The 84590-nt window shown below is 34.7% G+C and carries 70 protein-coding genes, 1 other RNA gene and 1 pseudogene; 38 read left to right on the forward strand and 34 right to left on the reverse strand.

The features are described from left to right. The 4 genes from PSU83_RS00950 to PSU83_RS00965 all read right to left on the reverse strand — a co-directional run. Positions 1–2120, reverse strand: a 2120-nt coding sequence (locus tag PSU83_RS00950; RefSeq protein WP_300585708.1) for a cadherin-like beta sandwich domain-containing protein, incomplete at its 3' end; no start/stop codon positions are given. Between the two features lie 112 nt (positions 2121–2232). After that, positions 2233–3435 carry a hypothetical protein gene (locus tag PSU83_RS00955; RefSeq protein WP_300585711.1) on the reverse strand — a complete coding sequence of 401 codons (1203 nt, stop codon included), beginning with the start codon at positions 3433–3435 and terminating at the stop codon, positions 2233–2235. Between the two features lie 564 nt (positions 3436–3999). Further along, the gene (locus PSU83_RS00960) at positions 4000–7359 is read right to left on the reverse strand and encodes a T9SS sorting signal type C domain-containing protein (RefSeq protein WP_300585712.1); all 3360 of its coding nucleotides are present in this window, start codon (positions 7357–7359) and stop codon (positions 4000–4002) included. A gap of 129 nt (positions 7360–7488) precedes the next feature. Beyond that, complete coding sequence (locus PSU83_RS00965) at positions 7489–8700, reverse strand: helix-turn-helix domain-containing protein (RefSeq protein WP_300585715.1); 1212 nt, start codon at positions 8698–8700, stop codon at positions 7489–7491. A 214-nt stretch (positions 8701–8914) separates the two neighbouring features. Here PSU83_RS00965 and PSU83_RS00970 point away from each other — a divergent pair. Continuing rightward, a pseudogene (locus PSU83_RS00970) lies at positions 8915–9313 on the forward strand (phosphoglucosamine mutase); the annotation flags it as partial. Between the two features lie 45 nt (positions 9314–9358). Here the strand turns inward: PSU83_RS00970 and PSU83_RS00975 are convergent. Genes PSU83_RS00975 through PSU83_RS00985 form a run of 3 tightly spaced genes read right to left on the reverse strand, consistent with a single transcriptional unit; the run spans position 9359 to position 12046 of the window. After that, positions 9359–10684, reverse strand: a complete 1326-nt coding sequence (locus tag PSU83_RS00975) for an amidohydrolase (RefSeq protein ID WP_300585717.1) — start codon at positions 10682–10684, stop codon at positions 9359–9361. 50 nt (positions 10685–10734) lie between these two features. Continuing rightward, the gene (locus PSU83_RS00980) at positions 10735–11370 is read right to left on the reverse strand and encodes a hypothetical protein (protein ID WP_300585719.1); all 636 of its coding nucleotides are present in this window, start codon (positions 11368–11370) and stop codon (positions 10735–10737) included. Between the two features lie 49 nt (positions 11371–11419). Then, the gene (locus tag PSU83_RS00985; protein WP_300585720.1) at positions 11420–12046 is read right to left on the reverse strand and encodes a murein L,D-transpeptidase catalytic domain-containing protein; all 627 of its coding nucleotides are present in this window, start codon (positions 12044–12046) and stop codon (positions 11420–11422) included. Between the two features lie 175 nt (positions 12047–12221). Between PSU83_RS00985 and PSU83_RS00990 the strand changes: the two genes are divergently transcribed. From PSU83_RS00990 to PSU83_RS01010, 5 genes are all read left to right on the forward strand, one after another. After that, positions 12222–12506 (forward strand): DUF493 family protein, encoded by a 285-nt coding sequence (locus tag PSU83_RS00990; RefSeq protein WP_300585723.1) that lies wholly within the window; start codon positions 12222–12224, stop codon positions 12504–12506. Beyond that, the gene (locus PSU83_RS00995; protein WP_300585725.1) at positions 12506–13219 is read left to right on the forward strand and encodes a DUF4290 domain-containing protein; all 714 of its coding nucleotides are present in this window, start codon (positions 12506–12508) and stop codon (positions 13217–13219) included. The genes PSU83_RS00990 and PSU83_RS00995 overlap by 1 nt, the downstream gene beginning before the upstream one ends. Positions 13220–13299: 80 nt before the next feature. Continuing rightward, complete coding sequence (murA, locus tag PSU83_RS01000) at positions 13300–14610, forward strand: UDP-N-acetylglucosamine 1-carboxyvinyltransferase (protein ID WP_300585727.1); 1311 nt, start codon at positions 13300–13302, stop codon at positions 14608–14610. Positions 14611–14613: 3 nt separating this feature from the next. Continuing rightward, positions 14614–15057: a hypothetical protein gene (locus PSU83_RS01005; protein ID WP_300585730.1), complete on the forward strand. Its 444-nt coding sequence runs from the start codon at positions 14614–14616 to the stop codon at positions 15055–15057. 43 nt (positions 15058–15100) lie between these two features. Continuing rightward, on the forward strand, positions 15101–15868 hold the full coding sequence (locus PSU83_RS01010) for a TSUP family transporter (protein WP_300585731.1): 768 nt from the start codon (positions 15101–15103) through the stop codon (positions 15866–15868). On the opposite strand, the gene PSU83_RS01015 is transcribed toward PSU83_RS01010, so the two are convergent. Together PSU83_RS01015 and aroQ are read right to left on the reverse strand one after the other, a co-directional pair. Next, the gene (locus tag PSU83_RS01015) at positions 15869–18346 is read right to left on the reverse strand and encodes a DUF5686 and carboxypeptidase regulatory-like domain-containing protein (protein ID WP_300585733.1); all 2478 of its coding nucleotides are present in this window, start codon (positions 18344–18346) and stop codon (positions 15869–15871) included. It lies immediately after the preceding gene. A 141-nt stretch (positions 18347–18487) separates the two neighbouring features. Then, positions 18488–18901, reverse strand: coding sequence for a type II 3-dehydroquinate dehydratase (aroQ, locus tag PSU83_RS01020; protein ID WP_300585735.1), 414 nt, complete (start codon positions 18899–18901; stop codon positions 18488–18490). 292 nt (positions 18902–19193) lie between these two features. On the opposite strand from aroQ, the gene PSU83_RS01025 reads away from it, so the two are divergent. From PSU83_RS01025 to PSU83_RS01035, 3 genes are all read left to right on the forward strand, one after another. Beyond that, on the forward strand, positions 19194–19772 hold the full coding sequence (locus PSU83_RS01025; RefSeq protein WP_300585736.1) for an outer membrane beta-barrel protein: 579 nt from the start codon (positions 19194–19196) through the stop codon (positions 19770–19772). 76 nt (positions 19773–19848) lie between these two features. Further along, a complete protein-coding gene (gene xerD / locus PSU83_RS01030) occupies positions 19849–20748 on the forward strand; it encodes a site-specific tyrosine recombinase XerD (protein ID WP_300585738.1) in 900 nt (299 codons plus the stop codon). A gap of 69 nt (positions 20749–20817) precedes the next feature. After that, positions 20818–21213, forward strand: a complete 396-nt coding sequence (locus PSU83_RS01035) for a response regulator (RefSeq protein ID WP_300585740.1) — start codon at positions 20818–20820, stop codon at positions 21211–21213. 46 nt (positions 21214–21259) lie between these two features. On the opposite strand, the gene rny is transcribed toward PSU83_RS01035, so the two are convergent. From rny to PSU83_RS01055, 4 genes are all read right to left on the reverse strand, one after another. After that, positions 21260–22822, reverse strand: a complete 1563-nt coding sequence (gene rny / locus PSU83_RS01040; protein WP_300585742.1) for a ribonuclease Y — start codon at positions 22820–22822, stop codon at positions 21260–21262. Between the two features lie 50 nt (positions 22823–22872). Beyond that, positions 22873–22978, reverse strand: a non-coding RNA gene (gene ssrS, locus PSU83_RS01045) — 6S RNA. A 50-nt stretch (positions 22979–23028) separates the two neighbouring features. After that, entirely contained in the window at positions 23029–23322 is a 294-nt protein-coding gene (locus PSU83_RS01050; RefSeq protein ID WP_300585744.1) for a cell division protein ZapA, read from the reverse strand. A gap of 4 nt (positions 23323–23326) precedes the next feature. After that, complete coding sequence (locus PSU83_RS01055; RefSeq protein WP_300585840.1) at positions 23327–23617, reverse strand: hypothetical protein; 291 nt, start codon at positions 23615–23617, stop codon at positions 23327–23329. A gap of 185 nt (positions 23618–23802) precedes the next feature. On the opposite strand from PSU83_RS01055, the gene PSU83_RS01060 reads away from it, so the two are divergent. The 3 genes from PSU83_RS01060 to PSU83_RS01070 are packed head-to-tail and all read left to right on the forward strand — an operon-like array spanning position 23803 to position 28748. Continuing rightward, the gene (locus tag PSU83_RS01060) at positions 23803–25500 is read left to right on the forward strand and encodes a M23 family metallopeptidase (RefSeq protein WP_300585746.1); all 1698 of its coding nucleotides are present in this window, start codon (positions 23803–23805) and stop codon (positions 25498–25500) included. 9 nt (positions 25501–25509) lie between these two features. Further along, a complete protein-coding gene (locus PSU83_RS01065) occupies positions 25510–27990 on the forward strand; it encodes a carboxypeptidase-like regulatory domain-containing protein (RefSeq protein WP_300585748.1) in 2481 nt (826 codons plus the stop codon). A 38-nt stretch (positions 27991–28028) separates the two neighbouring features. Next, positions 28029–28748, forward strand: a complete 720-nt coding sequence (locus tag PSU83_RS01070) for a hypothetical protein (protein ID WP_300585750.1) — start codon at positions 28029–28031, stop codon at positions 28746–28748. Here the strand turns inward: PSU83_RS01070 and PSU83_RS01075 are convergent. Genes PSU83_RS01075 through PSU83_RS01090 form a run of 4 tightly spaced genes read right to left on the reverse strand, consistent with a single transcriptional unit; the run spans position 28745 to position 33832 of the window. Beyond that, positions 28745–30574, reverse strand: a complete 1830-nt coding sequence (locus PSU83_RS01075; protein WP_300585752.1) for an ABC transporter ATP-binding protein — start codon at positions 30572–30574, stop codon at positions 28745–28747. The two genes, PSU83_RS01070 and PSU83_RS01075, sit on opposite strands and share 4 nt — an antisense overlap. After that, positions 30574–32301 carry a phospho-sugar mutase gene (locus PSU83_RS01080; protein WP_300585754.1) on the reverse strand — a complete coding sequence of 576 codons (1728 nt, stop codon included), beginning with the start codon at positions 32299–32301 and terminating at the stop codon, positions 30574–30576. Before PSU83_RS01080 ends, PSU83_RS01075 begins: the two co-directional genes overlap by 1 nt. A 37-nt stretch (positions 32302–32338) precedes the next feature. After that, positions 32339–33298: a glycosyltransferase family 2 protein gene (locus tag PSU83_RS01085; RefSeq protein WP_300585756.1), complete on the reverse strand. Its 960-nt coding sequence runs from the start codon at positions 33296–33298 to the stop codon at positions 32339–32341. After that, positions 33299–33832, reverse strand: coding sequence for a DUF4199 domain-containing protein (locus tag PSU83_RS01090; protein ID WP_300585758.1), 534 nt, complete (start codon positions 33830–33832; stop codon positions 33299–33301). 227 nt (positions 33833–34059) lie between these two features. Here PSU83_RS01090 and PSU83_RS01095 point away from each other — a divergent pair, with 227 nt between their 5' ends. The 3 genes from PSU83_RS01095 (at position 34060) to mtaB (ending at position 37092) form a co-directional block, all read left to right on the forward strand. Continuing rightward, the gene (locus PSU83_RS01095; RefSeq protein WP_121314882.1) at positions 34060–34311 is read left to right on the forward strand and encodes a type B 50S ribosomal protein L31; all 252 of its coding nucleotides are present in this window, start codon (positions 34060–34062) and stop codon (positions 34309–34311) included. 140 nt (positions 34312–34451) lie between these two features. Then, positions 34452–35627 (forward strand): GlmU family protein, encoded by a 1176-nt coding sequence (locus tag PSU83_RS01100; protein ID WP_300585760.1) that lies wholly within the window; start codon positions 34452–34454, stop codon positions 35625–35627. Positions 35628–35763: 136 nt separating this feature from the next. Next, entirely contained in the window at positions 35764–37092 is a 1329-nt protein-coding gene (mtaB, locus tag PSU83_RS01105) for a tRNA (N(6)-L-threonylcarbamoyladenosine(37)-C(2))-methylthiotransferase MtaB (RefSeq protein ID WP_300585762.1), read from the forward strand. A gap of 59 nt (positions 37093–37151) precedes the next feature. On the opposite strand, the gene PSU83_RS01110 is transcribed toward mtaB, so the two are convergent. The 3 genes from PSU83_RS01110 to PSU83_RS01120 all read right to left on the reverse strand — a co-directional run bounded on the left by PSU83_RS01110 (position 37152) and on the right by PSU83_RS01120 (position 39592). Then, positions 37152–38711, reverse strand: coding sequence for a VWA domain-containing protein (locus tag PSU83_RS01110; RefSeq protein WP_363319836.1), 1560 nt, complete (start codon positions 38709–38711; stop codon positions 37152–37154). 156 nt (positions 38712–38867) lie between these two features. After that, positions 38868–39209: a hypothetical protein gene (locus PSU83_RS01115; protein WP_300585765.1), complete on the reverse strand. Its 342-nt coding sequence runs from the start codon at positions 39207–39209 to the stop codon at positions 38868–38870. Positions 39210–39280: 71 nt separating this feature from the next. Continuing rightward, positions 39281–39592 (reverse strand): N-acetyltransferase, encoded by a 312-nt coding sequence (locus tag PSU83_RS01120; RefSeq protein ID WP_300585767.1) that lies wholly within the window; start codon positions 39590–39592, stop codon positions 39281–39283. A 67-nt stretch (positions 39593–39659) separates the two neighbouring features. On the opposite strand from PSU83_RS01120, the gene PSU83_RS01125 reads away from it, so the two are divergent. From PSU83_RS01125 to PSU83_RS01135, 3 genes are read left to right on the forward strand one after another with little or no spacing between them, the layout of a single operon-like run. Continuing rightward, complete coding sequence (locus tag PSU83_RS01125; protein ID WP_300585769.1) at positions 39660–40325, forward strand: alpha/beta hydrolase; 666 nt, start codon at positions 39660–39662, stop codon at positions 40323–40325. A gap of 50 nt (positions 40326–40375) precedes the next feature. After that, positions 40376–41269 carry a lytic transglycosylase domain-containing protein gene (locus PSU83_RS01130; RefSeq protein WP_300585771.1) on the forward strand — a complete coding sequence of 298 codons (894 nt, stop codon included), beginning with the start codon at positions 40376–40378 and terminating at the stop codon, positions 41267–41269. An 18-nt stretch (positions 41270–41287) separates the two neighbouring features. After that, complete coding sequence (locus tag PSU83_RS01135; RefSeq protein ID WP_300585773.1) at positions 41288–41653, forward strand: sulfite exporter TauE/SafE family protein; 366 nt, start codon at positions 41288–41290, stop codon at positions 41651–41653. A gap of 66 nt (positions 41654–41719) precedes the next feature. Here PSU83_RS01135 and PSU83_RS01140 read toward each other — a convergent pair whose 3' ends face one another. After that, entirely contained in the window at positions 41720–42235 is a 516-nt protein-coding gene (locus PSU83_RS01140) for a DUF2892 domain-containing protein (RefSeq protein WP_300585776.1), read from the reverse strand. Positions 42236–42391: 156 nt separating this feature from the next. Between PSU83_RS01140 and rpmH the strand changes: the two genes are divergently transcribed. Beyond that, on the forward strand, positions 42392–42553 hold the full coding sequence (gene rpmH, locus PSU83_RS01145; RefSeq protein ID WP_008464848.1) for a 50S ribosomal protein L34: 162 nt from the start codon (positions 42392–42394) through the stop codon (positions 42551–42553). Between the two features lie 312 nt (positions 42554–42865). Next, the gene (gene carB / locus PSU83_RS01150; RefSeq protein WP_300585779.1) at positions 42866–45718 is read left to right on the forward strand and encodes a carbamoyl-phosphate synthase large subunit; all 2853 of its coding nucleotides are present in this window, start codon (positions 42866–42868) and stop codon (positions 45716–45718) included. Positions 45719–45991: 273 nt separating this feature from the next. On the opposite strand, the gene PSU83_RS01155 is transcribed toward carB, so the two are convergent. The 5 genes from PSU83_RS01155 to htpG all read right to left on the reverse strand — a co-directional run bounded on the left by PSU83_RS01155 (position 45992) and on the right by htpG (position 50972). Further along, positions 45992–46132 (reverse strand): hypothetical protein, encoded by a 141-nt coding sequence (locus PSU83_RS01155; protein WP_300585781.1) that lies wholly within the window; start codon positions 46130–46132, stop codon positions 45992–45994. A 317-nt stretch (positions 46133–46449) separates the two neighbouring features. Then, positions 46450–47835 (reverse strand): T9SS type A sorting domain-containing protein, encoded by a 1386-nt coding sequence (locus PSU83_RS01160; RefSeq protein ID WP_300585783.1) that lies wholly within the window; start codon positions 47833–47835, stop codon positions 46450–46452. 109 nt (positions 47836–47944) lie between these two features. Beyond that, positions 47945–48502, reverse strand: a complete 558-nt coding sequence (locus tag PSU83_RS01165) for a hypothetical protein (protein WP_300585785.1) — start codon at positions 48500–48502, stop codon at positions 47945–47947. Positions 48503–48529: 27 nt separating this feature from the next. Continuing rightward, positions 48530–48934, reverse strand: a complete 405-nt coding sequence (locus tag PSU83_RS01170) for a DUF2721 domain-containing protein (protein ID WP_300585787.1) — start codon at positions 48932–48934, stop codon at positions 48530–48532. Between the two features lie 136 nt (positions 48935–49070). Further along, on the reverse strand, positions 49071–50972 hold the full coding sequence (htpG, locus tag PSU83_RS01175; RefSeq protein WP_300585789.1) for a molecular chaperone HtpG: 1902 nt from the start codon (positions 50970–50972) through the stop codon (positions 49071–49073). A gap of 175 nt (positions 50973–51147) precedes the next feature. On the opposite strand from htpG, the gene PSU83_RS01180 reads away from it, so the two are divergent. The 4 genes from PSU83_RS01180 to PSU83_RS01195 all read left to right on the forward strand — a co-directional run bounded on the left by PSU83_RS01180 (position 51148) and on the right by PSU83_RS01195 (position 54452). Continuing rightward, on the forward strand, positions 51148–51618 hold the full coding sequence (locus PSU83_RS01180; protein WP_300585792.1) for a lipocalin family protein: 471 nt from the start codon (positions 51148–51150) through the stop codon (positions 51616–51618). Between the two features lie 15 nt (positions 51619–51633). Continuing rightward, complete coding sequence (locus tag PSU83_RS01185; protein ID WP_300585795.1) at positions 51634–52323, forward strand: OmpA family protein; 690 nt, start codon at positions 51634–51636, stop codon at positions 52321–52323. Positions 52324–52463: 140 nt separating this feature from the next. Continuing rightward, positions 52464–53135, forward strand: coding sequence for a TetR family transcriptional regulator C-terminal domain-containing protein (locus tag PSU83_RS01190; protein WP_300585797.1), 672 nt, complete (start codon positions 52464–52466; stop codon positions 53133–53135). A 3-nt stretch (positions 53136–53138) separates the two neighbouring features. Beyond that, positions 53139–54452 (forward strand): AarF/UbiB family protein, encoded by a 1314-nt coding sequence (locus tag PSU83_RS01195; RefSeq protein WP_300585799.1) that lies wholly within the window; start codon positions 53139–53141, stop codon positions 54450–54452. Between the two features lie 63 nt (positions 54453–54515). Here the strand turns inward: PSU83_RS01195 and PSU83_RS01200 are convergent, their stop codons facing one another. Next, positions 54516–55931 carry a hypothetical protein gene (locus tag PSU83_RS01200; RefSeq protein ID WP_300585801.1) on the reverse strand — a complete coding sequence of 472 codons (1416 nt, stop codon included), beginning with the start codon at positions 55929–55931 and terminating at the stop codon, positions 54516–54518. Positions 55932–56109: 178 nt separating this feature from the next. Here PSU83_RS01200 and PSU83_RS01205 point away from each other — a divergent pair, with 178 nt between their 5' ends. Beyond that, on the forward strand, positions 56110–57033 hold the full coding sequence (locus PSU83_RS01205; RefSeq protein WP_300585803.1) for an ABC transporter ATP-binding protein: 924 nt from the start codon (positions 56110–56112) through the stop codon (positions 57031–57033). Positions 57034–57061: 28 nt separating this feature from the next. On the opposite strand, the gene PSU83_RS01210 is transcribed toward PSU83_RS01205, so the two are convergent. Then, complete coding sequence (locus PSU83_RS01210; protein WP_300585842.1) at positions 57062–59479, reverse strand: prolyl oligopeptidase family serine peptidase; 2418 nt, start codon at positions 59477–59479, stop codon at positions 57062–57064. 174 nt (positions 59480–59653) lie between these two features. Between PSU83_RS01210 and PSU83_RS01215 the strand changes: the two genes are divergently transcribed. Beyond that, positions 59654–60658 (forward strand): beta-ketoacyl-ACP synthase III, encoded by a 1005-nt coding sequence (locus tag PSU83_RS01215; RefSeq protein ID WP_300585805.1) that lies wholly within the window; start codon positions 59654–59656, stop codon positions 60656–60658. 231 nt (positions 60659–60889) lie between these two features. Here the strand turns inward: PSU83_RS01215 and PSU83_RS01220 are convergent, their stop codons facing one another. Both PSU83_RS01220 and PSU83_RS01225 read right to left on the reverse strand, forming a co-directional pair. Continuing rightward, the gene (locus PSU83_RS01220; RefSeq protein WP_300585807.1) at positions 60890–63334 is read right to left on the reverse strand and encodes an outer membrane beta-barrel family protein; all 2445 of its coding nucleotides are present in this window, start codon (positions 63332–63334) and stop codon (positions 60890–60892) included. Positions 63335–63502: 168 nt separating this feature from the next. After that, positions 63503–68113 carry a choice-of-anchor L domain-containing protein gene (locus PSU83_RS01225; protein ID WP_300585809.1) on the reverse strand — a complete coding sequence of 1537 codons (4611 nt, stop codon included), beginning with the start codon at positions 68111–68113 and terminating at the stop codon, positions 63503–63505. A gap of 210 nt (positions 68114–68323) precedes the next feature. Between PSU83_RS01225 and argS the strand changes: the two genes are divergently transcribed. Together argS and PSU83_RS01235 are read left to right on the forward strand one after the other, a co-directional pair. After that, positions 68324–70102, forward strand: coding sequence for an arginine--tRNA ligase (gene argS, locus PSU83_RS01230; protein ID WP_300585811.1), 1779 nt, complete (start codon positions 68324–68326; stop codon positions 70100–70102). Positions 70103–70155: 53 nt separating this feature from the next. Continuing rightward, positions 70156–70590, forward strand: coding sequence for a hypothetical protein (locus tag PSU83_RS01235; protein WP_300585812.1), 435 nt, complete (start codon positions 70156–70158; stop codon positions 70588–70590). Here PSU83_RS01235 and PSU83_RS01240 read toward each other — a convergent pair. From PSU83_RS01240 to PSU83_RS01250, 3 genes are read right to left on the reverse strand one after another with little or no spacing between them, the layout of a single operon-like run. Further along, a complete protein-coding gene (locus PSU83_RS01240) occupies positions 70587–73103 on the reverse strand; it encodes a TonB-dependent receptor (RefSeq protein ID WP_300585814.1) in 2517 nt (838 codons plus the stop codon). The genes PSU83_RS01235 and PSU83_RS01240 overlap by 4 nt on opposite strands. Before the next feature lie 2 nt (positions 73104–73105). Then, complete coding sequence (locus PSU83_RS01245; RefSeq protein ID WP_300585816.1) at positions 73106–74014, reverse strand: FecR family protein; 909 nt, start codon at positions 74012–74014, stop codon at positions 73106–73108. Positions 74015–74045: 31 nt separating this feature from the next. Further along, on the reverse strand, positions 74046–74567 hold the full coding sequence (locus tag PSU83_RS01250) for a sigma-70 family RNA polymerase sigma factor (RefSeq protein ID WP_300585818.1): 522 nt from the start codon (positions 74565–74567) through the stop codon (positions 74046–74048). Positions 74568–74672: 105 nt separating this feature from the next. Between PSU83_RS01250 and PSU83_RS01255 the strand changes: the two genes are divergently transcribed. The 6 genes from PSU83_RS01255 to PSU83_RS01280 all read left to right on the forward strand — a co-directional run bounded on the left by PSU83_RS01255 (position 74673) and on the right by PSU83_RS01280 (position 79194). Beyond that, positions 74673–75695, forward strand: a complete 1023-nt coding sequence (locus tag PSU83_RS01255) for a hypothetical protein (RefSeq protein ID WP_300585820.1) — start codon at positions 74673–74675, stop codon at positions 75693–75695. A 389-nt stretch (positions 75696–76084) separates the two neighbouring features. After that, on the forward strand, positions 76085–76480 hold the full coding sequence (locus PSU83_RS01260; protein WP_300585822.1) for a hypothetical protein: 396 nt from the start codon (positions 76085–76087) through the stop codon (positions 76478–76480). A 28-nt stretch (positions 76481–76508) separates the two neighbouring features. Beyond that, a complete protein-coding gene (locus PSU83_RS01265; RefSeq protein WP_300585824.1) occupies positions 76509–77381 on the forward strand; it encodes a DUF5777 family beta-barrel protein in 873 nt (290 codons plus the stop codon). Positions 77382–77383: 2 nt separating this feature from the next. Further along, positions 77384–77725 (forward strand): hypothetical protein, encoded by a 342-nt coding sequence (locus tag PSU83_RS01270; RefSeq protein ID WP_300585826.1) that lies wholly within the window; start codon positions 77384–77386, stop codon positions 77723–77725. A 22-nt stretch (positions 77726–77747) separates the two neighbouring features. After that, a complete protein-coding gene (locus PSU83_RS01275) occupies positions 77748–78281 on the forward strand; it encodes a YceI family protein (protein ID WP_300585828.1) in 534 nt (177 codons plus the stop codon). Between the two features lie 52 nt (positions 78282–78333). Beyond that, the gene (locus PSU83_RS01280) at positions 78334–79194 is read left to right on the forward strand and encodes a T9SS type A sorting domain-containing protein (protein ID WP_300585830.1); all 861 of its coding nucleotides are present in this window, start codon (positions 78334–78336) and stop codon (positions 79192–79194) included. A 56-nt stretch (positions 79195–79250) separates the two neighbouring features. On the opposite strand, the gene PSU83_RS01285 is transcribed toward PSU83_RS01280, so the two are convergent. After that, the gene (locus PSU83_RS01285; protein ID WP_300585832.1) at positions 79251–80252 is read right to left on the reverse strand and encodes an FAD:protein FMN transferase; all 1002 of its coding nucleotides are present in this window, start codon (positions 80250–80252) and stop codon (positions 79251–79253) included. A 153-nt stretch (positions 80253–80405) separates the two neighbouring features. Here PSU83_RS01285 and PSU83_RS01290 point away from each other — a divergent pair, with 153 nt between their 5' ends. From PSU83_RS01290 to PSU83_RS01305, 4 genes are all read left to right on the forward strand, one after another. Then, on the forward strand, positions 80406–80867 hold the full coding sequence (locus tag PSU83_RS01290; RefSeq protein WP_300585834.1) for a hypothetical protein: 462 nt from the start codon (positions 80406–80408) through the stop codon (positions 80865–80867). Positions 80868–80991: 124 nt separating this feature from the next. Beyond that, a complete protein-coding gene (gene ffh / locus PSU83_RS01295) occupies positions 80992–82320 on the forward strand; it encodes a signal recognition particle protein (RefSeq protein WP_300585836.1) in 1329 nt (442 codons plus the stop codon). A gap of 133 nt (positions 82321–82453) precedes the next feature. Then, on the forward strand, positions 82454–83341 hold the full coding sequence (locus tag PSU83_RS01300) for a tetrahydrofolate dehydrogenase/cyclohydrolase catalytic domain-containing protein (protein ID WP_300585844.1): 888 nt from the start codon (positions 82454–82456) through the stop codon (positions 83339–83341). Between the two features lie 403 nt (positions 83342–83744). Continuing rightward, complete coding sequence (locus PSU83_RS01305; protein WP_300585838.1) at positions 83745–84116, forward strand: hypothetical protein; 372 nt, start codon at positions 83745–83747, stop codon at positions 84114–84116. Positions 84117–84590: the final 474 nt, after the last annotated feature.

Below are 84590 nucleotides of genomic sequence, written 5' to 3' on the forward strand. Positions count from 1 at the left end.
ATTGCTATTTGAGAAAGTTCACCTGTTTGTCCTGCAGTAAATGATTGCCACAAATCAGTATCACCTAACCCAAGATTATATGTATCTTGACTTTGATCAACTACAGAATTATTTGTAGTAAGTGCGGTAACGCCATTAGGTAATCCTGAAACAGTAGCATTAGTAGCACCTGTAATTGTATAGGTAATTGGTGTTATAGCAGTAGTAGTACAAACCGTTTGTGCATCTGTAAATGTGGCAGAAGTTAATGTAATTGTGCTAGAAGGTGTTACCGTAATTGTTCCAGTGGCATTTACTGATCCACAACCTCCTGTTAATGGAATATTGTAGTTAAAAGTTCCCGATGCTGTTGGTGTACCACTAATGGTTATGGTGGTATTTACAAATGCAGCAGTTACTCCAGATGGTAAACCAGTTGCAGTTCCAATTCCTGTTGCTCCTGATGTAGTATGCGTTATTGCTGTTAAAGCCGTATTGATACACAATGTTGGCGTTGCTGATGCTGTTCCTACATCATTAGCTCTACATACCGTTATTGTATATATTTTAGTTGTGCCATCTTGAGCTGTTACAACGGTTGTAATGGTATTGCTGCCCACACTCAAAGCTACGGCTCCGCTTGCACTGCCGCTTGCCACGGTTGAACCATTCACGGTTACTGTTGCATTGGCTTGGTTTACTGTTGGCGTAACAGTTATACTTGTTGTTGCGTTAGCTACACTTGCTGTATAACTAGTAGTTGCACTTGCAAAAGTTGGACTAATCGTGCCTGCTGTAGTTGTTAAGGCAGATAAGGTGGCATCTGCAGAAGCTGCTCTTGTAATTGTTAAGGTATATGTCTTTGTAGTAGTGCCATCTTGTGCTGTAACAACAGTGGTAATGGTATTACTACCCACACTCAATGCTATGGCTCCACTTGCACTACCGCTTGCCACGGTTGTTCCATTTACTTTTACAGTTGCATTGGATTGATTTACTGTTGGTGTTACCGTTATGCTAGTTGTTGCGTTAGCTACACTTGCTGTATAACTAGTTGTTGCACTTGCAAAGGTTGGACTAATCGTGCCTGCTGTAGTTGTTAAGGCAGATAAAGTGGCATCGGTTGAATTTGATAATGTTGCTGTTATGGTTTCAGAATATGCCCCTTGACCTGTAACACTTGTTTTATCCGCCCTTACTTTATAATAATAGGTCGTTCCAGGGGATAACCCAGAAACGGCTTTTGACAATCCAGAAACATTTAAAGCTTGATACCCACTTACAAAAGAGGCGAACGTGCTGCTTGTAGATACATCTAATAGGTAATTAGTTACAGAACCTGTGGCAGGCGCAGTCCAATTTGCATTGAATCCACTGGCGCTTACAGAAGTTGCTGCAGTTCCAACCGGCACTACCATTGCATAACTTTCTAACCAGTTGGAGGCAGTAGAAGATAATGCAAAATTAGTCAGTGTTCCGATGCTACCATTAATAGTTTGATCTACAAGTGTAGTGATTCCCGTATTAGAGCTAGCTGCTGTTCCACTGTTAAAATTAAAATAGGCTACTAATCCTGTGGTAAAAGCACTTACGGCTGAATACATTCTTGCCTGTATCTGCGCTTGCGATAAACTTATATTCCAAACACGTACTTCATCAATACTACCGTCAAATGGCTCTAAAATGCCACCAATGCGTGTACCTAATCGAAAAGTAGTTCCAATAGTATTAAATGTTTTTGCGCCTGAAACATCTAGTACTCCATTTACATATAGTTTTAAAGTAGTACCATTAAACGTCGCAGCAACATGAGTCCATCTCCCTGTAGGTAATACAATCGCACCTGATAGATCGTTGCTTGTTCCTTGTCCTACATAATATAGCTTACCGCTTGCGTAAAGAATTCCACTTCTATTGTTGGTTGAATTGCTACCATAATTAAAAATTGTTCCAGTTTGTGTAGAAGAAGGATTAATCCATGCCTCCATCGTTCGTGAACTATTACCAGTTGGTAATTGGGCAATAGAACCGGTAACGAAATCATTAGTTCCATCGAAATTTAATGTGTTTCCTTGTGCAAAAATGCAATGGGAGAATAGTAATAAAGCAATTGAAATAAATTTTAAGTAGCTAACTTTCATAACTTGTTTTTTAGAAAGTACAAAAAGACAATTATCACAACAGTTTACGCTGTAATTACGAAGTAAATAAGTTAAATTGTAGTATAACTTAACTTATTTTTAATCAAAAAAGTTACTTGAAATATTCAACAGGCAACACTCCATTTATTTTTAAGAAGGCACTATAAAATGTAACTTTGTTTCTAAAACCACTCTCCAAAGCCAATGCTTCTATGGTTTTAGCTCTTTTGGTGTTGTGGTAATGTTGTATGAAATAAGCAACACGGTATTCGTTAGTCCATTCTCTAAATGTCTTTTTAAAAACATAATTAAGAATATACGAACATTGATAGGATTGCAAATTCACTGCGATTGATAGAGCTTGTAAAGTAAAATCAGCATCTAAAAAGGGTTGCTCGTTTTCCATACAAGCCAATATTTTATCCTTGTATATGTTATTAATTATGGTTTTGTCAATTGCATTATTTTTTTTTGTTGCTGGTGTTTTTGTTAAAGATGTAGATTGCTCAGGTAAAACAACCTTAGCTAATACTTCATTTTCTTGCTGCAAAAAGACATCTGACACAAAAGCGTAGCCGTATAAAATTTTAGGATTTAGCAACACAAAAATAATACTGCCTAGCAATAATAAAGAGATGGCAACTAAAATATATTGGTAAGACACAATATCGGAATGGTTTTTCATAAATAAATATTTTGAAAAAAAGGGTGCAAATGTAATTACTTGCACTAATGTTGTAATGCTTATTAAAAATAAAAGCCACTTTTTTGCAGTATTGTTTTTACTTACTGAAGTAAATACTGTGCTTTTTAGCAAGATCATCCATGATAGACCAACATAAATAGTGTACATGCAAGCACGTAAAAAAACGTTGGTTTGATGAGATACGATGCCTATTTTGCTTGTAAAGAAAAAAGATTTTTTTGCAGACATTGCTGCAATAGTGGCTTGTTGACTAGTTGAATTCATATCAAACCAAGGAATCATATCTACAATGGCAAATAAGACTGGTAAAAAATGTAACCACTCCCATTTTTTTAATTGGTAAGCATCTGTAATAAAACCTTTAAAATAAAGAAATAAAGCAGCAGGCGCAACAAAATAAAAAGGATTAAACACTTTAACAACAAATGGAAAATAAATCAATTCATCGTTTATAAATAAAAGTATATATGTTATTTGACCTGCGCGTGCCAAAATCAAAAGACCTAATAATCTATTTAAAAAAGGGTTTCCGAATTTAGTTATAAACAGATGAAAAGCAAAAATATAAAATAAAAAACAACCAACAGTAAGTAAAATAGTAGCTATCATTTGTTTGAGGATTACCTATTTTGAAAATACAAATTGCGAATATATTAATTTTTAAGTTAAACAAATAGAAAAACAAGAAATGTCTTTGGGTCATAGCAGTTTTATTAAAAACTTTTGTTGGGTGATGGGTGTTGGGTGTTGGATGATTGGTGATTGGTGATTGGTGTTAACCCAAGTTGCAGATGTATGGTTGTAAATAGCTTAAAATCAAATATTTGAGTTGTTAAAGTTGCCGATTTGTGCACTACAAATTTGACAATCTATTAATTACAGTTGTTTTATCAAAAATAAATATAAAAAGTTAACAAAAAGTTAATTTTTGTGCACTACAAACCAGCGAAGTCATTTTAAAGTGAGTTTAAAAAAATACCTGTACCCCCCTCTTGATAAAAAAAAGAGAAAATTTTGATTAATAACATAAATTTAAAATTTAATTAACATTTAAAACTGTTCTTGCTGCAACTTGGGTTAAACCTATGCTGAAACCTGAAACTGGAAACTAAACACTAAAAAAAAACCTCCTCAATTTCTTGAGAAGGCCCTTCTTTTATTAAAAATTTATGTTTAGAAAACTACTTTCTTCGTAACTACTTTGTTGTCGTCTGAAGTAATTTTTACTAATAACACTTCTTGTTCTGCTTTCAAATCTGTTAATGCAGTTGTGGTGGTGTTGATGTTTGATTTCTCGTATATCAATCTTCCGCGTACATCGTAGATTTTTACGTTTTTCATAACCACTTTCCCGGCGTTGATGCTTAATACTTTGTTGTCGTTTTTGTAAACAACTACCGAATTGGCATCAAAGGTTGGTGTTGAAATATTGAGTGTTGAATTGGTGTAAACTACATCAAATCTGTTATTAAATATCCCTTGGTCTGAAGTGAAAGTGTAAGCACTAGATTTGATGTCGTGTGTTACATTGAGCAAGTTGTCTCTCAAGTAAATGTTTTGGTTTCCTAAGAACAAACCATCGACGTGGTCAATTGATAGCGTGTAGCTTCCTGCAGCATCGGCTTTGAAACCTAAGTCCACAACATCGGTGTTGGCAAATGGTGTTGGACGCGCTTGAATTACGTAGTTCTCATTGCTGATTAAACTTGAAATCGTACTTCCTGAATTCAATTGCTTTCCATCATAAGATTCATCGAATCCTAGAGTTGTTTCTTCCATGTATCCTACCAACATTTGATTTAACGGAGTAGTATCTGTAGCAAGATTCAACCAAATTCTGTGTTTTTCGGCTGTTGCTGTTTTGAAGAACTGACCTGCGTTGTTACCTACTCGCATGGCGTTGGTGAAAACAGCCAAAGAACTTGCTGCTTTTTTCAAAAGGAATGCTTGACCTACTTGTACCGTTCCGTTTGGAGCAACTCCTCCAGCTGACGGTGCTGTTTGTCCTGCTAAATTGCAAGAAGCATAGTTTGTTACACCAGTACCTTGGGCTTTATGTGACCAGAAATACAAAGTTCCAGCATTTGGATAGTCTGTGCCATTAGGAGAATAGGTTAAAAATGATATTGCATCAATAGCCGATGGATAAGGGTTTCCTATTAGGTTTGATCCTTTTCCTACGCCAGAATTAGGTGTTGCAATTGTGATGTTGCCACTGTTTGGTTTCCCTGTCCAATTCGCATTGAATGTAGAAGTATTACCATTAGTAGGGAAATTGTTAGGCGCTCTTATACACCATCCTCTAGCAATGTTAGCTTCATCAAAGTAAGTTGTTGTTGGCTCAAAAGTATTAACTAATGCATTAGTTGGTTCATTCAAATAATAGAAACGGCTTGTTCCAGTTACACCACCTGGTGAAAATGGAATTTGCGATATGGTCATTGGTGAAAACATTTTCAATGAATAACTTGAACTAGCTGTTGGTGATGACCAATAAGTGTAGTCTAATCTTCTCATTGAAGTATTGATTCTTTTAGAAGTTATCTCTCCAGAGTTCATATTAGTTGTTCCTGATTGTATCAAGTTGGCATTGTTTTCAAATGTTAAACTACTTCCTGATTGAACATCAACTTTACCTACTATATTGAAATCAAATCCTGTTGGAACAGAAACTACCGCATTGTTATTCACTATTAAGCTACAAGCATTCAAATCTGTTGCAACCGCATAATCTCCAGCAATAATAGCTCCTACTGACGCAGTTGGTGCTCCATTACTCCAAGAACCTATCGCATTTACGACAGTCCAAGTAGTTGTGTAACTTGCGATTGTACCTGTTGCAGTTACTGATCCACAACCTCCTGTTAAAGTAACAATGTAGTTAAATGAACCTGAAACTGTTGGTGTTCCACTGATAGTAACAACATCGTTTGACCAAGTTCCAGTAACACCTGCAGGTAAACCACTGAAGGTAGCTCCTGTTGCAGCAGTTGTAGCATAAGTAATACTTGCAAAATCACTTGGGTTACACAATGATTGGTTGCTACCACCAGATGAAGTTAATGTAATGGTGTTTAATGTATTTACAGTAATGGTCATTGTAGCCGTTGTGGCACATTGACCAGCTGTTGGTGTAAATGTGTATGTTGTTGTTGCTGTATTATATACTGCTGGAGACCAACTTCCTGTAATACCTTCAACTGAAGTAGTTGGCAAAGCATCAAGAGTTGCTCCTGAACAAATAGAAGCTACTTGGGTAAATGTTGGTGTTACAAGAGGATTAACTGTAATTGTACCTGAAGCGTCTACCGATCCGCAACCTCCAGTTAATGGTATACTATAGTTAAAAGTTCCAGAAACACTTGGTGTACCGCTAATAGTTAAAGTATTATTTGAAACATACGTTTTAAACCAAAGGTCAACATTTGTATCTAAACTAGAAACTCCACCTGAGTAAGGATTATTGTTTTGTGTCACTGTACTAAAATTAGAATTATTTATAGCTTCAACTTGAAATGTATAAACATTTCCTGCTACAACATTAATTGGTGTGCTAAGTGGTACTAAAACCTGATTTACAATTGAAATATCACTTGAAATAGGTGTGCTGGATACTAATGTTCCACTAGTTCCTTCTCCGTTGTATATCTTAACAAAACCCTCCAAGGCAACTTCACCATTCTTAAAAATTGCTATTTGAGAAAGTTCACCTGTTTGTCCTGCAGTAAACGATTGCCACAAGTCGGAACCACCAAAGCCACCATTATATGCGTCTTGACTTTGATCAACTACAGAATTACTTGCTGTAACACCATTAGGTAATCCTGAAACAGTTGCGTCAGTAGCGCCTGTAAGTGAATAGATAATTGGGGTTATAGCTTGATTAGCACAAACCGTTTGTGCATCTGTAAATGCGGCAGAAGTTAATGTAATTGTGCTTGTTGGTGTAACTGTTAATGTAGCCACATTAGAAGTAACCGAGCAACCTGAATCATTAGTTACTACCACACGAAATTGATAGCCATTCAAAGCCAAAGGAACACCTACTATTGACGATAATGTTGCTGTTGTGCCCGAAGCATAACTTACATTAGCCCAATTGGAACCATTATCAGTACTTTCTTGCCATTGATAGGTCAGGATGTTTCCTTGAGCAATAACAGGAACTGATGCAATAGTACCTTCGCAAAATGTTGCGCTTGTTGGTTGGGTTGTAATTGTTGGTGTTGAATTTACCGTTACCACAACCGAAGTTCTATTACTCTCAACACCATCAACCGTTTGAGAAACATAATAAGTTCCTGTTGCCAAAACAGTACTTGTACTTAAGGCGCTACCGCCGGTTGCCACATCATACCATTGTAAAGCTGTTCCAGTTGCTACTAAATTAGACACTGTAGCACCTGAACAAAAAGTTTGGGCTGAAGCGGTTGGTGTTTGCGCACTTATCTGCGTGGCAAATAAAAAAATACCTAGTAGGGTTAAAAGATTTTTTAATCTTTTAAAATTTGTTGTTGTGGTTTTGATTTTCATAATTTTCGTATTGTTGAGGGTGCAAAAAAAATGAAACCGCAAGCATACACCAAGGAAGTGGGGCTTAAATTAGTGCAACCATCGTTTCGTTATACTCATTTAAAAATAGCCCAACCACGATAATTGGAACTATACCCTGAAATAATCGACAGGCGATACGCCTTTAACTTTTTTGAAGGAATTGTAAAAAGTACTTTTGTTCTTGAAACCGCTTTCCATGGATAAGGCATGAATGGTTTTTACGTTAGAATTTATAGGATATTCTTGTATAAAATGACCAATACGGTAGCCGTTAATCCAATCTCTAAAATTTTCTCCTATTTCATAATTCACAAGATAAGAACAATGATGCATGGGTAAATTCATTTCTTGGGCTAAATCCATGAGAGAGAATTCCGGATTTAAATAAGGCTTTTGGGAAATCATGAAAGCAATGATGGTTTGTATGTATTGCTCCGTTAGCTGTTCACTAACTACAGTATTCAGTTTTGTATCTCCTTTAGGGGCTGAACTGTTAGTATCAGTCCCTGTTTGTTTCGTGTCATCTATAGCAATGTTTTTTACTGCTATATCTTTTGACAAAAAGATATAGCCATATAATATTTTGGGATTGTAAATCGCCAAAATACTCATGGTTAGTATCAAAACCGAAAAAAAAGACATATACAATTGGTACAGCAATTCATCAAATTGATAGTAGCCGAGGATAAACTTGGCAACAAAGGGAAAAGTAGCAATTAATTGTCCTATTGTAACAACTTTAATCAATAACAGCAACCAGGTTCTAGCAGTCTTGTTCTGGATGGTTTTCTGAAAAATAAAATTTTGAAATACAATCCTCCAACTAAAAAAAAGATAGCCTATAAACAACAGCGTTCGCAACAATAAATTGATATGAAAAGGTACAATGCCAGTACTATTGGAGATAAATAATGATTTGCGGGTCGTAATTTCGGCAATGGCCATCTGTTGACTATGGGAATCCATAAAATACCACGCAAGCATGTCGGCTATAGCAAAAAGCAGCGGAAGGAAATGAAGCCATTCCCATTTTCTAAGACGACTTTCATCTTTAACAAACCCTTTAAAATAAAGATAAAAACAAGCCGGAGCAGCAAAATATAAAGGATTGAAAACTTTTAATACAAAAGGTACCGTTGCTAATTTCCCTGAGTTTACCAACAGAATATAAACCAACTGACTCCCACGAGCTAATATTACTATGGCTAATAGTTTATTGAGAAAAGTGTTGCCTAGTTTTGTATACAACAAGCGGGTCGCAAAAACTAAAGTGAAAAAGCAACCGATCGTAAATATATAGGTAATGTAGGGAGTAAGCAATTAATTTTAATAAAATAACTGTTTCAGAATCTAAAAAAATTAAGTGATACCGATTTTGAAACTGAAGTGCAAATATAGATAAGCAATTGAAAGTAGAATATAAAAAACAACATATCCGACAAACTACTCTTTAGTGTAGTTGAACATTGAGTTAATCTTGGGTTTCCATAAGGATAGTTTTTATGTATCGCTATTTCAGGACAAGACAATTGACGGTGAAGGCAATGGTGGAATCATTTATCCAGAATCCCATTACGGAAGAGATAGTTTGGTAGGTGTAGCGTTGTTCTTAACGTATTTGGCTAACCAAGACAAAACTGTGGCCGAATTACGTGCGTCGTATCCACAGTATTACATGAGCAAAAACAAAATTGAACTGACACCACAAATTGATGTGGATGCTATTCTTCTTGCAATGACAGAGAAATACAAAAACGAAGACATCACCACAATTGACGGTGTAAAAATTGATTTTGCTGAAAATTGGGTTCACCTAAGAAAATCGAATAGAGAACCAATTATTCGAATATATACGGAAGCGCAAACGCAACAATTAGCCGATGATTTAGCTGTTAGGATTAGTAATGAAATAAAAGCGGTTGCAGGATTGTAAAAAATGAAAAACCTTTCTATCAGGAAAGGTTTTGCGTTTTTGTCTTTATTTTTTATGTATCTCCATATAATCCAATACGAGATTACACGTGGCTTTTACACCAGTTTTAAAGGCGCTATCGTCAATTATGAAAGATGGTGTATGATGTGGTCCCGAAGCTTTAACATCGGCACCTTTTGGTAAACCACCAATAAAAAAATACAATCCAGGTACTTTTTGTTGAAAGAAAGAGAAATCTTCTGCACCAGTAATGGCGGGTACTAATCGTACATTTTCTTTACCAGCCGATTTTTGAAGTGAAGGCAACATATCCGCCGTTAGTTTTTCATTGTTGAAAGTAACAGGGTAGTAATGTTCATAAGGCAAGATGACATCCGCAGTAGCACCAGCTGATTCTGCAGTTTTTTCCGCAATTTGTCTAATTCGAGCATAGATTAGTTTTTCATCTTCCGCAGTAAACGTTCTTACTGTGCCCAACATTTCAACATTTTCTGAAATTATATTATCTCGATTTCCTCCATGAATAGAAGCAATGGTAACAACAGCGGCATTTTCAGTGATATTAACATTACGGCTTACGATCGTTTGTAGGTTGTTGATTATTTGAGCAGCGACCACAATTGGATCAACAGCTAGCCACGGTTGTGCACCATGAGATGGTTTTCCGTTAACTGTTATTTTTACACTGCTAACGGCTGCCATGAAGCCTCCCGGGCGATAATTGATTTTACCCACTTCCGTTTGCGCACTCATATGCAATCCAAAGATAACATCCACTTTTGGGTTTTCGAGTACGCCTTCTTTTACCATGAGTTCTGCACCACCTTCTTCACCAGCAGGAACTCCTTCTTCGGCAGGTTGAAAGATAAATTTAACAGTGCCTTTCAAATCTTTTTTAATGCCTGATAATATTTCGGCAACACCCATTAATATGGCGACATGCGCATCGTGACCACAAGCGTGCATTACTGAAGTTTCTTTTCCGTTGTACATCGTTTTTACTTTAGAAGCAAACGGTAAATTATTTTTCTCTTCTACAGGCAAGGCATCCATATCTGCACGAAGTGCAACTACTGGGCCTGGTTTTTCGCCTTTTAATATTCCTACTACGCCTGTGATTCCAACGCCAGTTTTAACCTCAATACCTAAAGATTGTAGGTGTTTTGCAATTAAATCTGCAGTGCGCAGTTCTCGGTTACCCAGCTCTGGATGTTCGTGAATATCGTGGCGCCATGCAATGACTTTGGGTTCTATTTTATCTGCAGCAACACTAATGGCGGCAGCGTGATTTGTTTTTTGAGCATTTGCATTAGTAGCATATAGTGAAGCAATACAAAGGAACATTAGTAATGTAAGTTGGTTTGTTCTCATAGCGTTAATGTTTTTGGTAATTTAAATATACTATAATTTTATCTTGGTAATCAGAAGCTTTTGCTAGTTGGTTTTGACTTTTGAACCGTTCTTTTTTTGAAGATATTAAATTTAAGCAACAATTTCTTTTTCTGAATTAACGTTCTCCAATCAATAAATAAAAGCGCACAGAGTAGTATGAGACTTCCCGTTAACCCAACAAAAGATTGCCAAGAAAGAATATTGGATTCAATGCTGTTCAAATTACTTAAGGTATATTCTCCTAGCGATAAAGCAACGGTATCACTAATGAATTTACCCAAAAAGAAAGCCGGAATAATGTAGAGCGGTGTTATTTTTGCCATGCCTCCAGCTACAAACAATGGCGTTGTAGGCAAAGGCAACAAAGAATACAAAAAAATGGCCATCTGACTTTTCCATCCTTTTATTTTTAATTGTTTACCAAGAAATAAAATGTCTTCGTTCTTGGAAGGTTTGAAATACGCATCAGAAATATAAGGTATATAAAGCGTTAGAATATAGCGTCCCAAAATAGACCCAGCAACACCAATGCAAATAACCGCCCACAAATTGAGATCAAAGTATAACTGTAAAAACATCATAATGGTAAATGCCGGTAAAAACGGAAAAGGGACAATATCAAACAATAAGGCTCCAAGAAAAACTAAACAGTACTGCCACCACATTTTTTACAAATTTGATTAAAAGCTAAATTACAACTAATATTTGATTGTTTTACTTATAAATCCACATCAAAACTGGTTTTTTGGTAGTCTGCAGCATCGGGTCAACTAGTTTCATGTTTTCATTAGAAATCGTGGGACAACCCCAACCTTCGGCAGTGCCATCTGGATAGACTTCTTTTTCGGGAACTTTTTCCCAAGAATGAAATACAATAAAGCGTGATTCGGCATTGCTGTTACTAGCTTCTAGTCCGTGCAAAACATATTTGATATGAATTCCCCAATTGCTATAGGCTCTTTCCGCAATTTTATATTTCCCTAAAGCCGAACAATGACTGCCATCTACATTACTAAAACTGGCTTGCTCTCTTGACCAATCAAAACTCCATGGATTTTTGCCGCAACCGTGGCCGACCAACATACGCATCGAAATGGTGTCTTTTTTATAATCGTAAACAAATAAACGGTTCAATCCCGAGTGGATGCTCATGTCTACTAGGAAACAGAAATCTTCATTATACCGATTCTTTTTGCAAAAGGCTAAGGCTTCTTGGGCTTTGTGTTTTAGTGTTATCGTATTGATTTTGGGTTTGGTAGTTATGGCAAAATACCTGTTGTATCTAGTGTATCCAAAGGCGCTAACTATAATGATAAGCGCAACGGCTAAAACTTTTTTCATGTCAGATATAAATTTTTTATGCGTTCGATATGTTTGATGTACTTATTTATTTATCAAAACGTAAATATTGAAAAAATAGTATGATTAGAAAAAAAAGAATCTACAAAAATTAAACTTATATGCTAATTCTGAATTCTGAAATCAATACTGTATATTTGCTTTTATTTTATAAAGAATGGATAAGAAGACAGAAGAATTTTATGCAAGATTGCGCGAAGAGTTGGGTAACACTTCAACTTGGCCGGGCGAATACTTATACAAATTTATTATCCCTACAGACAACCACAAAATTGCATTAGTAGAAAATGCTTTCGACAACATAGGTGCTGTTATTCACACTACACAATCAAAAAACGCAAAATACACTAGCATATCAATAAACGTTACAATGGAAAGTCCGGATAGCGTAATTGAAAAATATATTCAATTGTCAGCAATTGAAGGAATAATATCATTATAATGACTGAAAAGTATATAAAAGAAAATGCCAACGAAGTCGTATTCAATTTAGAATATAACGCCGAACGTTCACATTTAATCATCCCAGAGTATGGTCGTCATTTGCAAAAACTGATTGATCAAGCGGCTATAATTGAAGATCGAGTAGAGCGTAACAAAGCTGCGAAATATATTATTCAAGTCATGGGAAATCTAAATCCACATTTGCGTGATGTATTAGATTTTCAGCATAAATTATGGGATCAGATTTTTATTATGTCTGACTTTAAATTGGATGTTGATTCACCGTATCCCATTCCGACACGAGAAGTAATTCATCTGAAGCCCGAACGTTTAGCCTATCCTCAAAAATATCCAAAATACCGTTATTATGGGAACAATATCAAGTATATGATTGACGTTGCCAACAGTTGGGAAGAAGGTGAAATGAAAAGTGCTTTGGTAAAAGTAATTGCCAATCACATGAAAAAATCGTATTTGAGTTGGAATAAAGATACGGTTACCGATGTTGTAATTTTCGAACATTTATATGAGTTGTCAGATGGAACCTTGAATTTATTACAAAGCAGTGAAGAGTTATTGACTACAAACGATTTGATGCGTACCAATAAAAAGGTGTCTAACAAGAACATGCCGATATCTAATAATCCAAAGGTTAAAAATAATAAGAACGGCAAAAAGCCCTTTATCAAAAACAATACTAATCAGAAATAGTTACGAGTTACAAATTATGAATTCAGTTTCGTACTGGTCATAATTTATAATTCATAATTTATAATTCATAATTATAAGAAATGGGAACTTTTAAAATTGAAGGTGGAATTCAACTAAAAGGTGATGTAACACCGCAAGGATCTAAAAATGAAGCGTTACAAATATTATGTGCGGTACTTTTAACTCCAGAGAAAGTAACAATTAATAATATTCCAGACATTATTGATGTCAATAAACTAATAACACTTTTAGGAAACTTAGGCGTTAAAATCCAAAAAAACGGCCCGAGTTCTATTACGTTCCAAGCGGACGATGTAAATGTTGGTTACCTTGAAACCGAAGCATTCAAAAAAGAAGGCGGAAGTTTGAGAGGTTCAATTATGATTGTTGGTCCACTATTGGCACGTTTCGGGAAAGGATATATTCCGAAACCAGGCGGTGATAAAATTGGACGTCGTCGTTTGGATACACACTTTGAAGGATTTATTAATTTGGGTGCAAAATTCCGTTACGAAAGAGAAGATCATTTTTATGGTGTAGAAGTTAAAGGAAGATTAAAAGGCGCACACATGTTGCTTGACGAGGCTTCTGTAACTGGAACAGCAAACATCGTAATGGCGGCTGTTTTAGCTGAAGGAATTACTACAGTTTACAATGCTGCGTGCGAACCATACTTGCAACAGTTGTGTAAAATGCTGAACTCGATGGGAGCGAAAATCACTGGAGTAGGTTCAAACTTACTGACTATTGAAGGGGTTGAAAAATTAGGCGGTTGTGAACATACAATCCTTCCGGATATGATTGAAATCGGTTCTTGGATTGGTCTTGCGGCTATGACAAGAAGTGAAATTACTATTAAAAACGTTTCTTGGGAGAATCTTGGTGTGATTCCGAGTGTTTTTAGAAAATTAGGAATCACTTTAGAGAAAAAAGGGGATGATATTTATATTCCAGCTCATACTAAAGGATACACTGTAAAAACAGATATCGACGGTTCTATTTTGACTATTGCCGATGCGCCTTGGCCCGGTTTTACACCTGACTTATTGAGTATCATTTTAGTCGTAGCCACTCAGGCCGAAGGCGATGTTTTAATTCATCAAAAAATGTTTGAAAGCCGTTTGTTCTTTGTGGATAAACTGATTGATATGGGCGCCAAAATTATGTTGTGTGATCCACACAGAGCCGTAGTTATGGGACACAATTTCAAATCCCAATTGAAAGCAACGGTGATGAGTTCGCCTGATATTCGTGCGGGAATCTCATTATTAATTGCGGCATTATCGGCTAAAGGAACTTCGACCATTCAAAATATCGAACAAATTGATAGAGGTTACGAGCGCATTGATGAAAGACTTCGGGCACTTGGAGCCAATATTGTTCGAATGTAGTTTATGAGAGTTTTTTCCTTTTGTCTACTATTATTATTACTGTCGTGTAAAACAACGTATCGCAGAGTTTCAATAGATTCTATTTCTAAAACAGAAAAACAAAAGGTGTACAATTTTGGTAAAAGAATTTTGGAAACCTGTAAAACAAGACAGTTCATTCAGTTAAGTGAAAAAGAAGCTACCAAAGGACTTGCTGCACTTTCATTAGAAGAAATGCAACATGCGTGCGATGTAGTAGATAAAAGAAATGGAAAGTTTATTAATATGAACCTTGTTGAGGTTATTGACAATACTTACTCAGGAAATTCTAAAATATACAGGTACAAAGCCAATTTTGAGAGAAATGATTTTGTAAATGAAGTTCGGATTTGGTTAGGCATCGATGGAAAATTTCAAGGAATTATTTGGAAGGAATGGAAAGACGAATATACACCGTATAAAAAATAATAGAATCCCAATGTGAAAGCATTGGGATTTTTAATTTCATTAAATGGAAAACTATATAATTATTTTGCTTTGTCTCGCGGCTTTCCTTGCCGGATTTGTTGATGCTATTGTGGGCGGCGGCGGATTAATTCAAACTCCAGTTGCGCTGATATTATTGCCGAATTTAGCGGTAGCTTCTGTAGTTGGTTCTTTAAAAATTCCGTCGTTTAGCGGAACGGCGTTGGCAGCGAATCAATATCTGAAGAAAGTGACCATGAATTGGAAATTGCTTTCTGTGATGGCAGTTGTGGCCTGTGCTTCGGCTTTTTTAGGTTCACATCTTTTGACTAAAGTTCATAATGATTTTATGAAACCAATTTTGTTGGTCGTTCTAACATTAATTGCCATTTATACTTTTATCAAAAAAGATTTTGGAACGCACACCATCAAAAATTTATCCGAAAAAAAACAACTTTTCCTTGCTGTTATCTTCAGTGTAATAATCGGGTTTTATGATGGATTTATTGGTCCCGGAACCGGAAGCTTTTTTGTTCTAGCTTTTGTCACGATTTTGGGTTTTGATTTTCTTCACGCCTCGGCGAACGCCAAAATGGTAAATCTTGCCACTAATTTTGGTTCGATTTGCCTTTTTATTATCAAAGGGAAAATCATTTGGGCAATTGCGATTCCCATGGCGATTTGTAATGCTTTTGGCGGTTGGGTTGGTGCCAAACTCGCTATCAGAAAGGGCAACGATTTTATCCGTGTATTCTTTCTGATAGTAGTAATTGGAACTTTAATTCGTTTTGGATATGATGTGTTTTTTAAGTGATTATTCCAATACATTCAAAAACTTAAGCCCAAAAAGTACGGCATCGCCTTGGTAACCGTTTTGGTACGAACGAATATAATCTACTCTAAAAATACGGAATTTACCAAATCCTAAATTGTCTAAACCAACAGTAAATTCTTGGTAAGGTTTTCTATCCGGAACAGCAAGGTTATGAAATCCTAAAACCAATTGTGATCTCAATTTGTTCAGCAACGGAATTTTATTCATTATATATCCTTTGTCATTGTGTTCTGCATGGAATTCCAAAAAGCTGTCGTTTGTACTTGCTGAATAATAAGGAAGATTATTGAAAACATTAGTGTAGCTTTCGCCACCGGTAACATGTGTTTGGTTTCCATTAAAATGTCTGTAATCAACAAATGAAATATTATCGGCATTGAAAAACTTTCCAGCTTTAAGGTTCAGTTTCATTTCGCCTTTGTTGCCAATGCTCAAATCTTGAGTGATTCTTGCCGAAAGGAAATCGTATTCATACTTTTTATCCGTTGCGGCAAATGTTTTTTCGTAACCTAATAAAATAGACGGATAATCATCATTTCCGATGTTGTATTTACCATCGGGACGCGTCCAATAGTGTTGACCAAATTTGATTCGTGCCACAACATTAGCTTTCATTAAATTATGTTTTTCAAAAGCAGGAGTGACAAAATCAAAAGGCAATAACGGATTGTTTGAGGTATAAACATCAGAGGATTTGACAACGCTTTGATCACTAGTATTCCACAATGGTTTTCTTTCAGAATATTCTAAGTTCAAATTCAAATTTAGTCCGTTGATGACTTCTCTTCCGAAATAAGCTGAAACAAAATTTTTCTCATGCAATTTCATGAAGTTGTTTTTGAAAAACAAACTGCTGACCGAATTCACCAGATTTGAAATTGGATTATTTAGATTAAATTGGTTTACGCTGCTTCCTCCGTTAACTGAAAGTAGGCTGTTGTTTAGGTTGTTAAACTTGCGCTGATAACTTCCGGTAACTCTAAGTTTTTTTTCAGAAAATCCGTAATCAAATCTTGAGCCAATTCGAGTATAAGTGCGTTTTTCTTCGTCACGTTTTAAGTACGATAATCCAACTTGTGTTTTCCAACCCTGAACCGTATTAAACGTGGTCGACATCAATGGACCGTCGTAACTCACTGACCATTTTTTATGTGAATTGCTATAAGTATAACCGTTAATGATATCAGTTAATCTAAATTTATTTTTTTTCTTATCGATAGAATCTAAATACTGTTTCGATTTCTTTTTGGTTTGTAAAGCATCTTTTTTCAAATAATCCGTCGTTTCTTCCGATGTCAAAGGAACTGGACGAATGGTGTTCCAAAACGAATCTTCTTTTTTATTCGCATTTAATTCAAATTTCAAGACTTCATTCGTGAAGGTTTTCTTTTCAAATTTTTCTGGGAATTCGAAGTTGGTGAATACATACGTAAAGCGTCCGCTGATGTTAACACCCAACATTCCGGCTTCGAAGTCAACCGTCTGAGTGTTTTTTGCCCAAATTTTATTCTGACTGTTGTAACTGAAATTTTGTTTTAAAACTAAATTGTTCAATGCAGGATTGCCCATTTGCGCCCCTGTTATTGCCAAATCAACAGCGTAAATTTCCCAAGAATCATCTACAATATAGATGTAGCCATTCATTGCTGGTTCGGTATCGCGTTTCGGTGTGACTTTTATTTTATGTATCATTTTATTGCCTTCATACATAAAAAAGCCATCGTATTTGTATTTGTAATAGTTGAACGCATTGTCTGCAATTGGGGAAACTACTTTTGTGTCAAATTCTAAGTAATTTTCGTAAAAATCAAAATTCACATCAGCAGCATTGTTAAAACTGAATCCGTTATCGTTTCCGCTCACTTTGGAAGCCACAATAACTTCTTTCATTTTGTCTGGTTTTTGAAAAGAGATTTTTGAAACGGTTTCCGATAAGTATAAAATACCGCTTCGACTAGAATCTATAATTTCATCAAAGAAATCAATCTTTTGTCCCATGATTGTTTTGGGAAGATTCTTTACTCTGAAAATTCCACGTGAATAGAAATCCGCATTGTATTTAGCCGTTTTTTTCGAATTCTCTTTGCGACTAGCAATCGCACTTCTCATTATAGCATCAGCTGGATTTACTTTGGCATCGATTACGACTTCATTTAAAGTAAAATTTTCTTCTACTAATACGATTTTTAAATTTTCAGCAAACTGACTTTTACTAATTGTTTTCTTTACTGTTTTATAGCCTAAGTACTGAAAGATGATGGTTGGGTTTTCCCCTTTTACATTTAATATAAATTCCCCAAGATCATTAGTAGTTGTACCATTATAAGTATTCTCTTCAAAGATGTTTACAATGGGTAATGGGTTTCCTTTTTCATCGATAACCCTTCCTTTGATTTGTGCAAATGAAGTAATGGTTAAGAAAAGGAATAAAATCGAAAGTAAGTTTTTTTGTGTCATGGTATATATTAAATGGATATTATAGAAAGGATTCCACTGGGATTCACTGAGAATGATTATTAATGTTTATTTGGAATTATTTAGAGATTTAAAATAATTTGCTTTGTGATTCTCCTTTTATCTCTGTGCAACTCTGTGTAACTAAAGAAAGGATTGTAAAGCTAATTCGTAACTCTTCAAACCGAAACCAATTATGATTCCTTTTGCATTAGCTGAAATAAAAGAGTCATGGCGAAAAGTTTCTCTGGCGAAAGTATTGGATATATGAACTTCAATTGTTGGTATTGATATTGCTTTTACGGCATCGCCAATTCCAATAGAAGTATGCGTGTATGCAGCCGCATTCAAAATAATTCCATCATAAGTAAATCCAACTTCCTGAATTTTATCTATCAGCTCGCCTTCTATATTACTTTGATAATATTCTAATTCGATACTGTTGTATTTCTGTTTTAATTCCTGAAAGTAATCTGTAAATGTTAGGGTTCCATAAACTTCGGGTTCTCGTTTGCCCAACAAGTTCAAATTTGGACCATTTATGATTATAATTTTCATAACTGACTAATGTTTTCAGTAAAAATAGAAAATCTTAGGATATAGAAAGTTAATTTTAATAGTATTTTTCAAAGTAATTATGTTAAAATTGGTCTTTAAAAGCCTTGTTTCGTTGGATTGATTTTTAACTAAATTACGATATTTGAATTGGATTTTTTGCAATTGACTGATTAGTAGTTTTTTGTTGTCAATATATTGTTAATAACATTGTTAACAACTGCATTGTTCGTATATAGTGGTAGAAAAGGATTACTTATAAATTTGTCTATATTAATTTTAAAATTAAATAAACATGAAAAAAATTATTTTAACAGTAGCTGCAGTATTCGCTTTGACGTTTGCTAATGCACAAGACAAAAAAGAAAGTTCAGAAGGATTTTCAAAAGGTGATTTGTATTTAACAGGTACTTTCAATTTTTCAAGTGACAAAGACGCTGCAGAAGTTAAAACTGATGGTTTAACAATTGCTCCAGGTGTTGGTTACTTTTTATCTGAAAACATTGCTTTAGTTGGATCTTTAGAGTACAGTTCTAACAAAGTTGGCGATGCTAAAACAACAGGTATTGGTTTAACTGCAGGAGTTAAATATTTTTGGACACCAGCAAGCAAATTTTCTCTATCTATTGGAGGTGAACTAGGTTATGCTACTGTAAAAGATGATGCATCTGATGTAAAAGTTAACGCATTTGGAATCAATGTTCCTGTAGGTTTAAACTATTTCGTATCTGATAGTTTTGCTATCACTTCTGAGTGGGCTGGTTTAAGTTATACATCAGCTAAAGCTGATACAGACGGAGCTAAAAATGCAACTAGTTTAGGTTTAGGTTTAAACATGTCTACTATCTCTTTCGGTTTGTTATACAAATTGTAATTAGTTTAGAACATACACAATTGAACCGCGCTATTGGCGCGGTTTTTTTATATCCAAAATTTTGTTACTTTGCTGTATGAACTGGAGTAATTATATCAAAAGCTTTCAATCCTATCTCAAAATTGAGCGTGGTTTGTCAAAGAATACCGTTGACAATTATACTTTCGATTTGGAACGATTGTGTACTTTTTTAATTGAAAATGACATAACAGTTTCTCCAGAAAAAATCAGAGAAGAAACGATTCAGCAATTTATCTATTCCGTTTCCAAAGAAGTAAACGCCCGTTCGCAAGCCCGAATTATTTCAGGCTTAAAAAGTTTTTTCAATTACCTAATTTTTGAAGATTATAGAAATGATAATCCAATGGAATTGATTGAAGCGCCGCGTATTGGTAGAAAACTTCCAGATACACTTTCTCTTGAAGATGTCGATACTCTTATTGCAGCGGTCGATTTGTCTAAAGAGGAAGGTGAACGGAATAGAGCCATGCTAGAAACGCTTTATGGTTGTGGCCTTAGGGTTTCTGAAATTGTAACCTTGAAGATTTCCGATTTATTTTTTGACGAAGGCTTTATAAAAATTACGGGTAAGGGAAATAAACAACGATTTGTTCCTATTGCCAAAGCCACTCAGAAGTATATAGAACGCTACAGAAACACAATCCGAAATCACAAGCCTATTGCTAAAGGTTTTGAAGACACGTTGTTTTTGAATAGAAGAGGGAAGCAGTTGACTCGAGCGATGATTTTTACGATTATAAAAACATTAGCCGTTAAAATCAATCTTCAGAAGAATATCAGTCCGCATACCTTACGACATTCCTTTGCAACACATCTTTTAGAAAACGGAGCTGATCTTCGCTCTATCCAAATGATGCTTGGACATGAGTCAATTACCACCACTGAAATTTATGTTCATTTAGATCGAAAACATTTAACACAAATCATCAATACATTTCATCCAAGAAAAACCTAAAATATGATATTTTTACATACTTTAGCAATGGTTTTGAAAATAGAATTACACCTAAATCAATTTTAAACAATGAAATTTAATGACGTTTTTGTTGTAGATGATGATAAGATTTTTCATTTCATCATTAAAAAATTACTAGTCAATAATAACATCAATGTCACGCCGTTCTTTTTTGAAAACGGATTGCAAGCGATAGAAGGAATCAAAAGCAAAATTGATAATCAAGAAACACAGCCCGATTTAATTTTGTTGGATATTAATATGCCGATTCTAGATGGATGGCAGTTTCTGGAGGAATTTAGATTACTTAAAAGTAAAATTCAGAAAGAAGTCGTAATTTATATTATTAGTTCTTCGGATAATACAGTGGACAGGAATAGAGCAATTGATTTTAAAGATGAAATCACAGATTATTATCTCAAGCCCATTACAACAGACGGAATAAGATCAATTTTTACAGTATAAAAAAAATGCGACCATTTGGCCGCATTTTTTATTATAACTCTATAAATTATTTAGCAATATTTACTGCTCTAGTTTCGCGGATTACTGTAATTTTCACTTGTCCAGGATAAGTCATTTCAGTCTGGATTTTTTGTGAAATCTCGAACGAAAGGCTTGCTGCATTTTCATCACTTACTTTTTCGCTTTCCACAATTACACGTAATTCACGTCCGGCTTGAATTGCATAGGCATTTTTTACACCACTAAATCCGAAAGCGATGTTCTCTAAATCTTTCAATCTTTGGATGTACGAATCTAAAACTTGACGTCTTGCACCTGGTCTTGCACCTGAAATAGCATCACAAACCTGAATGATTGGAGAAATTAGGTATTTCATTTCAATTTCGTCGTGGTGTGCTCCAATAGCGTTACACACTTCTTCTTTTTCACCAAATTTTTCAGCCCATTGCATTCCAAGTAATGCGTGAGGTAAATCACTTTCAGCATCCGGCACTTTTCCAATATCGTGAAGTAAACCGGCGCGTTTCGCCAATTTAACATTTAAGCCTAATTCAGCGGCCATGATTCCGCAAAGTTTAGAAACTTCACGCGAATGTTGCAATAAATTTTGTCCGTAAGAGGAACGGTATTTCATTCTACCAACCACTTTAATCAACTCTGGATGTAATCCGTGAATTCCTAAATCAATTACGGTACGTTTACCAACTTCTATAATTTCGTCATCAATTTGTTTGGTAGTTTTAGCAACAACTTCTTCAATTCTAGCTGGGTGAATTCTTCCATCTGTTACTAACTTGTGTAATGACAAACGAGCAATTTCTCTTCTTACCGGATCAAAACAAGAAAGGATAATGGCTTCTGGTGTATCGTCAACAATGATTTCAACGCCAGTTGCTGCTTCAAGCGCACGGATATTTCTACCTTCACGACCAATGATTCTTCCTTTAACATCATCTGATTCGATATTGAAAACAGAAACACAATTCTCAACGGCTTCTTCCGTTCCAACACGTTGAATCGTATTAATGATTACTTTCTTAGCTTCTTGTTGAGCCGTTAGTTTCGCTTCTTCAATAGTATCTTGAATGTGCGACATCGCTTTAGTTTTAGCTTCAGCTTTCAAACTTTCTACCAATTGTTCTTTCGCATCTTCAGCAGAAAGTCCAGAGATAACCTCCAATTGGTTTACTTGACTTTTATGAAGTTTTTCAAGTTCTTGTTGTTTCTTATCTAATAACTCTATTTTACCAGTGTACTCAATGGTTTTAGATTCAAAATCGTCGTTTATTTTTTTAGCTTTTGCCAGTTCACTTGAAACCTGTGATTCTTTATCACGTGTTCTTTTTTCTACTTCTGCTAATCGTTTGTCTTTACCTAAAATCTCTTGCTCGTGCTCCGATTTTAATTCTAAAAACTTTTCTTTAGCTTGTAATAATTTGTCTTTCTTGATGTTTTCTGCTTGAAGATTTGCATCTTTTAATATTGATGCCGCTTCTTTTTTAGCGTTTTTAACCATATTGGAGATGTTGCTTTTTTCAAGGAATTTCGCTATCCCAAAACCGCCAGCAATCCCGACAATAAGTGCAATTATAATAAATGTAGTTCCCATGTTTTGTTTTGTGTTTATAAATAAAAAAAGCCTACATTAGGTGAATGCATAAACTCGAAAAGACAAGTTTTGAGCTAACTCGTTGGTCAAGGATCCACGTAAAATGGCGTGCTTTAGTAACGACGATTTGCTCATTTTAATTTGTTAGTGTTGAGTTTACCAATTAAATCTAATGTAGGCGGTATTGTAATCCTATGTTAAGAACGTTATTTTTTTTCGAGATAATCGAATAATAAATCATTTAACTTTTTCAATCTTTCAAGATCTTTGTTGTCAATGGAACTTTCAACTTGCCTTTGTTCTACTTGCGAGGCAAATTGCAATGCGCACATGGCCAATACATCTTGTTTGTCGCGAACAGCATAGTTTTCCTCGAATTGCTTAATCATCACATCAATTTTTTTGGAAGCGCTACGCATTCCTTCTTCCTGAGACATATTTACCGTTAACGGATAAACCCGGTCTGCAATTGATATTTTTATTTTAAGCTTTTCATCCATATTTTTAGTCTGATAACTGCGCTATGCAGTGATCTATCTCTCGGATTAATGAATTTATTTTAAGCTTCGTATCTCGTTTATTTTCTTCACCGCCTAATAATGAATTTGCCATTCGGAGTGATTCACATTCTGATTTTAATTGTAAAATTTCGTCAGATTGTTTCTGAATTACGGTTGCAGTTGTAGTTTTTTCAGCTTTAATCGAAATGGAATCTTGTTCTAAACTCTTAATTTTAACTAAAAGTTTGCCAATTCTGTTTTCGAGAGAATCAATTATTTCTGCAATTTCACTCATGAATTTGTTATTCATTACTTACATCACAAAGTTAGGATTCTATTTTACTTTTACAATAGTTTTGTCAATTATTTATCTCTTATTCTACTTCAGATTGTAATATTATGTTTTTTAAGTCGTTACAAAATACTTTTGTGTTGTAATTTTTTACGCACTTTTAATTATATTAGCCAAAAGAATTTTTTATGAGAAATTTTCGGTTTCTTTTTCTCTTCTCTATTTTTAGTTTTGGACAAAGTCAGTATCCAAATTACTATTTTCGTTCTCCACTAGACATTCCGTTGTTGCTTTCTGGAAATTTTGGAGAATTAAGGCCCAACCACATTCATGCCGGATTAGATTTCAAAACACAAAAAAAGGAAGGGTTTAATGTTTACGCTGCGGCGGATGGCTATGTGTCTCGAATTAAAATTTCTGAGTATGGATATGGTAAAGCTATTTATATCACGCATCCCAACGGATTTACTTCGGTTTACGGGCATTTGCAATCGGGTTTTGGTGAAATAGAAAAATTCATTAAAAAAGAACAATATAAAGCCAAGTCCTACGAAATTGATATTCCTTTAAAGCCAGATGATTTATTGGTAAAAAAAGGAGATGTCATTGCAATTTCAGGAAATACAGGTGGATCAGATGGGCCGCATTTGCATTTTGAAATTCGAGATACGCAATCTGAAAAAATTATCAATCCATTGTATTTCGGATTTGATTTACTTATTCCCGATACTAGACGTCCTAATATTAATAGTTTATGGGTTTATCCATTAGATGAAAATTCGGTTGTAAATCAGTCAAAACGGCCACTATCGGTAAATTTGTCTTTGCAGGAAGATGGAAGTTATCTCGCTGATAAGGTCGAAGCCATTGGTAAAATCGGATTCGGCATAACTGCAGTCGACTTAGATGATGTATCGTGGAATGCCAACGGTGAATTTAGAGTGCAAACGTACTTGAATGGAAAAGCTGATTTTGGATACCAATTTGACACATTTGGCTTCGATGAAACGCGCTACGTTAATGCGCTAGTCGATTATGAACGCTATAAAAAACTTGGCCAACGCGTTCAAAGATTGTTCATGAAGAACCCGTATCCGTTAAGTATCGTTACACCAGGGATTGCTAACGGTATCATTTCAATTTCGAATAATATTACCCAAATGTATCGCATTGAAGTCGCCGATTTTAACAACAACGCTACCAAAATTTTTATTCCGATTCACTATTCGGCGCTACCGGCCAAAGTTTCCGAAGTTCCCATTACTTCAAAATATTTTGTCAAAGCCAAAAAGGAAAACATATTTTCACTTGAAAATGTAACGGTTACTTTTCCGCCGAATACCTTTTATGATGATTTTTATATGAATTTCGAAGTCAAGGACGGATTGCTGAAATTGCATGAAGATACTGTTCCGGCACATACCAATTTCTCCATTACATTTGAAGATTCGATTACGCCTCAGAAAAACAGAGAAAGTATGTTTATAGGTTCAGTTTATGGTAAAAAAATCAATTACTTCAATACTAAACGCTACAAAAATTCGTTTACTGCCTACACTAAATATTTAGGAGAGTATAAATTGTATAGAGACGGAACGCCTCCCAAAATTAAAGCCGATAAAAGTATTGGTGGCAAGTGGATTACTAATTTAAGTCAACTACAATTCACCATTTCTGATGCTTTATCTGGAATCAAAAGTTACGAAGGCTATCTGAATGGAAATTGGATATTATTTGAATACGAAAGCAAAACAAAAAAAATAATTCATCGCTTTTCAGACGGAATTGTTACCGAAGGAAAAAACGATTTAAAAGTGGTAGTTACTGATAATGTTGGAAATTCTACTATCTTTGAAACACATTTTTTTAGAAGTCAAAAACCATAACGATATAATTTGAAAACAAATAAATACCTTTTTACGCTCCTTTTTTTTACGATAAGTATCATTGCTTTTGCGCAAAATCAAACTGCTAAGGTTGCCGGAATTGTGCTAGATGAAAATAATAAGCCTGTTGAAGGTGTTAATGTTAGTTATCAAACCAAATCAGCCACAACCGATAAAAATGGTTTTTATCAATTAACGGTTCCTGCCAATCAAAAAATAATTTTGGTTTTTACCCATACCGCTTTAAAAAGCATCACATTTCCTATACAATTAAAGGTTGGTGAAGAGTTTGAGTATAATTTGTTAATGGATGACAAAGCAGAACAATTGAGCGATGTAATTATTACCAGTAGTAAACGAAGAGTTCAAAATATTACATCCATAGACCCTGAAACCATTAGGAAAATTCCAGGCGCTAATCCTGGAGTTGAAAGTATATTAAAATCGCTTCCTGGAGTTCAAGGAAATGGAGGAGAATTAAGTACAACGTACAATGTTCGTGGAGGAAATTTTGATGAAAACTTGGTTTACGTTAACGAGATTGAAGTCTATCGTCCATTTTTAATTCGTTCGGGACAGCAAGAGGGATTGAGTTTTACCAATACCGATATGACACAGAATGTCGATTTTTCTGCTGGTGGATTTCAAGCAAAATATGGCGATAAATTATCATCTGTTTTGGATATTACTTACAGAAAACCAACAAAATTCGGATTGGCAGCGGAAGCCAGTTTTCTTGGCGGAAGCCTAACTGCCGAAGGAGCTTCAAAAAACAAAAAATGGTCAGCCATCACTGGAATCCGATATCGCGACAATTCGCTGTTGGTAAACAGTCAGGAAACACAGACTAATTTCAGACCAACTTTTGCCGATGTGCAAACGAATGTGAATTTCAATCCAAATGAAAAATGGCAATTCAGTTTCCTTGGAAATGCCTCGCAAAACCGATATAATTATCAGCCTTTAACCCGTCAGACTAATTTTGGTACTATTGACGAACCAATTGCACTACAAGTATTTTACGAAGGTCAAGAAAAGGATAAATATCAGACACTTTTTGGAGCATTTAAAACGAATTATGTTGCTAACGATAACAACACGTTCAAGCTGATAACCTCTATTTATCACACCCAAGAACAAGAATATTTTGATATTTTAGCAGCCTATTTCTTAGGAGAAGTGGATACCAATATTGGTTCGGAAACTTTAGGGCAAGTAACCTTTAATCGTGGAATCGGAACGCAATTAAACCATGCTCGTAATGATTTGGATGCCTTAATTTTCAATGCTGAAATTAAAGGAACACATCAATTAAATGATAAAAAACAACAAATAGACTGGGGTTTTAAATACACCCGTGAAAATATTCGCGACAGAATAGTAGAGTGGGAAGTAATAGATTCGGCTGGGTTTTCAATTAATCCACCGCAATTTGATTTTCCAAATGAGCAACCTAATAATCCTTACACAGGACCATTAGTTCCTTATCAAAATGTTAGAGCAACTAATTTTGTCGACATCAACCGATTTTCGGGTTATGCCCAATGGAGTACAAAAACGACTATCGGTGAAAACCAATTGTGGATTACTGCAGGTGCCCGTTTTCATACTTGGATGGTTTCAGGTAGAGATATTAACAATGCAAAGAGACAACAGGTTTTTAGTCCGAGAGCACAATTTGCCTTAAAACCAAATTGGGATAAAGATATGTTGTTTAAATTATCCGTTGGTTATTACCACCAACCGCCATTCTACCGTGAGTTAAGGGATTCACTTGGAACGGTGCAGCCCAATGTAAAAGCACAGCAATCCGTTCATTTTGTTTTGAGTAATGATTTTAATTTCAAGATGTACAACCGCCCGTTCAAGTTGGTTACAGAAGCCTATTATAAAACCATGACCGATGTAAATAGTTATACTTTAGAGAATGTTAGGATTAGGTATCGGGCCAATAATGATGCGGTGGCTTATGCTTATGGTTTTGAAACCCGACTAAACGGAGAATTTGTTCCCGGCACAGAATCTTGGTTGAGTTTTGGATATATGAAAACGGAAGAAAGCATAAATGATCGAGGGTATATTGCCCGTCCGACAGACCAACGATTGAAATTTGGAATCCTTTTCCAAGATTATATGCCGAATATTCCGAACATGAAATTGTATCTGAATTTGGTTTACAATACAGGTTTGCCTGGCGGTTCGCCTTCTTATGCGGATTCGTATACCTACCAAAGCCGTTTGCGTGATTACCGTCGTGCTGATGTTGGGTTCTCTTATGTCTTTACAGAAAGAAATAGTGAAAGACCAGAAGGACATTGGTTAAAAAAATATAAAGATTTATCGGTTGGATTTGAAATCTTTAATTTGTTCAATAATCAGAATGCGATAACCAATACTTGGGTGCGAGATGTATACACCAAAAATCAATACGCCATTCCAAACTACATGACTACGCGGGTTTTCAATATCAAACTGACTGCAAGATTGTAGAAATAATTCACTATTTTTGAGTGTAAAATTTTAGCCTTATGAAAAAATATGTTCCTTATATTTCTGTACTTTTAGTGGTGGTTCTTTACAGTTGTAAAAAGGAAGAAGCGACCAAGCCAAAAGTAATTTACGAAAACACAGCAAAATCTAAATCACAGGTTACTGTCGATACTTCTCAGATTGAAATTGCAGATTTGCCTGTAAATATGGATGGGACAAATTACTTAATTTATCCGATTGGCGTTATGGCTGGAAGCGGAAAGGGAATCAAACCATCTTCAGATTCAGGACAAAGTTTCACCGTATCTAACTACGGGGAATACCAAATCACGGGCTACTTGAAAAATTTGAAGTTTCAGGAAATTGGGAAGGATACTATTGTTGCTTTAACTGACAAGCCCGTTTTTATTCAAACCGCAACTTATTTGAAAACTGTCGCAGATAAAACCAACCAACAATTAATGGTGTATTCCTTAGCAGATATGGATACCAATAAAGACGGAAAATTAGATACTAATGATATTGAATCATTGTATATGAGTACAATTTCAGGACAAAATTTCACCAAAATTTCTACAGACTATCACGAGTTAATTGATTGGAAAATTATAGAATCCAAAAATTTATTGTTTTTCAGAACTATTGAAGATGCTAGTAAAAATGGTCAATTCAGCAGCAACGATATCGTACATTATTTCTACATTTCTTTATCGCAAAAAGAATGGAAAGCTGTTGAGTTTTTTCCTGTAAAAAATTAATCAAACGATTGCATAGAAACCAACTTAGAATACGTTCCGTTGTGAGCCAAAAGTGCTTCATGCGTTCCTTGTTCTACTATTTTTCCTTTTTGCATTACTACAATTAAATCGGCTTTTTGAATTGTGGATAATCTATGTGCAATTACTACTGAAGTTCTATTTTGCATCATATTTTCCAAAGCAACCTGAACCAATCTTTCACTTTCGGTATCCAAAGCGGAAGTTGCTTCGTCCAAAATCATAATCGGTGGATTTTTCAAAACCGCACGCGCAATAGACAAGCGTTGTTTTTGTCCTCCAGAAAGTTTGTTTCCGCTGTCACCAACATTTGTATTAATGCCTTCTGGTAAGTCTTTAACAAATTCGTAAGCATTGGCAATTTTTAAGGCTTCGATAATTTCTTCATCAGTCGCGTCAGGTTTTCCCAATGCGATATTGGCTTTAATCGTATCATTAAAGAGGATAGAATCTTGGGTAACCAATCCCATTAAATCGCGTAACGATTTGATTTCAATGCCTTTAATGTCAACCCCGTCGATTGAAATTTTTCCTTCGTTTACATCATAAAAACGAGTTAATAAATTAGCAATAGTACTTTTTCCAGAACCCGATTGTCCAACCAAAGCAACGGTCTTTCCTTTAGGAACTTCAAGCGAAAAATTCTTTAAAACATTTTCCTCTTCATAACGGAAGTTGATGTTTTCTAAGACTATTTTGTCTTCAAAAGTTTGTTTTTTGATGGCATTTGGGTTGTCTGTAATAGTGTTTTCTACTTCTAAAACTTCAAAAACGCGTTCTGCTGCGGCTAATCCATTTTTTACTTGATAAGAAGCTTTTGATATTGATTTTGCTGGAGTTAGAATGTTATACGCCAAACCTAAATAAACAATGAATAGTGCGCCATTTAAGGTTTTGTCAACCAATACTAAATTACCTCCATACCAAAGTAATATAGCAATTACAACAATTCCCATAAATTCGCTCATAGGTGAAGCTAAGTTATTTTTTTTACCAATGCTATTGTCAAGTTTTAATAATCGAGTGATTGAATTGTTAAATAATGATTTAAAATAACCTTCGGAATTATAGCTTTTCACCACTTTTAACCCACTTAATGTTTCTTCAACGATAGAGATTAAATAACCATTTTCTTGTTGCGCTTTGGTAGATTTTGCTTTTAAACTTTTTCCAATTTTTGAAATAATAAAACCCGAAATAGGAATAAAAATGAATACAAAAAGTGTTAGTTCAAGACTTATTTTCAACATCGCGATAATAGCAAATAGAATAGTAAGTGGTTCTTTTACAATTAATTCTAAAATTAAAAAAAAGGAATTTTTCACTTCGTTGACATCACCCAGCATTCTTGCCATAACATCCCCTTTTCTTTTTTCAGAATAGTAAGAAACTGGCAAATCGATAATTTTGGCAAACATTTTATCTCTTAAATCTTTTAGCACGCCATTTTTAATTTTCATTAAATGTTGAGATGCTAAATAATTAAAAATGTTCTTGAATAAAAATGTAGAAATTACAATTGCGACTGTTAGTAAAAGCGCATATTGTGGGCCATTTTCAGCAGAAAGTTTTGTAATGTAAAATTGTAAATATTGTTTTCCGTATTCGCCAACTTTATCTATTCCGGTGTAAACAGGAAGTGTTGTAACAGCTTCATTCATTTTGAAAAGAACTTCCATTAAAGGAAATAACGCAACAAATGAAAGCGTACTAAACAAAGCGTACAGAATGTTGTAAATTACATTCCAAACAATGTGACTTTTAAATTTTAATGCAAACGGAATTATTTTTTTTAAATTTTCATCCATTAGTTCAATTTCATTTCCGAAATTATATTCTTGATTTTGGTGTCTAAAAATGCTTCTGCAGCCGGAATTTCATCCACACTTTCAATAGCGGTATTCACACTAAAATAAAATTTGATTTTAGGTTCTGTTCCACTTGGACGAGCGCAAATTTTAGAGCCATCTTCTAAATAATAAATCAGCACATCCGATTTTGGTACTGTTAAAACTTCTGTTTCATTACTCAATAGATTTCGCGCCGTAGAATTTTGATAATCTTCGACCATAATAACGCGTTGTCCATTAATTTCAGAAACGGGTTTGTCACGCATATTAACCATCATTTGCTTGATTTCTGTAGCGCCATCCATTCCTTTTTTGGTAATCGAAATTAAATATTCTTTAAAGAAACCAAAGTCAACATACATCTGTTGTAATTCTTTGTAAACCGAACTTCCTTTTTCTTTGGCTTGAGCCGCAATTTCACACATTAGTAAAATAGCACCAACGGCATCTTTATCGCGAACCGCATCGCCCACCATAAAACCGAAGCTTTCTTCTCCGCCGCCAATAAATTTTAACTCAGGAAAATCTTTGATGAATTTTGCAATCCATTTGAAACCCGTTAATCCTACTTTGCATTCTACCTCATAAGCCGAAGCTAATTCGAGCATCATTGGAGTAGAAACGATGGTTGAACCAATGAATTGTTTTCCGTTGATTTTCCCAGCTTTTTTCCATTGTTCCAAAAGATAATGTGTCATTACCACCATAGTTTGGTTTCCGTTGAGCAACTGCATTTTACCTTCATTATTTCTAACGGCAACTCCAAGTCGGTCGCTATCAGGATCCGTTCCAAAAACGATATCGGCATTAATTTTATCGGCCAAAGCCAAAGCCATTGTCAACGCTTCAGGTTCTTCGGGGTTTGGAGAAACCACCGTAGGGAAATCGCCATTGGGTACTGCTTGTTCTGGAACGATATTCACATCAGTATAACCTGCCAATACTAATACTTTTGGAACCATTTTAATAGAAGTTCCGTGTAACGATGTATAAGCAATTCTCAAATGCTTTCTGGCTTCCGCCGAAGTATTAAAGCTGGCATTTTCAATAGTAGATTTGGCAAAAGCCTCGTCAATTTCAGTATCGATGTATTTGATTAAACTTTCGTTAGCACCAAATTTGATTTCGCTGTATTTTAAATCTTCAATTACCTGAATAATTTCTCCATCATTTGGTGGAACTAATTGCCCTCCATCTTGCCAGTATACTTTGTAGCCATTATATTCCGATGGATTGTGAGAAGCTGTTAACACGATTCCGGCATGACATTTTAAGTACCGAACTGCGAAAGACAATTCCGGTGTCGGACGCATATCTGAAAATAAATAAACCTGAATATCATTTGCCGAAAAAACATCCGCAACCACTTTAGCTAAAGTGTTACTGTTGTGACGACAATCGTAAGCAATCGCCACTTTCAAATGTTCGCCTGGAAATGATTTTTTTAGATAATCCGATAAACCCTGAGTGTTTTTTCCAAGAGTATATTTGTTAATACGGTTGGTTCCAACGCCCATTATGCCGCGCATTCCGCCCGTTCCAAACTCCAAGTTCTTATAGAAACTTTCTTCTAAATTTTTTGGAGAAGAAGTCATCATTTCTGTGATTTCGTTTTGTGTTTTTTGGTCAAATGCAGGCGTAAGCCATTCGTTTACTTTGTCTAAGATATTTTTTTCGATGTGCATGGTCTTATTTTTTATTCGATTCTAAAGTTGGAATTATTTACAAATTCACTTCTTTTGAAACTTTGTAGCGTTCTTCGTTGTTTTTTGTTCGTAATATGATTTCGCCTAAAAATCCAGCTAAAAATAATTGGGAACCAATAATCATCGCCGTCAAAGCGATATAGAACAGAGGATTTGCAGTTACTAATATTGTTGAATCATCTAATACAAACAGTTTTAATAATTTAATAGCAATGATCAAAAATGTGGATACTAATCCAATGATAAACATGATTACTCCTAGTGCACCAAAAAGATGCATTGGACGTTTGCCGTATTTAGAAATAAACCAAATCGTAATCAAATCTAGAAAGCCATTGATAAAACGGCTCATTCCAAATTTGGATTCACCATATTTTCGTGCTTGATGAATTACTACTTTTTCCCCAATTTTGGCAAATCCGGCATTTTTAGCCAAAACCGGAATATAACGGTGCATTTCGCCCGAAACTTCAATGTTTTTGATGACTACATTTTTGTAAGCTTTTAACCCGCAATTGAAATCATTCAGTTGAACTCCAGATGTTTTTCGGGCTGCCCAATTGAATAATTTGGAAGGTAAATTTTTACCCACAACCGAATCGTACCGTTTCTTTTTCCATCCTGACACTAAATCAAAATTTTGAGTCATTATCATGTTGTACAGATCTGGAATTTCATCTGGGCTGTCTTGTAAATCGGCATCCATAGTAATAATTACATCGCCTTGAGCTTTCGCAAAACCTGCATGCAGCGCTTGTGATTTTCCAAAGTTTCTCTGAAAACGAATTCCTTTTATATTTGAGTTCTCTTCGGAAAGCTGCTCAATAATTTTCCACGAATCATCCGTACTTCCATCATCAATAAAAATAACTTCGTAAGAATAGTTGTGGGCCGTCATAACTTTGACAATCCATTGGTGTAATTCGGGTAAAGATTCCTGCTCGTTTAAAAGCGGAATTATAATCGATAGATTCATTTATAATCCTTCAGATGGTGATTTAGATTTGAAAATTGCTGCTAAAATTAATCCGAAGATAGCCTGAAACACTAATGCAATAGCTAATCCAAACAACATATTTCCAATAGTGTAATTGTCTGTTTCTGATAATTTTTGCATGGTTTCACTTATTTGAGCTGATTGCGCACCCATTTTTTCCATCATATCAGAAGTATACTTCATCGTGATTTCTTTAATGGTTTGTTTAGCTCCTGGATCAACAATATTGAATAAAACATAATTATAAACGGTAGAAATAATAGTTCCAAGTAATGCTGCAATAAAATACACTGTGAAAGCATCTTTAAAAGGCAAAACTCCATTCAATTGTTTCTTAGTTTTCGAAACTAAAACTACACCAATCGTTATAGCGATTACTATGGATACGATTCCAATCCACCAACTTGTAAATAGTTTTAAGTCAATTACATAAATAGCAGTTGTGAATAGAATTGAAAACAATCCTAAGATAATTCCAAAAGTGACTCCGTTTTTCTTAATAATTTCATTCATAATGTTTAGGTTTTTAATTAATCAACAAATATAGTAATTCCGTAATTACAAATATTAAGTATAGTGTATTTAAAAAAAGTTACATATTGATTTGATTATTAAAAAATAATTGTATTTTTGCACACTCAAAATAAAAAAACAAGAATAATAAAAGTTGTAGGGAGTTGATACCTTTCGGAGTGAAAGCATCAAAACAAACTACTTCATAACAATAAAAAAGATTTATCATGAAAAAAGGAATTCACCCAGAAAATTACAGATTAGTTGCTTTCAAAGACATGTCAAACGAAGATGTTTTTATCACTAAATCGACAGTTGAAACTAAAGAAACGATCACACACGAAGGTGTTGAGTATCCAGTTTTCAAAATGGAGATCTCTAGAACTTCTCACCCTTTTTACACAGGTAAATCTAAACTTATCGATACTGCAGGACGTATTGATAAATTTAAGACAAAATACGCAAAACACGCTAAATAAGTCCCGACAGATCGGGATTAGTGCTTCAATTTTATCAAAACCATTCCCGAAAGTGAGTGGTTTTTTTATTTTTAGTTGTACCCAATTTTACTCTTAAACTTTGTAACTTTGAGACTTCATAACTTTGAGACTTGAAACAAATGAACTACATACTTTTCGACGGAACCGTTCGTAACGCACTTTTACCTTTTACGTTTACAAGGCCAGTTGCTGATATTCGTATCGGAATTTTGACCATTCGCGAAAAATGGGAGAAATATTTAGGCTACACCACCACAACTTTGACAGAAGAATATCTTTCTGAAAAGTATCCAATGGTTGAAATGGAAGACAATGTAATGATTAATGCCTCTTTTTTGCCTAATGATATCCTGGCGGAAATGGTAAAGAGTTTGGAAAAAAATCAGGCCATTTTTAGAGAGGATGAAGTCATTGCGTTTTATACCAATGATACGCAGGATGAAGTTGATTTTGATAGTTATGAAATTATTGAATTCAGTGAAGATTGCTTGACTGTAAACAATACTTGGGATATTTTTGCTAAGAATGATGCTGCGCTACGTGAAGATTTTGAATTGATTACCGATGGAAGACATTCGCAATCTATTCCGAAGAGCGTCAACGTAATTTCACCTGAAAATATATTTATAGAAGAAGGAGCAAAGCTTGAATTTGTGACTTTAAATGCTTCAACGGGACCAATTTATATCGGAAAAAATTCCGAAATCATGGAAGGTTCAGTAATTCGTGGACCGTTCGCATTATGCGAATCCGGGCGAGTGAAACTAGCTTCAAAAGTATATGGCGCAACTACGGTTGGACCGCATTCCGTAATTGGAGGCGAAGTAAGTAACTCGGTTTTGATGGGCTATTCCAATAAAGGTCACGATGGATTTTTAGGGAATTCTGTTTTAGGTGAATGGTGTAATATTGGCGCCGATAGTAACAATTCTAATCTAAAAAACAATTACGAAGAAGTGCGTTTGTGGAGTTATGAAACGGAAGGTTTCGCCAAAACAGGCTTGCAATTCTGCGGATTGATGATGGGCGATCACAGCAAATGTGGAATAAATACGATGTTCAATACTGGAACTGTTGTCGGTGTTTCGACCAATATTTTTGGTTCGGGATTCCCGCGCAATTTTGTTCCAAGCTTTTCATGGGGTGGCGCTTCTGGATTTACAACGTATCTGACTTCAAAAGCATTTCAAACAGCCAAAATAGTGATGGCACGCCGACAAATTGAGTTTTCTGATGAAGATGCTAAAATATTAGAGCACGTTTTTGAAGAAACTAAGAAATACAGAAAAGAATAATGAATTTTCTTTGACACAGATTCACAGATTTTAAAATCATTTTTAATCTGTGAATTTGTGGCTATTTTTATTTTAAATTTTTGTTTAATTTTGCGCTCTCAATTTTTGACAACGATTTCACTAATTGAAGCAAATTATGGAAAACAAGAAAAAAGTAGCATTCTACACTTTAGGATGTAAATTGAACTTCTCCGAAACATCTACCATAGCGAGAAATTTTAAAGACGAAGGTTTTGAACGTGTCGATTTTGAAGAATTTGCCGATATGTATGTCATCAATACGTGTTCTGTAACTGAAAATGCCGATAAACAATTTAAGCAAATTGTAAAGAAAGCCATGAAAATCAACGATAAAGCATTCGTTGCTGCCGTGGGATGTTACGCGCAATTAAAGCCTGAAGAATTAGCTGCTGTTGACGGTGTTGATCTGGTTCTAGGTGCTACCGAAAAATTCAAAATTACTGATTATATCAATGATTTGACCAAACATGCTCGGAGCGAAATTCATTCTTGTGAAATTGAAGAAGCTGATTTTTATGTTGGAAGTTATTCCATTGGCGACAGAACTCGTGCCTTTTTGAAAGTTCAGGATGGCTGTGATTATAAATGTACGTATTGTACCATTCCATTAGCGCGCGGAATTTCAAGAAGTGATGCGTTGGGAAATGTGTTAAATAATGCTTCTGATATTTCGAAACAAGGAATCAAAGAAATCGTTTTGACTGGAGTAAATATTGGAGATTACGGAAAAGGCGAATTCGGAAACAAAAAACACGAACATACTTTTCTTGATTTAGTGCAGGCTTTAGACAAAGTAGAAGGAATTGAAAGACTTCGAATTTCATCCATCGAACCCAATCTTTTGAAAAACGAAACCATCGAGTTTGTATCCAATAGCAGAACGTTTGTTCCTCATTTTCATATTCCGTTACAAAGCGGTAGCAACGCTATTTTAAAAAAAATGAAGCGTCGTTATCTTCGTGAAGTGTATACAGAAAGAGTGAATAAAATTCGAGAAGTAATGCCTCACGCTTGCATTGGTGTTGACGTAATTGTAGGCTTTCCTGGCGAAACCGATGAAAACTTTCTAGAAACGTATAATTTCTTGAACGAAATGGATATTTCTTATCTACACGTTTTTACCTATTCTGAAAGAGATAATACAGAAGCTGCTGAAATGGAAAATGCTGTTCCTATGAATGTTCGAAATAAAAGAAGTAAAATGTTGCGCGGATTATCCGTTAAAAAACGTAGAGCATTTTATGAAAGCCAAATAGGAACCAATAGAAGTGTTCTTTTTGAAAGTGAAAATAAAGAAGGCTACATTAATGGTTTTACCGAAAATTATGTAAAAGTAAAAACACCTTGGAATCCGGTATTGGTCAATACTTTGCACCAAATCAAGCTGACCAAAATTGATGAAGATGGCTCAGTGCGACTCGATTTTCTTAATGTTATGGTTTAAAAAATAAAAACCCGTCTCATTTTTTAGAATAAGGCGGGTTGCTTTTTTAAAGTGCTAAATTAGTTAGCGGCTTCAATCAAACGGACAAATTCTGAACGATATCCGTCGCCGTCAAAAGCGATTCCTGATTTTGCCAAACTCCTAATAGCCTCTTTATTCGAATTTGAAATCAATTTTGAATCCCTCAATTTTAATCCGAACCACGCCACAGCCGCACTAAATTTGAAATCATCCGAACTTTTTTCTAATGTGATAGCTTTATCGGCGATCACATCAACCATTTCAATGCTTTTGTCGTCAGCTGGCTTTTTGTATCTGAATTTGATGGTTGCGAGTTCTCCGTTGTAGGCCGATTCAGCGTTGTCCACTTTGGTATATTTCAAATCCGATAGCAAGTAATCGCTTTCAACTCCAACCGGAATAACCTCGTATAATGCAGTAACTGTGTGCCCGCTTCCCAACTCTCCCGCATCAATAGCATCATTTTTAAAATCTTCCGCTTTAAGCATTCTGTTTTCGTACCCAATTAATCGATAGGCTTGGACCTGTTTTGGATTGAATTCAACTTGGATTTTCACATCTTTAGCAATGGCAAACATAGAACCTTTAAATTCCTTACCTAAAAATCGGGTGGCTTCTTGCATAGTATCGATGTACGCATAATTCCCATTGCCTTTGTCTGCAAGAATTTCCATTTTACTGTCTTTGTAGTTGCCCATTCCATATCCTAAAACCGTCAGAAAAATTCCAGATTTCCTTTTTTCTTCAATCAAATCTTCCATGTCATCATCAGAAGACGCACCAACGTTAAAGTCACCATCAGTAGCTAAAATGATTCTGTTATTTCCTTCTTTAATAAAGTTTTGTTGCGCCAATTTGTAAGCCAGTTGAATGCCTTCGCCTCCTGCCGTGCTTCCTCCAACAGTCAAATCATCAAAAGCATCTATGATTTTTTCTTTGGCATCGCCAGATGTTGGTTCCAATACAACACCGGCCGCTCCAGCATATACTACAATCGAAACCTTGTCTATTGAGCGTAATTCTTTAACCAAAATTTTCATCGATTCTTTTAATAATGGTAGTTTGTTCTCATCGGTCATCGAACCTGAAACATCAATTAAGAAAACTAAATTTGATGCTGGTAAATTAGTGATAAGAACATCTTTTCCCTGCAGGCCAATTTTTAATAACTTGTGTTTTCCATTCCAAGGACTTTCGCTGTATTCCGTATTGATAGAAAACGGATGTTGATTTTGTGGTTGTGGATAGTTGTACTTAAAAAAATTTATCATTTCTTCAACACGAACGGCATCTTTTGGAACGGGTTGTCCATTATTGATAAAACGGCGGATGTTGGTATAAGATGCATTATCTACGTCAATAAAAAATGTAGATAGCGGAGCAGTTTTTGGGGATTCAAAAGGGTTTTCAATGAGCGTTGCATAGCTTTCTGCATTTTGGTTAGTGGCTGTGTTTTCCAACGCATCTTCCAAGTAACTTTCTGGAGCCTCTGCAGTCGTAGAGTCAGTGCAGGTGGCTTCTCCATCATAAGAAGAATTTTTACAACCAGAAAAAATAAGCATAGCAATTGCTAGTGAAAAAAAATGTACTTTTTTCATTTTGATAAATTTTTAGAAATTAATAGTGATTTTGTGATTCAAAAGTAATTCCCTGTAATCCGGATTTTTCAGGAAGATTATCTCTTGAATTTAGCTAACCAAATTTGATGCCAAAAATTTAAGCATCTCTTAAGAATTGATTTTGAAAGCTGGAAATTAGTAGTTGTAATGGAATTTAATCTTAGTAATTCTAAAAACCCGTTCTCCATATTGCTCAATAAATTCAAACTTATTTCTTCCGTCTTTTTTGAAACTAATAATGCGTTCGCCTGAAATTTCATAGTAAGTTCCTTTGCCTTCTAACATAAATTTCCCGCCGTTATTGCGATATGCTGAGCGAACCAAATCAAATTCTGATAAATTCCACGCTGTTAAATTGGCATCAAGATCATCAAACTCGGAAAATAATCCTTGAGTTATTTCTGTTTTGCTGCCATAATATTTTTCGATAGTTTGAAAAAAAGCAATAATTTCCTGATTGAGATTTTCTATATTCATTCGATAAATATAGAAAAAAGAAATAAAAAAAGGAGCTTCATTGAAACTCCTTAGTGATGATAAACCTAGTATTATATTTTAATTCCTGGTGGAAGTAAATCTCTGTAACACGTATTTTTTCTAAAGAAAAGGGCAATTTTCGGTAAAATAGGAACTACTTTTAACTTTCGTTCGTAAGCAATTTCCATTATTGTTTTTAATAAATCATTGATGAATCCTTCGTTATCAAAACCTTCAAAAACATTAATTCTAGTTAAGAAAATCTTCTTTTCTTGGAACGAATACTCCACAGAAATTAGTTTTCCATCTACTAAAGTTTCAAACTGGCGGGCGAAGGTATTGTCTTTAATCTCTATTTTTTCGAAAATTGTAGTTGCTTCCATGTGATTATAAACAAAAAGGATTAATTTTAGCAAAGTTACTACTAATTAACGAGTTTACAGTTAAAGAATGTCTAAAATTCATGTTTACTTCATGCCTGGAATGGCTGCAAGTCCGTCTATATTTGAGCGAATCCAACTTCCTAAAGCTACTTTTGAAATGCATTTTCTGGAGTGGTTATTGCCTGAAAAAGAGGAAACTATAGAGCATTACGCACAACGTGTTTCTGAGAATGTTACCCATGAGAATGTCATTTTAGTCGGTGTTTCTTTTGGCGGAATTCTAGTTCAGGAAATGAAGCAATTTCTTAAGGTGAAAAAGGTGATTATAATATCAAGTGTAAAGTCAAATGTAGAATTACCGCGGCGGATGAAGGTTGCTAAGTCGACAAAAGCGTACAAATTAATTCCAACAAAATTATTTGAAAATATTGAAGGCTTAGCCAAGTTTACTTTTGGTTCTTCTATAATTAAACAGCGATTGAAGTTGTATGAAAAATTTCTTGCCGTCCGTGATAAAATCTATTTGGATTGGTCTATTGAACAGATTGTCAATTGGAAACGTACTGAAGTTGATCCTGAAGTAATCCACATTCACGGTGATGCTGATGAAGTTTTTCCAATAAAATATATTAAAAACGCAATTCCAGTAAAAGGGGGAACGCACATTATGATTCTGACAAAGTACCGTTGGCTAAACGATAATCTACCTAAAATTATGTTAGATACTATTTGAAACTAATCTGATTTTTGTAGCTTTACCAATATTAAAAAAAAGAAAAGAATATGAAAACGAATAAAGCCCTTGTATCGACTTTGATTGTAATTCTAATCGCTGGACTATTGGTTTTTGGAATTTCGGGTGAAAATAAAGATAAATTATTGCGTGTAGGAACTAAAATGTATTTTCCAACTGCGGTTGATTTTGCTGGAGAAACTACACCTTTACAGATTACTGATGTTAAAGAAAGACTCGATAGAGAACTGCTCATTAATGCCAATTTAGATGCTACAACAGCTTTAATCATTAAACGTGCAAACCGAGCATTTCCGGTGATTGAGCCGATTTTAGCAAAATATGGTGTGCCCGATGATTTTAAATATTTGGCCGTAATTGAAAGCGGACTTGTTAACGCTTCTTCTCCAGCTGGCGCTAAAGGCGTCTGGCAGTTTATGCCCGATACTGCAAAAGAAAAAGGAATGGAAGTTAACGATCTTGTTGACGAACGCTATCATTTAGAAAAATCTACTGAAGCAGCTTGTAAATATTTGTTAGCGGCTAAATCTAAATTTGGTTCTTGGACTTTGGCTGCGGCCTCCTACAATGGCGGAATGACTGGTGTTGGTAAAAAAATAGAAGAACAAAAAGTAGTTGATTATTATGATTTGGCTTTGACAGAAGAAACCTCGCGCTATGTTTTCAGAATATTAGCATTGAAAGAAATAATGAAAAATCCTGCGACTTACGGATTCAATATTTACCCAACAGATTTGTATGCTTCAATTCCATTTAAGAAAATAGAAGTTGATAGTTCCATTACCGATTTAGCCGATTTTGCCAAAACTCAAGGGATCAATTATAAAATTCTGAAGCTGCACAATCCATGGTTAAGAGATAAAAAATTACTTAATCCAACCAAGAAAAAATACGAAATCGAAATTCCGTTGTCTGGATACTAATCGTTAAACTGAATGAGAATGACATTTCAAACCATAATAATAGTAATGTGCATCGGCCTTGTTGCTGGAGTATTAAGTGGTTTAATTGGAATTGGCGGCGGAATTATTATGGTTCCAATGTTATTGCTTTTAGGTTTTACTCAACAACAAGCTCAAGGTACCAGTTTAGCTGCATTACTGCCGCCTGTTACTATTCTGGCGGTTCTTAATTATAACAAAGCGGGATTTGTCGATTGGAAATATGCAATTATTATTTCACTTGTTTTCGTGATTGGAGCCTATTTCGGAAGTAAAATAGCGGTCAATATTGATCAGCGAACACTAAAAAAAATATTTGGCTTTGTCTTGCTTTTTATAGCTGGAAAAATGCTTCTCGAAAAATAAAAAAGCCCCAAAAATATTTTGGAGCTTTTTTACCTAGATGATTTAACTAATCTAAGTCAATCTAACTTAAATTTTCTTCATCTGATCTTTCATCATCGTAATCTGATCTTTCAGCATATTCTGTTTGTCCAACTTTTTTGCTTCATTTAGCAATCCTGTTGCCTCCATTTTACGTCTTCTTGACATCGCAATTCCGGCTAAATTCAATTTAGCTATAGCCAAATCCATATCCATACTCAAACCCAACTCAATCGCTTTCTTAAAATATTTCTCTGATTGATGTAAGTTCGTTTGCGACATCATCAAACCATGAAGGTAATTGTAATACCCTTGTTGTTTTCTAACCAACGCCGTGTCTGGATTTTTGATTTTGTCCAACCACATTTTTGCTCCCACAAAATCTTGCTTTCTCAATTTTAAGAAAGCCAAAAGGATGAATTCATTTTTAAAGTAAAGAAATATCGGAATTGCAGTCAATAGAATCAAAAAGATTCCATTACCAATATTTCCTTGAGTAAATTGCCAAATGGCCGTTAGGACTAATAATGCCGCTATAATTAATTTGATAAATCTGTGAAACATGTGTTATAATTTTTAATGCCGCAAAGGTAATAAAAGGATTTGTAATTTTTTTTATAAAACTACTTGCCAGAAAAAAAAAGGTTTGTATATTTGCACTCGGTTTAAAAGAACCCATTTACCATAGATATTAATACAAGATTTTAAAGATACAAAGCAATGAGCAAAAGAACGTTTCAACCATCGAAAAGAAAGAGAAGAAATAAGCACGGATTTATGGACAGAATGGCTTCTGCAAATGGAAGAAAAGTCCTTGCGCGTCGTAGAGCAAAAGGAAGACATAAATTGACTGTATCTTCTGAACCAAGACACAAAAAATAATGATTAGCAATTAATCAATATTGAGCCGTTACTTTTATTAGTAGCGGCTTTTTTTTAAATCTGTTTATAAATTTTGATAAGTTTTAGAAGCTATTTCCCGCTATCCGTTCCAATCTTTTTATTTTTATGCTTCGGCAAGCTCAGCACATAAATAAAAAGGATTTCCACTACTATCGGGGCTAAAAATAAGAATGCATGCAACAACACACAACTAACTAACAAAATCTAAGAAGTCTGACTTTCTAAAAACGCTAATAATCTAAAAAGTCTAAGCAAGTCTAACCATCTAAGAAGTCTAAAAATCTAACTACAATGCCCAAAGACAATTCAATAAAATCAGTTTTAATAATAGGCTCAGGTCCAATCGTAATCGGGCAAGCCTGCGAATTTGATTACGCCGGTTCACAGTCAGCGCGCTCCATTCGTGAAGAAGGAATTGAAGTTATCCTAATCAACTCCAATCCGGCAACCATCATGACCGATCCAAGTATGGCGGATCATGTGTACTTATTGCCATTAACAACCAAATCAATCATCCAAATCCTAAAAGAACATCCCCAAATTGATGCCGTTTTACCAACAATGGGGGGACAAACAGCATTAAATTTATGCTTAGAAGCAGATGAAAAAGGAATCTGGGAAGATTTTAATGTGCGATTAATCGGTGTCGATGTAAATGCCATTAATGTTACTGAAGACCGGGAACAATTCAAACAGTTACTGCATAAAATTGGCGTACCAACCGCTCCTGCAGAAACGGCCACTTCTTTCTTAAAAGGAAAAGAAATTGCTCAAAAATTTGGTTTTCCATTGGTTATTCGTCCATCGTTTACGCTTGGCGGAACGGGTGCAGCATTTGTTCATACCAAAGAAGATTTTGACGAAAAACTAACCTACGGATTAGAAATGTCACCCATCCATGAAGTGCTAATTGATAAAGCATTAATTGGTTGGAAAGAATACGAATTGGAATTACTTCGCGATAAAAACGATAACGTAGTAATCATCTGTTCGATAGAAAATATGGATCCAATGGGAATCCATACTGGAGATTCAATCACAGTGGCACCTGCAATGACACTATCAGACACTACTTTCCAAAAGATGCGCGATATGGCAATTTTGATGATGCGTTCTATTGGAAATTTTGCCGGTGGATGTAACGTACAATTTGCGGTTTCACCAGACGAAAGAGAAGATATTGTCGCCATTGAAATTAATCCGAGAGTTTCTCGTTCATCAGCCTTGGCATCAAAAGCGACAGGTTATCCGATTGCTAAGATTGCATCAAAACTAGCTTTAGGATATCATTTAGATGAACTTCAAAATCAAATTACAAAATCAACTTCAGCTTTATTCGAGCCAACATTAGATTATGTAATCGTAAAAATTCCACGTTGGAACTTCGACAAATTTGAAGGTGCTGACAGAACTTTAGGATTGCAAATGAAATCGGTTGGTGAAGTAATGGGAATTGGGCGTTCGTTTCAGGAAGCTTTGCATAAAGCCACTCAATCATTGGAAATAAAAAGAAATGGGCTGGGAGCAGACGGAAAAGGCTATAAAAACTACGAGCAGATAATCGAGAAATTGACTTATGCAAGTTGGGACCGAGTTTTCGTGATTTATGACGCCATTGCGTTGGGAATTCCGTTAAGTAGAATCCACGAAATCACTAAAATTGACATGTGGTTTTTGAAACAATATGAAGAGTTATATACGATAGAGAAAGAAATATCGAAGTACGATATCACCACACTTCCAAAAGAATTATTGTTGGAAGCAAAGCAAAAAGGCTATGGCGACAGACAGATTGCTCACATGCTGAAATGTTTAGAAAGTCAGGTTTATAAATTGCGCGACGATATGAACATCAAGCGTGTTTACAAATTGGTTGATACGTGTGCGGCCGAATTTAAAGCGCAAACACCTTACTATTATTCAACTTTTGAAGCTGAAATTGAAACAGCGAACGGAGAACGATATGTTCATAATGAAAGCATCGTTTCTGATAAAAAGAAAGTGGTTGTTTTAGGTTCTGGGCCTAATCGAATTGGACAAGGAATAGAGTTTGATTATTCATGTGTTCATGGGGTTTTGGCGGCGAAAGAATGTGGTTACGAAACCATTATGATCAACTGTAATCCGGAAACGGTTTCTACCGATTTTGATATAGCTGATAAATTGTATTTCGAACCTGTTTTTTGGGAACATATTTATGATATTATTCGACACGAAAAACCAGAAGGTGTAATTGTGCAACTTGGTGGGCAAACAGCGCTGAAATTGGCGGAAAAATTATCTAAATACGATATAAAAATTCTTGGAACTTCATTCGATGCCTTAGATTTAGCCGAAGATAGAGGAAGATTTTCTGAATTGTTGACCGAGTTGAAAATTCCTTTTCCACAATTCGGAATTGCAGAGAATGCTGATGATGCTTCTAAGCTTGCAGATGTTTTGGATTTCCCGTTATTGGTTCGTCCATCATATGTTTTGGGAGGTCAAGGAATGAAGATTGTCATCAACAAACAAGAATTAGAAGAGCATGTTATCGATTTACTGAAGAATATTCCGGGGAACAAATTGCTTTTAGACCATTATTTAGACGGAGCAATTGAAGCGGAAGCCGATGCCATTTGTGATGGAGAAAATGTATACATCATCGGAATCATGGAGCATATCGAGCCTTGCGGAATCCATTCAGGAGATTCTAATGCGACTTTACCACCGTTTAATTTGGGTGAATTTGTAATGCAACAGATAAAAGATCATACTAAGAAAATCGCTTTGGCATTGAGAACTGTTGGTTTAATCAACATTCAGTTTGCAATAAAAGATGATATAGTTTATATTATTGAAGCCAATCCTAGAGCTTCGAGAACCGTGCCGTTTATTGCGAAAGCTTATGGCGAACCGTATGTAAATTATGCCACGAAAGTAATGCTGGGTGTAAATAAAGTAACCGATTTTAAATTTAATCCACAGTTGAAAGGCTATGCGATTAAGCAACCCGTTTTCTCTTTCAGTAAGTTCCAAAATGTGAATAAAGCATTAGGTCCAGAGATGAAATCTACAGGTGAAAGTATCTTGTTTATCGATGATTTGAAGGATGATCAGTTTTACGAATTGTATTCGAGACGAAAAATGTACTTAAGTAAATAGTAATTAGTAATAATGCTGTTTGATTTATGATTACCCCTGACAGCTTTTTAAAACCTGTCAGGTGTTTTACTTTTTAAGGATGTCTCTGTAGATGGTAATTTCCTTTTTTAAATCATCCATTTCCTTTTGTTGGTTGGTGCTTGTTTCCTGAAAGCTTGTTTTGTTACTTTTTTGAATTTCCTCTAGAAGTAAGACAATCAAATCGTTGAAGAGATTGTATCCTAACGCCTGACTTAGGTTCCAGATGGTTTTGGTCTGAGGGGTATGCTGGTTTTAATAGCCATTGATTATGGGTGGCTTTACATTTAATCTTCGTGCTACTTCGGCGTAGGATATTGTGTGTTGCTCAATCTTGTTTTTGATTAAAGTTCCCATGTGTGGAAGCTTTGTTACTGTGATTGGATTTGTTTTCATCTTGTTTTGCTTTTGATTACGCATCAGTGTTGTTTGATGTAACGTATCAAATAACTTGCTAATCCAAAAAATAATAGGAAGTACCTAAATGAATTTAAGAGAAAACTAATATAATTTAAGGTTCTCCTAATGAAAATTAGTTTGTTCCTAATGCAGATTAGTTTGCTCCTAATGCTTATTAGTTTATTCCTAATGTAAATTAGTTTGTTCCTAATATGTATTAGTTTTTTCCTAATGTAATTTTGGATATACCAAAGAAAACTTAGGAAGACCTAAGTTTTTTATCTAAAGTTTAAGAGTGTTGATTTTCTGACGAATTAGTTTTTAATAAATTTATAAGTGGTTTTTTCGAATTCATTTCTTATGGTTATGAAATAGAAACCAGCTTGCAACTGACTTACATCAATATGGGAATTACGGTTTAAAATATCATTTTGCAATATTTTTCCATTGGTATCAGTGATTTCATAACTCAATTCTAAGTTGTTTTTGTTTTCGATACTCAGATAATTAGTTGTCGGATTAGGATAAACTACCACACTTGCTTTACTACTGTTTTCGTTTATATCTAAGGTTGTAGTACTATATAGAATAATTAATCCGCGATTAACGTCGGCAACGACAATATCTTTCTTTCCATCATGATTAATATCACCAACAGCCATTCCCTGCAGGTTATAGTGATCTGAGATAGGGATTGGAAATAGTGAATAAGAGCTGAATACATTACTACTATTCTTCTGGTAAACGCTTGCATTCTCCCATCCACCGTGGGCAACAATTATTTCATTTTTTCCATCGTTATTAAGATCTGCAATTTCAATTAATTCTGCACCATCATAGGCGGATAGTTCTATTGCACTATTATATAATTGTGAAGAAGTATTTTGGTAAAGCAAGCCTATTTTTGAAAGTGGTGTATTACCATATTTTGTATAGGCAACATCAGTTTTACCATCGCCATTAAGGTCTCCGATATCAATCCCTGTGATTCCGAGTATGGTGGTATAAACCGAAGTGTTGAATCCATTGGTTGCGTTTTGTTTAAGGGAATATATTCCGCTGGGAGAAACACTAACACAGACAATATCTTTTTTTGAATCATTATTGATATCACCAATTTCTAATTCGTCAATTGACATTGTGTTTGGAAGAGGGTAATTCTGTGCTGTAAAGTTTCCTGCAGTGCCTTGAATATAAGTACTTACATAATTACTGTCTATAAAAGCTACGGCAAAATCAGTTTTTGAATCGTTATTGATATCAGCACATTTTAAAGAAGAAACTAGTTGAGAAGTTGAGATGGTTGTCATAGGGTTTAAGGTCCCGTTGCTATTTTGATAGAATATACAAATGGTATTGTCTGCTGCTATCACAACATCTTTGAGACCATCCTGATTCAAATCGGCTATGTCCATAGTTGGTGCATGTCCAGCTGGCATGTAAGAGTAGTCTGTATAAGGACTTAAAGTGCCATTTGTATTTTGGAGAAAAACCAAAATTTTCCAATCGTTTGTACTGGAATAGGATGAGGTTCCCAATACCACATCGTTTAAACCATCATTGTTCATATCACCGATGGCAACGGTTTCCGGCCACGAACCGGTTGCTTTTTCTACAAATGGAGAAAAATGGATTTGCGCCTGATTTATGAAAGGGCAAAGCGCAATAAAATAGTAGAATAATCGTAGTGTTTTAGTCATGTTTTAAGTTATTTTTTTCCCTCCAATAAATCACTTTAATACAAGCGCAATGTAGTAAATGAAATATTTATTTCCAAAATGAGATTCCAAGTGAAAGCATGGCAGTTTTTTATTTTAAACAATTAGCTTCATAGTACTTTATCAATTCTATGACGCCTTCAACGCCATGGATTTTTAATGTTTTATCATCAACTTTTTTAAGTATATCAGGACAATCTGCCATTTCTCTGGAAATTACATTTTGAGAAATTAATCTGCTTAAACCCTTAGCTTCCATATAAGAAGTTTTGCCATTTTTAGGTCTTTTGAAAATGAAGATAAAAAAATTGCGAGTATTTACTTTGAGGAGTCTTAATTGATCCGAATAAATTAATTGGCCAAATAGCTTATCGTCAATACTTTCATATACAAATGATTCATTATCATAAGTAAGCGTAAACGAATATAACTCATTTGGTAAATATTCCTTTTTAACTCCGTGCATATTTACAACTATCAGCTTTTCCTGAAGATTCATAAAGAGTTCATTCTTAAAGGTGTATTTGTTTTTCAGTATTACATCTGTAATAGTATCATTTTGTTTAGTAATGATTTGAGTAATTCTTGCTTGTGAATATGATTGTGCAGCTAGCAACAAAAAAAGAAATAGTTGAATTTTTTTTTTCATAGTTAATTATTAAAGTTATATATGATATTATTTTTTATCTTCCTCTTCCATCAAATCGCTCAAATGCAAACGCAATGCCGTCACTGAAATACTGATTTCCCAAAAAGAGATTCCCAGAGAAATTAGTAAGGTGAATAGACTGGCTCCAAAAAGATAAATTCCCATTGTTTGTTGTTCTAAGAATAAACAGAACATCGCAAACACAGAAAGAAAGAGGCATAATACTCCAAAAAGTTGCATATAACGAATTAGCGAAAGTCTTAGGTTGAGGTTTTTGATTTGAAGTAAAATAGTTTTAGTGTGGTGCTCATCATAATTTTTTTTTAGACCGCGAACGATTTGGGCAATGGTTAAAAAACGATTGGTATAGGCAAGCAAAATCAACGAAGTTGCTGAAAAAAGTAATGCTGGAGTTTCTATGTGAAGTGTCATGAAAAATTACGAATTAAGAATTACGACCCGAGCTAATGGTGACTTGAGCGAAGCTAATTACGGGAAATAATTTCAATAAAAAAACCTGCAAGTTTTCGCTCGCAGGTCTTTCTTCTTTTCTCTTGTTTCTTTCTTCTTATTTTATCAACTCAAAACTTCTCTTTACGAAGGCGGTTAATTCTTCGCCTTTCAATAATCCTTGAGAGATTTTTGCTAAATCTAAAGCTTGTTTTACCAATCCTTCCTGTGCTGATTTATCTGAAGTGTTTAGGATTGTTGTTGCTAATTCCGAGTTGGTATTCACAACCAAGTTATACATTTCTGGGAAATTTCCCATTCCGAACATTCCGCCACCGCCAGATTGACTCATTTCCTTCATACGGCGCATGAATTCAGGTTGTGTGATTATGAATGGCGCAGCAGCACTATCCATTGCTTCTAATTGAACAGAGTAGTTTGTTTTTGGAACAATTTCTTCTAAAACCGTTTTCAATTGCGTTGACTCGTCTTCTGATAATTTAGAAATTTGAGTTTCTTCTTTTTGAATTAACTTGTCGATATGATCAGAATCTACACGAACAAAAGTCAAATTCTCATTATCGCTTTCCAATTTCTGAATCAAATGCGACACAATTGGCGAGTCTAACAAAATAACTTCGTAACCTTTTTCTTTTGCGATTTCAATATAACCGTGTTGCGCATCTTTATTCGAAGCATATAAGACTACCAATTTTCCGTTTTTATCGGTTTGATTTGCCGTAATCGCTTCTTTCAATTCTGCTAAAGTGTAATATTTGTTATCAACCGTTGGATACAAAATAAAATCACCCGATTTTTCATAGAATTTTGGTTCTGATAACATTCCGTATTCCAATACGATTTTGATGTCGTTCCATTTTTGTTCAAAATCTTCACGGTTTTCTGTAAACAATGATTTCAATTTGTCAGCCACTTTACGCGTGATGTAATTCGAGATTTTTTTCACATTGCTATCCGCTTGTAAACCCGAACGCGAAACGTTCAACGGAATATCCGGCGAGTCAATTACACCTTTCAACATGCCTAAAAACTCAGGTACAATTCCTTCTACGTTATCGGTAACATAGACTTGGTTTTGGTACATTTGAATTTTATCTTTCTGCATTTGCATATCGCTAGACATCTTAGGAAAATATAAAATCCCAGTCAAGTTGAAGGGATAATCTACATTCAAATGGATGTTAAATAGGGGCTCTTCAAACTGCATTGGATACAATTCGTGGTAAAAGATTTTATAATCTTCTTCAGTTAAATCAACGGGTTGTTTTGTCCAAGCTGGGTTTGGATTATTGATGATGTTATCAACTTCAACATCTGTATAAATATTGTCGATGTCTTTTTCGGCAACAGATTCTCCTTTTTTCTGTTCGATTTTTTCTGTTCTGGTTCCGAATTTAATTGGAATCGGCATGAACTTATTGTACTTGGTCAACAATTCACGGATTTTAGCATCTTCTAAAAACTCTAACGAATCTTCAGCAATGTGCAGGATGATTTCGCTTCCGCGATCTGTTTTGTTAGATGGTTCTAATGTAAATTCTGGGCTTCCGTCGCAGATCCAATGCGCTGCAGGTTCGTCTTTGTATGACTTTGTGATGATTTCAACCTTGGAAGCGACCATAAATGCCGAATAAAAACCAAGACCAAAGTGCCCGATGATGCCGGAATCTTTAGCAGAATCTTTGTATTTTTCAAGAAATTCTTCTGCACCAGAGAAAGCTATTTGGTTGATGTATTTCTCCACTTCTTCGGCTGTCATTCCCAAACCTTGATCAATGATGTGTAATTTTTTGCCTTCTTTATCGATTTTGATTTCGATTATTGGATTGCCATATTCTACTTTGGCATCTCCAATGCTTGTTAAGTGCTTTAATTTTAAAGTTGCGTCGGTTGCATTTGATACTAATTCTCGCAAGAAAATTTCGTGGTCGTTGTATAAAAACTTCTTAATCAGTGGAAAGATGTTTTCTACAGATACATTAATTTTTCCTGTTGTCATATTTGTTTATTTTTAAATTAAATGATTTGTTTCCTTTAGTCAAAATTGAGACCATTTGTGATGTTTCTGACAAATTGGCGTAGTAACAATTTTAGAACAAATCTCCATTATAATGTAAGGGCAAATCTAAAAAGGAATGTATATTTGTCTTAACTAATTTATAAATATAATAATAATGAAAAAAGTTATTCTAATAGCTGTATTATCAGTTTTCGTTTTAGGATGCAAGTCGAAATCGGCAACAAATACAAGACTAGATTCTAAAACACAAGTTGCCATGAAAGGTAATTGGACCATTAGTGCAGTTACTTATCCAAGTTCGGATGTCATCAAAGTCACTTCATTTGATTTAGCAGATTCAAAATGTTTTATTGGAAGTTCATGGAAATTTATTTCTAACAATAACAAAGGTAGTCTTGTTTTAAACAATGCAAGTTGTACCGCCTACAGTACACCAATAACTTGGTTTATTAATAAAGAAGGCCAGTTTGTTTTGAAAGTTTTAGATGAAACTAAAGCTAAGAAAATCAAAGAAGGATACGTTCTTGGTGTGTCTAATTTAACTGAAAACTCATTCCAACTTGTTGACAAAATCAATATAGGTGGTAAAGTAACCGATGTAGTATATCAATTTCAAAGACAATAAAAAATAAAAATTACGATGAAAAAAATAAGCATATTATTAGTAGCGGGACTATTCTTAACAGGAAGTATTTTCACAAGTTGTGAATCAGTAAAAAATACAAATAAAACACAACGTGGCGCAGCGATAGGTGCAGTTGGTGGCGCAATTCTTGGGGGAGTCTTAGGAAATAATCTTGGTAAAGGCGGCAACGGTGCCTTAGGAGCTGTTCTTGGTGGTGTTGTTGGTGGTGTTGCCGGTGGTGTTATTGGTAACAAAATGGACAAACAAGCGAGAGAAATTGAAACGGCAGTTCCAGGAGCTACTGTTGAAAGAGTAGGAGAAGGAATTAAATTGACACTCGGTGAAAACGCAGTTCGTTTTGATACTAACAAGTCAACATTAACTGCTGGTGCTAAAGCTAATTTGGATAAATTGGTTTCTGTGTTTAATCAATATCCTGATACTAATATTCAAATTTACGGGTATACTGATAGTACGGGTTCAGCAGAATATAATTTGAAATTATCAGGAGAAAGAGCTTCCTCGGTTAAATCTTATTTGGCTACAAAAGGAATCAGTTCTTCCCGTTTCACTACAACCGGTTTAGGTATTGCAGATCCAATTGCTACCAATGATACTCCCGATGGAAGAAGTCAAAACAGACGTGTAGAGTTTGCTATTACTGCAAACGAAAAGATGGTGCAAGATGCGCAGTCAGGAAAATAATTAGCTACGTTAATAAATATATAAGCTGTCTTGAGAAAGGCAGCTTTTTTTATTACTACTAATTTAACAAAACTTTTTGTTTAATTTTTCTTTTAAATGGTTAAACACTTTGTACCTTTACACTATAATAAAAAATTATCATGGCGACAACAAAAAAAGTTAAAGTAGAGAAAGATTTGATAGATGACAATCAGATTATTTCATTATATATGAATGATGTTTTAGAACACAATGGAAACTTAAAAAACGTATATATATTTTGCAAAAAAAACGCTATTGAAGAAAGTGATTTTTATTCTTTCTTCGGTTCATTAGAAGCAGTTAAGCAAGCTATATGGATTAAATTTTTCGAGAATGCTGTAGCTACTATTGAAAAAGAACCAGCGTTTGAAAGTTATTCAGATAAAAATAAGTTGCTTACCTTATATTTTACTTTGTTTGAATTACTGACTTTAAATAGAAGTTATGTGCTGTTTTCGTTGAATGAGAATAATCAAGGCGTTAAAAATTTAAAAAATTTGAAAGGATTTAGAACGCATTTTAAAGAATTTATAAGTTCCATAATTGAGTCGAATTCTTCTATGGTAAATGATAAAGTTACAAAAGTTACGAGACCAGTATTCTCAGAAGGTGCTTGGATTCAGTTTTTATTTTTGCTGAAATTTTGGATGGATGACACTTCTAAAGGTTTTGAAAAGACCGATATTTTGATAGAGAAATCCGTGAATACTGTTGTTGATTTATTAGATACAAAACCGTTGGAAAGTTTGTTTGATTTGGGAAAATTTCTTTGGAAAGAAAAAACACAATAATTGATGAAGACATTAGACAAAATTCCAACAGGAAAAATTGAACGCGCTAGCCAATTAGTAAAAACGGGATTTAAAGTTGGAGGAAATTATGTTGCCTACTATGGCGAGAAAATAGTTAATCCAAATTTAAATCGCGATAAATTAAATGAAAGTAATGCAGAGGATATTTACGATGGATTAAAAAACCTAAAGGGAAGTGCTTTGAAAGTAGCTCAGATGTTGAGCATGGACAAAAGCATTATGCCGCAAGCTTATGTGGATAAGTTTTCGTTATCACAATTCTCAGTTCCACCATTGTCGGCGCCATTAGTTCGAAAAACATTCAAAAAATATTTAGATAAGTATCCAGAAGAATTATACGACACCTTTTCCCCTGATGCTATGAACGCCGCGAGTATTGGTCAGGTTCACAAAGCAACAAAAAATGGTAAAAAGCTAGCGGTAAAAATTCAGTACCCTGGAGTTGCGGATAGTATAAGTTCTGATTTAGCGTTGGTAAAACCATTCGCTACACGAATGTTTAACTTGAAAGGAAAAGATTCTGAAAAGTATTTTATTGAAGTTGAAAGTAAATTACTTGAAGAAACGGATTATGTTTTGGAACTCAAACAAAGTTTAGAGGTTTCGGAGAAGTGTAAATCTATTGCTAATTTACGTTTCCCTGAATATTATCCCGAATTTTCATCGGAAAAAATATTGACGATGGAGTGGATCGATGGAGAGCATCTTTCAGAGTTTACGGCACATAATGAAGACAGAAGTAAAGGAGATAAGTTAGGTCAGGCACTTTGGGATTTCTATATGTATCAAATGCATTATCTCAAACAAGTTCACGCCGATCCGCATCCTGGGAATTTTTTAATTGATAAAGATGATAATTTGGTTGCCATTGATTTCGGCTGTATCAAACAAGTTCCAGAAGAATTTTATGTTCCTTATTTCGAATTAGCTCGACCTGAAGTAATAGATAATCCTAAATTATTTAACGAAAAGTTATTTGAGTTAGAAATTTTACGAGTTGATGATTCTCAAAAAGAGTTAGCGTATTTCACCACAATATTTCACGATTTATTAAGCTTGTTTACGAAACCATTTCATGGTGATTCTTTCGACTTTTCTGATGAAGATTTCTTTGGAAAAATTGCTCAAATGGGCGAAGAATTTTCAAAAGATACACAACTTAGAAAAATGAATGGCAACAGAGGTTCTAAACATTTTTTATACATCAACAGAACATTTTTTGGGTTGTATAATTTATTACACGATTTAAAAGCTCGTATTGACACAAAGTCTTACGAAAAGTACATTATTAGTTAGAATGTTTTTATTGTTTAGGTTGATAGGGGCGAAAATTCCATTTTGGATTTTCGCTCTTATTTTTTACTTGATTTGTTTTACTTCGAAATAGGTTTTTCCACTATAATTATCAATGGTTGTTGGAGCATTTCCGTTGAAAATATATATTTCAACATAGTCATTAACGGCTAAATTTAAAGTACAATTTATTATTCGAGATATTAACTTGTCGCCATAATGGTGCGCTGCGGTTTCTTGGTATTCTATGCCATTTTTATAAACTGCTACAGCATATTGTTGAGCGTCATTTTTATTAAAAGTGTGAAAGCCTGCATTGATTTCATAATAACCCGCTTTCGTTGCTACAAATCTATTGGTTCCAGGGCTAAATTCGCCACCTATTAAATCAAAAGCAACAGTGTCAAATGTAATTTTTTGCCACCCTGTCGAAGCTACAACTTGATTTGCACTTAACGTACTTCTTATCAATGAAAAGGTGTTTAATGGATTTGCCCATGAAGTAGCACCCGCGCCGTTAGTTTGTAACACTTGACCGTTAGTTCCTCTAACAATTGGTAAAGAATAGCCGGTTGTTGCTGGATTTCCAATTTGGATTGTACCATTTGTTCTAACAATACGATTGTCAAATTCTCCATAAATTAATGCATTATCTACGCTTGAATCCGTTCCATTATTAAAAGTAGAATTTTCGATATATAATTTATTATTACCAAGTTCATTATACCCGGCTTGATGTCCAATGGCAATATTGTTTGTGCCTGAAACATTGGAACGCAATGAAGCAAAACCTAGACCAGTGTTATTATTAGCATTATTTAGAACCATTGTATTCCTACCCAAAGCTACATTTTCTTTTCCAGAAATATTTGAGTATAAAGCACCAACTCCAATGGCAGTATTAGCAGTTCCATCTGTATTTAAAAACATCGATTGATCCCCAATAGAGACGTTTAATTGACCTGAGGTATTGACCGGCATAACGTTGCTGCCAATAGCCGTATTTCTAATTCCTGTCCCTGCCGCATTTAAAGAATTTGCTCCGAAAGAAGTGTTTTTGTTTCCGCCAGCCGTATTCGGATTTCCAATAAAACCAGCTCTAATGTTATTTCTTTTGAAAACAATATCTACATCGTCAGTAGTTCCTAAGAAATTTGTAGCTGAACTTGTTCCAGTATTTCCGGTTAATGTCCAAGCGGTATTTGATGCTGCCAATTGTACCCAAAGTGTTCCATTCCAATAATAATAGCCATTGGGCGCAAACCCAGAATTGTAAACTAATAATGAAGTTATAGGAGAAACAATAGTAACGATATCACTTGCGCTTGTTAGTGCAACTCGCGGAATAAGAAGGCCGCTGTTGGTAGATGAAATATCAAGTATCGATGCAGCGTTTGGGGAAGTTGTTCCGATACCCACTTGGGCATAGAATGTGCTGAAAAAAAATAGCAATAGTAAAGATAGTTTAATTTTCAATTTCATAAAATCGTGTATTGGAGCATGTAATCCATGTGCAAAAGTAAATCTAATTTCATAGAATCCATAAAATATCCTTTAAAATCTGTATGTTAAGTAGAATTACGATAGGAATAAACAACTGCTTTTAAATATATTTTTTATTTCATAATAGAATGTTCAATTTTGTAATTCAATTACTGCGATGTTAAAAGTCAAAAACATTTCATTTTCTTATCAGGAAAAATTAACCATAGCTTCCATTTCTTTCAAATTGAAGAGAGGGCAACATCTCGCAGTTATTGGTGAAAGTGGCTGCGGAAAAAGTACGTTGCTTAAACTTATCTACGGCTTATCTGATTTGGATAAAGGGCAAATTTTTTGGAGTACTACCGAAATTTTAGGCCCAAAACACAATTTAATTCCAGGAATGGATTTCATGAAATACCTTGCGCAGGATTTTGATTTAATGCCGTTTATTACTGTTGCCGAAAATGTAGGCAAATACCTTTCGAACATCTATCCCGAAAAGAAAAAAGAACGAATTGCAGAACTACTCGATATTGTAGAAATGACTGATTATGCTTCTATAAAAGCAAAGAATCTCAGCGGTGGACAAATGCAACGTGTGGCTTTAGCAAGAGTTTTAGCATTAGAACCTGAAGTATTATTGCTTGACGAACCGTTTAGTCATATTGATAATTTCAGAAAAAATAGCTTACGCAGAAAATTGTTTAGTTACCTCAGAGAAAAGCAAATCACCATTATTTTTGCTACGCATGACAGTTCGGATGCGTTGGCTTTTGCGGATGAAGTTATAGTCATGAAAGAGGGAAAAATCATCGAAGAAGGAATTCCTAAACTCATATACAACAATCCAAAATCCAACTACATCGCTTCACTTTTTGGCGATGTAAACGAAATTGAAATCGATGGAGTAAGTCAATTTATCTATCCGCATCAATTTATGATTGTAGAAAAATCTGAAATGAAAGTTGCCGTTTCCAATGTTTTTTTTAGTGGAAGTCATTATTTAATTGAATCCAAATACAACAATCAAACTTTATTCTTCGAAAGTGATAATGAAATCGCAATAGGAAAAGGAATATATCTAAAAAAGAAGCCCTAAAATCTATTGACTTTAGAGCTTGTTTTATTTAGTTTTTCAAATACTTTTCAAGAAACTGGTCTTGTTCCCAAAGCAAATGAAGAATATTTTCTTTAGCTACATAACTGTGTGCTTCTTTAGGCAATAAAACCAATCGAACCGGTGCACCAAGATTTTTTAATGCTTGAAAATAACGTTCCGATTGCAAGGTGAACGTTCCTGGATTATTATCGGCATCGCCATGAACTAATAATAAAGGAGTCTTCATTTTATCGGCTGTCATGAACGGCGACATTTCGTTGTAAATAGCTGGAACATCCCAATAATTTCGTTGTTCACTTTGGAATCCGAAAGGGGTTAATGTTCTGTTGTAAGCGCCACTTCGTGCAATTCCGCAAGCAAAAAGATCGCAATGGGTCAACAAATTAGCAGTCATAAACGCACCGTACGAATGCCCGCCAATAGCCACTTTCTTTTTATTGATATAGCCTAATTTATCTACAGCATCAATTGCAGCTGCAGCATCATCAACCAATTGTGTCATAAACGTGTCATTAGGTTCTGTTGTGCCTTCTCCAATAATTGGAAAAGAAGCATCATCAAGAATCGCATATCCTTTAGTTACCCAATAAATAAAGGAACCATAACTTGGGTAGGTAAACTCATTTGGATTTTTATCACTTTGGCCCGCTGAGTTTCTATCTTTATATTCTGCAGGGTAAGCCCAAATCAATAAGGGTAGTTTTTCAGATTTTTTTATTCTGTCATACCCATCAGGTAAATATAATGTCCCTGACAAATCAACTCCATCTTTACGCTTGTATTTGATCACTTCTTTGTAAATGTTTTTTATGCTTTCAAATGGATTTTTAAAGAACGTAAGTTGGGTTAATTTTTTAGACTTTATGTTTCTGAAGTAATAGTTTGGATAATCATTTTTAGATTGAATCAATACCAAAACATCGCCTTTTTTAAAGTCTTCAATAGATTGTAAATCTTCTTTCTTGTCTTTAGTATTTGAAGTATACAAACGCTTTGTTTTTAAAGTTCCTAAATTGAATTCGTCAATAAACGGAAACTGTCCTTCTTTTGTAAAACCGTCACCAATTAAGAATAAATTATTGTTTTCAACTGCCAAAACATACCGATTGTATTGATTTCTTTTAGTTTCAAAATTACCCGGGTCGGAATAAATATCCTGCGAATTTCTATCGGAAATAATCTTTGGGGCTTGCCCTAAATTGGACGGATTAATTAAATACGTTTTCTGATTACGAGTGTCATACCAATCATCATAAACTATGGCTACATTATCATTACCCCAAATCAAACCTGCATAACGTTGCTGCGTTTTTAATACAGAAGTTGGATCGGCTTTAAAAGGTGCATCCCATGAGAAAAGTTCATCTCTGAAATCTGCTTTTTTAGCCTGATCACCTTCGTCTAAAGCTACAACATAATAAAGAGAAGCGGGTTTATCACCTCGCCAACCCATGCTTCTTTTTCCTTTTCTAACAGAGGAGAATCCTTTTGGAATTACTTCATTTAGTGGAACATCATTCACCACTTTTACTTCTTTCCCGGTACCATCGTAAACGACAGTTTTTAATGGAAAACGGTTGTAAGGAACGATATAGGAAAACGGTTTTTGAACAGTGGTAAGCATAATGTAATTTCCATCAGGAGAAAAGCTTTCACCGGCATATAAATCGGCTGGCATAAAAGGATTTTCACTTCCAGAAAGAGTTACTTTGTGTAATTCTGAAGTCATTAAGCTTTCAAAATTAGCTTCGTCTGTTTTATTTTTTAACAAATCAGGATATGTTCTGTTTTGCGATTTTGAACCATCACTTGCCGAAACCGTTGGACCTTTAGGCAACTCTTTTTTGATGTCAATTAAAGCTGGACGATTCTTTGGAATCATTTTTACGATTAAAGTTTCGTTATCTTTCATCCAGTTGTACGGATTTCCAAGAGTAGCATTCAGATTCGCATCCGTAAGTTTTTTGGCAGAAGCCGTAGCTACATCGATGACCCACAATTCAACTCCCGTGGCTACCGTATTGGTAAACGCAATTTTGGTTTCACTTGGCGACCAAGTGATGTAAGTAATTCTCGGATTTTTAGGTAAACCGCTGATTTGAGTTTCTGTTTTATCGGTTACTTTTCTGATTTTTAAATTCGAAATATAATTTATGGCACTCCCAATACTGGTAACCGGATTGATACGCAAACCGCCTAAACGTATTTCATCTTGATTCAAATCATCAAGCGTTTTATAAGTGCTTCGATAAGAAAAAAGCATGTATTGTTTTTTGGAATCCATACTCACGCTTGGCGCCCGTTCAAAATCTGCCAATGCTAAGATGGAGGCAGATGGTTTTTGATACGTTACATTTTCTTGTGCAGAAATACTACTTGCAGAAATGCAAAAAAACAAAAGTAAAAAGGCATGTTTTTTACTCATCAGCAAATTTTTTTTTAGGTATTCGTGAATCTTAGATTTCATAAAATTAAATTTTAGTTTTGGATAGGTCGAATTTACGAAGTAGTTGTTACATTTTTATTAAATCTTAAAATAAAATCATTACCGTTTAAAATTGTTTAATTTTGTGAGTCTAATTATGATAATTTAATAAATATGTATCAATCCAAAATATCAGGTTTAGGATTTTATGTTCCCGATAATGTAGTCACCAATGAAGATTTGTCTAAAATAATGGACACGAATGACGAATGGATTCAGGAACGAACAGGAATACAAGAAAGACGACACATTATTCGCGGTCAAGACACCACAACTTCAATGGGAGTTAAGGCGGCAAAAATTGCTATAGAACGTTCTGGAGTAGCTAATGATGACATCGATTTTATAGTTTTCGCAACCATTTCACCCGATTATTATTTTCCAGGGCCAGGCGTTGAACTTCAAAAACAATTGGGATTAAAAACAATTGGTGCTTTAGATGTGCGGAATCAATGTTCTGGATTTATCTATGCTTTGTCTGTTGCCGATCAGTTTATTAAAACCGGAATGTATAAAAATATTTTGGTTGTTGCTTCCGAAGTTCAGTCCTTAGGTTTGGATATGACCGATCGTGGTCGCAGTGTTTCCGTGATTTTTGGTGATGGGGCAGGAGCGGTAGTTTTGACAAGAAGTGATGATGAAAGTGGAATTCTATCTACTCATTTACATTCAGAAGGCGAACATGCAAAAGAATTAGCGGTTTTAGCGCCGGGAATGGGCGGCAAATGGGTTACGGATATCTTGGCAGAAAATAATCCGGATGATGAAAGTTATTTTCCGTATATGAATGGCCAATTTGTTTTTAAACATGCGGTAGTTCGTTTTAGCGAGGTAATTAATGAAGGTTTACAAGCCAATAATTTGACTGTTTCGGATATTGATATGTTGATTCCACATCAGGCGAATTTGAGAATTTCACAGTTCATCCAAAGGAAATTCGGATTGACTGACGACAAAGTTTTCAATAACATTCAGAAATACGGAAATACAACAGCAGCTTCTATTCCGATTGCTTTGACAGAAGCTTGGGAACAAGGAAAAATTAAAAAAGGCGACACTGTTGTCTTAGCCGCATTTGGCAGTGGATTTACATGGGCAAGCGCGATAATTAAGTGGTAAGAAAAAGGGAAAAGGGAAAAGGGAGAACAGAAAAGTAAGAAGAATATTGAGATTTTGATAAGCTAGGCTTAGTTTCTCGTTAGCCCCGATGGGAGCTGGCTACCATGTAGCGCGGACAGCGGGAGGAATTATCCCGAATACTAAAATGTTGTGCTCCTAAAATTTAAAAAATAGAAAAAGCCATCTCGTTTTCACGGATGGCTTTTTCGGTATAACTAAATTCAAAAAATCTTATAATAATCCGCCGCCGCTTTGGGTTTCGTTATTATCTCGTTGTTTCCGTTGCATAGCGCTGTTTTTTCCACCCCCAAACAGTAGATTGAAACCTACGTAAAGTGTTCTACTTTCCCAATAAAAGGCGCCTTCTTGTTGGTATGGAATGCTTCCTTCAAAGGCAAAATGCATCGTTTGGAATATATCATTAAACCTTGCAGTGATGCTTCCTTTTCCTTTAAGTACGTTGTAAGTAGCCCCTAAATCAGCTTTGTACATTGGTTTTCTTGTAAATTGTAATCCGGCTTCTTGACCTCGGTACATTCCGAAAACGTTGAAGCGCAATTTTTTTGTCGCTGTAAAATTGTTATTTATTCTGAAATTAAAAGCAGTTACATCAATCTCACCATATTCCTGAAGACCCGTATTGGCATTTTCAACGGTTCCTTTTACTTTTTTGAAATAAGCGTCAGCACTGGTGTTAATGGACCACCATTTGGTAGCTTTCAAATTGGCAGAAACTTCAACTCCGGCTGCTTGATTGTTTTCAAAATTGATAAATGAAATAATATCTTGATTGATGTTTTCCGGATTTTTATAAATGGTTCGCACAATCTCGTCATTGATTTGCCTGAAGAAAATCCCTGAAGTTATGCTACCAATAGTAAGCGTTCTTGTATAATTTATTTCGAAAGAATTGGTGAACTGTGGTTTCAAATCAGGATTTCCTCTTGACTCTACTAATGGAGTGGTCCACTCGCGAATTGGGCTTAATTGGCCCACACTCGGTCGGTCTACTCTTCGTGAGAAATTGAAATTGAAAGAATTTTTATCATTCGCTTTATAATTGAAAAACGCTGAAGGATACACCGAAAAAATATCATCCTTAAGATTCTTGTTATCGTTCACATTTTCAGAAGGAATACTAGAAGTTACGACATTTGAAAAATCGCCATCGATATTAAATTGCTCTAATCTTAGGCCTAACTGTGCACTCCATTTTCCCCATTGCTTTCCTAAATTCGAATAAACGGAATGAATGTTTCTTCTGAAAATAAATTCTGAATTTCCGTTTCTGTTATAACTTCCTGAAGTTTCGTCTACATTTTCAAGTAAATTATTGGTAATTCGTTGTAATCTACTTTCCGCACCAAGTTCTAATTTTAAGGTTTCTGAAATTGGGTTAACATAGTCAAGATTGATTTGTAGATAATTGACATTTCTGTTGATATCATTATCAGTGATAGTTTCTGAAGGAACAGTAGTTGTTAAATCATAAATTGTAAATTCAGGATTCTTGGTTTTTGAAAAATTGGATTGAAGTTCAATATTTTCGCCTTCTTTTTTGAAAATATGTTTGTAAACAAAGTCATAAGTTTGAGTAGTATTCTCAGTATCTGAATCAAAAAGCTGCTGTGAATCATTCCTAGCAGGATCAAAATAGTTGATTAACGTGTTTCCGTTGCCACCACCATTGTTTAAATTCAGATTAGTGTAAAATGATATAGTATTTCTATCATCAACTAAATAGTCCAATCCTAATTTTAGTAAGTGTGAAGTATTGAGATTAGCAAATATAAAACGTTGTTGGTTTTCTAAATTTGGACGGAAGCTTGTAATGTCTCCGTGATTGGCGTTTTTTCCGTGATTCAAACCATAGTTGGCGTACATATTTATTTTACCCACTTTATAATTTAGATTGAGTGCTGTATTTACTTTTGGTGTGATTCCGAAGGTTACTCCCGAGTTTAAACTGCCATTAAAGCCTTCATTTGCATTTTTATTCAGAATAATATTGATGATTCCACTCATTCCCTCCGGATTGTATTTTGCTGAAGGATTCGTAATCAATTCTATTTGTTTGATAGAAGAAGAAGGAATTTGTTGTAATAATTGAGAAGCATCAATATTGGATGGTTTTCCGTCAATTAAAATTCTAACATTTGAGTTCCCTCTTAAACTGATTTCTTTAGTTTGAGCATCAATGCTCACTGTTGGTATATTGTTCATGATTTCGGACGCATTATTTCCGGAAGCAATTAAATCTTTACCAACATTGATTACTTTACGGTCAATTTTTTGCACAATTGTGGAACGTTCGCTTACTATTTCAACGCCTTTAAGTTGCACGGCTTCTTCTTCAAGTGAAACCGTATTCAGATTTGCAGTTTTATTTTCTGGCGTAAGTTTGATGGTAAAAGTTTGTGATTTGTACCCCATATAGAGTAATTCAACAGTATAGTTGTCCAGCGCTACATTTTTTACGGTAAAATTTCCGTTATCATCTGTGATTCCACCTGTAATAACTTTGTCTGCTTTTTTAATACTGATATTAACGTAAGGAATAGGTTGTTTTGAATTCTTGTCAATTACTTTTCCTGATACACTTCCCGAATTGACAGTTTGAGCTTGCAGAACGGAAAAAGAAGTTAATAAACTAATAAGTAAAATTTTAAATCTCATGATTTGTGGTTTTTCTCGCTGCGCTTCAAATTATTCCGCTGCGGCTTGAGTAATGATTTTTGTTTTTAATAAACAAGTAGACTTTAAAGTGCTTAATTAGTTACAAATTTTAACAAAAAAAAACTCCTGAAAATTTCAGGAGTTTCTAACATATTACTATTATGTAGGTTATCGCTTCATGGCGAAATGGGCTCTAAATTCTTGTGCAGTATTGTGTTCGTCTGTATAGGAAACGCTGAACCAATAATCATCAGATGGCATTTGGCGACCATTATAAGTTCCGTCCCAACCACTATTGTTTGGTTTAATAAGCGTTATCATTTTACCATATCGGTCAAATATTTCAATTTTGGCGCTTGGTTGGTTAGATAAATCTTTAATATTCCAAGAGTCATTGTAGCCATCTCCATTAGGCGTAAAATATTTTGGATAATTCACAACCAATGCTTGAATGGTACTGCTTCCACAACCATTTTTATCTCTAACGGTTACGGTATGCATTCCCGATGCGACATTGTTGAATACGTTGCTGTCTTGGAATGGACCATTATCTAATTGGTATTCAAAATTATTGCCCTGACCAGTTGCAGTGACGGTTATTGATTGGCTGTCTGCAAAATCTTCACTAACTTCGTAAGTTACGATTGCGGGTTCCGATGGGGTAACTGTTACACTTATTGGATCTGAACTACAACCTGTAGCAATGCTAGTAGCAATTAGAGTATAAATTCCCGGTAAAATAGCTTGATAGGAATTAGAAGTTCCAACAGTTGTTCCGCTTTCATTTGTCCAAACAAAATGATGCGTTGCAGTTGTCAAGCCACTATACATGGTGTATGGATTTAACAGATTCCCAGTTTCGCTGTCGATGCAAATTATACCGTCAATCGGAGTTGGCTCCGGTAATTTATTTACGATGATTGTAATTGGTTTTACATCAAAACAATTAGACGTTAAATTATTTTTAACTCGAACATAAACCACATTTTGAGTAGATGTTATTACTGGATTTGTGCCTGTAGTAGCATTAGCTAAACTTTCGTAATACGTTACTTCAAATTCAGTTCCCGTCTGTGTTCCTAGTACGGTTGCTGATAAAGAAGCTAAATTGAATGTTGTTACGCCATCGTTAGTTCCGTCTTCGTCGCAAACCGTTCTTAAAGAAGCTGGAATTGCTTGTGCAATTGGAGTATCAATGATGGTTACAGTAAATGTACTTTCATCACTACATCTCGGCAAGAAAGGAGATTGTCCATAAATATAAAGTGTCATCGAGGAACTAATTACAGAACCTACAGCCAATTGTGTTCCGGTTCCATTTGGACCCGTATAATATTTTCCAATGGCTAGTGTTGGTAAAGTGAAATTTTCACAAATAGTAACGTTTGGTAAATCATCAACATTAAAAATCGTAACGCTAAAGTTTCTTTGAGAAATACAATCTGGTGCTGTAGCCGTATTAGCAAATACATAAATTGTTTGAGATGTTGTTAAAACAGCGCCGGCGTTTAATAGAGTTCCACTTCCGTTTATCGCGGAATAATAATTCCCTGTTGGTAACGTGTAAGAATTACAAGCAACTACATTTGCTATAGGAGCAAGAACTGGCGTTTGGTTAATTGTTATTATAAATGAAGTCTCATCGATACAAGAGAAAGAAGTCCTGATGGTTGATTCTTTAAAAATATATACCGTCTGACTTGTCGTAATTACAGTGCCCGGAGCTATTTCTGTACCTGTTCCTAATGGTCCGCCCGATTGTGTGAAATAGTTATTATTTTGCGATAAAGTTGGTAATGTATAAGTATCACAAGCTGTTATGTTTGCGGATGTGTCAGCAGTTGTTGAAAATATGTTTATCTGGAAACTATTTTCTGCCGTACAAGCGGGTGTTGTGTTTGAAACCGCATAAATATAAATTCTTTGAGAAGTTGTTATAACGGTGTTTGCTGGTATAAGCGTTCCAGTTCCGTTTGTTCCAGAATAATAAGTACCAACCGCTAATGGCGTCAATACATATTGGTCGCAAATATCAATATCGGAACGAGAATCGATAGCAGGTAACGGGTTTATAGTCACTGTAAAACTGGATTGATTTGCGCAACTTTCATCTAGTCGTTTAAAAATATAGATGGTTTGAGTTTGAAGTAATACATCTCCAGGATACAATTGTGTTCCAGTTCCATCCACATCTGAAAAATATTCGCCGTTTGTTACTGTAGGCAGTGTAAATGTTTCGCAAACCGAAACATTAGGTAATATGTCGACTTGAGGCTGTGCAAAAGTTAACGTAAAGTGTACGTTGTCTGTACAATTATTCCCTCCACCAGATAATGGCACATAAATATAAATTGTTGAATTGACGTTTATCACTGTTCCAGCTGGAATAAGACTTCCGGTTCCCACAGGTCCAGTAAAATAATTTCCAATAGGCAAGGAAGGTAGAGTGTATCCATTACATTGCGAAATATCTGCTGGTTGGTTTATGCCGATGAATACATCAAAACTATCTTCATCTGAACAAACAGTTGGTCCGGTGGTCGCTGCATAAACATATATGGTTTGATTGGACGTTATTGGTGTGCCAGCAGCTAATTGTGTTCCAGTTCCGCCCGGACTAGAGTAATAATTTCCTAAATTCAATGCAGGTAAAACGTAAGAGTCACATCTAAAAACATCTGGAAAAGTTCCAACGTCGAGTGTATTTATAATCGTAATATTAAAGCTAGAATCTACTACACATATTGGTGCGATTATAGTTGTAAAATAAAAATAGACTAACTGCGAACTAGTTATAGATGTTCCCGAAGGAATTTCGGTGCCACCACCAGAGGGTCCACCAGGTTGAGTGTAATATTTGCCATAAGTTAAACTAGGTAGAGAATAGCTTCCACAAGATGAGACATCGGCGGGAGTAAGTTCATCTACATTAACAATTGTTACTTTAAATGAGCTATTAGCACCACAAGTTCCTGGCCCACCAGGCTGATTAAAAATGTAAATAGTCTGGGTTTCTGTTATAACATCTCCCGCAGATAAAGGAGTTCCGCCACCACTAATTGCAGTAAAATAATTTCCATTTACTAAAGGTTGTAAAGTATATGTATTACATACAATCACGTTTTGTAGAACATCAACAATTGGAAGTGGATTAACTATTAAATTGAAGCTTGAAACGCTAAAGCATGATGGGTCACTTATGTTTTGAACTCGTACATAGATAGTTGTATTTCCATAAGCACCATAACTAGGATCCGCTATTGGATTAACTCCAGTAGTCGCGTTCGTTGACGAAGTGTAATAGGTAACAGCATAAATGCTTGGTGATTGTGTTCCTAAAACTATACTTGTTTGTGGAGTAAAATTAAAATAACTAGTACTTTGTGAGCTTGTATTTGTACATCTCAATAAGTTCGGAGCCTGATTTGCTACCGGTGGAGGTGATACTTGTAATAAAAATGATTTAACAGTAAAACAAGGGCTTCCTGGCAACTGTATTCTAACATAAACCATCGTTCCGCTAGGAGCACTATACAGTAATGGTAGCGGACTGGTATTGTTGTCGGCATTATTTTGAGATGCAAAATAAGTAACAGACGTAGCTGCCGGTAATCCTTGTTTTACAACCGATGTGTTTTGGTCTAAATTATAAGTGTAAGAGGCTTGACCCATATCACATTTGTATAGTGTTATAGGATTAGGTGAATTTATTTGAGGCAAATATTCTACTATAATTGTATCAGTAATTGGGTCACAAGTACCGAGTATATTGATGTAAGTAACAGTATAGGTTCCAGCTTGGCTGACGGTTAAATTCGGTCCAGTTTCTGACAAAGTAGTAGTGCCTTTTTTCCAAACAAAGGAATATTCTGTTGCACTTAATCCAGTAGTAAGCGTTAGTGGAGTTCCAAAACATAAAGCTGAATTGTTTGCCGCACTTAAATCTTGCCCTAGAACATCCTGACCAATATTAAAACTATCTGAAGATAGGAAAATCGCAGAATCTGATTGTGGATCTGCTCTATCAGCGATAACTAATTTAATATGATAGGGAACTCCAGCTGTCAAAATAGAAGATGCAGTTAAGACTTTTGTTTGTCCGTTAAAGTTTGTAGCAGAGTTTGCCGCACCAGATCCACCATTGAATGATCCAAAGTATTGTGCATTAGCGGAAGGACAAGACGAGTTGTATTGAAAATCTCGTATGGTTACTACCGATATTGGTAAAGTCGTATTCGGCACTACTGCTAGGTTAGTTGTTACACCGGTGTTCACATTCGTTAGTAGAAATGCGAATGCATCAGAATATAAACATTGGAAATTTCCATATTCTTCTGAAGCAAAAATAAAATCAAAACTAAAGTTTGGAGAAATCGGAGTAAAATCAAATTCTAAAACAGTGGCGTTTTTCGATATCATTGAAATTCCCGCCGCCGCTAATGTCGCTTCTAAATCGTTATCACCTGGCCAATTTGCCACCCCATCATTTAATAACGATGTGTTGGGGCCTGGCGTATTTAAAATATTGCCAGTACTTAATACAACGCCGCTTTGCATTGGAAAATTTGGATTTGTATTCTGGAAAAAACCGAGTCCGTTAGACGAACCATAATTAGTACCCGTTCGCCATGTTATGTTTGTAGCCGAAACGCAGGGTGAATTGATTAACACATTATTGACCAATTGCGGTACAGTATAATTTGTTGAACTAACAGAAACTGGTTGGGAGAAACCAAGGGTGCTAAGTAGGATAGCGGTTAATAGTACAATGTTTTTCATAATTTGGGGATTTTGACAAATCAAATATTCATACATACATCGTTAAAAAGCAAATAAAATCGATGAAATACATTTTATTTATAAATAGTAAGTTATTAAACTTACAAAACAAGTGTTAAGTATTACTTTTTGTATTGCATTTTTATAAATGTTTCTTGGTATTAAAATTCTACTGTAATGTTTATCTTTGCGATCTTAAAATAAAGTACAATGAAGCTTTCGCAAATTCTTACCATACCAATACAAAATGCAGTTCAGGAACTATTTGATGTTACTCTAGAAAGGGTAGAATTTCAAATTACGCGGAAAGAATTTGAAGGTGATATTACAATGGTTATTTTTCCGTTACTGAAAGTGATTAAAGGAAATCCTATTGAAATTGGAACTAAAATCGGAAACTATCTTATTGAAAATGTTGACACTATACTTAGATTTAATGTGGTATCCGGATTTTTAAATATTGTGGCTTCCGATGATTATTATATCGATTTTTTCAGCCAAATAAAAGATAAATCCAACTTTGGTTTTGTGGCGGTAAATCCGAATGATAAAGCAATTATGGTCGAATATTCTTCGCCAAACACTAATAAACCTTTGCATCTTGGTCATGTTCGTAACAATCTTTTAGGATATTCGGTTGCGGAAATTATTAAAGCTTCGGGAAAGAAAGTGTACAAAACGCAAATCATCAACGATCGTGGAATCCATATTTGTAAGTCGATGTTGGCTTGGCAGAAATTTGGAAAAGGTGAAACTCCAGAAAATACCGGTTTAAAAGGGGATAAATTAGTTGGAAATTTCTATGTAGAATTCGATAAACACTATAAAGTTCAAATCGCCGAATTAATTAATCAAGGAAAAACGGAAGAAGAAGCTAAAAAACAGGCTCCTATTATTGTTGAAGCTCAGCAAATGCTTCTTGATTGGGAAGCTGGGAAACCAGAAATCATTGACCTCTGGAAAACTATGAACCAATGGGTTTACGACGGTTTTGCTCAAACCTATAAAAACTTAGGAGTTGATTTCGATAGCTATTATTACGAAAGCAATACTTATTTATTAGGAAAAGAAGTTGTTCAATTCGGATTGGAAAAGGGGATTTTCGAAAAAGATGCTGATGGTTCCGTATGGATCGATTTAACACCGGACGGTTTGGACAGAAAAATCGTGTTGCGTTCTGACGGAACAGCCGTTTACATGACGCAAGATATCGGAACGGCCATTCAGCGTGTAAAGGATTTTCCAGATGTCGGTGGGATGGTTTACACGGTCGGAAACGAGCAAGATTATCACTTCAAAGTATTGTTTCTAATTCTGAAAAAGCTAGGATTTAATTGGGCTGAAAATTTATTTCATTTGTCCTACGGTATGGTGGAATTACCATCAGGAAAAATGAAATCGAGAGAAGGAACTGTTGTAGATGCTGATGATTTGATGGAGGAAATGACCAAAACTGCCGAAAAAATTTCTACCGAACTTGGAAAATTAGAAGGCTATTCAGAAGAAGAAAAGTCGAAATTATTCAATACAATCGGTTTTGGTGCTTTGAAATATTACATCTTGAAAGTGGATCCAAAAAAACAAATCCTTTTCAATCCAGAAGAATCTGTTGATTTTGCTGGAAATACGGGTCCGTTTATTCAATATACGTATGCTCGAATTCAGTCCATCTTACGTAAGGCTGATTTTGATACTAGTACATTGAATGCAGCCGAAGCGCTTCATCCAAAAGAAAAAGAACTAATCAAACAATTAGAACTTTATCCAGAAGTGATTCAAAACGCGGCAAACAACCATTCTCCTGCTTTATTGGCAAATTATACGTACGAATTGGTCAAAGAATACAACTCATTCTATCAATCGGTTTCTATTTTAGGAGAAGAAAATCTGGCTAAGAAAGTTTTCAGAGTGCAGCTTTCCAATAAAGTAGCCCAAACTATTAAATCAGCATTTCAATTGCTCGGAATCGAAGTTCCGGAAAGAATGTAATAACCTTAAAATAATTATTTCCATTTAAATTAAAAATCAAAACAATATACCTTATGAAAAAATTAATTTTAATCCCAATCTTCTTACTAGTATTAGTAGTTTCTTCCTGTGATACAAGTGGAAGTTCATGGTCAACATCTGATCCTGCAACCTTAATTAATACTGCTAAGCAAGGCACCTGGAGAATTAGTAATTATAATCACTCTGGAATTAATGAAACGAGTACTTTTACTGGTTATAATTTTACTTTTCCGGTATCCAATGTTTTATCTGTAACAAACGGAACCAATACTTACAGCGGAACGTGGTCTGTTATTGAAGATGTTTCCGAAGCTAATCCATCCGGTTTAAAATTTAATATCACATTTGACAATCCAACAGAATTTGCACAATTGTCTAAAGGTTGGGTGGTTGCTAGTTATAATGGTTCAACTATTTATTTGTTGGATGGTAGCGGATCCGATGTTTTGGTATTTACTAAGAATTAAAAACTCAACTTCATATTAATATTTGGAGTCAATCCGAGTGCATAAGTATTCAAACTTTCTATAGTGTTTTCTGAATTGTTTATACGATACGAGCGGTTAATGCTGTTGTTGGTATTTAAAATATTAATTAAAGAAATATTTGTTTTAAGTCCGATTTTATCTGATATTTTCCAGTCTTTTGAAGCAGAAAAATTCAATTGAAAAAAGTCGTTCAGTTTACTGTTATTTGGCGAATTATAAACAATTTGATTGTCGGAATTTAAAGTCGTTGATTGTGGGGTAGTGATTGGTTTACCAGTATGCCATTTTGAACCTAAAGCAAATTTTATGGAGTTCCATTCATAAATTCCGGCCCAAGAAACCGCGTGTCTCAACTGATAATTATTAATAAATTCTGCTGGCTGCAATGCATCAAAGAAATACTTATTATCATTATAGCTGTAGCTAACCCAAGTGTAAAATTTTCCAAAATTCTTTTGAATTAAAAACTCTGATCCTAAAACTTGATAGTCGCCCGTTGTTTTAACAAATTCAAACTGGTTTTGAAATCCCTGACTGCTTGTGCTGATTCCGGTTATTTTTTTATAAAAATTGTCTAAGGTAATCAACCAATTGTTTTTTTTATAAGTAAATCCGAATGAAAACTGTTTGCTTTTCTGAATGGGATGTGTAGTGTCATTTGCAAGGGTCCATCGGCGTTTCTCAATTCCCAAAAAATCTTGTTGTAAATCGATTATTTGAGATAGCGTTTGATTTTTTTGCTCCGCTAAAATTTCTAAATGAATGTTTTCATTTAGTGCTTGCGAAAACTGAATTCTTGGTTCTAGCAACAGTATTTCAAACGTATCAAAATAGGTGCCTCTGAGTCCGATTTTCGCAACAGTATTTTTGTTTTCACTTTCAAAGATGCCTTCCCCAATAAAAGAATGTGATCTCAAAACCTGAACTGTTTTTCTAGAAAAAGAAGGTGAATTAATTTTGTCAAAATTTGTCACTCCAATTTCATTAAATTGATACCCATTGTTAAATGTGAATGTTTGCGAAATCTGATGTGAATTTCTTATCTGAAAACCCAAATCCAACACTTTATTTTCTTGATCTAAAATCTGATTACTTTGAACAACTTCATTTTTTGAGACTAGAGAATATTTCGACACGTAGAAGCGAAGGTGGGTTGAATTTTCTTTGTTCCAGTTGGTTGTCCAATTTAGTGTTGCACCCAAATTTTCCTGACCCAAATTGCTATTTTTTTTAGCCTCAGAAATAGATTGGGTTAAGAATAATGAGTTCTTAATGATAATTATGTCGGCTGTAAGCTCATTTTTTGTTCCAATTTTTTGTAAATATTGTGTTGTAAAATCGTAAAAAAAGAATTTTTCTCTTGTGTTGATGTCAATCGTCTGATTGCTATTCAGATTGGTCACCACGGTATTTTGAAAAACTCTGTTGCGGTAATTCCGATAGGTTGGCGTACTAAAAAAATCCGTTAATGAACGTCGGCCAGAGATGGTAAATGCCGCTTTTTTGGTAGCCTTTATTCGTGTGTAAAATTCAGCGCTAATTAAATTACTACTGATGCTTGAACTTGTTTTTTCGATTGATTTTGAATGAGACGAAATGTCAATAAGACTAGAAACACTTTCTCCAAAAAAAGCAGAAGTCCCATTTTTAGTAACTGAAATAGTTTGTGCTAAGGATGGATTAAAAGCGGAGATCAATCCGAAGAAATGTCCAGTCTGAAACATCCTGATACCATTCCATAAAAAAAGATTTTGATCGTGTGTACCGCCGCGCACATTGATGTTGGAAACCGTTTCGTCAACTGAATTGATGCCCGGAATCTGTTGCATGGTCTGTAATAGATCGGTCTCAATTAAACCGGGCAAAATACCAAATTTTGCGGGCTTAATTTCAATGGAACCGTCATTTTTTTTATAAATTCCAGTAGTTAAATAATGCTTGGTTAGAACTTCATCCAATTTCAAAACAACTATCTTAAGTTGTATTTTTGGGCAATCGGAGACATATAATTCCTTAAATGGAACAACTTTTTTTTCGAAGTTAATATGTGATATTTCAATAGAATTTGGGGAAATGATTGGAATTTCAAAATAACCTTTTTCATCTGAAAAAACAGTTATGTCAGTATTTTGAATTTTAATCGTTGCACTTTCAATGGGCAATTTTGTTTCAATGTCAACTAGGGTTCCACACAAGGGCTTGTCTAGCTTTTGATTGTTAAAAACTGAATAGTAAGTGCTATTTATTTTTTTTATTTTCAATCCAGTCTTAGATTCAATATACTTTAGTTTTTCAAATAGGGGCAATGTAGTTTTTGGAGGAATGATAGTAACGACAATTACTTCTTCAACAATATAATTGAATTTAATATTGTTTTGGATTTCTATTTTCTCTAAAATTGTTTTCAATGGTAATGAACCCTCCTCCTGCTGAGCATAGCTCAACATGAAAAAGAATAAAAATAAGGATGAAAAAAGATGTTTTTTTGACATCATTAAAAATCAACAAGAATAATTTTATCAGAGTCGAATTTAGAGATTTTTAAATGAAATATGGAGATAATAATGTCCAAAGCAGCTTTGAGATCGTTTGACGGAAGTATACCGCTAAAAAGTTGTGTATTTTCTTTACCGTTCAAAATAATTTCAATATCATACTGTCTTTCTAATTCATCAACAACAGTATGAATATTCACTTTTTGGAAAGCAATTTCATTATTAGTCCACTCCGGTTTTGCTACATTAATGTCTTGCTTGTCGAAGAAATCATTTTCAAAAGTCACCGACATACCTTTGGTTATAATGACTTCCTGAGTTTTATGTTGAATGCTAACTTTTCCTTGGTAGCATGTTACTTCAAACCTGTCTTTCCGAGCTTTAACATTGAACTGTGTTCCTAAAACAGTTACCGTTCCAAGTTTTGTTTCAACTTCAAATTTTTTTCCATGAGCCACTTTGAAATAAGCTTCACCATCTAAATTCAATTTTCGATTGTTTTCCCATTTCCACTTTTTATAGTTGATTTCTGAACCACTATTCAAAACAATTTGGGAATTATCAGGTAAAGAAAAATTTGTTTTTTTACCCTTTTCTGCAACTTCTGTTGAAGTAACAGTAGTTTTGTATAAGAAAGCTAAACTCGAAAAAATAACAATAACAGCTGCAATTTTTATCCATTTTGAATAGTAAAACGGAATAACTTTTGCTTTGGATTTGCTGCTTTTTATTGTATTTCTATAGATTGCATCTGCATCAAAATCTGCAGTTTCTAGTTGACTTGAATATGCAGCAATTTTTGAATAGGTTGCGTATTCAGGTTTTTTCTGAAAAGAAATTAATTCCTTTTCAGTCATTTCCCCAGCAAGCCATTTCGCTAATTCGTAATTTTCTTCAGTTGCACTCATTTGATTAAAAACATCTTTATATTTAAATACCCTACCTAAATTGTTCAATTTCAATTCTCAAAGAAACTAAAGCGCCGTGAATTCTTTTCTCCACTGCTTTTACACTAATGCCTAACATGATGGCAATTTCATGGTATTTTTTTCCTTCAATTCTGTTTAAAAGATAAGCTGTTCTTTGAGATTCCGTTAGCTTTCCAATAGCCTTTTCCAGTTTTTGCTTAAACTCTTCTTCTTCAACCAAAAACTCTGGATTTATATTTGTTCTATCATTTCCTGCATTATTTTGGGCATACTTTAAAACAACTTTCTGATGTGCAATTTCGTTTAGCGAAGCATTATTTGCAATGGTATATAAGTAGGATTTGGCTTTTTCTAGAGGTACATTTTTACAATTTTCCCATAGTTTAATGAAGGAATCCTGAGTGATGTCATTTGCCTTTTCTTCATTTCCAAATTTGAAGTACAAATAATTGCGCAATGATTTTATGTTAGCCTTAAAAAAACGCGAAAATAATACCTCTTCGCAAATACCATTCGAATTGATGTGTTCCATTTTTTGCTAATCAATTATTCTAGCGGTTAAATTTAATTTTTTTTTTCTTAGTAGGGTTTTTTATTGCAACTTTGTTATAATAATTGTCAAAAGAGACAAAACAATATGAAAAAAAGTTACTTGTTGTTTGTACTATGCTCAGTCCTGCTTTTTTCGTGTCAAAGTGAAAGTGAAACTATTACACTCAACTTAGATAACAGTTTTACAAAAGCAGCACCTTTATCTTCGCTAATTGAAAGAGTTGCGCAATATGCGACTTCTCATGATAATGTGTTAGATGATACAAGTTGTTTCGGAATTAAACTTCCAGTTGCGGTGACCGTAAATTATCAAGCGGTAACTGTTAATTCTGCTGCAGGATATGCGACCGTCCAAAATATCAAAAATCAATATACTAATGATAATGATGAGGTATATTTTACTTTTCCTATAACGATAGTGTATCCAGATTTTCATGAAGTTAATGCTGCAAATCAAGCCCAATATGCTGCAATTCTGGCTGGATGCGGCGATGAAAGCGGGTTTAAGGAAATTGAATGTATTGATTTTAATTTTCCTTTTTCAATTAATATCTACAATTCAAACAATCAAATAGCAAGTTCCATTGCGATTCAAAACAACAATCAACTCTATAATTTTTTACAAAATTTAGCTGAAGGAGTAATTATAGGGATTGCTTTTCCGATTACGCTAACTACTTCAAATGGAGATAATATGGTTATAAATAACAATGCTGAACTGGAAACAGCGATTAACAATAGTATTGATGATTGTGGAATTATTACACCTGTACCTCTAGTTCTATCAGAGATTTTAACAAGCGGAAGTTGGTATGTTTCCTATTTTTATGACTCATCCGATGAGACAAATTATTATAACGGATATGTTTTTAATTTCAATGGCAATGGTTCCGCTTTCGCAGTAAAAAACACCAATACTATTAATGGAGATTGGGAGATACATACAGAGAACACCTATCAAAAAATTGAATTTCATTTTGACGGTTCGGTTTTGGAAGAACTAGAAGAAGATTGGAAAGTGCTCGAATTTTCAGATACTGTTGTACGATTGAAACATGAAAGTGACAGTGGAAGCGATAACCACTACTTAAACTTCTCCAAAAATTAAATTCTTATAAAATGAAATTTTTTCATAAAAATTTTTTAAAACAAGAAGTGGAAGTTAAGTGTAATTCTGAAGATTTTCCTTCAGATAGTAAGTCCAAACTAAGTTATTTCCTAAATCAATTTTTAATTTGGGCTCTCATTTTTTTAGTCATTTTTGCCATATTTAGAACTTTAGTAAATGATTTTACTTGGTAAAAAAAAATATAGAATATCGTTATAAAACCAGCTATTATGCTGGTTTTTTTAATGCTTTTTTTTAAACAATCCCATCAAGGATTATTTATTTTTTTAGGAATAGTAGTTATTCTTAAAAACTGAGTAGGGTATTGTTTTTTGAAGTTGTTTACTAATTATAATTCAACTAAAACCGAAATCCCAAATTTAACTGCGATGAAAAAAATGCTTAAAATTTCAGTAGTAATAGTAATAATGTTGCTAATTTCTTTTTTTTCAATTCGCTATTATATTAACAATGCTGGTAAAAGAGATATAGCGGCTGAAACTACTGCTTATGAAGTCTCATCACAATCAATCTTAAATGAATTTACTGCTAATACGGATGCTTCAAATAAAAAATATCTGGAAAAGCCAGTTTCGATTTCAGGAATTGTAACCTCAATACACGATAAAGAACTCATTTTAGATAATTCGGTAAACTGTACTTTTTTAATTTCAGTCAATGGGGTAAAAATAAATCAGAAAACGATAGTTAAAGGAAGAGTAATTGGCTTTGATGACCTTTTAGGAGAAGTGAAGCTTGACCAATGTAGTTTTTATAAAAAATAACCGATATACCAATTAATATATTTAAAAAATGAACGTAACAAAAATTTTATTTTCAGCACTGTTGTTGTTTACCGTCACTCTGGTAAGCGCTCAAGATGATTTAATGAAAGAACTAGACTCTGTTCCCAATGCAAAGCAACTAAGTTCATCAGCATTTAAAGCATTGCAAGTTTGTAATATGCAGTCTACCAAAATGGCATCTAAAAATGAGTGGTATTTTCTAGTGTCTCATCGATTTGGAGATTTAAAAGAAGGAATCAACAATTTTTTTGGTTTAGATAATGCTTTAACTAGAATTGGCGGAATTTATGGCGCAACAGATTGGCTGTCTTTGGGAGTGTCACGCCATACCTACAATAAAACTTTTGAACTTTCTGTAAAATATAGATTAGCCAATCAATATGAAAATGGATTTCCGGTTACAATAGTTGGATACAACACTATGGATATTAACGGTTCTAAATTTGACAAAGTTTTATATCCAGAATTCAAGCAAACAAATCGCTTAGCTTTTTCAAGTCAGTTACTTATTTCCCGAAGATTCTCCGATGCTATTTCTTTTGAAATCAACCCAGTTTATATTCACAAAAATCTATACGATATTCAACCAAATACTGAAAGTAAAGATTTATTTGTTGTTGGTTTAGGAGGAAGATGTAAGCTGTCAAAAAGGATCAGTCTAAATCTTGAATATGCCGCTAGAATGAATCCAAAAGAACAAGAGTATTACCATAATCCTTTAACACTTGGGTTTGATATAGAAACGGGTGGTCATGTGTTTCAATTGGTATTCTCAAGTTCGCAACCAATGAATGACATTTCTTATTTCTCCAATACCACCGGAAAATGGGACGGTGGAGGAAGTATATATTTTGGTTTTAACATGTATAGAGCATTTTAATTATGAAAACAATAAAATTAATAATCTTAGCAGCAATTGGAATAGTTGTTACATCATGTGATTCCAATACATACAGTGAAATTTCAGGTTTCACAGCGACTCCAACTTATGAGGCTAACATCAAGCCCATCATGGCGGCACAGTGTACTTCTTGCCATAGTGCAAACGGAACGGAACCGAGTTCACCGTTAGAAAACTATCAAGAAGTTGTGGATTATGCCGAATCAATCTCTTGTAGAATTGATGGGCAAGATTGCGATTTGATGCCCAGTAGTGGTAGAATTCCACAAGTGCAAATTGACATGTTTAATCTTTGGGTAGCTCAAGGTTTTGCACAACAATAAATAATCAATAAAAATTTTAATTATGAAAAAAATAATGATTGTAGTAGTAACTCTTCTAATTGGTGGAGTTGCATTTTCTCAAAAAATGATGACCCGTTCAGGAGAAATTAGGTTTGACGCTACTGTGCCGGGAGCGCTCGATCCTGTTATTGCTGATAACAATACTGTTTCAAGTATTTTTGATAAAGCTACGGGAGAGTTAGTGGTGCAAGGAATGGTTAAATCGTTCAAGTTTAAATCGCCATTAATGGAAGAACATTTTAATGAAAATTACATGGAAAGCGATAAATTTCCTAAAACTAGTTTTAAAGGAAAAGTACTTAATTATGATTCAAAATCGGGTACTTATGAAGTGGAAGGCGATTTAACGATTCATGGCGTGACCAATAAAGTTAAAACTAAAATGGCAATTGACAATCAAAGTGGCAAAGTAGCACTATCAGGAGTATTCATTGTTAAGCTGATCGATTATAAATTAGATGTGCCGGCATTAGCGAAGAAAACGTTGGCGGAAACCGCTAAAATCTCCATAAAATTAGCATTAGAAAACAAATAGTTTCTTCTAAAACAATTAAGTGAAATTGCATTCACAACTAAATTTAAAAAAAATGAAAAAAACAGTAATTAATAGTCTAAGTGCGGTAATACTAGGCTTATTTTCGGTAGTTAGTTTTGCACAAACAGCAGGAACTTTTACCATCACTTACAATCAACCCCAACCTACTAGTCCTGCAGGAGTGAAAAATGTTTATGCCGTATGGATTGAGAACGCGGCTGGAACTTTTATTAAAACGAAAGCGCGTTATGTATCAACTTCTACAGATGATCATTTACCGTCTTGGGGTGCAAAAGCGGGTTGTACTAATGCAGTAGCAGTTGCTTCTTCTGGAAATAACTGCAGTGTTACAGATGCATTAACAGGCGCAACAAGGACTGCGACTACTACACCAACAGCTTACGGCGCTAAGTCCGTAACTTGGGATGGTAAAAATGTTGTAGGAACAACTAACGGAACGACAGTTGCAGATGGTATTTATAAAATATGGATCGAAAGTTCTTGGGTAGATTCTGGATCCAATAATCATCAAGTAGTGACTAGTTTTTCCTTTACAAAAGGACCAACAGTACAGCATTTAACCCCAACATCGCCAAGTACATATTTTAATACAGTAGTTCTTGATTGGATACCAACGGCGCTAGGTATAAATGATGTAGTAAATAGCGAACCTGCTGTAGTAATTTATCCGGTTCCTTCATCTGGAATTTTTAATATCGATTTGAAAAATGAAGTTAAGGATATTAAAGTGTATAACTTATTAGGACAGACTGTTTATTCCCAGCAATTTGATAGTAACAATGCAACAACGACCAAGCAAATAGATCTTTCAAATTTGAGCAATGGTAATTATATATTTAGTTTAACAAATGAGAACGGCACTTCAAATTATGAAGTAATACTCAGAAAATAATGTTTTTTAGGTTATCTTAATGTTGAAAAGCAGTTGCATTTTGTAGCTGCTTTTTTTTATTCCGCTTCTTTTAAAATTGACTTTATTCCGGTGGTTTCATAAACCTGATAATTTCCCTTTTCATCAGAATAAATTAAATACGCTTGAAGTTCAGGATGTGAAGCCAAGAAAAGTTTTGCTTTTTCTAATCCCAAAACCAATACTCCTGTAGCATTTGCATCAGATGAAATACATTCTTTTGCAAAAATAGAAGCACTCAATAAGTCGTTTTTGGTAGGATAACCTGTTCTCGGGTCAATATGATGCGAATATTTAATGCTGTTTTCTATCACAAACCTGCGATAATTTCCCGAAGTCGCGATAGCTAGATTTTCTAATTTTACAAGGGCTTTTAAATCATTAGCGGTTTCTTTGTTGTCAATGGGTTTTTCAATACCAACGGTCCAATGGCTGCCATCCGGTTTTTTGCCTTTTGCATAAACTTCTCCGCCAATTTCAACAATATAAGATGCGATTTTCTTCGAATTTAAAAATGCTGAAACCACGTCAACAGAATACCCTTGGGCAAAAGCATTAAAATCTAATTGAACTCGTGCATCTTTTTTAATAACGTGTTTGCCTTTTAATTGGATTAGATTAAAACCAACGAATTTTAAAATACTATCAATTTTTTCCTTTTCAATTTTTTCTTTCTTACCCGGACCAAATCCCCAAGCATTTACTAAGGGATATACCGTTGGGTCAAAAGCACCATCGGTATTTTTCCATACTTCCTTCGCTTTTTTGAAACAAGCACTAAAATACTTATCCACAATTACATTTTTCTGATTCGAATTTATTCTCGAAATAATCGAATTCGGAATATAAGTCGAAACCGATAAGTCAAAATCCTTTAAAATTTGTACAATTTCAGGTTTGAAATCTCTAGCAGCAGCATCAAAATAGGTTATATGATACGTTGTTCCTTGTGCTTCACCTTCAATTTTTATAGCGTCTAATTGAGCAAATAGAAAAGTGGGAAGTACAAGAAGGGCAAATGATAATTTTAATTTATTCATGTAATTACAAAAGATTATTTACCTTATAAAACAGTTACATAAGCGAAAACCCTATTTTTTTTTAAATTAAGTTAGGGTATTTTTGTATTATTTTGTTACATTTATAAGAACGGGCTAAAATCCTAAATAAAGTTAAACTTAAACACTAAAATTATGAAAAAATTATTTTTAATTCCGGCACTATTATGCCTCTTTATGCTAAATGTAGCCTCAATGTGTAGTTCAGATAGTAGTTCTTCTTCTTCAACTGATCCAACACCAGTAATCAATACAGCAACACAAGGAACTTGGAGAATTACGAGTTATGTAGATTCAGGAAACAATGAAACCAGTAATTTTACAGGATACAATTTTACATTTGGACCTTCTAATGTATTGACAGCTACTAATGGCACCAACACCTATGCTGGAACTTGGTCTGTAGTTACTGATAATAGTAATGATGACAATCCAAGTAGTGATTTAGATTTTAATATTGCATTTGCATCTCCTGCAAATTTTGCAGACTTGACAGATGATTGGGATGTTGTTTCACATACAGCTACAACAATCTCGCTAATTGATGTTAGCGGAGGTAATGGTGGAACGGATACTTTAGTTTTTACTAAAAATTAGAACTTAATAAACCTTTTTTTATATCGAACCATTCGCTAAAACGAGTGGTTTTTTTATTTATTCTATCATCGAAATTCTAAATCAAATCCTTAAATTTGCATTTCATTAAAACAAGGGTACCATTATGTTCAATAATTTAAGTGATAAACTAGACAAAGCTTTCCATATATTAAAAGGACACGGAAAAATTACCGAAGTCAACGTAGCCGAAACTTTAAAAGAAGTCCGTCGTGCCTTGCTTGACGCCGATGTTAATTTCAAAATCGCTAAAGATTTTACCACTAGAGTTAAAGAAAAAGCGATAGGCGAAAACGTATTGACCACCTTACAACCCGGACAATTATTAGTGAAACTTGTAAAAGATGAACTAACCGAATTAATGGGTGGCGAAGTTACCGGAATCAATCTTTCGGGGAACCCAACCGTAATTTTGATGTCGGGATTACAAGGTTCGGGTAAAACCACATTCTCCGGAAAATTAGCCAATTATCTTAAAACAAAAAAGAATAAAAAACCACTTTTGGTAGCCTGTGATATCTATCGTCCTGCGGCAATTAATCAGTTGCAGGTAGTTGGAGGTCAGGTTGGCGTTGAAGTATTTGCAGAACCAGATAATAAAAATCCGGTTGATATTTCGCTTAAAGCCATTGCGTATGCTAAGGCAAATGGGTTCAATGTGGTGATTATTGATACTGCCGGTCGTTTGGCTATTGATGAGGAAATGATGACCGAAATTGCGAATGTTCATGCTGCTGTTAAACCACATGAAACCTTGTTTGTTGTAGATGCAATGACGGGTCAAGATGCAGTGAATACTGCAAAAGCATTCAACGACAGACTGAATTTTGATGGTGTAATTTTAACCAAATTAGACGGTGATACGCGTGGTGGAGCTGCCATTTCGATTAAATCGGTTGTCGATAAACCAATCAAATTCATCGGAACCGGAGAAAAAATGGAAGCCATTGATGTGTTTTATCCAGCACGTATGGCGGAACGAATCCTCGGAATGGGTGACGTAGTATCCTTAGTAGAAAGAGCGCAAGAGCAATATGATGAAGAAGAAGCGAGAAAAATTCAAAAGAAAATCGCTAAAAACGAATTTGGTTTTGATGATTTCTTAACCCAAATTCAGCAAGTGAAGAAAATGGGGAACATGAAGGACCTTGTTGGGATGATTCCTGGTGCCGGAAAAGCACTAAAAGATGTTGAAATTGAAGATGATGCATTTAAACATATAGAAGCCATAATCCATTCAATGACACCTAAAGAAAGAAGCAAGCCTTCGCTGATTGATATGAAAAGAAAAACCAGAATCGCAAAAGGTTCGGGTAGAAAAATAGAAGAAGTAAACCAACTCATGAAGCAGTTCGACCAAATGAGCAAAATGATGAAGATGATGCAAGGCGGCGGCGGAAAGAACCTGATGAAGATGATGGGCGGAATGAAATAAAATAGGTGTAAGGTTTAAGGTTTCAAGTTATGAAATTTTAAACCTTATTTTTTTATACTAACTACAACTACTAAACTTTGTTTTAAGTTTTTTAAACATGAAACATGAAACATGAAACATGAAACACAACAAGATGGAATTACTAGACGGAAAAAAAATCTCAAGCGACATCAAAGCTGAAATCACTGCTGAGGTTAACAAAATGAAAGCCAACAACGAGAAAGTTCCACATCTTGCAGCAGTAATTGTAGGGAATGACGGTGCGAGTTTGACGTATGTTGGCAGTAAAGTTAAAGCGTGTGAATTGGTCGGATTTGAATCGACTTTGGTTAAAATGCCAAGCACCACATCTGAAACCGAATTGCTAAAAAAAATCAAAGAATTGAATGAAGACGACAACATTGATGGTTTCATTGTTCAGTTGCCTTTGCCCGATCAAATTGATACGCAGCGCGTTTTGATGGCAATTGATCCTAGTAAAGATGTTGATGGTTTTCATCCCGAAAATTTCGGAAAAATGGCTTTGGATATGACCACTTTTATACCGGCAACACCGTTTGGAATTTTAGAATTATTAGAACGGTATAATGTGGAAACCAAAGGAAAACATACGGTAGTAATTGGCAGAAGCCACATCGTAGGCCGACCAATGAGCATCTTGATGGGACGAAAAGGATTTCCAGGAAATTCGACGGTAACCTTGACACACAGTTACACTAAAAACATAGCTCAAATTACCACTCAGGCAGATATCATCATCACAGCATTGGGTGTCCCCAATTATTTGAAAGCCGAAATGGTAAAAGATGGCGCAGTAGTAATTGATGTAGGAATCACACGTGTAGCCGATGAAACAGATCCAAGAGGTTACCGAATTACAGGCGATGTAGATTTTGATATGGTTTCTAAAAAAGCCTCCTTTATTACTCCCGTTCCCGGCGGCGTAGGTCCAATGACCATTGCCATGCTACTCAAAAATACGTTACTCGCACGAGAACAACGAAGAGAAAGAAATTTATAGAAAAGTCCCCTTGTATATAACTGCAAGGGGATTTTTTTTTAGGATACATTTCTATTTAATAGATAAATATTTCTTCTGCAAAGACAAATACTAAACATTGATTCATCAATATATAGTATTGATAGATAAATTAGCAACATTGATTCATCAATATATAGTATTGATAGATAAATGGATAGCATTGATTAATGAATATGTAGTATTGATAGATAAATTCATAACATTTATGAATCAATATTGCAGATTTGTGTATCAAGTTCTAATATTTGTATTTCAATCTTGCACCTTGTCGATAATTTTTGATTATTATCTAATATTTGAGCTAAAAGTATTACTAAATGAAGTAAATTATTATTTTAGTGTAAGAAAATAAATTAATAATTAATCAAAAAACATTAAAATTATGCCAGCAAGAACATCGGGACGTATAGTTATCCCAACCAATCCGAGCGACTTATTAATTTTGGCGCAAAAAATTTATGATAAACATGTAGCAGATGGTGCAACATCACCACTAAATGCTATGAGTGACTATAACTGGGCAACAGATGGTCCGAAAGTAGCACCCTGTAAGCAAAATAATGATGATGCAGAAGATGCTGCCAAAAAAGCAGAGCAATTTTACCGTCAGCGCGATGTAGATTTGCCACAAATAAAATCGATAGTGCAAAACAGTGCCGCAGTATTAAAAAGCATTTATGCCAAAAACCCAAAAGTATTGGGCGACTATGGCTTAGTGGTAGATGATACGCCAAAGGCTAAGAAACCAAAATAATAAAACAGCAATTTGCTTTATTTTAAATCCCTCTTGTTTTTTTAGATAAGAGGGATTTTTTATTAGATCAAATTATAATTCAAAAGTTAAATTTTAATTTTTTCTAAAATGTACACTTTTAGTGTAACTATATAAAAAAAAAAACACTTTAGATTTGAAATGTAATAATCAAGTAATAATAAGTAAATAAATTTATAGGTACTAAAAGTGACTTACCATCACCTAGTGACACAAAACAAAAAGTGCTTTTCTAATTTTTTGTTGGCAATATATAAATAAAGAAACTATTGCTTATTTTAGAGGTTTGTTATTGAGCAGTAGTACGACTAAACCAACCAAAAAAAAAGCAGCCCTACGATTATAAATGTTTTCGACGACATATAGTAGAACTGCAAATACTTAAAATTATATACAAAAATATCATTGTTGTCCGATAAAAAAGAAGCCAAAAAGATGGCTTCTTTAAATGAATCG

This window comes from Flavobacterium sp., from assembly GCF_029945805.1.
In the GTDB taxonomy this organism is placed as follows: Bacteria; Bacteroidota; Bacteroidia; order Flavobacteriales; family Flavobacteriaceae; genus Flavobacterium.

Bases quoted from the DNA above. Each gene is read 5' to 3' on its own strand.
- PSU83_RS01080 (WP_300585754.1), bottom strand. From the start codon at position 32,301: ATGCACATCGAAAAAAATATCTTAGACAAAGTAAACGAATGGCTTACG.
- PSU83_RS01205 (WP_300585803.1), top strand. From the start codon at position 56,110: ATGTTAAAAGTCAAAAACATTTCATTTTCTTATCAGGAAAAATTAACC.
- PSU83_RS01300 (WP_300585844.1), top strand. From the start codon at position 82,454: ATGGAATTACTAGACGGAAAAAAAATCTCAAGCGACATCAAAGCTGAA.
- PSU83_RS01270 (WP_300585826.1), top strand. From the start codon at position 77,384: ATGAAAACAATAAAATTAATAATCTTAGCAGCAATTGGAATAGTTGTT.
- PSU83_RS01265 (WP_300585824.1), top strand. From the start codon at position 76,509: ATGAACGTAACAAAAATTTTATTTTCAGCACTGTTGTTGTTTACCGTC.
- rpmH (WP_008464848.1), top strand. From the start codon at position 42,392: ATGAGCAAAAGAACGTTTCAACCATCGAAAAGAAAGAGAAGAAATAAG.
- PSU83_RS01245 (WP_300585816.1), bottom strand. From the start codon at position 74,014: ATGAGTGCAACTGAAGAAAATTACGAATTAGCGAAATGGCTTGCTGGG.
- PSU83_RS01170 (WP_300585787.1), bottom strand. From the start codon at position 48,934: ATGACACTTCACATAGAAACTCCAGCATTACTTTTTTCAGCAACTTCG.
- argS (WP_300585811.1), top strand. From the start codon at position 68,324: ATGAAGCTTTCGCAAATTCTTACCATACCAATACAAAATGCAGTTCAG.
- aroQ (WP_300585735.1), bottom strand. From the start codon at position 18,901: ATGAAAATTATAATCATAAATGGTCCAAATTTGAACTTGTTGGGCAAA.
- PSU83_RS01240 (WP_300585814.1), bottom strand. From the start codon at position 73,103: ATGTCAAAAAAACATCTTTTTTCATCCTTATTTTTATTCTTTTTCATG.
- PSU83_RS01235 (WP_300585812.1), top strand. From the start codon at position 70,156: ATGAAAAAATTAATTTTAATCCCAATCTTCTTACTAGTATTAGTAGTT.
- PSU83_RS01250 (WP_300585818.1), bottom strand. From the start codon at position 74,567: ATGGAACACATCAATTCGAATGGTATTTGCGAAGAGGTATTATTTTCG.
- PSU83_RS01120 (WP_300585767.1), bottom strand. From the start codon at position 39,592: ATGGAAGCAACTACAATTTTCGAAAAAATAGAGATTAAAGACAATACC.
- htpG (WP_300585789.1), bottom strand. From the start codon at position 50,972: ATGACAACAGGAAAAATTAATGTATCTGTAGAAAACATCTTTCCACTG.
- murA (WP_300585727.1), top strand. From the start codon at position 13,300: ATGGGAACTTTTAAAATTGAAGGTGGAATTCAACTAAAAGGTGATGTA.
- PSU83_RS01050 (WP_300585744.1), bottom strand. From the start codon at position 23,322: ATGGATGAAAAGCTTAAAATAAAAATATCAATTGCAGACCGGGTTTAT.
- rny (WP_300585742.1), bottom strand. From the start codon at position 22,822: ATGGGAACTACATTTATTATAATTGCACTTATTGTCGGGATTGCTGGC.
- carB (WP_300585779.1), top strand. From the start codon at position 42,866: ATGCCCAAAGACAATTCAATAAAATCAGTTTTAATAATAGGCTCAGGT.
- PSU83_RS01225 (WP_300585809.1), bottom strand. From the start codon at position 68,113: ATGAAAAACATTGTACTATTAACCGCTATCCTACTTAGCACCCTTGGT.
- PSU83_RS01260 (WP_300585822.1), top strand. From the start codon at position 76,085: ATGAAAAAAATGCTTAAAATTTCAGTAGTAATAGTAATAATGTTGCTA.
- PSU83_RS01035 (WP_300585740.1), top strand. From the start codon at position 20,818: ATGAAATTTAATGACGTTTTTGTTGTAGATGATGATAAGATTTTTCAT.
- PSU83_RS01125 (WP_300585769.1), top strand. From the start codon at position 39,660: ATGTCTAAAATTCATGTTTACTTCATGCCTGGAATGGCTGCAAGTCCG.
- PSU83_RS01290 (WP_300585834.1), top strand. From the start codon at position 80,406: ATGAAAAAATTATTTTTAATTCCGGCACTATTATGCCTCTTTATGCTA.
- PSU83_RS01130 (WP_300585771.1), top strand. From the start codon at position 40,376: ATGAAAACGAATAAAGCCCTTGTATCGACTTTGATTGTAATTCTAATC.
- PSU83_RS01110 (WP_363319836.1), bottom strand. From the start codon at position 38,711: ATGAAAAAAGTACATTTTTTTTCACTAGCAATTGCTATGCTTATTTTT.
- PSU83_RS01135 (WP_300585773.1), top strand. From the start codon at position 41,288: ATGACATTTCAAACCATAATAATAGTAATGTGCATCGGCCTTGTTGCT.
- PSU83_RS01140 (WP_300585776.1), bottom strand. From the start codon at position 42,235: ATGTTTCACAGATTTATCAAATTAATTATAGCGGCATTATTAGTCCTA.
- PSU83_RS01210 (WP_300585842.1), bottom strand. From the start codon at position 59,479: ATGAGTAAAAAACATGCCTTTTTACTTTTGTTTTTTTGCATTTCTGCA.
- xerD (WP_300585738.1), top strand. From the start codon at position 19,849: ATGAACTGGAGTAATTATATCAAAAGCTTTCAATCCTATCTCAAAATT.
- PSU83_RS01305 (WP_300585838.1), top strand. From the start codon at position 83,745: ATGCCAGCAAGAACATCGGGACGTATAGTTATCCCAACCAATCCGAGC.
- PSU83_RS01285 (WP_300585832.1), bottom strand. From the start codon at position 80,252: ATGAATAAATTAAAATTATCATTTGCCCTTCTTGTACTTCCCACTTTT.
- PSU83_RS01185 (WP_300585795.1), top strand. From the start codon at position 51,634: ATGAAAAAAATAAGCATATTATTAGTAGCGGGACTATTCTTAACAGGA.
- PSU83_RS01160 (WP_300585783.1), bottom strand. From the start codon at position 47,835: ATGACTAAAACACTACGATTATTCTACTATTTTATTGCGCTTTGCCCT.
- PSU83_RS01155 (WP_300585781.1), bottom strand. From the start codon at position 46,132: ATGAAAACAAATCCAATCACAGTAACAAAGCTTCCACACATGGGAACT.
- PSU83_RS01255 (WP_300585820.1), top strand. From the start codon at position 74,673: ATGAAAAAAAGTTACTTGTTGTTTGTACTATGCTCAGTCCTGCTTTTT.
- PSU83_RS01085 (WP_300585756.1), bottom strand. From the start codon at position 33,298: ATGAATCTATCGATTATAATTCCGCTTTTAAACGAGCAGGAATCTTTA.
- PSU83_RS00980 (WP_300585719.1), bottom strand. From the start codon at position 11,370: ATGTGGTGGCAGTACTGTTTAGTTTTTCTTGGAGCCTTATTGTTTGAT.
- PSU83_RS00955 (WP_300585711.1), bottom strand. From the start codon at position 3,435: ATGATAGCTACTATTTTACTTACTGTTGGTTGTTTTTTATTTTATATT.
- PSU83_RS01190 (WP_300585797.1), top strand. From the start codon at position 52,464: ATGGCGACAACAAAAAAAGTTAAAGTAGAGAAAGATTTGATAGATGAC.
- PSU83_RS00985 (WP_300585720.1), bottom strand. From the start codon at position 12,046: ATGAAAAAAGTTTTAGCCGTTGCGCTTATCATTATAGTTAGCGCCTTT.
- PSU83_RS01100 (WP_300585760.1), top strand. From the start codon at position 34,452: ATGAACTACATACTTTTCGACGGAACCGTTCGTAACGCACTTTTACCT.
- PSU83_RS01195 (WP_300585799.1), top strand. From the start codon at position 53,139: ATGAAGACATTAGACAAAATTCCAACAGGAAAAATTGAACGCGCTAGC.
- PSU83_RS01180 (WP_300585792.1), top strand. From the start codon at position 51,148: ATGAAAAAAGTTATTCTAATAGCTGTATTATCAGTTTTCGTTTTAGGA.
- PSU83_RS01215 (WP_300585805.1), top strand. From the start codon at position 59,654: ATGTATCAATCCAAAATATCAGGTTTAGGATTTTATGTTCCCGATAAT.
- PSU83_RS01200 (WP_300585801.1), bottom strand. From the start codon at position 55,931: ATGAAATTGAAAATTAAACTATCTTTACTATTGCTATTTTTTTTCAGC.
- PSU83_RS00960 (WP_300585712.1), bottom strand. From the start codon at position 7,359: ATGAAAATCAAAACCACAACAACAAATTTTAAAAGATTAAAAAATCTT.
- PSU83_RS01005 (WP_300585730.1), top strand. From the start codon at position 14,614: ATGAGAGTTTTTTCCTTTTGTCTACTATTATTATTACTGTCGTGTAAA.
- PSU83_RS01010 (WP_300585731.1), top strand. From the start codon at position 15,101: ATGGAAAACTATATAATTATTTTGCTTTGTCTCGCGGCTTTCCTTGCC.
- PSU83_RS00990 (WP_300585723.1), top strand. From the start codon at position 12,222: ATGGATAAGAAGACAGAAGAATTTTATGCAAGATTGCGCGAAGAGTTG.
- PSU83_RS01015 (WP_300585733.1), bottom strand. From the start codon at position 18,346: ATGACACAAAAAAACTTACTTTCGATTTTATTCCTTTTCTTAACCATT.
- PSU83_RS01095 (WP_121314882.1), top strand. From the start codon at position 34,060: ATGAAAAAAGGAATTCACCCAGAAAATTACAGATTAGTTGCTTTCAAA.
- PSU83_RS01055 (WP_300585840.1), bottom strand. From the start codon at position 23,617: ATGAGTGAAATTGCAGAAATAATTGATTCTCTCGAAAACAGAATTGGC.
- PSU83_RS01090 (WP_300585758.1), bottom strand. From the start codon at position 33,832: ATGAATGAAATTATTAAGAAAAACGGAGTCACTTTTGGAATTATCTTA.
- PSU83_RS00995 (WP_300585725.1), top strand. From the start codon at position 12,506: ATGACTGAAAAGTATATAAAAGAAAATGCCAACGAAGTCGTATTCAAT.
- ffh (WP_300585836.1), top strand. From the start codon at position 80,992: ATGTTCAATAATTTAAGTGATAAACTAGACAAAGCTTTCCATATATTA.
- PSU83_RS01220 (WP_300585807.1), bottom strand. From the start codon at position 63,334: ATGAGATTTAAAATTTTACTTATTAGTTTATTAACTTCTTTTTCCGTT.
- mtaB (WP_300585762.1), top strand. From the start codon at position 35,764: ATGGAAAACAAGAAAAAAGTAGCATTCTACACTTTAGGATGTAAATTG.
- PSU83_RS01060 (WP_300585746.1), top strand. From the start codon at position 23,803: ATGAGAAATTTTCGGTTTCTTTTTCTCTTCTCTATTTTTAGTTTTGGA.
- PSU83_RS00975 (WP_300585717.1), bottom strand. From the start codon at position 10,684: ATGAGAACAAACCAACTTACATTACTAATGTTCCTTTGTATTGCTTCA.
- PSU83_RS01275 (WP_300585828.1), top strand. From the start codon at position 77,748: ATGAAAAAAATAATGATTGTAGTAGTAACTCTTCTAATTGGTGGAGTT.
- PSU83_RS01115 (WP_300585765.1), bottom strand. From the start codon at position 39,209: ATGAATATAGAAAATCTCAATCAGGAAATTATTGCTTTTTTTCAAACT.
- PSU83_RS01070 (WP_300585750.1), top strand. From the start codon at position 28,029: ATGAAAAAATATGTTCCTTATATTTCTGTACTTTTAGTGGTGGTTCTT.
- PSU83_RS01165 (WP_300585785.1), bottom strand. From the start codon at position 48,502: ATGAAAAAAAAAATTCAACTATTTCTTTTTTTGTTGCTAGCTGCACAA.
- PSU83_RS01025 (WP_300585736.1), top strand. From the start codon at position 19,194: ATGAAAAAAATTATTTTAACAGTAGCTGCAGTATTCGCTTTGACGTTT.
- PSU83_RS01280 (WP_300585830.1), top strand. From the start codon at position 78,334: ATGAAAAAAACAGTAATTAATAGTCTAAGTGCGGTAATACTAGGCTTA.
- PSU83_RS01075 (WP_300585752.1), bottom strand. From the start codon at position 30,574: ATGGATGAAAATTTAAAAAAAATAATTCCGTTTGCATTAAAATTTAAA.